This is a genomic window from Burkholderia sp. AW33-5, from assembly GCF_053427615.1.
On record NZ_JBSAXA010000024.1, the window covers coordinates 1 to 91,678 of the forward strand.

Annotated in this window: 79 protein-coding genes; 42 read left to right on the plus strand and 37 right to left on the minus strand. The window is 65.6% G+C overall.

Annotated features, from left to right (window positions below):
• The 5 genes from ACV22V_RS26975 to ACV22V_RS26995 all read left to right on the plus strand — a co-directional run.
• A partial coding sequence (locus ACV22V_RS26975; protein WP_448016028.1) for a DUF2345 domain-containing protein occupies positions 1-1,156 on the plus strand: 1,156 nt, incomplete at its 5' end.
• Positions 1,157-1,190: 34 nt separating this feature from the next.
• Entirely contained in the window at positions 1,191-5,789 is a 4,599-nt protein-coding gene (locus tag ACV22V_RS26980) for an RHS repeat-associated core domain-containing protein (protein ID WP_448016029.1), read from the plus strand.
• Positions 5,758-6,261 carry a hypothetical protein gene (locus ACV22V_RS26985; RefSeq protein ID WP_448016030.1) on the plus strand — a complete coding sequence of 168 codons (504 nt, stop codon included), beginning with the start codon at positions 5,758-5,760 and terminating at the stop codon, positions 6,259-6,261. Before ACV22V_RS26980 ends, ACV22V_RS26985 begins: the two co-directional genes overlap by 32 nt.
• Before the next feature lie 145 nt (positions 6,262-6,406).
• Complete coding sequence (locus ACV22V_RS26990) at positions 6,407-7,030, plus strand: hypothetical protein (RefSeq protein WP_448016031.1); 624 nt, start codon at positions 6,407-6,409, stop codon at positions 7,028-7,030.
• 212 nt (positions 7,031-7,242) lie between these two features.
• Positions 7,243-7,578, plus strand: coding sequence for a DUF7716 domain-containing protein (locus ACV22V_RS26995; protein ID WP_448016032.1), 336 nt, complete (start codon positions 7,243-7,245; stop codon positions 7,576-7,578).
• A 94-nt stretch (positions 7,579-7,672) separates the two neighbouring features.
• On the opposite strand, the gene icmH is transcribed toward ACV22V_RS26995, so the two are convergent.
• From icmH to tssJ, 3 genes are all read right to left on the minus strand, one after another.
• Positions 7,673-8,455 (minus strand): type IVB secretion system protein IcmH/DotU, encoded by a 783-nt coding sequence (icmH, locus tag ACV22V_RS27000; RefSeq protein ID WP_059532829.1) that lies wholly within the window; start codon positions 8,453-8,455, stop codon positions 7,673-7,675.
• On the minus strand, positions 8,452-9,798 hold the full coding sequence (gene tssK, locus ACV22V_RS27005; RefSeq protein WP_059532826.1) for a type VI secretion system baseplate subunit TssK: 1,347 nt from the start codon (positions 9,796-9,798) through the stop codon (positions 8,452-8,454). Before tssK ends, icmH begins: the two co-directional genes overlap by 4 nt.
• 103 nt (positions 9,799-9,901) lie before the next feature.
• Positions 9,902-10,513, minus strand: coding sequence for a type VI secretion system lipoprotein TssJ (gene tssJ / locus ACV22V_RS27010; protein ID WP_059532823.1), 612 nt, complete (start codon positions 10,511-10,513; stop codon positions 9,902-9,904).
• 377 nt (positions 10,514-10,890) lie between these two features.
• Here tssJ and ACV22V_RS27015 point away from each other — a divergent pair, with 377 nt between their 5' ends.
• The 14 genes from ACV22V_RS27015 (at position 10,891) to ACV22V_RS27080 (ending at position 29,369) form a co-directional block, all read left to right on the plus strand.
• The gene (locus tag ACV22V_RS27015) at positions 10,891-11,523 is read left to right on the plus strand and encodes a tetratricopeptide repeat protein (protein WP_059532820.1); all 633 of its coding nucleotides are present in this window, start codon (positions 10,891-10,893) and stop codon (positions 11,521-11,523) included.
• 44 nt (positions 11,524-11,567) lie between these two features.
• The gene (gene tssB / locus ACV22V_RS27020) at positions 11,568-12,083 is read left to right on the plus strand and encodes a type VI secretion system contractile sheath small subunit (protein ID WP_044845930.1); all 516 of its coding nucleotides are present in this window, start codon (positions 11,568-11,570) and stop codon (positions 12,081-12,083) included.
• A 15-nt stretch (positions 12,084-12,098) separates the two neighbouring features.
• The gene (gene tssC, locus ACV22V_RS27025; RefSeq protein ID WP_039320274.1) at positions 12,099-13,589 is read left to right on the plus strand and encodes a type VI secretion system contractile sheath large subunit; all 1,491 of its coding nucleotides are present in this window, start codon (positions 12,099-12,101) and stop codon (positions 13,587-13,589) included.
• 70 nt (positions 13,590-13,659) lie between these two features.
• The gene (locus tag ACV22V_RS27030) at positions 13,660-14,163 is read left to right on the plus strand and encodes an Hcp family type VI secretion system effector (protein WP_006477093.1); all 504 of its coding nucleotides are present in this window, start codon (positions 13,660-13,662) and stop codon (positions 14,161-14,163) included.
• A 166-nt stretch (positions 14,164-14,329) separates the two neighbouring features.
• The gene (gene tssE, locus ACV22V_RS27035; protein WP_059465243.1) at positions 14,330-14,815 is read left to right on the plus strand and encodes a type VI secretion system baseplate subunit TssE; all 486 of its coding nucleotides are present in this window, start codon (positions 14,330-14,332) and stop codon (positions 14,813-14,815) included.
• A 79-nt stretch (positions 14,816-14,894) separates the two neighbouring features.
• Complete coding sequence (gene tssF, locus ACV22V_RS27040) at positions 14,895-16,730, plus strand: type VI secretion system baseplate subunit TssF (RefSeq protein WP_448016033.1); 1,836 nt, start codon at positions 14,895-14,897, stop codon at positions 16,728-16,730.
• Complete coding sequence (tssG, locus tag ACV22V_RS27045) at positions 16,694-17,794, plus strand: type VI secretion system baseplate subunit TssG (protein WP_059532813.1); 1,101 nt, start codon at positions 16,694-16,696, stop codon at positions 17,792-17,794. Before tssF ends, tssG begins: the two co-directional genes overlap by 37 nt.
• Before the next feature lie 44 nt (positions 17,795-17,838).
• Positions 17,839-20,508, plus strand: coding sequence for a type VI secretion system ATPase TssH (tssH, locus tag ACV22V_RS27050; protein WP_448016034.1), 2,670 nt, complete (start codon positions 17,839-17,841; stop codon positions 20,506-20,508).
• Positions 20,509-20,552: 44 nt separating this feature from the next.
• A complete protein-coding gene (gene tssA / locus ACV22V_RS27055) occupies positions 20,553-21,671 on the plus strand; it encodes a type VI secretion system protein TssA (protein ID WP_448016035.1) in 1,119 nt (372 codons plus the stop codon).
• A gap of 65 nt (positions 21,672-21,736) precedes the next feature.
• Complete coding sequence (locus tag ACV22V_RS27060; RefSeq protein ID WP_448016036.1) at positions 21,737-24,298, plus strand: type VI secretion system Vgr family protein; 2,562 nt, start codon at positions 21,737-21,739, stop codon at positions 24,296-24,298.
• A complete protein-coding gene (locus tag ACV22V_RS27065) occupies positions 24,298-25,320 on the plus strand; it encodes a DUF4123 domain-containing protein (protein WP_448016037.1) in 1,023 nt (340 codons plus the stop codon). Before ACV22V_RS27060 ends, ACV22V_RS27065 begins: the two co-directional genes overlap by 1 nt.
• Before the next feature lie 13 nt (positions 25,321-25,333).
• Positions 25,334-26,134 carry a DUF3304 domain-containing protein gene (locus tag ACV22V_RS27070; RefSeq protein WP_448016038.1) on the plus strand — a complete coding sequence of 267 codons (801 nt, stop codon included), beginning with the start codon at positions 25,334-25,336 and terminating at the stop codon, positions 26,132-26,134.
• A 228-nt stretch (positions 26,135-26,362) separates the two neighbouring features.
• On the plus strand, positions 26,363-27,094 hold the full coding sequence (locus tag ACV22V_RS27075; protein WP_448016039.1) for a DUF3304 domain-containing protein: 732 nt from the start codon (positions 26,363-26,365) through the stop codon (positions 27,092-27,094).
• A complete protein-coding gene (locus ACV22V_RS27080) occupies positions 27,087-29,369 on the plus strand; it encodes a hypothetical protein (RefSeq protein WP_448016040.1) in 2,283 nt (760 codons plus the stop codon). The genes ACV22V_RS27075 and ACV22V_RS27080 overlap by 8 nt, the downstream gene beginning before the upstream one ends.
• Positions 29,370-29,541: 172 nt before the next feature.
• Here the strand turns inward: ACV22V_RS27080 and ACV22V_RS27085 are convergent, their stop codons facing one another.
• From ACV22V_RS27085 to ACV22V_RS27105, 5 genes are all read right to left on the minus strand, one after another.
• Positions 29,542-30,117 carry a DUF3592 domain-containing protein gene (locus ACV22V_RS27085; protein WP_448016041.1) on the minus strand — a complete coding sequence of 192 codons (576 nt, stop codon included), beginning with the start codon at positions 30,115-30,117 and terminating at the stop codon, positions 29,542-29,544.
• A gap of 36 nt (positions 30,118-30,153) precedes the next feature.
• Positions 30,154-31,104 carry an OmpA family protein gene (locus tag ACV22V_RS27090; protein ID WP_223964473.1) on the minus strand — a complete coding sequence of 317 codons (951 nt, stop codon included), beginning with the start codon at positions 31,102-31,104 and terminating at the stop codon, positions 30,154-30,156.
• Between the two features lie 4 nt (positions 31,105-31,108).
• On the minus strand, positions 31,109-32,098 hold the full coding sequence (gene tagF, locus ACV22V_RS27095; RefSeq protein WP_059692342.1) for a type VI secretion system-associated protein TagF: 990 nt from the start codon (positions 32,096-32,098) through the stop codon (positions 31,109-31,111).
• Complete coding sequence (gene tssM / locus ACV22V_RS27100) at positions 32,095-36,072, minus strand: type VI secretion system membrane subunit TssM (protein WP_448016042.1); 3,978 nt, start codon at positions 36,070-36,072, stop codon at positions 32,095-32,097. The genes tagF and tssM overlap by 4 nt, the downstream gene beginning before the upstream one ends.
• A gap of 301 nt (positions 36,073-36,373) precedes the next feature.
• Positions 36,374-37,219, minus strand: a complete 846-nt coding sequence (locus tag ACV22V_RS27105) for a M15 family metallopeptidase (protein WP_059532780.1) — start codon at positions 37,217-37,219, stop codon at positions 36,374-36,376.
• 121 nt (positions 37,220-37,340) lie between these two features.
• Here ACV22V_RS27105 and ACV22V_RS27110 point away from each other — a divergent pair, with 121 nt between their 5' ends.
• Together ACV22V_RS27110 and ACV22V_RS27115 are read left to right on the plus strand one after the other, a co-directional pair.
• On the plus strand, positions 37,341-38,306 hold the full coding sequence (locus ACV22V_RS27110) for a phage tail protein (protein WP_448016043.1): 966 nt from the start codon (positions 37,341-37,343) through the stop codon (positions 38,304-38,306).
• Positions 38,307-38,518: 212 nt separating this feature from the next.
• Complete coding sequence (locus ACV22V_RS27115) at positions 38,519-39,547, plus strand: transporter (RefSeq protein WP_448016044.1); 1,029 nt, start codon at positions 38,519-38,521, stop codon at positions 39,545-39,547.
• Positions 39,548-39,656: 109 nt separating this feature from the next.
• Here ACV22V_RS27115 and ACV22V_RS27120 read toward each other — a convergent pair whose 3' ends face one another.
• Entirely contained in the window at positions 39,657-41,825 is a 2,169-nt protein-coding gene (locus ACV22V_RS27120; protein ID WP_059532774.1) for a M1 family metallopeptidase, read from the minus strand.
• A gap of 644 nt (positions 41,826-42,469) precedes the next feature.
• Here ACV22V_RS27120 and ACV22V_RS27125 point away from each other — a divergent pair.
• From ACV22V_RS27125 to ACV22V_RS27135, 3 genes are all read left to right on the plus strand, one after another.
• A complete protein-coding gene (locus ACV22V_RS27125) occupies positions 42,470-42,964 on the plus strand; it encodes an LEA type 2 family protein (RefSeq protein ID WP_059532770.1) in 495 nt (164 codons plus the stop codon).
• A 123-nt stretch (positions 42,965-43,087) separates the two neighbouring features.
• Positions 43,088-44,221 carry a methyltransferase gene (locus ACV22V_RS27130; RefSeq protein ID WP_448016045.1) on the plus strand — a complete coding sequence of 378 codons (1,134 nt, stop codon included), beginning with the start codon at positions 43,088-43,090 and terminating at the stop codon, positions 44,219-44,221.
• Positions 44,222-44,310: 89 nt separating this feature from the next.
• On the plus strand, positions 44,311-45,201 hold the full coding sequence (locus tag ACV22V_RS27135; protein WP_448016046.1) for a class I SAM-dependent methyltransferase: 891 nt from the start codon (positions 44,311-44,313) through the stop codon (positions 45,199-45,201).
• Between the two features lie 55 nt (positions 45,202-45,256).
• On the opposite strand, the gene ACV22V_RS27140 is transcribed toward ACV22V_RS27135, so the two are convergent.
• Both ACV22V_RS27140 and ACV22V_RS27145 read right to left on the minus strand, forming a co-directional pair.
• Positions 45,257-45,829: a DUF1415 domain-containing protein gene (locus ACV22V_RS27140; protein ID WP_448016047.1), complete on the minus strand. Its 573-nt coding sequence runs from the start codon at positions 45,827-45,829 to the stop codon at positions 45,257-45,259.
• An 81-nt stretch (positions 45,830-45,910) separates the two neighbouring features.
• Positions 45,911-46,534, minus strand: coding sequence for a TetR/AcrR family transcriptional regulator (locus ACV22V_RS27145; RefSeq protein ID WP_448016048.1), 624 nt, complete (start codon positions 46,532-46,534; stop codon positions 45,911-45,913).
• Between the two features lie 217 nt (positions 46,535-46,751).
• On the opposite strand from ACV22V_RS27145, the gene ACV22V_RS27150 reads away from it, so the two are divergent.
• From ACV22V_RS27150 to ACV22V_RS27160, 3 genes are all read left to right on the plus strand, one after another.
• Positions 46,752-48,035: an MFS transporter gene (locus ACV22V_RS27150; protein ID WP_059532761.1), complete on the plus strand. Its 1,284-nt coding sequence runs from the start codon at positions 46,752-46,754 to the stop codon at positions 48,033-48,035.
• 158 nt (positions 48,036-48,193) lie between these two features.
• Positions 48,194-48,799 (plus strand): nitroreductase family protein, encoded by a 606-nt coding sequence (locus tag ACV22V_RS27155; RefSeq protein WP_059702615.1) that lies wholly within the window; start codon positions 48,194-48,196, stop codon positions 48,797-48,799.
• A gap of 256 nt (positions 48,800-49,055) precedes the next feature.
• Positions 49,056-50,306 carry an Hsp70 family protein gene (locus ACV22V_RS27160; RefSeq protein WP_448016049.1) on the plus strand — a complete coding sequence of 417 codons (1,251 nt, stop codon included), beginning with the start codon at positions 49,056-49,058 and terminating at the stop codon, positions 50,304-50,306.
• A gap of 102 nt (positions 50,307-50,408) precedes the next feature.
• On the opposite strand, the gene ACV22V_RS27165 is transcribed toward ACV22V_RS27160, so the two are convergent.
• Positions 50,409-50,612 (minus strand): cold-shock protein, encoded by a 204-nt coding sequence (locus ACV22V_RS27165; protein ID WP_006477070.1) that lies wholly within the window; start codon positions 50,610-50,612, stop codon positions 50,409-50,411.
• A gap of 420 nt (positions 50,613-51,032) precedes the next feature.
• Here ACV22V_RS27165 and ACV22V_RS27170 point away from each other — a divergent pair, with 420 nt between their 5' ends.
• Positions 51,033-52,631 carry an APC family permease gene (locus ACV22V_RS27170; protein ID WP_059532754.1) on the plus strand — a complete coding sequence of 533 codons (1,599 nt, stop codon included), beginning with the start codon at positions 51,033-51,035 and terminating at the stop codon, positions 52,629-52,631.
• 108 nt (positions 52,632-52,739) lie between these two features.
• Here the strand turns inward: ACV22V_RS27170 and ACV22V_RS27175 are convergent, their stop codons facing one another.
• The 7 genes from ACV22V_RS27175 to ACV22V_RS27205 all read right to left on the minus strand — a co-directional run bounded on the left by ACV22V_RS27175 (position 52,740) and on the right by ACV22V_RS27205 (position 58,841).
• Entirely contained in the window at positions 52,740-53,531 is a 792-nt protein-coding gene (locus ACV22V_RS27175; RefSeq protein ID WP_448016050.1) for a DODA-type extradiol aromatic ring-opening family dioxygenase, read from the minus strand.
• 220 nt (positions 53,532-53,751) lie between these two features.
• The gene (locus ACV22V_RS27180) at positions 53,752-54,348 is read right to left on the minus strand and encodes a UbiX family flavin prenyltransferase (protein ID WP_059532749.1); all 597 of its coding nucleotides are present in this window, start codon (positions 54,346-54,348) and stop codon (positions 53,752-53,754) included.
• Positions 54,349-54,361: 13 nt separating this feature from the next.
• On the minus strand, positions 54,362-54,673 hold the full coding sequence (grxD, locus tag ACV22V_RS27185; RefSeq protein ID WP_011883132.1) for a Grx4 family monothiol glutaredoxin: 312 nt from the start codon (positions 54,671-54,673) through the stop codon (positions 54,362-54,364).
• A 67-nt stretch (positions 54,674-54,740) separates the two neighbouring features.
• On the minus strand, positions 54,741-55,583 hold the full coding sequence (gene prmC / locus ACV22V_RS27190; RefSeq protein ID WP_448016051.1) for a peptide chain release factor N(5)-glutamine methyltransferase: 843 nt from the start codon (positions 55,581-55,583) through the stop codon (positions 54,741-54,743).
• A 7-nt stretch (positions 55,584-55,590) separates the two neighbouring features.
• Positions 55,591-56,673, minus strand: a complete 1,083-nt coding sequence (gene prfA, locus ACV22V_RS27195) for a peptide chain release factor 1 (RefSeq protein ID WP_059532743.1) — start codon at positions 56,671-56,673, stop codon at positions 55,591-55,593.
• 81 nt (positions 56,674-56,754) lie between these two features.
• Positions 56,755-58,053, minus strand: coding sequence for a glutamyl-tRNA reductase (gene hemA / locus ACV22V_RS27200; protein WP_059465273.1), 1,299 nt, complete (start codon positions 58,051-58,053; stop codon positions 56,755-56,757).
• A gap of 26 nt (positions 58,054-58,079) precedes the next feature.
• Positions 58,080-58,841 carry a response regulator transcription factor gene (locus tag ACV22V_RS27205; RefSeq protein ID WP_059465274.1) on the minus strand — a complete coding sequence of 254 codons (762 nt, stop codon included), beginning with the start codon at positions 58,839-58,841 and terminating at the stop codon, positions 58,080-58,082.
• Between the two features lie 170 nt (positions 58,842-59,011).
• On the opposite strand from ACV22V_RS27205, the gene ACV22V_RS27210 reads away from it, so the two are divergent.
• From ACV22V_RS27210 to ACV22V_RS27225, 4 genes are all read left to right on the plus strand, one after another.
• Entirely contained in the window at positions 59,012-59,266 is a 255-nt protein-coding gene (locus ACV22V_RS27210; RefSeq protein WP_059532740.1) for a hypothetical protein, read from the plus strand.
• Between the two features lie 18 nt (positions 59,267-59,284).
• Complete coding sequence (locus ACV22V_RS27215) at positions 59,285-61,099, plus strand: aminopeptidase P family protein (RefSeq protein WP_448016052.1); 1,815 nt, start codon at positions 59,285-59,287, stop codon at positions 61,097-61,099.
• A gap of 62 nt (positions 61,100-61,161) precedes the next feature.
• A complete protein-coding gene (locus tag ACV22V_RS27220; RefSeq protein ID WP_448016053.1) occupies positions 61,162-61,713 on the plus strand; it encodes a cysteine hydrolase family protein in 552 nt (183 codons plus the stop codon).
• Positions 61,710-62,333 carry an HAD family hydrolase gene (locus ACV22V_RS27225; protein ID WP_059532732.1) on the plus strand — a complete coding sequence of 208 codons (624 nt, stop codon included), beginning with the start codon at positions 61,710-61,712 and terminating at the stop codon, positions 62,331-62,333. Before ACV22V_RS27220 ends, ACV22V_RS27225 begins: the two co-directional genes overlap by 4 nt.
• 135 nt (positions 62,334-62,468) lie before the next feature.
• Here the strand turns inward: ACV22V_RS27225 and ettA are convergent, their stop codons facing one another.
• The 3 genes from ettA to gcvA all read right to left on the minus strand — a co-directional run bounded on the left by ettA (position 62,469) and on the right by gcvA (position 65,641).
• Positions 62,469-64,136, minus strand: coding sequence for an energy-dependent translational throttle protein EttA (ettA, locus tag ACV22V_RS27230; RefSeq protein WP_059532730.1), 1,668 nt, complete (start codon positions 64,134-64,136; stop codon positions 62,469-62,471).
• Between the two features lie 189 nt (positions 64,137-64,325).
• Entirely contained in the window at positions 64,326-64,634 is a 309-nt protein-coding gene (locus tag ACV22V_RS27235; protein WP_059532727.1) for a DUF3761 domain-containing protein, read from the minus strand.
• A gap of 89 nt (positions 64,635-64,723) precedes the next feature.
• The gene (gcvA, locus tag ACV22V_RS27240; RefSeq protein WP_448016054.1) at positions 64,724-65,641 is read right to left on the minus strand and encodes a transcriptional regulator GcvA; all 918 of its coding nucleotides are present in this window, start codon (positions 65,639-65,641) and stop codon (positions 64,724-64,726) included.
• 193 nt (positions 65,642-65,834) lie between these two features.
• On the opposite strand from gcvA, the gene ACV22V_RS27245 reads away from it, so the two are divergent.
• The 3 genes from ACV22V_RS27245 (at position 65,835) to gabP (ending at position 69,407) form a co-directional block, all read left to right on the plus strand.
• Positions 65,835-67,097: an MFS transporter gene (locus tag ACV22V_RS27245; protein WP_448016055.1), complete on the plus strand. Its 1,263-nt coding sequence runs from the start codon at positions 65,835-65,837 to the stop codon at positions 67,095-67,097.
• Between the two features lie 104 nt (positions 67,098-67,201).
• A complete protein-coding gene (locus tag ACV22V_RS27250) occupies positions 67,202-67,546 on the plus strand; it encodes an MmcQ/YjbR family DNA-binding protein (RefSeq protein WP_448016056.1) in 345 nt (114 codons plus the stop codon).
• Positions 67,547-68,015: 469 nt separating this feature from the next.
• Entirely contained in the window at positions 68,016-69,407 is a 1,392-nt protein-coding gene (gabP, locus tag ACV22V_RS27255) for a GABA permease (protein WP_223964186.1), read from the plus strand.
• A 166-nt stretch (positions 69,408-69,573) separates the two neighbouring features.
• On the opposite strand, the gene ychF is transcribed toward gabP, so the two are convergent.
• Positions 69,574-70,668, minus strand: coding sequence for a redox-regulated ATPase YchF (gene ychF / locus ACV22V_RS27260; protein ID WP_059532716.1), 1,095 nt, complete (start codon positions 70,666-70,668; stop codon positions 69,574-69,576).
• 247 nt (positions 70,669-70,915) lie between these two features.
• On the opposite strand from ychF, the gene ACV22V_RS27265 reads away from it, so the two are divergent.
• From ACV22V_RS27265 to ACV22V_RS27280, 4 genes are all read left to right on the plus strand, one after another.
• Positions 70,916-72,094: a UbiH/UbiF family hydroxylase gene (locus ACV22V_RS27265; protein WP_448016057.1), complete on the plus strand. Its 1,179-nt coding sequence runs from the start codon at positions 70,916-70,918 to the stop codon at positions 72,092-72,094.
• Positions 72,095-72,184: 90 nt separating this feature from the next.
• The gene (locus ACV22V_RS27270; RefSeq protein WP_448016058.1) at positions 72,185-72,913 is read left to right on the plus strand and encodes a DsbC family protein; all 729 of its coding nucleotides are present in this window, start codon (positions 72,185-72,187) and stop codon (positions 72,911-72,913) included.
• Between the two features lie 115 nt (positions 72,914-73,028).
• Entirely contained in the window at positions 73,029-74,828 is a 1,800-nt protein-coding gene (locus tag ACV22V_RS27275) for a M61 family metallopeptidase (protein ID WP_223964182.1), read from the plus strand.
• A 147-nt stretch (positions 74,829-74,975) separates the two neighbouring features.
• Positions 74,976-75,572 carry an FMN-dependent NADH-azoreductase gene (locus ACV22V_RS27280; RefSeq protein ID WP_448016059.1) on the plus strand — a complete coding sequence of 199 codons (597 nt, stop codon included), beginning with the start codon at positions 74,976-74,978 and terminating at the stop codon, positions 75,570-75,572.
• Between the two features lie 117 nt (positions 75,573-75,689).
• On the opposite strand, the gene ACV22V_RS27285 is transcribed toward ACV22V_RS27280, so the two are convergent.
• The 8 genes from ACV22V_RS27285 to rpe all read right to left on the minus strand — a co-directional run bounded on the left by ACV22V_RS27285 (position 75,690) and on the right by rpe (position 82,997).
• Positions 75,690-76,586 carry a uracil-DNA glycosylase gene (locus tag ACV22V_RS27285; RefSeq protein ID WP_223964178.1) on the minus strand — a complete coding sequence of 299 codons (897 nt, stop codon included), beginning with the start codon at positions 76,584-76,586 and terminating at the stop codon, positions 75,690-75,692.
• A 13-nt stretch (positions 76,587-76,599) separates the two neighbouring features.
• On the minus strand, positions 76,600-77,226 hold the full coding sequence (locus ACV22V_RS27290) for a CYTH domain-containing protein (protein ID WP_059532704.1): 627 nt from the start codon (positions 77,224-77,226) through the stop codon (positions 76,600-76,602).
• Positions 77,226-78,011 (minus strand): indole-3-glycerol phosphate synthase TrpC, encoded by a 786-nt coding sequence (gene trpC, locus ACV22V_RS27295; protein ID WP_448016060.1) that lies wholly within the window; start codon positions 78,009-78,011, stop codon positions 77,226-77,228. The genes ACV22V_RS27290 and trpC overlap by 1 nt, the downstream gene beginning before the upstream one ends.
• A gap of 29 nt (positions 78,012-78,040) precedes the next feature.
• Positions 78,041-79,072, minus strand: a complete 1,032-nt coding sequence (gene trpD, locus ACV22V_RS27300; protein ID WP_448016061.1) for an anthranilate phosphoribosyltransferase — start codon at positions 79,070-79,072, stop codon at positions 78,041-78,043.
• A gap of 13 nt (positions 79,073-79,085) precedes the next feature.
• A complete protein-coding gene (locus ACV22V_RS27305; RefSeq protein WP_059532695.1) occupies positions 79,086-79,685 on the minus strand; it encodes an aminodeoxychorismate/anthranilate synthase component II in 600 nt (199 codons plus the stop codon).
• Between the two features lie 13 nt (positions 79,686-79,698).
• Positions 79,699-81,192: an anthranilate synthase component I gene (gene trpE, locus ACV22V_RS27310; protein WP_223964081.1), complete on the minus strand. Its 1,494-nt coding sequence runs from the start codon at positions 81,190-81,192 to the stop codon at positions 79,699-79,701.
• A gap of 358 nt (positions 81,193-81,550) precedes the next feature.
• Positions 81,551-82,306 (minus strand): phosphoglycolate phosphatase, encoded by a 756-nt coding sequence (locus ACV22V_RS27315; RefSeq protein WP_448016062.1) that lies wholly within the window; start codon positions 82,304-82,306, stop codon positions 81,551-81,553.
• Between the two features lie 4 nt (positions 82,307-82,310).
• On the minus strand, positions 82,311-82,997 hold the full coding sequence (gene rpe / locus ACV22V_RS27320) for a ribulose-phosphate 3-epimerase (RefSeq protein WP_006482066.1): 687 nt from the start codon (positions 82,995-82,997) through the stop codon (positions 82,311-82,313).
• Positions 82,998-83,174: 177 nt separating this feature from the next.
• Here rpe and apaG point away from each other — a divergent pair, with 177 nt between their 5' ends.
• A complete protein-coding gene (apaG, locus tag ACV22V_RS27325; RefSeq protein WP_448016063.1) occupies positions 83,175-83,549 on the plus strand; it encodes a Co2+/Mg2+ efflux protein ApaG in 375 nt (124 codons plus the stop codon).
• Positions 83,550-83,563: 14 nt separating this feature from the next.
• On the opposite strand, the gene ACV22V_RS27330 is transcribed toward apaG, so the two are convergent.
• Positions 83,564-83,707: a hypothetical protein gene (locus ACV22V_RS27330; protein WP_006758475.1), complete on the minus strand. Its 144-nt coding sequence runs from the start codon at positions 83,705-83,707 to the stop codon at positions 83,564-83,566.
• Positions 83,708-83,735: 28 nt separating this feature from the next.
• On the opposite strand from ACV22V_RS27330, the gene mltA reads away from it, so the two are divergent.
• On the plus strand, positions 83,736-84,860 hold the full coding sequence (gene mltA / locus ACV22V_RS27335; RefSeq protein ID WP_244135304.1) for a murein transglycosylase A: 1,125 nt from the start codon (positions 83,736-83,738) through the stop codon (positions 84,858-84,860).
• A gap of 138 nt (positions 84,861-84,998) precedes the next feature.
• Here mltA and paaK read toward each other — a convergent pair whose 3' ends face one another.
• From paaK to paaN, 5 genes are all read right to left on the minus strand, one after another.
• Entirely contained in the window at positions 84,999-86,297 is a 1,299-nt protein-coding gene (paaK, locus tag ACV22V_RS27340; protein ID WP_448016064.1) for a phenylacetate--CoA ligase PaaK, read from the minus strand.
• Between the two features lie 38 nt (positions 86,298-86,335).
• On the minus strand, positions 86,336-86,788 hold the full coding sequence (gene paaI / locus ACV22V_RS27345) for a hydroxyphenylacetyl-CoA thioesterase PaaI (protein ID WP_448016065.1): 453 nt from the start codon (positions 86,786-86,788) through the stop codon (positions 86,336-86,338).
• A gap of 1 nt (position 86,789) precedes the next feature.
• Entirely contained in the window at positions 86,790-87,581 is a 792-nt protein-coding gene (paaG, locus tag ACV22V_RS27350; protein WP_059532681.1) for a 2-(1,2-epoxy-1,2-dihydrophenyl)acetyl-CoA isomerase PaaG, read from the minus strand.
• A gap of 45 nt (positions 87,582-87,626) precedes the next feature.
• Positions 87,627-88,829: a 3-oxoadipyl-CoA thiolase gene (pcaF, locus tag ACV22V_RS27355; protein ID WP_448016066.1), complete on the minus strand. Its 1,203-nt coding sequence runs from the start codon at positions 88,827-88,829 to the stop codon at positions 87,627-87,629.
• A gap of 87 nt (positions 88,830-88,916) precedes the next feature.
• The gene (paaN, locus tag ACV22V_RS27360; RefSeq protein ID WP_448016067.1) at positions 88,917-90,623 is read right to left on the minus strand and encodes a phenylacetic acid degradation protein PaaN; all 1,707 of its coding nucleotides are present in this window, start codon (positions 90,621-90,623) and stop codon (positions 88,917-88,919) included.
• A 129-nt stretch (positions 90,624-90,752) separates the two neighbouring features.
• On the opposite strand from paaN, the gene ACV22V_RS27365 reads away from it, so the two are divergent.
• Positions 90,753-91,529, plus strand: a complete 777-nt coding sequence (locus ACV22V_RS27365; RefSeq protein WP_059532675.1) for an enoyl-CoA hydratase — start codon at positions 90,753-90,755, stop codon at positions 91,527-91,529.
• The last annotated feature ends 149 nt before the right edge of the window (positions 91,530-91,678 follow it).

Here is a 91,678-nt window from a genome sequence, read left to right on the forward strand (position 1 = left end):
CGCGTTCAAGGAACCGGTGATGCTGTTCGGCAGCCCGTCGGGGATCGGGATGTCGACGCAGCAGTCGCTGCATTTGGTCGCGAACGATCACGTGAACGTCGCGAGCGGACAGGGCGTGCACGTCGCGGCGGGCAAGTCGCTGATCGGCAGCATCGGGCAGAAGCTGAGCCTGTTCGCGCAGAACGCGGGGATGAAGCTGTTCGCGGGCAAGGGCAAGGTCGAGATCCAGGCGCAATCGGACAATGTCGAAGTCACCGCGCAGAAGGCGGTGAAGGTTGTGTCCGCAACCGATCGGATCGAAATCGCGGCCGATCAGGGGATTCTGCTGACGAGCGGCGGCGGGTATATCCGCATCAAGGACGGCAACATCGAGATTCATACGCCTGGCGCGGTGGATGTGAAGGGTGCGTCGCATACGTTCGCCGGGCCGGCAAGCATGGGGTATCCGTTGCCGAGCCCGCGGCCGGATCAGCCGGGGCAGTTGGAGTTGCTGCATACATACGGGAATGGCCAGCCGGTGAAGGGCGGCTTGTTCTCGGTATTCGATGCAAATGGCGGGTTGTTGAGGAAAGGGGCGCTCGACGGCAACGGGCACATGATCGTGAGCGGCCTGCCACCTGGAGCGGTGCAGGTGAAGTTCGGAGAGGATCCGCGTTCGCAGGATCAGCAATCGAGCCGGTTCGATGTGGCGCCGTGGCCGGCCAATCCGGCGCCGGCGACAGGTGCTGCTGAAACGGCACAGGCGCAGCTGGGTTCGTTCTTGCCAGCGGCGGGTGGGGCGGCAGGTGCGTTGACGGGATTGGCGGGCGCGGCGTCGCAAGGCGGCGCCGCGCTGGCGAAGGCTGCTGTCGGTCAAGGCATGGGCATGGCCCGGCAGGCACTGGGCGGGATGTTGCCCGCGGGCGCGTCGAATGCGCTTGGCGCGGCGAATACGCTCGCAGACTTGGCCAGTTCAGCGTCGCAGGGCGGCGCTGCCCTCGCGAAGGCAGTGGCCGGTCAAGGCCTCGGCATCGCGCAGCAGGCGGCGGGCAGTGTGCTGCCGGCAGGCGCGCAGGCGGCCTTGTCGCAAGCAGGACAGTTGAGCGCCGCAGCGCAGCAGGTCAGCGGTCTCGCGCAAACGGCACGTAGTACCGCTGCCGCGCTGAAGATGAGTTGAGCGTCGCCCTTTCAATTTTCCCGGAATAAAAATCATGACCGCTGCGGGCGTCATTCAACCCAAACCTACCGATGTGTTCGTGTCTCCGATCATGAAGATCACGGAGGCCGATGTACAAGCCGGCATCGACGTTTTCGACAAGTGGCTGATCAACGTCAGCGGCGGCGCCGTCAACGTCAGCCGGCTGAAGATGGTCGCGGAGAACGTGCCGGTTCTGGCCAATATCTTCGCAGCAGTCGACGCGGTGCTCGATATCAAGGAGATGATCGAGCGCGGCAGCAACGCGATCGGCATGTTCGATTGGGTCAATCTCGGTCTCGACCTCATCGGGGTCGTGCCGTTGCCGCCGGGCACTGCCGAGCTTCGTCTGGGGGCCCGCCCGGTGTTGAAGCTTATTCGACAAGAGATCGTCAAGAGCGGAAAGGCGGTGGGCGAGGCGGCGTTGCAGGTGCTGCGCGACTCGGTCATCGCGGCAATCGTCGCGAATGTGCAGGAACGCTACGCGGGCGAAATCGAGCAATTCCTGAAAGTGATGCGCGACGGACTGAAGGAGGTGCTCGATCAATGCGCCAAATTCATCGGCGATCTGATGAAGGCGATTGCCGATCTGTTCGCGCATGCGGCGGGGAAGAAGTACGAAGTTGGGCACAACGTGACGTCGGCCGGGTCGCATTTGAAGGATGTCGGACAGGCGCTCGTTGCGTACGACGGCAGGAAAGTTCTCAGTAGCGGGCTTGGGTTTCTCACGGATTTCGTGAAAATTGAAGCGAAGGCTGCCATCAATACGGTCACCACCGTCGCCAATATGGTGGACGACGAAGCGCCGAAGAAGCTGCAGCTTTTCGCCGACGATATCTACAAGCGAATTCCGACGGTCCAGAAGTGCATCCGGGAGTTGGACGGGAACGATGCGGGCAAGATCGGCTGGCTGATCATGATCGGCGAAGACGGGATGCGGAGCTGGCGCAAGCGCAACCCGAAGCCGCATGCGACGGGGATTCAGGAGCACGGGACGACGAAGGTTGCCGAGCAGCGAGCGGAGCATCGGGTGGATGAGGTGCGAACGACCACGGAGGCAAAGCATCCGGGACCGAATTGTTGCCTTACGCATTCCCCGGTGAAGACGCCACCTGCGGCCACCGAGCATTCAATCGGATTCGCGCTCGGCGATGAGCAGATCAACCACGAGGATTTCACGATCGAGGGGCCGTTGCCCATTGCCTGGCAGCGCACCTATCGGTCGTTCTTCGACGCGAACGACGAGCACGGCGAATTGGGCGCGCGCTGGATTACGCCGTACACGACGCGCTTTGATATTGACGAGAGCAAGCTCGTCTATCACGACGAAACCGGACGGAGTCTCGAATATCCGTTGCTTGACGCAGGCAGTGCTCACGACGACCTGTCCGAGGGCCACACGCTACTGCGTCTTGACGACCGGTGGCTGACGCTGACGCGTGGGCACGTGCTGCTCGAAGCGTTTGAGCGACACGGCAATGTGTTTCGTCTCGCGTTCGTCAAGGATCGCGCCGGCAATCAGGTGACGCTCGAATACGATGCGCAAGGGCGGTTGCATCGGTTGATTGCGCCGCATGCACAGGTCGCATTCCGTCACGACGTGCGCGGTCGTATCGTCGAAGCGACGCATCATGACGCGCAGGGCGAATACATCGGCATGCTCGCCCGCTATGAGTTCAACGAAGAAAACGATCTGATCGGCGCGACCGACCGCTACGGCAACCGTCGCGAATACCGTTACCGTCACCATCTTGTGACGCGGTACACCGATCGTACCGGTCGTGGTGTGAATCTCGAATGGAAGGGCAACGGGCCAAAGGCGAAGTGCTTCCGCGAGTATGGAGATGACGGCAGCGACGAGGTCACGCTGGCGTGGCATCCGGACTTCCGGATGGTCAGCGTGACCGATGCGCTTGGTCACGTCACCCACCACTACTACGACAGCAAGGGCTATTCCTTCCGTGTGATTCATCCAGACGGCAGCGAAGAGTGGATGTATCGGGACGAGAACGACAGGCTGGTTCAGTACATCCATCGTGACGGTACCGTCGAACGTATGGAGTACGACGCACGTGGCAACTTCGTACGTCATCAGCGTACCGATGGCAGCGTGATCGAGATGACGTATGACCAGAAGGATCAGCTCGTTCGCGTGACGGATCCGCTTGGACATCCGTGGCTGCGTGAATATGACGATGCGGGCAACATGGTCGTACAGGTCGATCCTCTCGGGCACAAGACCGAATACGCGTACGACGGACGAGGACTGGTTACCGAGATCAAGGATGCGAAGGGCGGCGCGAAGTCGCTGAAGTATGACGCTGCCGGGCAGTTGATCAGCTACACCGACTGCTCGGGCAAGACGACCCAATGGGTGTACGACGCTCAAGGCCGCCTCTCGGAGGCGAAAGACGCAGCAGGCGGGGTGACGGTATACCGCTATGGTGTGAACGGCCAGTTGATCGAGGTCGTGTCGCCCGCAGGTCGCGAGCAACTGAGCTATGACGCGGAAGGGCGTCTGCTGACGCACACCGATCCGCTGAATCGCAATACACGCTACGGCTACGACGCGAGCGGACGTATCAATATCCGCACCGATGCGTCGGGGCAGTCGTTGTCATATCGCTATGATCGGCTCGGGCGTCTGGTCGCGCTGACCGATCCGAATCACGCGACTTACGCGTTTCGCTATGACGCGACGGGCAGGCTGATCGAGGAGATCGATTTCGACGGGAAGGCGACGCGCTACTCGTACGACGAGGCGAGCAGCCGTCTGGAGTCGATCGACGAGGCTGGCCAGATCATGACGATATCTCATGATCGCGGCGGCCGTCTTCAAGGCCGCTCGGTCGACGATGAGGCGGAACGTTTCACTTACGACCCGTTGGGGCGATTGATCGAAGCGAGCAACCGATACAGCCGCGTGCAGCGCTTCTTCGATCCGGCCGGCAATCTGGTGCGTGAGCACCATGCTTACGACCTGTTCGGCGCGAGCCGGAGTTTCGTGTGGCATCACCAGTACGACGAAATCGGTAACCGGATCAAAACGATCCGGCCCGATGGTCGCGTGGTCGATTGGCTCATATACGGCTCGGGCCACGTCCACGGGATGATGCTGGATGGCAAGGAGCTCGTTCAGATCGAGCGTGACGATCTGCATCGTGAGACGTTGCGCACGTTGCCGAGCAAGATCGATCAACGCACGGCATACGATTCGGCAGGGAGGTTGGCGCAGCGGACCGTGCAGCGTGCGAATGCACCCGCACCGCTGGCCGAGCGCCGCTACCGTTACGACGCGGCTGGCCAGCTCGTGCAGATCGAAGACAATCTCAAGGGGCTGACGGACTATCGCTACGATCCGGTCGGGCGGTTGCTCGAGTCGATCGGACCGGCCGGCAAGGAGCGCTTCGCATTCGATCCGGCGAGCAACATCATCGATCCGGCACGCGTTGAGACGGCTCGCAAAGAGAACAGGCCGAGCCCGGTGCGTGTGGAAAGTTCGTTGCCTCCCGAAGTGCCCAAGGTATTGGGCAATTTGCTGAAGCAATATGCCGGGCGGCATTTCGAGTACGACGCGCGTGGCAACCTCGTTCATCGCACATCGCCGGCGGGCGAGCAACGTTACGAGTGGAATGCGTTTAATCGGATGACGGCTGCGAGCGTGCAGGAGACTGCGCGCAGCAGTGAGTCACGGTATTACTACGATGCGTTGGGCCGCCGGATTGCGAAGGAGGTGAACGGCGAGCGTACGGTGTTCGGTTGGGACGGAGATACGCTGGCGTATGAGAGCGGTGAGCACGGCAGCACTCACTACTTGTACGAAGCAGAATCGTTCGTGCCGATGGTGCAATACGTCGGTGCACCGGTCAGTGGCTGCGAGACACCGTCGCGTGGCGATACAGATCGCTACGTGCCGGAAGATGATCCGCTGCAACGGGTGCCGGAGCGGGCAGGGCAGGTGCATGCCTTCTATTACCACTGTGATCAGATCGGCACTCCGCAGGTACTGACGGATGACGATGGCGATGTGGTGTGGGAGGCGTCGTACAAGGCGTGGGGTGAAGCCCGCGAGGTGATCGCGCGGGCGTCGAGGGCGGTAGGGATCGCTCCGAGGAATTCGCTGCGGTTCCAGGGGCAGCAATTTGATGATGAAACGGGGCTTCATTACAACCGGTATCGGTACTACGATCCGAGTAGTGGGCGCTTCGTGTCGAAAGATCCGATTGGGTTGGCTGGCGGGGTCAATGTCTATCAATACGCGCCGAACCCGACGCTGTGGATCGATCCGCTTGGTTTGCAAAAGAAACCATCGGTTCCACCGCATATATCGCGGCAGAAGCAAGCGGGGCATGTACTGGGTGAGCCCCAGTATGACAATCGAGTTAAACAAGGTAAGCCCACCTCGTGCTTCTGTGATTGGGACGATGCAGTGCAGTACACAGATGAGGCTTGGAGCAAGGGTAGCCCCGTCCCTGGGCGCCCGAATGTACGGGACCACGATTTCAAGACGCCCATTGGTTTTGGCCCCAACGGAGGCACTCAAACTTCAGTGCGCGTTCACCAAGACAATGGAGGAAAAATACATGGACATCCCAAAGGCCCAGAGACCCCATGATTCGAATTTTGATTGGGAAAGATTCTCGCGTTCCGTTATTGATTCGTACGGGAGTTTTGAATCCCCGGACTACTCGTTCGTTAAAGAGAATCTTGCTGCGACAAAGTACCCTGGTGTGATTCAATTTCTTGAAAAGAATTTTGATTTCCATGAGGATACCGAGCCCAACACCGACGTAAGTTACGGATATTTCGTGAGGGGTGATGGTGCGGATTTCATATTGCGAATATCATTTGTTGGTCCGTACTACTATTTATCGTCGTTGTCGGCGGACGGAAGTCAAGGCTCACCGAGTATTGATCTGCCATCAGCCAACTCAGTGTACCCACTGATAAAGAACATGGAGGAGGCTGGTATGATTTTTACTCCTGTTGAGGTCTTGAATAAAAAATTTAATTTCGGTAATCACTTCTCAAGTGTCTACTCGATTCTTTACTGTTACGAGGATGAGCCGTCCTGGATCGAAATGTAGGGGATGGATGTCTCTTGAACGTTTGATGCCTTGGCGACGCTGGAGAACCTGTTGTAGTTCTTTGGTCGCACGAGACAAGGCATGCGTCAGCGATTGCAGATAGCTTTGCAGCCTTCCTAACTACGCCCAGTCGACCGGGATAGCGATGAAGGAAGCATCGACACTCAATAAAAAAGGATCCTCCATGCGGCGTTCACTTCTTGCGCTTATCTTGCTTGCGACCGTAACGGCAGCGTCTGCCGATAACACTGATTCAAGGGCCGCGGACGCGCCTGATCTGGTGCATCTCAAGCCTTATGCCGCGAACGGCGTCAGCTTCCAGCTTCCTTCGAACTGGACGGTTACGTGGAGTGGCCGGCTGGAGGATACGAATGGGCAGGGGGTCGATATCGAAGCCGACAAGGCGGCATTCGAGGTTCTGACGTTGGGTGTCACGGTTCAGGTTGTGCCCACCAAGGTTGCGCCGACGCTAAAGGGAACGGCGGCGTATCTCTACAACCTGCAAGTCGACGACAAGCCTGCTCAGTACACGAAAGCGAATTACGAGCCGATCGTACTGAACGGCAAATATCCCGCGCTCGCATCGCGCTACTCGCATAAGATTTTCAAGGACGACCGGGTGTATGCACATCGGCTCGACCTGATTGCGAGCAAGCCTTGCGGCGACGGCTGGACCTGCATCATTTTCTCGACAGGTCTGGCCGCCAACGAAAATCCCGCGAAGCAGGGCATGGCGAAGATCTACGAGACAGTTCGCTACCAACCCTGAAGATCCGTCCGACGCGGGAAATTGGACGCGATCTCGAATGTGGGTACCGCGTCCGCCAACTGACTGGCACACTGCCGCTGCCAACCTCGCGCATAAGACATTGGCATAATCACGCCTTGCCGGCACGAACGCCGCGGCGCAGGCGCACTCGTGCAACTGCCGCATCTCGCCCCGAGCGCATTGACACCAGCCCAGTTACCACCGCACTACCCATGTCGACCCTCACCACGACCACCGCGTCGTTGAAACACATTCTCGAACACCCGGGCGATTTCTCCGGTTGGCTCTGCTTGCCGCCGATGCCGTGGACGCTCGATACGGACGGCGTATTCACCGAAGACGCCAACGACCCCAACGACCCCAACGACCCCGAGACAGACACGCCTCCCGCCACTGCCCCCCAACCCGGCTGGCGCATAACGCTGAATAGCGCGACGATCGAGGACATCGTGATCAACGCGCATGACCAGGTCGATGAACCGAGCGTGACGCAACTGTTCGATGCGTTCGTGTTCTACGTCGACAACGAAGAATTCATTCTGCTTTGACGACGCGCGACGACACGCACCACGCGCCACAGCAAAAAAGGACCGCCGAGCGGTCCTTTTTCGATGAAGCATCAACACCCGAACGAAGCACGCCTCAAGGCAACGAAATCGTCAAATTAGCCGACTCCGGCCCCACCTTGATCACCTGCGAATAAGGCGCCAACGCCTGCAGCGTCTTGTCCTTCAGATAAGTATTGAGCCCGAGATACCCGAGCAGGGCCACCAGCGCAAACACAGCGCCGATCGCCCAGACCGGCACCTCGCGCTTCAACCGATGCGCGATCTGGTCCGGCAGCGGCCAATGCGGAGCGAACGCGGCGCGCTTGCCCTTCATATGCGCGATCTCGTCCCCCAGCCGCGCGGTGAGGTAAGCGAGCTTCTCCGGCCCCTCGAGCAGATACTTGCCCTGAAACCCGAGCAGCAGGCACATATGAAACACCTCGAGCGACTGCAACCGCGCCGCGCCCTGCGCCCGACATTCCTCGAGATACTGGAAGAACTTCTCCCCCGCGAGCTGCTCGCCGAACAGCACGAGCTGCAGCGGCCGGCGTTCCCAGTCGGTCCGGATCTTGAACTGCGACGACAGCACCATCTCGTCGACGGCCGCGCAGTACGCGAACTTCGCGCCATACACGTCCTCGGCCGGAATGTTGAGCTTCTTCGCGCCGCGCTCGAAATCGGAAAGAAACTCCTGGATCTTCGTGCTGAACTCGCTCGCGCTGTCCGGCTCGCGGCCGTTCTTGAGCAGGAACAGCATGAAGAACCCGTCGTACAGCAGGTCGAGCAGCGAACGGGCCTGGAACGAGGCGTCGGTCGACGCCGGGGTATGCAGCGGGGCCGGCGCGTTGTCGCCGAACAGGGAAGGCGCGTAGCTCATGATGTGACCGCGATCAGTTCGAATTTCAGGTCATTGATGCCAGTCGGCGCGTAGATCATCGCGGACTGGGCCTGCAGCATGCGCTCGTAGAGCGCACCGCGCGAATCAAGCTGGAAATAGCACGCGCCGGGCCGCACCGGAATCGCGGGCGGTACCTGCGGCATGTACGACAGTCGCACGCCGGGCATTGCCGACAGCACCAGCTTGTCGACGTCGTCGGGCGCGCCGACCTTGAAGCGTGCCGGCACCGCATCGACGAGCTCGACACTCGGCATGTCCGCGGACACGGCCAGGTAGAACTCGGTCTTGTCGTCGATCTTGCCCGAATCGAGGCGGCCGAGATGGAACGACGGACGCACTTCGTCGAGCGTGATGGCGAAGTAGCGCGTCGAGATCACGGTATCGAGCAACTCGCGCAGCATCAGGTCGAGGCGCGCGAAGCTCGGGCCCGGATCGTCATGGCGATACACGGGCAGGTCGGCGAGCGTGTAGCCCTTCGAAAACGTCATCAGCTGGCCCGCGAGGCGCAGCAGTTCCTGGAACAACCGCTCCGGATGCAGCGCCGCATGCTGGTGCAGGTGTGCGAGCGTCGCGAACGCGGCGTTTGCGGTGTGCAGCAGCCAGAACGACGCGATGTCGCCCGAGCGGAATTCGATGATGTTCTTCGACGGCTCGCGGTGAAAGCCGTACAGCGCGTTCACCTTCGCCTGCAGCGCGTCGACGAGCTGGCGCAGCCGCTGGTGCAGGATCGGCGAAGCTTCGATCGCGAGGCACGGCGGCACGAAGCTGTCGTCGATCTCGAAGCCGGACGTCGCGGTGCGGCGCACGCGCACGAGCGGCACCGACAGCAGCTGGTCGCGCGGCTCGCTGTGCGCGATCAGCTTGACCTGCGTCTTGAGGAACGTGATGTCGGCTTCGGCGGCGTCGGTGAAGTTGTCGGCGACGCTCGTCTGCTCGCTGACGAAACGCGTCATGAAGCCGGCGGCCGGATCGTCGCTGTAGTTGGTGCCGTTCTCGCGCAGTGGATGCAGCGCGAGGTAGAAGACGAATTCGTTGATGCCGTCGGGCAGCGTGTCCAGCGCGATCGGCGGCGGCAGGTCGTCGGCCTGCGGCGCGGCATACAGCGCGCCGTCCGGGAACACGAGCGCAAGCTCGGCCACGCGCAGCACGTTGCTGCCGAGCGCATCGCGGTCGATGCGCACCGAGCGCACGCCCCAGTTGTACGGCTGGATCGCCTGGATGGATTCGAACAGGCGCGCCTCGTGATAGGCGTCCTGCCGCTGAAAGTGTTGGGGCCGGAGGAACAGCCCTTCCCCCCAAAGCACCTTGGCCGAATAACTCATGTCAAATCCGGTTAATGTGGCGTTGCGATGTAATCGATTTGTTCATGCCCGAATTAAATCGCCAATTTGTTAACTCTTGTTAATTGACATTCGTGCGTCATGCTTAACCGCAGGTGACCGACGAAAGCAAATTCAGCGGTTGCGAAGGCGCGCCCTGTTGCGGTGCGATGACCGAGCCGTCGGCGACCGTCATCGCGCAATTATGCAGGCCGATGATTATGCCGGATTTCTCCGACTTCGCCGGGTCGAACGTCAGTTTCCAGCGCTGGATGGCGGGATCGCGGAACAGTGCGACGATGCCGAATGCCTGCGCTTCGCGCGACACTTTTTCGGTTGCCGTATAGCGCTGGCCCGGAATCAGCGTGATTTCACGCACGTTCAGCAGATCGGTGCCCAGCGCGGCCTTTTCCTTGGCCGGATCGGTGAATGCATCGAATGGCGCCTGCTGGAACGAAGTCGGATCCTTCAGCGCGTAGAGTCGCACCACTAAAGCGAGCGGCTTGCGATCGTTCGCGGCGTTGAGGTTCGGCGCGGCGGCGAGCGTGAGCCCGATGTTGCGCGGTGGCTTCTGGGCATCCGGCAGTTCGGGCTTGCCGATGCCGGCGGCCTGCATCACGGCGCTCGCGGCGGAGCCGAGCAGCGGGGCGGCCGCGCATCCGGCCAGGAGCGCGCAGGCAATCAGCGGCAGCGCATAGCGAATCATGGACGATCTCATCGTGTTTCCGGCGTGCCGCCTTTAACTCCCCTGTCAAAACTACCGGGCATTTCCGCGTTCATCGCGAATGCCGGCTTATCTGCCGTTCAACTATTAAGCACGCGTGCGGCGCATCGCGCTTCCGGAAATTTTTTCCGTCACCCGCGCGAGGCGTTGTCGAGCAAGTAAAACTTGCGCATTCCGGTCGCTCGAAAAACCGCCGCCGGGCCGTTGCCGGAGACGTTTCGAGGGGGTAGCGCACGGATTTAAAAGGAATTACTCTGCACGCAGCGATTGAATTATGAAAAATTGATCGGTACTATACCCGCGCGCTTCTTGCAAAGCAAAAGAACCAGATTCTCAACGATTTTAATACTCACGCGCCGGTGGATATAACGATGAAAGACCGTCTCTTCGCAAAATTGTCTGGGGTAGTGCTGGCTTGCGGCGTGATCGCCGGTTGTGCGAGCCAGCCGCCGGCGCCGACTGCCGAGGTGTTCAACAAGTCGCTGGCCGATGCGGACGCCGTTGCGAAGTCGGGTGACCAGGACAAGGCGCTCGGCCTGTACCAGCAGCTCGCGAAGTCGGATCCGACGCGCGAGGAACCGTGGTCGCGCATCGCGCAGATCCAGTTTGCCCAGAACCACTATGGCCAGGCGATCGTCGCCGCGCAGGAGGCACTGCAGCGCGACGCGACCGATCGTCAGGCGAAGAGCGTGCTCGCCGTCGCGGGGCTGCGGATCGCGACGCAGTCGCTCGGCGAGCTGCGCCAGGATGCATCGCTCGCGGGCGATGCGAAGTCGGACGCGCAGGCGCTCGCGAAGCAACTGCGCGACACGCTCGGCGAATCGGCGCTGTTCCCGCCGGAGCAGCGGACCACGAAGGCGCGTACGGCGCGTCGCGTGATTCATCGTCCGAAGGCCGGCGCGGCGCCGGCCACCGAGGCGGCTGCAGCCGCAACCACCGCGCCGACGCCGGCCGCCGCGCCGCAAAAGGGCGGTGCCGATCCGTTCAGCGCGCTGCGCAACTGACCGCAACAGACGCGATAACCACAACTAACCTGGGAGCCGTCGAGATGGCCAAGAAAGAAAGCATTCAGAAAAGCTTGCAGAAAATACGGCCGCCGCGCGTCCAGCTGACCTACGAGGTCGAGAAGGGCGACGCGATCGAGGTGAAGGAACTGCCGTTCGTCGTCGGGGTCGTCGGCGATCTGGCGGGCCAGTCGGAAGTCGAGCAGCCGAAGCTGCGCGACCGCAAGTTCGTCAACATCGACCGTGACAACTTCGACGACGTGATGAAGGCGATCGAGCCGCGCGCCGCGTTCCAGGTGGAAAACCGCCTGAGCCCGGAAGGCGGCAAGTTCGCAGTCGACCTGAAGTTCCGTTCGCTGTCGGATTTCAGCCCGGACGAAGTCGTCGAACAGGTCGAGCCGCTGCGCCGCCTGCTCGAGGCGCGCTCGAAGCTCGCCGACCTGCGCAACAAGCTCGCCGGCAACGACAAGCTCGAGGATCTGCTGTCCGAGGTGCTGAAGAACACGCAGCAGCTGCAGGAGCTCGCGAAGGGCACCGGCGGCGACAAAGACGGCGAATGACGACGGAGTGTTGAGATGAACCAGCAAACGGCTGCGGCCCAAGCGAGCGGCGCGGAATACGCCGCCGGGACTTCGCTGCTCGACGATATCGTCGAGAAGAGCAAGGTCGCGAAATCCGATTCCGAGCATGCCCGTGCGAAGGACCTGATCGGCGAACTCGTGCACCAGGTGCTCGACGGCACGGTGATCGTGTCGGACAACCTGTCGGCGACGATCGACGCGCGCGTCGCGGAACTCGACCGCCTGATCTCCACGCAGCTGTCCGCGGTGATGCACGCGCCGGAATTCCAGCGCCTCGAAAGCACGTGGCGCGGGATGGACTACCTGGTCAAGGAAAGCAACACCGGCCAGACGATCAAGATCAAGGCGCTGCACGCACCGAAGCGCGACCTCGTGCGCGACTTCAAGGGCGCGAGCGAGTTCGACCAGAGCGCGCTGTTCAAGAAGGTCTACGAAGAAGAGTTCGGCACGTTCGGCGGCTCGCCGTTCGGCGCGCTGATCGGCGATTACGAGATCTCGCGCCAGCCGGAAGACATGTACTTCATCGAGCAGATGTCGCACGTCGCGGCGGCCGCGCACGCGCCGTTCATCGCGTCGGCGTCGCCGGAGCTGCTCGGCCTCGAGTCGTTCTCCGACCTCGGCAAGCCGCGCGACCTCGGCAAGGTGTTCGACACGGTCGAATACGCGAAGTGGAAGTCGTTCCGCGACGCCGAAGATTCGCGCTACGTCGGCCTGACGCTGCCGCGCTTCCTCGGTCGCCTGCCGTTCAATCCGAAGGACGGCCAGACCGCGGAGAACTTCAACTTCGTCGAGGACGTCGACGGCACCGAGCACGACAAGTACCTCTGGTGCAACGCGGCATGGGCCTTCGCGGCACGCCTGACGGCCGCGTTCGACGACTTCGGCTGGTGCGCGGCGATCCGCGGCGTCGAAGGCGGCGGCCTCGTCGAGGACCTGCCGACCCACACGTTCAAGACCGACGACGGTGAAGTCGCGCTGAAGTGCCCGACCGAAATCGCGATCACCGATCGCCGCGAGAAGGAGCTGAGCGACCTCGGCTTCATCCCGCTCGTGCATTGCAAGAACTCGGATTACGCTGCGTTTTTCGCCGCGCAATCGGTGCAGAAACCGAAAAAATACAGCACCGACAGCGCGAATGCGAACGCCGTCCTGTCCGCCCAGCTTCAGTACATCTTCTCGGTATCGCGCGTCGCGCACTACCTGAAGGCGATGATGCGGGACAAGATCGGCAGCTTCGCATCGGCGCAGAACGTGGAGACTTTCCTCAACCGGTGGATTTCGCAGTACGTCCTGCTCGACGACAACGCGTCGCAGGAACAGAAGGCGCAATTCCCGCTGCGCGAGGCATCCATACAAGTGTCGGAGATTCCGGGCAAGCCGGGCTCGTATCGTTCGGTCGCGTTCCTGCGCCCGCACTTTCAGCTCGACGAACTCTCGATTTCTCTGCGACTTGTCGCTGATCTGCCCAAACCGGCAAATTCATAAGCGAGTAAATCGCCCAGGCGGGCCGCCTGGGTAGGACGTTAAAACCACCTCTTTGGGGAGTCGAAGGGCCATGTTACATATGCACTTGCAGTTTGGTAGTCCGGCGGTGAAGGGCGAATCCGCGGACAAAGACCATCAAGGCTGGATCGAACTGAAATCGTGGGATCACTCGATCGTTCAGCCGCGTTCGGCAACGGCATCGACCGCGGGCGGTCACACGATGACGCGCTGCGAGCACGGCGACATGATTTTCACGAAGGAAATCGATTCGTCGAGCCCGCTGCTGTATCAGCACGCATCGGGCGGCACGACGTTCGATGAAGTGACGGTCCATTTCTCGCGCGCGGACGGTGAAGGCAAGCGCGTGCAGTATCTGGAAGTGAAGCTCAAGTACGTGATCATCTCGAGCATCGCTCCGAGCGTTCGCGAAGAAGGTCTGCCGCTCGAGACGTTCTCGCTGAAGTACGCGGCCGTGCAGTGGAAGCAGACCCAGCAGAAGATCGGCGGCAACCAGGGCGGCAACACGCAAGGCGCCTGGAGCCTGACGAAGAACGACAAGACCTACGCGGTCTAACGTCGGTTGCGGCAACGGGGCGTTCGGCGTCCCGTTGCCGTTTTCGCTGTGTACTCGACGTATTCGCGAGGAGCGTGACGCCGCGATCGGCCCTTTTGGGGGCCAGCCCCACGAACGGATTTTTTCAAAACAGGGGAACGTGCGTTATTAGCGGAAACAGGCCCTTATGAAACGATTCGAACCCAGTTTTCTCGACAAGCTGTTCGACGACGAACCGCACCTGCCGGCCTCGGCCGCGATGCGGCAATTGTCGCTGGACGAGCTCAAGAACACGGTCGCCCGCGACGTCGAGGCGATCCTCAACACCCGTATCGCGCACACCGAAATCGAGCTGGCCGCGCTGCCGGAATGCCAGAAATCGGTGCTGACCTACGGGCTGAACGATTTCGCGGGGCTGAGCCTCGCGAGTCACTACGACCGCGCGTTCATCTGCAAGTCGATCCAGCAGGCCATCGCGCGCCACGAGCCGCGGTTGCAGCAGGTGCAGGTGACGTTCGAACTGAACGAGCAGTCGACCAACGCGCTGTACTTCGCGATCCAGGCGCTGCTCGTCGTGCATCCGGCCGAGGAGCCGGTGAGTTTCGACGCGATGCTGCAGCCGTCGACGCTGCAGTATTCGGTCACGCGCACGCGCGCGGCCAGAATGCTGTAAATCAAGCCGCCGAGCGGGCCGGACCGCCCGGTGATGGTTCAGGGTCCGGCAGGAAATATTGAGGTTCTCGGGGTCGTCGATGGAAGAATTGCTGCCGTACTACGAGCGCGAATTATCGTTTTTGCGGCGCTATTCGCGAGATTTCGCCGAACGTTATCCGAAGATCGCCGCGCGGCTCGCGTTGTCCGGCGAGCACTGCGAGGATCCGCACGTCGAGCGGATGATCGAGTCGTTCGCGCTGCTCGGCGCGCGCATCAACAAGAAGCTCGACGACGACTACCCGGAATTCACCGAAGCGCTGCTGGAAGTGCTGTATCCGCACTACCTGCGGCCGTTCCCGTCGTGCTCGATCGCGCAGTTCACGCCGGCCTCGCCGGGCCAGCAGACCGAACCGGTCGTGATCGACCGCGGCACCGAGCTGAAGAGCCGTCCGATCCGCGGCGTGCAGTGCCGGTTCCGCACCGCATACGACGTGACGCTCGCGCCGATCCGCATCTCGGAGGCGCGCTTCACGCCGGTCGCGCTCGCGCCGAGCGCGACGGTGCTGCCGTCCAACGCGACGGGCGTGATCTCGATCACGTTCGAGTCGCTCGCCGCGCAGCTCGATCTCGGCGCGCTGAAGCTGCCGACGCTGCGCGCGCACCTGCACGGCGAGCAGTCGTTCGTCGCCGCGCTGACCGATTGCCTGTTCGTCAACGTGCTCGGCGCGTATGTCGAGCCCGAGCGCAACGGCCGCTGGACCGCGCTGCGCAAGCTGCCGATCGCGCACGCCGGCTTCGACGAGGACGACGCGCTGATCGACTACCCGGCGAAGTCGCACCCCGCGTATCGCCTGCTCACCGAATACTTCGCATTCCCCGACAAGTTCGATTTCGTCGATTTCGACCTCGCGGCGATCGCGCGCGCGTCGGGCCGCTGCCAGCGCGCGACGCTGCATCTGGTGCTGCAGGACGTGCGCAGCGATTCGCACGTCGCGCGGCTGCTCGAGCTGCTCGCGGCCAGCCATTTCCGGCTGTTCTGCACGCCGATCGTCAACCTGTTCCGCCAGCACGGCGAGCCGATCCGCATCACGCACCGCGCGGTGTCGTACCCGGTGATCGCCGAAGCGCGCCGCGCGTTCGCGTACGAGGTGTATTCGATCGATTCGGTGAAGCTCGTCCGGCAGCAGGCGCATGAAGAATCGGTGATCGAGTTCCGGCCGTTCTATTCGCTGCATCACGGCGAGTCGGCGCGGATCGGTCATTACTGGTTCGCGCGCCGCAACGACTGGGTCGCGCAGAAAAGCCCCGGCTACGAAACCGAGATCTCGATCGTCGACATCGACTTCGAGCCGACCTCGCCGCAAACCGACACGCTGAGCCTCGACCTCACCTGCACGAACCGCGACCTGCCGTCGATGCTCGCGTTCGGTCTCGAAGGCGGCGACCTGTTCCAGGAAGGCGGCGCGCAGACGAGCGGCATCTCGCTGCTGCGGCGCCCGACGCAGAGCGTGCGCTTCGAGCGCGGTCGCGCCGCGCACTGGCGGCTCGTGTCGCATCTCGCGCTGAACCACGTGTCGCTGGTCGCGCACGGGCTCGCGCCGCTCAAGGAAATGCTGACGCTGTACGACCTGCGGCGTACCGCCGTGTCGATGCGCCAGATCGACGGCCTCGCCGGCGTCGAGCAGCGCGGCGCCGTGCAGTGGCTGCCCGGCAAGCCGTTCGCGACTTTCGTGCGCGGCATCGAGATCCGCCTGACGATCGACGAGGAGCACTTCGTCGGCGCGAGCCTCGCGTCGTTCGTGCGCGTGCTCGACAGCTTCTTCGGGCTGTACGTCCACCTCAACAGTTTCGTTCAACTAGTCGTGGTGTCGAAGCGCACCGGCGAGGAGATCATCCGATGCAAGCCCCGGACCGGCGAATCGATCCTGGCGTAGTCGACGCGCTGCTCGACGAGCCGCACCGCTTCGAGTTCTTCCAGGCGGTGCGCGTGCTCGAGGGGCTGTTCGCGCGGCAGGCGTCCGATGCGCCCGGCGCATGGCGGCAGGGCGACGTCGTCGCGCAGCGCATCGAATTCCGCAACACGCTGTCGCTCGGCTTCCCGCCGAGCGAGATCGAAGGCGCCCGTTCGTTCGACGACGGCGGCACGCTGCTCGATTCGGGCGAGCAACGCGGCGCCGCGCTCGCGGCCGGCGAGCTCGGTCACGTCGAGCTGACGCCCGCATTCTTCGGGCTGCTGGGCGGGCAGGGTGCGCTGCCGCTGCACTACACCGAGCAGATCGTCGCGCGCGAGCACCTGAAGCGCGACCACGCGGCGCGCGCCTTCTTCGACGTGTTCTCGAACCGCGCGACCGCGCTGTTCTACGCGGCGTGGAAGAAGTACCGGCTGCCGTTCCATTACGAACTCGACCGCGACGAGCGCTACCTGCCGCTCCTGCTCGCGATCGCCGGCGTGCCGAGCGACGAGGTGCGCGACAGCCTCGCGGCCGGCGCGGGCGGCGTGCTCGACGAGGCCGTCGCCGGCTACGCGCTCGCCGCGCGGCACCGGCCGATGTCCGCCGCCTACCTGCAGCGCACGCTGTCCGATTATTTCCGCGTGCCCGTGAAGATCGACCAGTTCGTCGGCAAGTGGTACGACGTGCCGCCCGACCAGCTGAGCGTGCTCGGCGAAGTCAACGCGGTGCTCGGCGCGACGGCGCTCGTCGGCGAACGCGTGTGGCAGCGCGACATGCGCGCGCGGATCGTCGTCGGCCCGCTGTCCAAGCGCGACTACGAGGCATTCCTGCCGGGCGGCGCGCAGGCCGTCGCGCTCGAGCGGATGCTGACGCTGCTCGCCGGCGTCACGCTCGAATACGAGGTGAAGCTCGTGCTGAAGCGCACCGAGGTCGGCGCGAGCGTGCTCGGCGCGGGCTCGCGGCTCGGCTGGGACGCGTTCCTCTGCACGCGCGACGCGGTCGACGACCGCTCGGATGCCCGCTACGAACTGCACGTGATTCACTGATTCCGAACGACAACAAACACGCAATCGAACCTGAGATCGACGCCATGAGCACGCCTCTGAAGACCCTGATCACGAAACTGAATCCGCTGTGCCGGCACGCGACCGAGCGCGCGGCGAGCGCGTGCCTGGCGCGCGGCCACTACGAAGTCGATCTGGAGCATCTGTTCCTCGCGCTGCTCGAGGAAGCGACGGGCGACCTGCCGCTCGCGCTGCGCGCGAGCCGCGTCGATCCGCATGCGCTGCGCGCCGATCTCGAGCGCGAACTCACGCGCCTGAAGACGGGCAACACGCGCACGCCGGTGTTCTCCGTGCACCTGATCGCGCTGTTCGAGCAGGCCTGGCTGATCGCGTCGCTCGATTCGCAGCTCGGCCGCATCCGCTCGGGGCACCTGCTGCTTGCGCTGCTGACCGCGCCCGATCTCGCGCAGTTCGCGCAGCGCATGTCGTCGCAGTTCGCGGAAATGAACGTGACGGATCTGAAGCACAAGTTCGACGAGATCATGGCCGGTTCGAGCGAGGCCGAGCCGCGCCAGGCGGATGCGGAAGACGGCGACGTCGCGCCGGCCGCCGACGGCGCCGCGCCCGCGGCCGGCCCGTCGAAGACGCCCGCGCTCGACACGTACACAACCAATCTCACGCAGCGCGCGCGCGACGGCAAGATCGACCCGGTAATCGGCCGCGAAGCCGAGATCCGCCAGGCGATCGACATCCTGATGCGCCGCCGCCAGAACAACCCGATCATGACCGGCGAGGCCGGTGTCGGCAAAACGGCGGTCGTCGAGGGCCTCGCGCTGCGGATCGCGGCCGACGACGTGCCGCCGCCGCTTTCCGGCGTCGCGCTGCACGTGCTCGACATGGGCCTGCTGCAGGCCGGCGCGAGCGTGAAGGGCGAGTTCGAGAACCGCCTGAAGAGCGTGATCGACGAGGTGAAGAAGAGTGCGCACCCGATCATCCTGTTCATCGACGAGGCGCACACGATCATCGGCGCGGGTGGCCAGGCCGGCCAGAACGACGCGGCGAACCTGCTGAAGCCGGCGCTCGCGCGCGGCGAACTGCGCACGATCGCCGCGACGACGTGGAGCGAATACAAGAAGTACTTCGAGAAGGATGCGGCGCTCGCGCGGCGCTTCCAGGTCGTGAAGGTCGAGGAGCCGAGCGAGCCGCTCGCGGCCGCGATGCTGCGCGGGATGTCCGGGCTGATGGAGAAGCACTTCAACGTGCGGATTCTCGACGACGCGATCACCGAGGCCGTGCGCCTGTCGCATCGCTACATCAGCGGGCGCCAGCTGCCGGACAAGGCGATCAGCGTGCTCGACACCGCCTGCGCGAAGGTCGCGCTCGCGCACAGCGCGACGCCGGCGGCGATCGACGACACGAAGAAGCGCATCGAGCGCATCGACGCGGAAATCGCGTCGCTGGAGCGCGAGGCGGCGGGCGGCGCGGCACACGACGAGCGGCTCGGCGAGCTGCGCGGCGCACGCGACGCGGCGCTCGCGCAATTGACCGAGGACGAGGCGCGCTATCAAGCCGAGCGTGCGATCGTCGCCGAGATCACCGTGCTGCGCGAGACGCTCGACAAGGCGCGCGGCCCGTCCGAGGACGGCGAGCCTGTCGACGTGCCGGCCACGCGCGAGAAGCTGGCCGAACGCGTCGCGGCGCTGCATGCGCTGCAGGGCGGCGAGCCGATGGTGCCGCTGCAGGTCGACGGCCACGTCGTCGCCGAGATCGTCGCCGCGTGGACGGGCATTCCGCTCGGCCGGATGGTGAAGGACGAGATCGACACCGTGCTGAACCTGCAGCCGCTGCTGACCGCGCGCGTGATCGGCCAGGACCATGCGCTCGACGCGATCGCGCAGCGCGTGCGCACGGCGACCGCGAACCTCGAGGATCCGAACAAGCCGCGCGGCGTGTTCATGTTCGTCGGGCCGTCGGGCGTCGGCAAGACCGAGACCGCGCTCGCGCTGGCCGACATCCTGTACGGCGGCGAGCGCAAGATGGTCACGATCAACATGAGCGAGTACCAGGAAGCGCACAGCGTGTCGGGCCTGAAGGGTTCGCCGCCGGGCTACGTCGGCTACGGCGAGGGCGGCGTGCTGACCGAGGCCGTGCGCCGCAATCCGTATTCCGTCGTGCTGCTCGACGAGGTCGAGAAGGCGCACCCGGACGTGCTCGAGATGTTCTTCCAGGTATTCGACAAGGGCACGATGGACGACGCCGAAGGGCGCGAGATCGATTTCCGCAACACGCTGATCATCCTGACGTCGAACGTCGGGTCGGCGGCGGTGATGCAGGCGTGCCTGAACAAGCCGGCCGAGGAGCTGCCCGATCCGGACGCGCTCGCCGAGGCGCTGCGCCCGCAGCTGTACAAGACGTTCAAGCCGGCGTTCCTCGGCCGGATGAAGGTCGTGCCGTACTACCCGATTTCCGACGACGTGCTGGCCGAGATCATCGAGTTGAAGCTCGAACGGATCCGCCGCCGCATCGAAGCGAACCACAAGGCCGCGTTCGAGTGGGACGAATCGCTCGTCGACGCGGTGCTCGCGCGCTGCACCGAGGTCGATTCGGGCGCCCGCAACGTCGACCACATCCTGAACGGCACGCTGCTGCCGGAGATCGCGGGCCACGTGCTCGGCCGGATCGCCGACGGCGCGGCCATCGCGCGCATCGCGGTGCGCGCGGACGAGGCCGGCGAATTCGCGTACACGGTCGAATGAGCCCGCGCGCGCGACATCTCATGCATCAACGGATTCACTGAACCATGCCGATCAATCTCCCCGAGCTGCTGACGCCGATCAGCGATGCGTCGCCCAGCGGCGACGACCTGCTGTTCTCGAACGAATTCGACGCGATCCAGGACGCGCGGCGCTATGACGATCCGACGCTCGACCAGGGCGAGTGGGTAACCGAGATCAAGGAGGCCGACTGGGGCTTCGTCGTCGATCACGCGGGCGAGCTGCTGCGCACGCGCACCAAGGACCTGCGGCTCGCCGTGTGGCTGACCGAGGCGCTCGCGCTGGAGGACGGCATCACCGGCCTCACCGAAGGTTATGCGCTGCTGGAGGGCCTGTGCCGAGACTACTGGGACACCGTGCATCCGCTGCCCGAAGGCGACGACGTCGAATACCGGCTCGGCAACGTCGCGTGGCTGTCCGGCCGCACGGCCGAGCTGCTGCGCGGCATTCCGGTGACGGACGGCGCGTCGAACGCGTTCACCACGCTCGACTGGGAAGTCGCGCTGCACGTGGCGCAGGCCGTGAAGCGCGACCCCGAACACGCCGACGACATCGCGCGCGGCAAACCGTCGGTCGAGCAGGTCGATGCGTCGCGGCGCGTGACGTCGATCGCGTTCTACACGACGCTGCTCGCGAACCTGAAGGCGTTCGAATTCGCACTCGATGCGTTCGAGGAGCGGCTCGTCGAACGCGCGGGCGATTCGGCGCCGAGCTTCCGGCAGGCGCGCGACGCGTTCGAGACCGTGTATCGGCTCGTCGAGCGCTTCGCGCGCGAGCAGGGTTATACGGGGAGCGCGCCGCATGCGCCGTCGGCGCCGCAGGCGCAGCCCGAGCGTATCGAGCCGAGCTTCGGCGACACGTTCCACAGCGAGGAGACCCACGTGCAGTCGCAGACCGCTCGTCCGCCGGTGACGCAGATGATCGCCGGCATCCAGAACCGTGCGCAGGCCGTCGACCAGCTGCGTGCCGTCGCGCGTTACTTCCGCCAGACCGAGCCGCACAGCCCGGTCGCGTATCTGGCGGACAAGGCCGCCGAATGGGCCGACATGCCGCTGCACAAGTGGCTCGAGAGCGTCGTGAAGGACGACGGATCGCTGTCGCACATCCGCGAACTGCTCGGGGTGAGGCCCGACGAGCAGTCCTGAACGACGGAACCTTGACCTGAGAGCGCGGGCCCGGCTGGCTCGCGGCAACAAGAACAGGAAGACGCATGAACGTGACCGAACTGGCACAGGCGATCCGCGGCGGCCTGATTCAGCAGGACCGCTTGCTGAAGACGGACATCCCGTCGCTGCCGAACAATGCGCTCGTGCCGCGCCGCGCCGTGACCCGTTCCGAGCTGGGTCGCGATTTCAGCGTGACGCTCGATCTGGTGTCCACGGCGAGCGACGTCGAGCTCAAGACGCTGATCGCGCAACCGATCACGCTGTGGATCCAGCAGGCGGACAAGTCGTATCTGCCGATCAGCGGCTATGTGCACACGGCGCGGCGGCTCGGCGCCGACGGCAGCCTGTCGAGTTACCAGCTGCGCTTCGCGTCGTGGATGTATTTCCTCAAGTTCCGCAGCGACATGCGGTACTGGCAGGACAAGTCCGTCGACGCGATTCTCGCCGACGTGTTCGACATGCATCCGCAGGCCAGGGGCCGATACCAGTTCGCGTTGTCGAAACCGTTGCCGTCGCGGTCGTACTGCCGGCAGAGCGAAACGGACTGGAACTTCGTGCATCGGCTGATGGAGGACGAAGGGCTGTTCGGTTTCTGGCGGCACGGCGAAGACGGGAAGTCGCACACGCTCGTCATCACCGACGACGTGCATGCAGTCGATGCGCTATCGCCGAATGCCGTCACGTTCGACCGCTCGGGCACGGGCACCGAAACCGCCGGTTTCACGCAATGGGCCGCGTCGCGGACATTGCAAAGCACGCTGCACACGACGCGCACGTTCGACTACAAATCGCCGTCGTCGGCGGGCAATCCGAACGGCACGTCGCTGCCGACGAAGGCCGGCCAGGGCGACCTGCCGGGCCAGGCGGAAATCTACGAATACACCGGCGCGTACACGTATCCGGGCCAGGACCGCGGCGAACATCTGTCGAAGATTCGCCTCGAGGAGTGGGAGTCGCGCGCGAAGCGCTTCTTCGGCGTGGGCGGCGTGCGCGCGATCGATGCCGGCCGGCGCTTCACGCTGACCGGTCATCCCGAGCACGATCGCGATTCGGCGAGCGATCGCGAATTCGCGGCCATCGGCGTCACGCGTTACATCGAAAACAATCTGCCGATCTCGGACCACGAAGCGAACTTCCCGCATAGCCTGCAGGATCAGTTGGCGCAGGCGAAGGCCGGTCACGGTGAGGCGGCTGCGTTTCAGGTCGGGCATGACGACGGTTCCGCCGGGTTCTATCTCGTCGAGGTCGAGGCGCAGCGCGCGAGCGTGCCGTATCGCAGCCCGTTCGAGCACCGCAAGCCCGCGATGCAGCTCGAGACGGCCGTCGTCGTCGGGCCGAAGGGCGAAGAGGTGTATACCGACGAGCTGAACCGGATCAAGGTCATGTTCGTCTGGGACCGGCAAAGCGAAGGCCGCGAGACGGCATCGTGCTGGATGCGCGTCGTGCAGTCGGATACCGGCGGCGGCTACGGCGGCGTGCATATTCCGCGGGTCGGCGAGGAAGTGCTGATCGGCTACATCGGCGGCGACTGCGACCGGCCGATCGTCATGCATCGCGTGTACAACGGCGCCGTCAAGCCGCAGTGGCATAGCGACGGGATCCTGTCGGGCTTCCGGTCGAAGGAGTATGCGGGGTCGGGCCACAACGAGATGGTGCTCGACGACGCGACCGGGCAGAACCGCGCGCGCCTGTTCAGCAGCAGCGCGAATTCGCTGCTTCACCTCGGCTACCTGATCGAGCAGAACGGCAATACGCGCGGCGCGTATCTCGGTTCCGGCTTCGACCTGCGCACGGATGCGTACGGTGCGATGCGCGCCGGGCAGGGTTTGTACGTGACGACGCATCCGAAGCAGGCGAACAGCCAGCCGCTCGACGTGAGCGAGGCGAAGCAGCAGCTGGCCAATGCGCAGGGGCTGGTCGAGTCGATGTCGCAGGTCAGCGAGATGCATCAGGCGGAGAGTCTCGGTGCCGGTCACGATGCGCTGAAGCAGTTCGCCGATGCAACGCAGAACAGCGTGGCGGGTGCGAGCGCGGGCGGGGGCAGGACGGCCGGCGGCGGGACGGGGAACGCGAATGCCTTCAAGGAGCCGGTGATGCTGTTCGCGAGCCCGGCGGGGATCGGGGTGGCGTCGCAGCAGTCGGTGCATCTGGCAAGTGATCGGCAGACCAATATCGTCAGTGGTCAAAGTACGTTCATCACCAGCGGGAAATCGCTGATCGCAGGCATCCGCGATCGCATCAGCCTGTTCGCGCAGAACGCGGGGATGAAGCTGTTCGCCGCGAAGGGCAAGGTCGAGGTTCAGGCGCACGCGGACAATATCGAGTTCACCGCGCAGAAGACGCTGAAGATGGTGGCGGCGACCGAGGCTGTCGACGTGGCTGCGAAGCAAGAGATATTGCTGACGTCGGGCGGTGCTTACATCCGCATCAAGGGCGGCAACATTGAGATTCACGCGCCGGGGAAAGTGGATTTCAAGGGCGCTCAGCACCAGTTCAACGGTCCGACGAGCATGCAATATCCGCTGCCCGCGATGCCGGGCGGCACGTGCAAGCAATGCGTGCTGAATGCACATAGCGGTCGTGAATCGATGGTCGAGGCGGATTGATGGACGAGATTGACGATACGGATGTCGCCGGCGAGACCGCCGCGGATCTGCCGAATCCACGCGAGCCTGAATGGCCGGCGTTCGTCGAAACGCTCAGGACGTCCCTGGAGCGCGGGACCGGCGACGGCCGTGCGTTGCAGCTTTACGTGCTCGTCGACACCCGTGGCTATCAGGAACTGGACGCGCGGCTCGCGACCTTACGCGGCCTGCGTTACGCGTCGCTTTGGACCGATACAGGGCTGGATGCCTATACGGACATCGCGCCATACCTGATTGCGTTCGACCGTCACGCGCTCGACGCCGAGGATGCCGAGCAGCATCATCTGCTGCGTCAGCTGTGGCTGGACGCGGTGGATCTGCACGCGGTGACGTGGTTGTTGTCGACGTGGTCGTTCGATGCGCTCGATGCGCATTTGCGCCGGTACGTGAAGTACACGCTGGCGAACGGCCGCGCGTACTACCTGTTTTTCTTCGACAACCATGTATTCGCGCGGCTTCGACAAGTGTGGAGCGATATGCAGGCGCAGCAGTTTGTCGCCCCGTTCGACGAAATCCGGTATAGCGACCGGCGGCTCGACGAAGTCGTGTGGCGCAACCACGCGCCGGCGATCGAAGGGGCGATGTTGACAAGTGACGCCCCGGGTCTGAGCGAGCGGCAGCACGCGAAGTTGATCGAGCTCGGGTATCCGGACAAGCTCGTGCTGAAGTTTCGCGAGACGATGGGGGCGATGGTCGACCATTTGTCGGATGCGGAACTGTATGGCGAGGTTGTCGAGCAACTCGATCGCGCTGCCGCGCATGGGATCGCCGACGAAGCGGAATTGCAGTGCTACGTGATGACGGGCCTCTTGATTGCGCCGCGGTTCGACGAGCATCCGGCGGTGCGAGCGTGCCTTGGAGCCGTGGCTCACGGAGAGACGACGCTGAATGACGCGCTGGCGTCGATCGACGATACGACATGGGATGCGATTCGCGATGCGCACGAGCGGGAATTGACGGAGGCGCTTCGTGGCTTGGTGTAAGTCCGCGCTGGGTATGTTCCTGCTTGCGGTTTTGTGCGCCTGCGAGCAATCGGAGCCGGTGTATAGCGGGATTTCGGTGATGGGACGGAATTATCTGCCGTACAACATAAGCGGCTTCACAGTGACGGACGCGTTCGGAAACAAGGCAAGCGGAGGTGGGGATGACCCGCCGGGCACGGGCGGGGGGAGCGTGACGTGCTGCTACCGACTCAAGGGCTCCGAGTTCACGATCGCATGGAAGTATTACGACGCAGATCGGTGGACGATGGACGACGCGCACGAGCGGGAAGTCGAGACGAAAGTTGTGATGCCACCGTCACCCCTTCCCGAGCAGGTCGGCAGCCGTATTCTCGAAGTTCATTTCTACCCGGATCGACATGTTGAGCTTCAATTTCCCGGCGAGCTTCTCGACAATCCGCGTATTCCGATCGTCGACGTTTCCCGATGGATGGCGACGCACTACCAGGCGCGACTGGATAGGAAATTTTCGGATACGGACGGGCAGTCGCACCGGCGCATTGCGCGCGCAGTGGCCGCCGCGTGGTTGAAGTACGGGCTGACAGACCTGCGTGATCTCGAGCAATACGCATACTTCGACCTGCTCGTGAACAGCCGATTCGATGCTCATCCGACGGTTCAGCGCATCTTGCGGACTGTCGGCGGCCAACCCGGCAGGTTCGCGAAGTCGATGGAGAGTGCCCCCGAGAAGGTGCTTTCTGCGCTGACGAGCGACAACTTTGAATCCGTCGCAGTACCGGCGATTCCCGAAGGCTTGCTGCCGTCAATACGCACGGACGAGCCAGGACATGGTTAGAAAAGGCGGCTCCGTCAACGAGAGACGGGTGCGTGTTGCGCGACAGGCGGAGCCATGCTGGTACAGCGATATGCATGCAATGCATGGACGATATTCGGAAGGAAAACATCAGTGAATAGAGCAACGAGATTTTCGAGGTTGGCGAGTCGTGTCCTGGCGGGGTGCCTGCTCGTGACAGCCGTGACTGCGTGTGGGAAATCGGAGCCGACATACAGCGGGATTTCGGTTATGGCCCAGAACTATCTCCCCTATAACCTGGACAAGTTCACGATCACCGATGCTTACGGTAACAAGGCTAGCGGCGGCGGTGACAGCATGCCGGGCGGGGGGGGAGGCGTGACTTGCTGCTATCAACTCAAGGGGACCGATTTCACCGTCAAATGGGACTACTACGACGTTGACCAGTGGCATAAGGGAGACGAAGAGACGTTTCACGCAGAAGCAAAGGTCATGCTGCCGCCCTCAAAGATTCCGGAAAACGTAGGAACTCGAATTCTTGCAGTTCATTTTTATCCGGATCGTCACGTCGAGTTTCAGTTTCCTGGTGCGCCGACGGATGAATCGCGAATCCCGATGATTGATGTGTCTCGTTGGGTTGCGAGTCACTACCAGGAGCAATTGAACAAGCGATACGACGAGCGTGACGATCAGCAGCATCGTCGCATTGCGCGCATTGTCGCTGCCGCGTGGCTGAAATACCGGCTGACCGATGTCAACGATCTCGAGCAGTATGCGTATTTCGAACTGCTCGTGAATAGCCGATTCGACGCGCATCCTGAGGTGCAGCGGATACTGAAAACCGCCGGCAGTAAGCCCGGGGCGTTCTCGAAGTCGATGCAAGCGCTGCCACCGAGCGTTTTGTCCGAACTGCGGAGCGGAAGATTCAAGGCAGTGGCGGTGCCGGCCGTTCCCATGGGGTTGTTGCCGCCGCAGCGGGCAGAGGAGAAAAAACATGGCTGAGAAAATCAAGCTCGACCCTGACGATACGACTCCACTATCGGTATACATGCAAGTTGCCCGCCAGAATGAAACCATGTATCCGAAGAGCGATTGCATGCCGTGTGGAGCAACGATACGCATGGGATTCTTCTTTGATGGATTTGGCCGCAACCGTGACGCCGACGATTCGGCGAGCTCGCAGTACTCGAACATTTCGCGGCTTTGGGAAGCACATCGCGAAATGAAGGACGTGCGACGGCCCGTGAATCAGTTCTGGTATCGCTACTATTACTCGGGCCTGGGTACACCGTTGAACGACGACAGCGACAGCGACGCTTGGCAAAATACGAAGAAGGCGGCACTCACGTTGGGAGTGAAGAAAACCGCCGGTTCTGCGAAAAAGATTGGCGAGTCATATACGCGAGTGAAGGCACCGATCGATCAGGCTGATCTTGGCAAGCGCGCCAAGGCGGCGGGGATGGAGATTCTCAGCGGGGACTTTTCATTCCGGCCAATCGAGAAAGCATTCGCGGATCTGCGCAGGGACATCGAACGCATTCCCGCTCAGGCGCGGCGCATCACGAACGTGCTGAACGCGTCGCCGGAACGACTCTGGGAACGGACCAAGGCAACCGGCAGGCTGCTGTGGCGCAACGCGAAGAATGACGCCAAGGCCAACATCAGGGGAAATCCGATCAAGACGGCCATCGCGGTTGCACGCGGTCTTTTCGTCGGACTGGTGATGGAGAACGTGCCGATCGTACGTGACAACGCGGTCATGGCGAGAGTCTTCGGAACAGGTGTTGATACCCGCCTTATCGCCGCAAAAAAACAGTTCGAGGATGCATACAATGAAGTGAAAAAGAAGATGCCGAAGGTGCGCGTCATCGAGGTATCGGTATTCGGTGCGGATCGGGGCTGCGTGCTGGCGCGGGCGTTCGTCAACGATCTGGCAGAGAAGTACAAGCGCAGGGACGATACAGATCTGGCAATCGAGGGTGTCCCCATTCAAATCAAGTTTGTAGGTTTATTCGATGCAGTTTCGTCAATCATGTCGGAAGAGGCTGGCGAACTGATCGGATTGATGCCATATATGGGGCTGATCAAACCGAACTATAAAGACCGTCATCTCGGCATACCCGCAAGCGTGCAGCGCTGTGTTCATTTCGCGGCCGCACATGAAATGCGCTTTTATCAGCGCCTTGACAGTCTGGAAAAAACGCGCGGCGAGCAGTTTCTTTACCCCGGAACGAGTTGCGACGTCGTCGGCGGTGCGGTAAACGGTTCGCTCGGTCTGAATGCGGAGTTGATGAGGATACCGCTTCGCGACATGCTTCTGGAGGCACTGAAGGCCGGCGTGGCGATAGACATGATGGAGGATATGTACCTCTACAAGCGCAAGACTTTCGACAAGTTTTCCATTGCCCACCCCATCAACTGTGACGGCAAGCAATACCGCATCAAACAACTCGTCGACGCATACTACGCCCTCGTGCCCCGTAAAGCGGGCGTCGACTTGCTCGCGCACTCGAAGGTATTCATGCGCTGGATCGCAGCGCGTTACATGGATCCTGCCTTCCGCCGCACGATTTCCGATCCGGTAGCCGACTGGAAGCGAAACATGAGCGACGCCGACCTGCAGCGCAAGACGACGAAATCACAGCTCGACTGGGAGCTGCAGCGGCAAGGCATCAACATGAGCATGCTGGCCAGCCGCAGCCCGGCGGATCAGGAGAAGCTGCGGGGGATGAAGGCGGCGAGCGACGCGGCGCAAAAGCGCTACGAGAAGTTGATCGCTGAAGCGCCGAACGACTATTCGACGGTCTGGGAGCGTCTCGAGAAGGAGGCTGCCAAGAAGCTGCGGCGCGCATCATACCAAGACGGCCTGAAGCAATCGGCGGAGCGCATCCGAAACACGCCCGACATCTGGGATTCCGATAACAAGGCAAGCGCGGCCGCGATCGAGGCGGCAATGCTGCCCGAAGCTGAAATAGAGCTCGTGTCTGCCTGGAAGGAAGGCATCGAGGGTAAGAATCCGCTGCCACCGGACGTCATGGCTCTGTTCGACATGCTCGTCCATGATACGTTGCTGACGAGCTGGCAGGATCATGTGCTTGCTCCCGCGTTGTATTTCCGGACACGGGACAAGGATGAGTTCGGGGTGACCGATGAGGCCAAGGAGGCGAAGCAGCGCCAGAAGGATGATCGCGTTGCGGCACGTATCGACCAGGCCGCCAAACAAAGTCAAGAGTGGGCAAGGGGTTACAAGGGCGGTGCAACGCCACCTATCCGTTGACCGGCGTTACGGGATGACGGAGCGCTTTCCTCAAACGTATTCAGGGAAGAGCGCTCCGGCAGAAATCCGTCTTGTTCGAATGCAGAATCGCTGAAATACCCGGCTCGCCGCAGATTCAGCATAGACCCGAGCCTGCGAGGAACGCAGCGGAACCCGCCCGGGCCGTGGCGCCTCACGCCCCGCCGACACGTCTCCGCGTCCGCCGCACGTTGCGCCTCACGCGTGCCTTTTTGCGATCCTCGATCCACGGCAGCATCGAAATGCTCATCGCACACAGCATCAACCCGCCGACCAGCGCAAACAGACCGAATCCGATTTCACGTACCCATTCCCTGCCTACAACCGCTTCATTGCGCCGGGCAATACCTGGAAACATCGGCGAAACGCGCAGACCATCGTTCGCGGCGTCGCTGCAATACGTCTTCGTGAACGCGGCGAACTGTTCGCGACTGATGTTCGAAGCGGCTGATCGCGAATAAACGGGCGAGCCGGCAGGCTGCCACGTTGTCTCGTAGTGCTGCGTCTGCCCTGCACCATAGCGGAAGACGGCGCGCGCCTCCCATGTCGCGTCGGACTTGCCATATCGCAGAGACAACTCGCATTGCTCGACGAAGGCGGGGACGTGAGGCCACGCACCGGCGCGAACGAGGATGGCCGAATTGATCGCACTAGCCACACCCATCAGCACGAAGACCGCACCGACGACCAGGAGAATGGCGGATCGCAAGCAGCGCAAAGCGAATTTCATCGGATTTGCTGGGTTCTCTGTCCCGGAATGCGCCGCCTACTGCCCCACCCTGAACTCGATCCGCCGATTCCTCGCCCGCCCCTCCGCGGTATCGTTCGGCGCAATCGGCTGATCCGGCCCGACGCCCGTCGTCGTCATCTGCTGCGGCGGGATGCTCTTCGTGATCAGATAACCCTTTACCGCATCCGCGCGCGCCTGGCTCAGCGCGATGTTCGACGTCCGGTTCCCCGAGTTGTCGGTGTGGCCGATGATGTCGACGGTGCGGTTCTGCAGCTTCGACAGCGCGGCCGCCATCTGGTCGAGAATCTGCCTGCCTTGCGGCGTGAGCGTCGCGCTGCCCGTCTCGAACTCGATCGTGCGATTGGCCAGCGTCTGGTCGAGCAGCCCCTGCTCGGACGCCGACACGCGCAGCCCGTTCTTGATCGTGTACGTCGGATTCAGCGTGTTCGCCATGTCGCTCGCGAGCTGCTGGCGCTGCGCTTCGTTGTGCACCTCGCCCTTCATCTCGATCTGCGTGCCGTTGATCTTCAACTGGCCCTTGCTGATCTGCTTCAACTGCGCGCCGAGCAGCTTCTGCACGTTCGCGCTCCAGTTCGGCGGCGTCGCGACGTCGCCGACCTCGATCTGGTCGACCACGTTCGTCGCGCCGTAGGTGTCGCGCAGTTTCTGCAGCACGGCGGCCTTGGTCGCCTCGTCGGGCACCTTGCCGCCGACCACCACCTGACCGGGCGTCGCGTTCGCGGGCGGCGGCGAGATCGTGCCGGCCGTGCCGTGCACCACCGTGCCGGACGCCGTGGCCGGCGCGGCGCCGGGGTTGGCGTTCGCGGGCAGGGCCGCGGTCGCGACCGTGCCGTTGCCGACCGGCGTGACGGTCGCGCCGCCGGTGTTCTGCGCGTGGGCCGCGCCGCTGGCGACGAGGCCGGCGGCGGCGAGGGCGGCAACGAATGCCGAGCAGCGCGTGCGGCGGACGTGAATCGTGCGTTGCATCCCGTCAGCCTCCGATGAACGCTTCGCGGAACGCGTCGATGGCGACGCGCAGCGAGAGTTGCGGTTGGTCGAGGTAGCTGACGAGCTTGCTGATCTGCTGATCGTTTTGCGCATGGGCGTCGATCCATTCGGGATCGTCGATGTCGATGTTGTGGGCGGCGTAGGTCTGCGGGTCGACGACGCTCAGGAGCGTCTTCGACGACGCGCCGTTGAAGCCGATGATCAGCCGTTCGCGCTCGGCGATCGTGCCGATGAAGATCGCGAGCTCGAAGTCGGCCTGCGCGACGAACGGTGCGATCAGTTCGAGCCAGAACGCGGCGACGAGGCTGCGATAGAACGGGTCGACCGGCAGCGGCAGCGTCAGGCCGCGCTCGATGTGCGACGAGCCGCTCTGCATCACGGGCCGCAGCAGCGAGCCGAGCGCGAGCATGGCGCCGCGCAGCCGGACCGGATGGCCGCTTTCGAGCAGCATCTGCTGCAGGCCATACAGCGACTGGTGTTCGATGAAGTCGTTGAAGGTGCCGTCATGCGACGTGCCGGGGCCGCCGATGTCGATCGGCACCTGCGTGTCGCCGAGCGCCTGCAGCGCGCCGGGCGGCTCCTCCTTCGCGAGCAGCGGCGGCATCTGCGCGGCGACGCGCGACCACAGCCGGGCGAATGCGAGCGGGCTGCGCGCGAGGAACGCGAGCGGCCGGTCGACCTCGAGCGCGGTCGCGCCGAGAAACGGGAAGCGGCGCATCGACACGTCGTGGCTCGCGACCATGTGCCCCGCGATCGCGAGCTTGCTGCGCGAGCCGAGGAACGCGAAATGCATCGGCTTCGCATCCTCGTAGACGATCTTCCAGCGCGGATCTTCCGCGAGCAGTTCGAGCGCCTGCGCGATCCAGCGATCGAGCGTCTGCAGCAGCTGCGGATTGTGCGGGCTCTTCACGAAGTCGCCGCGCGACGGAATCTTGCCGAAGTAGGCGATCTGCGCCTGAACGGTTTGCGTCATTGCGCCCCCTGTGCATTCGTTGCGGCGGCGGCCGCGACGGCCGGTGCCGGTGCCGGTGCCGGTGCCGGTGCCGGTGCCGCGGCCGCGGCCGGCGTGCCCGTGCCCGCCTGCGTCGTGTTCTGCGCGGCGCCCGCGCTCGCGTCGGCGACCGACGACGGCAGCTGCAGGCCGCGCAGGCTCTGCTGCTGCGGCTGGTCGCCGCCGCCGCTCGTCGGCTGCGACGTGCTGATGATGCGCATCGTCACCGACACGTTCACGCTGCCCTGGACCCACGTGAGGTCGAAGGTGCCGTCCGGACGGCGCTTGCGCTGCGCCGAGTTGATCAGCTTCTCGAGACCGTAGCGGCCCGGTTCGTTGACGAGCTGCACGGTGCGGCCGTCGAAGGTCGTCGCGGACAGCGTCGCGCCCGGCGAGCCCTGCGGGTTCGGCCACACGAAGTTGGTCCACTGCGGCGGCGTGTTGCGATAGCGCAGTTGCTGGCCGTCGATCGCGATCGTGTATTCCGTCGTGCCCGTGCTCGGCTGCGGCAGGATCTGGAACACGGTCTGCGGTTCGGCCGCCGCGGCCGTGCCGCCTGCGGCGCCGCCGGCGAGCGGGGCGACCCAGCGCGCGAAGCCGTTCGTGAAGTCGGGCGTGAGGCCGATGCCCATGTCGCCCCACGTGCGGGCGGCGAGCGTGTCGCCGCGGCGCACCGCGAGCGGGCCCAGCGTCGTGCCGACGAACTTCGCGATCGCACCGTCCGGACCGAACACCTGCGCGATTTCACCGGCGCCGGCCTCGACCTTCGCGTTCGCCGCGAACGGGTACTTCGTCGCGAGCGAGCTCTGGAACGGCTGGTAGACCTGCGCGTTCCACACCTTGTTGACTTCGGCGCTCGCCGGCTGGATCACCACCGAGAACGCCTGCATCAGCGGGCGCACCAGCAGCGGACGCAGCGACTTGCGTTGCGAGTCGGTCAGGCCGGTCAGCATCTGCTCGTCGACGAACTTCAGCGAATCGGCCAGTTCCGAACCGTTGCCGTCGAGCGTCTGCTGCATCAGCTGGCGCGCGCCGGGGCCGGGGTCGCCCTGGTTCTTGATCACGTTGAAGCGCGTGCGGACCTTCGACAGCGAGTCCATGTAGCCCTTGAGCATCGACGTGCCGTCGTGCGTCGCGACGATCCGCGCGAGCCCGATGAATTCCTGGCCGATCGGACCCATCGGCACCTCGGCCGGGTTGCCGTTGATGTCGATGTTCGCGGCCGCCATCTGGCCGGCCTGCGAGCGCGTGAACAGTTGCTTGACCCAGTTCACGACGCCGGTCTGCGCCTTCTTGATCGCGACGTTCGCCAGCGACGGGTTGTCCCACGACGTCTGGTCGTACGCGGTCTCGAGGATCTTGCGGATCGGCGAATCCTGCGGGTCGCCGAGGCGGTTCATCCCGTCGACGGCCTGGCCGAAGCTGCTGAAGCCCTGCACCGCGATGCCCTGCATGAACTTCTGCCAGTGCTGCGCGTATTCGGTCTTGTACATCCCGACGAGCGTCTTCTGGATCTGCTCGGGGCTGCCTTCCAGCGTCAGGTCGTCCTGCGTCGACGTGTTCAGCACCCAGTCCTTCGCCTGCAGTTCCTTGGTCGCCGCGTCGCGGATCGCCGGCTGCACGTAGTCGAACCACGCCTCGCGCGTGAACGTGCCCGGAATCGCGTAGCTGCCGGCGACCAGCCCCTGGTTGCCGTCGCCGACGATGCGCGCGATGGTCATCGGCGCGAAGCGGGTCGACGCGCGCGCCTTGATTTCCTCATAGACGCGCTGGCGGGCCGGCATGCCGCGCACGACGCGGCGCAGGTTCTCGCGGGTCTGGTCGACGAGCGCGAGATTCGCGTCGATCATCGGCCAGTCGTCGTCGTTCACGCGCGGGAGGTAGAAGGAGATCATGCGCTCGGCGCTCTTGATCATCTCGTCGCGCGGCATGTTGCCGCGATTCGTCTCGAGCCAGCCGCGCCAGAAGCGGGCGAGCTGGTCGGTCAGGTGCGCCTGTTCGACGTGGCGCTTGTCGGACAGCATCAGGTAGGTCTTCAGCGCGTTGTACGCGTCCTGCACGTTGGTCGGCGACGCGTCGCTGTACAGCCCGCCCTGCGGTGCCGCCGCCTGTTGCGGCGCGGCGGCCGTCGCGGCGGATGCGCCCTGCGCGGCGCCGGCGAGCGGCGTGGCGCCCGGCGGGTTCGTCGACACGGGAATCGCGCCGCCCTGCACGGCGCCCGATTCGGGCGGGCGCGTCATCGGCACGAGCTGTTCGGGGTGCGCGTTCACGTCCTTCATGAACGACGCGAGGTTCTGCGAGACCGGCGCCAGCAGGATCTGGCGCACGCCGTTGTAGTACTCGGTCAGCAGGTGCTGTTCGAGACGGTCGCCCTGGTACAGGCCGAGCGACACCGACACCGGCTTGTCGCGGCGGAACTGCTCGAGCTGTTCGATCCGGTCTTCCAGGATGTCCATCGCCTGCAGACGCGACTGCAGGTCGTTGCGGCCCTGTTGCAGGCGCGTGACGTTGTCGAGGTCGGCCTGCACGTTCGCGACGAGCTGCTGGTTGCCGATCGTCGACCAGGTCCAGCCGCCGAGCGCGAGCGCGAGCGCCGCGACGAAGCCGAAGAAGGTTGCGTAACGCAGGCGGGTCTTGGTCGGGCTCGCGAACTGGCGCACGGTCTGGCGGTCCGCGAAGATCACCTTCGAGAACAGGTCGCGCAGGAAGAAGCCGTTCTTCGAAAACGCGCTGTGCGGCTTGGGCAGCGCGCTCGCGTCGAGGCCGAAGCGGTGCGCGATGCGCTGCGCGGCGGCGCTGTTGGTTTCGCCTTCCTGCAGCGCGCTGGTGAAGTAGAAGCCGCGGAAGATCGGCTTGTACTGGAACGGGTTGTTCTCGAACAGCGTCGCGAGGAACGCGCGCAGCGCCGGCTTGATCGTCGAGAATTCGAGCGGGAAGCTCAACTGGCCCGGCGACAGCTGGTTGCCGCGCGACAGCGACAGCTGCGCGACGCTGATTTCCTTCAGCCCTTCGTAGAGTTCCTCGAAGTGCGTGTCGAACTGCGCGACGACGTCGCGCTTGTCGTCAGGCTCGTAGGGCAGGGTGGCGCCCCACACGCGGTCGTATTCGTGCTTGTCGCTGCTGCTGAAGAATTCGGTGAAGCCGGTGATCAGGTCGGCCTTCGTGAACATCACGTAGACCGGCGCGAACACCTCGAGCTTTTCCGTCAGCTCCTGAACGCGCTGGCGGAGGTTTTTCGCGAGGTTGATCGCGAATTCGGGGCGGTTGCCCGTCAGTTCGGCGATGCTCGCGGTAACGATGATGCCGTTGATCGGCGCCTTCGGGCGATAGCGCTTCAGCAGGCCAAGGAAGCCGAGCCATTCGCTGCGGTCTTCCTCGTGCACCGAGTAGCGGCCGGCCGTGTCGAGCAGGATCCCTTCGGTCGTGAAGAACCAGTCGCAGTTACGCGTGCCGCCGATGCCGTGGATCACGGCGCTGTTCTTGTCCGCGAACGGAAACTGCAGGCCGGAGTTCAGCACCGCGCTGCTCTTGCCGGCGGCCGGGTTGCCGATGACGATGTACCACGGCAGCTCGTACAGCGCGGAGCCGCCCGACACCTGGCCGATCTTCGACGTCTTGATCGTCTTGACCGCGTCGGAGAGACGCGTGCGCAGCACGTCGAGGTCGGCCGTCTTCGTGTCGGGTGCGAGCGCGGCCGCGGCCGGCGCGGCGATCTTGCCGCTTTCCGCCTGCTCTTCCAGCACCTGGCCGAGCTGCTGGTTCGCGCGCTTCACGCGCCAGCGGCGCACCAGCGCGACGCCGAGCCACAGCACGAGGATCGCCGCGAAGGCGATCGCCGCCCACAGGAGCGGCAGCTGCAGCATGTCGGCGACGATGAAGAGAATCGCCGCTAGCGCGATGATCCCGACAATCGAGAGCGTACGCGGATGAGTCAGCACGTTGAGGATGCGTTGCATAGGACGTTCAGGTTCCGGTGCGATTCGGTGAGGCGACGCAGGCGCGCCGAGCGGCAAGCGTGGCGCCGCGGTGTGTCGCCATGCTGTCAAACGGGATGAAAGGGGCTGGCATCAATGCGCCCGCGGCATCGGAGAAGGCGCGCGCAATAATGAAAGGACGCTGTGAGAATTAAAACGGAAGCGGCGATCGGAAAAAATCGTGCAACGGAATGCCCGATCGATTGCGCCGCTCAAATCGTTTCCTGCCGGATGATTAAAAAGCCCCATGCCGCCCTCATTATTTCTTGTCCGGCAGCCCTGACTAGCTGCCGCGTCCCAGTTTAAAACCGGGTTTATGGTATTCCACGTGCCCGAGATCCATCATTTTCCATCGGCCCCCCCAGGTCAGGCCGACCTGCTCGGCAACCTGTCCGTACAACTGGTAGCCGCGCATCGCCCAGGGATCTTTCTCGGAAATGACCAGCTTGCCGTCGCGCAGAAACGCGTTGTCGGCCGCGAGCCCGAATTGGTGATAACTCTGGAAGGCCGCCGCATTGGTCACGTTGGTGCCCATCTGCGCGAGCCGATTCTGTCGTTCCGGGCTCCGATAACCTTCCAGCAGCGCCATCTCGTAACCATATTGTTCGTGCATGATCTTGTAGACCAGCAACAAACGCGTACGGAAATCGGGATCCAGCAGGTTCCAGTCGCGGCTTGCATCCTTCAGTGCCGGCCGCACCTGTTCGACTTCCTTCGTGGCAAAGACTTCCGGCGGCAACGGCGGGGGCGGCACGAGTTGTTCGCCCTGCAGCAGCGCGGCGATCTTTTCGTCGGGCACGCGCGCCGTGTCGTCGTACTGAAACAATTGCCGACCGCGTAACGCAATGGCCACCAATGGCGGCGTCGCAAGAATACCTGCCGACACCATAATCATCAAGCGCCGCCGAATCAGTAAATTTTGCACATCGCTTAATGCGCCGCGCGTAACGGTTGCCGATTTAACAATTTGACTTCGCGTGCGTGCGGCGCGAGCGTTCGCACGGCGTGTCAGACGGCCGTGAAACTGGGCGACGGATTCGAAAACCGCCGTGCGGATACCCGGTAAAAGCAACAGTGCCGCGACCGCGACGGCAAGGGCGAAATAGGCGACGAGTGCGACGGCAATCAACGAAATCCCCGGAAATTGGAATTGATTGTGTTTTGCAATGCTTGCTCTTAGAATCAGGCTGCTTTGAGAGGCCGGGCTATATTATCGCGGTGAATTAAACCAGGATTCAATGAGACGCTGAATGAGTGCGCCGGAAAATTCAAATTCGAAAACCCCGCCGAGCCTGCTGTCCGATACCAAACCGGCAGGCGAGGGCGGACCGCAGCAGTCGCGCATTCTCGCGAATCTGGAAGGACGTGTCACGCCGCCGGCCGAAGCGCCGCGCCGCTCGCTGAAAGGGCCGATCGCGGCCGTCGTCGCGCTCGTGGTCGCCGTCGGCGGCTGGGGGACATGGCGCTGGCAGCAGCAATCCGGCGAGCAGGCCGTCGTGGCCGCCGCGCCCGCACAGGCAGCGGCGAAGGCCGAGGCAGCCAGCGGCGCCGCCGTGCAGGTCGCGCAGAATGCCGCGTCGGCCGCTCCCGCCGCGCAACCGGCCACGATCGTCAATGACGATGCGGCGTCCCAGACCGTTGCGTCCGCATCGGGCGCATCGGGCGCGGACAACAGCCGCTTGTCGCGCGCGCTCGCGAACGGCGCCGACGACGCCTCGGGCGCGGCCACGGCAGGCGCCGTCGCCGCGACGGCCGCCGCCGCCGCTGCGACGACGAAATCGGCGAAGGCCGACGCCGCGCAGAGCGGCAAGGTCGCCGCACGCGGCAAGGCCGATGCGAAGGCAGACGCGAAGGCGGAGGCCCGCAAGCACCACAAGGAACAGCAGGCGGAACTCGCGCAGGCGAAGAAGCGTCATGACGCGACGACCCGTACCGCGAGCGCGAAGGCCGCCGGGAAGGACGACCCGGATGCGGACCTGCTCGCCGCGCTCGTCGCACGCACGAAGCCGGCCGACAAGAAGGTCGCCGCGCAGAAGGGGCAGGCCGTGCCGACCAAGACGGCCGCCACGACGGGCGGTTCGCTCGCGGCGCGCGTGAAGGAGTGCTCGGAGCGCGGCTTCTTCGAGGATCAGCTGTGCCGCTGGCGCGTCTGCGACGGCCACTGGGGCAAGGATCCGGCCTGCCCGACCGCCGCGCAGTCGGAGACGCGGCAGTAGCCACGCGTCACGCCGGCCTGCTCGTCGCACATGCGCCGCCCAATGGGCGGCGCGTTGTTTTTGGGGCCGCCGGACACCCGACACCGGACGACGTATGTGACGCCGTCACGAAAATGTCGCATGCGTCGGGCATACGTTTCCTTTCAATTTCCCGGCGTGGCGCCGCAATGCGCGATGCGCGGCGCGGGGCGCGCCGCACCACCTTCGACACGATGGACCTGATCGTACAGACTTACGGCGCCGATACGTCCGGCATGGTGTGCGGATTCCGCTTCGTCCCGGGCGGCTCGGGTGCGATGCTCGACGCCGACGCGGCCGCTGGATGGCTGCGCGCGTGCCGCGAGCGCGATGCGGCCGCCTCGGACGATTTCGTCTGGCTGCACTTCAATCTCGCGCACGGCGCAAGCGAGCGCTGGATGCGCACGCACCTCGGATTGCCCGACAGCTTCTTCGAATTCCTTCACGAAGGATCGCGCTCGACGCGCATCGAGCAGGAGGACGGCGCGCTGCGCGCGATCGTCAACGACGTGATGTTCAACCTCGAGCTGACGCCGTCGGAAATCGCGACGCTGTTCGTCCACGTCGAGCGGCGCATCATGGTCACCGCGCGGCTCAAGCCGCTGCGCTCGGTCGACACGCTGCGCGCCTGCGTGCGCGACGGCGAGCGGTTCCGCTCGCCGGCCGAACTGCTCGTGCACCTGCTGCGCGACCAGGCCGACCTGCTGATCCAGATCATGCGGCGCACGAGCATCGACGTCGACCGCATCGAGGATCGCTTCCTGTCGCAACGGCTCACGTCGAATCGCGTCGAACTCGGCGCGATGCGCCGGACGCTCACGCGGCTGCAGCGCATGCTCGCGCCCGAGCCGGGGTCGATCTTCCGGCTGCTCGCGAAGCCGCCCGCGTGGCTGCATGCCGAAGACGTGCAGGAGCTGCGCGAGTCGACCGAGGAGTTCTCGCTGGTGCTCGCCGATCTGTCGGGGCTCAACGAGCGGATCAAGCTGTTGCAGGAAGAGATCGGTTCGCGGCTCGACGAGCAGAACAACCGGACGCTGTTCACGCTGACGCTGGTGACCGTGATCGCGCTGCCGATCAACATCGTCGCGGGCTTCTTCGGGATGAACGTCGGCGGCGTGCCGTTCTCGGAGAACAAGCACGGGTTCTGGCTGATGGTGCTGCTGGTCGCGGGCTTTACCGCGCTCGCCGCGTGGTGGGCGTTTCGCCGGCGCGACGATCGCTAGCGGCGGTCACGAAAAAAACAGGCCCCGTATCCGGGGCCTGCCAAAGGACGTGAAAGATCGAACGCCGGCCGGCGCCGCGAACGGCGCGGCACCGGTCGGCCGGACGACGTTACTGAACCAGCGTCTTGCGCGGCTTGAACATGCCCTGGTAGCGCAGCGACGGACGTTCCTTCACCGTCGGCGCGATGCCGCCGAAGCTCGGCGTCTGGCGCAGCTTCATCGCGGCCGGCGAGGCGACCGAGCCGATCGACGTCGAACGCGAAGCCGGCGCGAGGTTGTTCGCGACCAGCAGCGCGGCCTCGCTCTTCAGGTTCGCGAGCAGCACCGGATCGGTCGAGCCGTTGACCTGCGTGAGCAGGCCGCTCCACGCGGCGTCGCTGTAGTTCACAACGTAGTAGTCGAGACCGCTCGGATCCGCGACCACGCCCGTGCAGCCGTCGATCCGCGTTTGCGTCTGCGTATCCTTCAGCGCGAGCGTCGTGTGTTTCGCGAGACCCTGGCCGTACGCGAGCGTGATCGGTACCGTCCACTGCAGGCCCGGATACGCGTTCTTGTTCGGGAACGGCTGCTGTTTCAGCGTGACGATCGTCTGGTTCTTCGTCATGTCGCACTGCGTATCGAGCGAGATCAGCGGCACGCCCGTCTGGCGCACGTAGCTGTCGCCGATCGGGCCGACCGGCTGGCCGCTCGCCTTCGACAGCGCATCCCACAGGCGCTTCGGCGTGCCGTTGCCGAACGAGTAGTCGACCAGGTACTGCTGCAGGCCCTTGCGCAAGGTTTGCTCGCCGAGATAGTTCTCGAGCGTCTTCAGCACGTGGCCGCCCTTGTCGTACGTGAACGCGCTCGCGCTCAGCACGAAGTCGTTCGACGCCCAGTCGTTGAAGTTCGGCGCGACCGGGAACGCGTTCGGGCCGATGTCGCGATTGATCACGCGATACTTGTTCTTCACCTGATCGAGCCAGCTGAACTCGTCGGGGAAGAACTGGATCGTCGTCTTCGTCTCGAAGAACGTCGCGAACGATTCATTGAGCCAGACGTTGTCCCACCAGTCGGTCGTGACGAGGTCGCCGAACCACTGGTGCGCGACTTCGTGCGTCAGCACCTCGTTACCGTAGCGCGACATCGGCTGGCCTGGCTGCGGCAGGATGTCGTCGGCGAACTCGAGGATCGACCCCCAGTTCTCCATCCCGCCGAAGTTCAGGTCCTTCTGCTCCTTGAACGCGTCGTTCGCGGCGACCGTGTCGAACTTCGTCAGCGGCAGCGGGATGCCCGTGTAGCGGTAGTAGAAGTCGAGCGCCTGCTTGGTGCGGTCCATCGCCGGCTTCGCCCAGTCGCTCATGCCCGGCGGCGTGAACACGCGCAGGTGCAGGCCGCCCTTGCCGCCCGGCAGCGGGCTCGAGAAATCGTCCTCGTAGGTGTCGAACATGCCGCCGCCGAAGAACAGCAGGTACGACGGCATCGGCGGCGTCTTCTCGAACTGCACGAGCTTGTAGCCGCCGCCGACGTTGGTCGACGGCTTCTCGGCCGCGTTCGACACGACGCGCCAGTTCTGCGGCACTTCGGCCGTCACTTCATAAGTCGGCCGGAATGCCGGCTCGTCCCAGCCCGGGAACCACTGGCGCGACAGGTTGGTTTCGCCCTGCGTGAGGATCGCGCCGCTCGTCGTGCCGTCGGTGCTCTTCAGATCGACACGGAACACGCCTTCCGCGGCCGAGCAGCCCGGATACGGATCGTCGCCGCAGCTGCCGCCCGTCTGCGTGGCCGGATCGTCGTACGACTTGAAGTTGATGATGCCCGACCACTCCATGTGCAGCGAATAGTTGCCCGGCGCGATGGTGCCGGCGACGGGGCGCAGCTGGTAGAAGTCGCCCTTGTCCTGCGGCGTCGCGATCAGCTGGATGTTGCCCGGCTGCAGCGTGATGCGGCCGTTCGTGAACTTGATGCGGTGACCGGCGATCACGATGTTGTTGACCGGCTTCAGCACCTTGATCTCGACATCGGCGCGCCCGTCGAACGCGTTCAGCGCTTCGTTCGGGCGGAACCACAGCCGGTAGTTGACGGGTACCACGGTGTCCGGCAGCTCGACAGGCGACACGCTCTTGTCGACGTTGGACGCGCTCGGCGGCGTGTTGGCCGCGGGCGACGAGCTCGAGTGCGGCGCGCCGGCGGAGCTGAGCGCGGAAGCCGAGCCGACGCCGCTGTCGTCGCCGCCGCACCCGGCGAGCGCGAGCGCGGCGACCAGCGGCAGGTAACGCATCTTGTGAATGTTGATCGACATGACTGAAACCTCGATTGTTGAAAGAATCGTTCAGTGCTGCGAAAACGCCGGCAAAAGAAATCCCTCGCCGTTAATCAACGGCGACGAGAAATTCCAATGACGGATTATTCGAAAAGACGGCGGCCGACTACGTGAAGGTAATCATGGTTTACTGCCCCCTCTGTGTTTCCGGATGTCGGTTAACTTGCCGGTTCAAAATGGCCGGGCGCGTGTTGTACTGAATTGATTTCGCGCGCACGACACGGGGCCGCCCGCCCTGCACGGGGCGTGCATTCCCTTTGAACCGACAGCCCACGGGGCTGGCCGTACCAGGCCGCAGGACGGAAGGACGGCGTGTCGCCGTTCCGTAAAATCGCCGTCATGCGGCTTGAAGGTTTGTCGGCCTGCTCGAAGGATGCGTAAATATACTTGATGGTTTTGGGTAAAGGAAACGAAAAAATTAGAAAGTGCTTCGATTGAATTTTTTGCGCGCCATTGAATGCTGGGAGGCATTAATTCGCTCTCCGTTCGACTGCTTGTTTCCGTAGTTTTAATCTATTAACGATCTCGGCGGCGCGCGGAAACTACGAATCAGGGCGCAGCGTGGCGCGCTCGGTACAATGCAGCGACGATCCGTCAATCGATTGCCGCAAGGAGGCCTGCCCATGCCACGAGCCCTGTTCCGTATCGCGCCGCTGCGCGCCATGCTGCTGCTGTTCGCCGCCGTCTTCGTGCTCGGCGGTTGCGCGGGCCTGACGCGCGAGCCGGTGAGCGTGACCGTCGCCGGGCTCGATCCGTTGGTCGGACAGGGCCTCGAGATGCGCTTCAGCCTGAAACTGCGCGTGCAGAACCCGAATGACACGCCGATCGAATACGACGGCATTTCGGTCGCGCTCGAACTGAACGGCACGCCGTTCGCGAGCGGCGTCAGCGATCGCTCGGGCGTCGTGCCGCGCTTCGGCGAGGCCGTGATCGACGTGCCCGTTTCGGTGTCGGCGTTCGCCGCCGCGCGCCAGGCGTGGAACCTGCCCGGCGCGGCGGCCAACGGCGAGTTGCCGTACGCGCTGCGCGGCCGGCTCGCGGGCGGCGTGCTCGGCACCGTGCGCTTCAGCGATGCGGGCACGTTGCGCATGCCTGCGATGCCGGGGTGGGGCGGGTAGGTTGCCCGCGCGACGCCTGGGCGGTCGCGCGCTTTGCCGCGCGGGCAAAGCGCGGTATGGTGTGGTCCGCGCGGCGCGCTCCTGTAGCGCCGCCTGTCTGAAGCCAACCGTAGCCGAGCTCGCGTGACCGATTTCCCCGTTTTCCACTGGACCGACGCCGACGGCGCCGAACATGCCGTGCGCTGGCGCTCCGAAGCCGGCGTGCAGCCGCCCAGGCGCGCCGTGCCCGCCGACGACCGCCTCACCGCCGACGCCGCGTACCGCCTCGCGTGCGAGGGCACGGCGCTCGTCTGGCAGGGCGACTTCCAGAACGCGCGCCAGCTCGTGCAGGCGATGGCGCGCCGCGTCGAACGCAAGCCGAAGAAGGCGAAGGCCGCGGTGGGCGTCGACGCGTTCAACCTGCACCGCCTCGCGCAATCGCAGCGCGCCCGCACGCTCGGGATGCTGCTGATCCCGCTCGACGCCGACTACACGATCCCGCTGCGCCGCGCGCCCGACGTGCGGGCCGCGTGCGAGGAAGCATACGGCCCGGGCGGCGCGCCGTCGGTCGTGTCGCTGCGCGAGTTGCTCGGCCTCGTCGGCGCGCACGAATGGCGCAAGAAGGGCGTGCCGATTCCGGCGCTCGGCGGCGCGCCGATCCATCCGCATTACGGTGTGTTTTCGCCGGTGCGCGGCGAATACGTCGAACTCGTCGCGCGCACGCCGCTGCCCGCGATGTCGCTCGCGTTCGACATCGGCACGGGCACCGGCGTGCTCGCGGCCGTGCTCGCGTCGCGCGGCGTCGAGCGCATCGTCGCGACGGATCAGGATCCGCGCGCGCTCGCGTGCGCCCGCGAGAACGTCGCGCGGCTCGGTCATGCCGAGCGCGTCGAGGTCGTCGAAGCCGACCTGTTTCCGGCCGGACGCGCGCCGCTCGTCGTCTGCAATCCGCCGTGGGTGCCGGCCCGTCCGAGCGCGCCGATCGAATATGCGGTCTACGATCCCGACAGCCGCATGCTGCGCGGTTTCCTCGCGGGGCTCGCCGACCATCTCGAACCGGGCGGCGAAGGCTGGCTGATCCTGTCCGATTTTGCCGAGCATCTCGGCCTGCGGCCGCGCGACACGCTGCTGCAATGGATCGACGAAGCCGGTCTCGTCGTGCTCGGCCGCGAAGACATCCGCCCCGCGCACCCGAAGTCCGCCGACGCGGACGACCCGTTGCACGCCGCACGCCGCGCCGAGGTTACGTCGCTCTGGCGGCTCGGCGCGCGGGCCTGATCGCGTATTTTCGGTAAACTGTCGCCATTCCTCACGAATTCCCGCCGCCGGGCCGTGGTCGACAGACCGTGGCCCGGCGCCGCTTCACGATGTCGAACAAGACCTACGAAATCCGTCCGGAGCAGTCCGTCGAGCTGCTGAAGGAACTGCACATCCTCACCCGCGACGGCAAGCTGAACCAGGACAGCCGCCGCAAGCTGAAGCAGGTCTATCACCTGTTCCAGTTCATCGAGCCGCTGCTCGCGAGCGTGCAGGCCGACAAGGGCGGCGTGACGCTCGTCGATCACGGCGCCGGCAAGTCGTATCTCGGCTTCATCCTGTACGACCTGTTCTTCAAGCAGCAGCCGGGGCACGGCACGCCGGCGTTCGCGTCGCACGTGTACGGGATCGAGACGCGCGAGGAGCTCGTCACGCGCTCCACCGAACTCGCCGCGCGACTCGGGTTCGGCGGCATGTCGTTCCTGAACCTGTCGGTCGCCGATTCGATCACGTCGCCGAAGCTGCCCGAAACGGTCGATGTCGTCACCGCGCTGCATGCATGCGACACGGCGACCGACGACGCGATCCGTTTCGCGCTCGCGAAACGCGCGCAGCACATCGTGCTGGTGCCGTGCTGCCAGGCGGAAGTCGCGGGCGTGCTGCGCAAGAACAAGGGCAAGTCGCTCGCGAACGCGCTGACGGAAGTGTGGCGGCATCCGCTGCATACGCGCGAATTCGGCAGCCAGATCACCAACGTGCTGCGCTGCCTGCAGCTCGAGGCGCACGGCTACCAGGTCAGCGTGACCGAGCTGGTCGGCTGGGAACATTCGATGAAGAACGAGCTGATCATCGCGCAGTACAAGAACCTGCCGCGCCGCAAGCCCGCCGAGCGGCTGAACGAGATCCTCGGCATGTTCGGGCTCGCCGAACTGAACGAGCGCTTCTTCGCGCCGGCGCCCGCGGCGGCGGCGGGCGAGGCCGCCGAGCCGGCTTCGGACTGACGCCGGCCGACGCGCGGTCCGTTTGCCACGCGGCAGCCGGCCGTCGCGCGACGCGTCAGACGTCGTCGCCCGGCCGGCGCATCCATTCGCGCCAGCCGTCGTGGCCGAGGCGGCGCAGCGTTTCCTGGTTTTTCTCGTAGATCGCGGACGCGTCCGGGAACGCGTCGACCGCGCGCGCGATGCTGTCCTCGCGCAGCAGGTGCAGCATCGGATACGGCGCGCGGTTCGTGTAGTTCTCGATGTCGTCGGCTTCGCTGCCTTCGAACCGGTACTCGGGATGGAAGCTCGCGATCTGCAGCACGCCGTCGAGCCGCAGTTGCCGCACGAGCCGGTCGGCGAAGAACAGCGCATCGTTGTAGTCGACGAAATCCGCGAACGCGCGCGGATAGATCACGAGCGTCGTGTCGACCTGCCGCGGATCCGCCGCTTCGAGCGCGCGCAACTCGGTTTCGAGGTCGGCGAGCGCGTCCTCGAGCGTCGTCGCTTCGCTGATCGCATAGCGCACCTGCTCCTTCACGTAGACGCTCTTCGCGAACGGACACAGATTGAGCCCGATCACCGCGCGCGCGAGCCAGTGCCGCGTGGCGGCGAGGATGTCGTCGTGCGAATCGGGGCGGGTATCGGTCATGGCGAGGGCAGTCGGGTCAGGCGGCAGCGAGGGCCGCATTGTAGCGGAGCGGGCACGCGCGGTTCGCGCGTGCACCGCCCGTCATGCGCAGGCGGCTTCGATCAGTTGCGTGACCAGCGCGGGCGCGGTGCCGATCGGCGTTTCGCCGTGCCGGTAGGTCTGGCTGGCCGCGTAGATGCCCTCGACCACGAGCGCGAGCGCGTCGGCGAGCGCTTTCGGCTGCCGGGCGCCTGCGCCTTCGCATAGCTCGACAAGCCGCTTCATCAACTGCTCCTTGTTCTGCGCGACGCGCTCGCGCGCCGGATGCGACGCATCGGGAAATTCGGCCGCGACGTTGACGAACGGGCAGCCGCGATAGTCCTTCTGCGTCGCGCGCTCCGCGAGATCGACGAAATACTGGATCAACTGCGCCTTCGGCTGGCCCGGATGCTTCGCGACGCTCGAATCGAGGCGTTCGAAGAAGCACGCATCCATCCGTTCGAGATACGCGAGGATCAGCTCGTCCTTCGACGAGAACTGGCGGTACAGGCTCATCTTGTTGACGCCCGCGCGTTCCACGACCGCCTCGACGCCGACCGCGCGTACCCCTTCCTTGTAAAACAGCTCCTCGGCGGCGCGCAGCAGGTGTTCCTGCGCGGCGGCCGCGGCGATCGGCTGGCGCGTGCGGCGTGCCGGCGGCTTGTTGGCGGCTTCGATGCCCGACATGATGACCCTCGACTGCGTGGTGAATTGCTTGACATGTTACCGACTGGTAACTACGATCGCAACACACTTGTGACCGAGCGGTAACAATGCCGACCGGATCAACAGACGAATGCCAGGTATCGGCCCGGGTCAGCCGATGCAGCGTGCGGCGGAGGTGGCCTGGTGGTGAGGCGGGGCAGGCGCGCGGGCGCCGGGCCGCCAACTGGAGAGCGATGACATGAACTGGGCAGTGACACGAATCGGCGGGCGTTTCCACTACGGATGGCTCGCTGCGGCGGTGGTTTTCCTGATCCTGCTGGCCGCGGCCGGCACGCGCGCGACACCGAGCGTGCTGATGGTGCCGCTCGAGCGCGAACTCGGCTGGAGCCGCGCGGCGATTTCGCTGGCGATTTCGGTGAACATCGCGCTGTACGGCCTGACGGGCCCGTTCGCGGCCGCGGCGATGCAGCGCTTCGGGCTGCGGCCGACGATCCTGACCGCGCTGGTGACCATGAGCGCGGGCGTCGCGCTGTCGTCGATGATGACGCAGAGCTGGCAGATGGTCGTGATCTGGGGGCTGATGGTCGGCTGCTCGACGGGTGTCGTCGCGCTGACGCTGTCGGCGACCTTCGTCACGCGCTGGTTCCATGCGCGGCGCGGCCTGGTGATGGGCATCCTGACGGCGAGCACGGCCACCGGCCAACTCGTGTTCCTGCCGATGCTCGCGGCGATCGCGCAGCGACACGGCTGGCGGCCGGTCGTGCTGGTCGTCGCGGTGGCGGCCGCGATCGTGATTCCGCTGGTCGCGTTCCTGCTGCCCGAGCGGCCGGCCGACGTGAAGCTGCGCCCGTACGGCGAGCCGGCCGACGCGCCGGCCGCGCCCGACGCGACGAAGGAGAACCCGCTCGCGGTCGCGTTCCGCACGCTGCTGACGGCGAGCCGCTCGCGCGACTTCTGGCTCCTGTTCTTCAGCTTCTTCATTTGCGGTGCGAGCACCAACGGCTATGTCGGCACGCACCTGATCGCGATGTGCAGCGATTACGGGATGACCGAAGTGCAGGGCGCATCGCTGCTCGCCGCGATGGGCGTGTTCGACCTGTTCGGCACGACGCTGTCGGGCTGGCTGTCCGACCGCTACGACAACCGCGTGCTGCTGTTCTGGTATTACGGGTTGCGCGGGTTGTCGCTGATCTACCTGCCGCATGCGTTCGGCATCGATTTCTTCGGGCTGCCGCTGTTCGCGATGTTCTACGGGCTCGACTGGATCGCGACCGTGCCGCCGACGGTACGGCTCGCCACCGACGTATTCGGCAAGGCCGCGGCGCCGGTCGTGTTCGGCTGGATCGTCGCGGGCCACCAGCTCGGCGCGGCATTCGCGGCGCTCGGCGCGGGGCTGCTGCGTGCCAGCCTCGGCACCTATACGATCGCGTCGATGATTTCGGGCGGGCTCTGCATCGTCGGCGCGCTGATCGTGCTGCGGATCAACCGCGGCCCGTCCCGCGCGGCCGCGCAGGCCGCCTGAGCGCGGCGTTCCGGCCGGCCCCTGCGCGGGCGCGGCCGGTCAATGCGGAATCGGTGATTTGCATTGCGCGGGATGACCGGGCGCGTGACGCCTCAAGCGGTTATGCTTGCGGTTCGCCGGGCGTTCGCGCCCCTTCATCGATGTCAGCGAGGAACCGCATGTCCGTCAAACCTGCACCCACCACTGTTTCGATTCACGACCTGATCGCGGGCCGCTGGAGCCCGCGCGCGTATTCGGACGAGCCGATCAGCGGCGCCGATCTGCATGCGGTGCTCGAAGCCGCGCGCTGGGCGCCGTCCGCGTACAACGCGCAACCGTGGCGCTTCATCGTGTTCGACCGCACGCAGGACGAAGCGGCGTTCAAGCGCGCATTCGCGACGCTGGTACCGTTCAACCAGGGCTGGAACGCGCCGGCGCCGGTGCTGATCGCCGTGACCGCGCACACGCTCACGGCGAAGGGCGAGCCGGCGCCGACCGCGCTGTACGACGCGGGCGCCGCCGCGATGTCGCTGGTGCTGCAGGCGCATGCGCTGGGTCTCGCCGCACACCAGATGAGCGGCTTCGACGCGAAGGCGTTCCGCGACGCATTCGAGATTCCGGCCGACGTCGCGATTCCGGCGATCATCTCGCTCGGCCACTACGGCAACGTCGACAAGCTCGATCCGGTGCTGCGCGATCGCGAAAAGGCGCCGCGCACGCGTCACGCGATCGGCGAAGTCGTCTATGCGGGCGCATGGAAGAAGGGTTTCGACGCCGCAGCCTGATCCGCAAGCCGGCAGGCGTTCGTCGAGCACCCGGTCCGCGTCAGTTGCCGGCGCGCCGCAAGCGGGCGGCGCAGAGGCGTGGCGCAGGATCGATCCCCTGTCCGCACCCGTCGCCGGCGCGACGCGGGTGCGCCCGATCGCGGCCCCGGGCCGGTTGCACCGGCATCGGTGGGCGATCCGGTTGTGATCCGGCGGGCTTCATGTTAAAAAGCCCGTCCTTTCCGTTTTCGCGCCGGCCATGCTGCGGCACCTTCCCATGACTTACTGCGCGATCGATTTCGGCACGTCCAATTCCGCCGTGGCACTGCCCGACGGCGACGGCATGCGCCTCGCGCCCGTCGAGGGCGACCACCTGACGCTGCCCACCGCGATCTTCTTCAACAACGACGAGCAGACGGTCGAATATGGCCGTGCGGCGCTCGCATCCTATATTGACGGTTTCGACGGCCGCCTGATGCGCTCGATGAAGAGCATCCTCGGCTCGCCGCTCGCGGAAACCACGACCGATCTCGGCGACGGCAGCGCGATGGCGTACACGGAGATCATCGCGCGCTTCCTGACGCACCTGAAGCACAAGGCCGAAGCGCGCGCCGGCGCGCCGATCGGGCGCGCGGTGCTCGGCCGGCCGGTGTTTTTCGTCGACGACGATCCGCGCGCCGACCGCCTCGCGCAGGACCAGCTCGAAGCGGCTGCGCAGTCGATCGGTTTCACGGACGTGCATTTCCAGTACGAACCGATCGCGGCCGCTTTCGACTACGAGTCGCGCCAGCAGGCCGAGCGGCTCGTGCTGGTTGCCGACATCGGCGGCGGCACGTCGGACTTCTCGCTGGTGCGCGTCGGGCCGGAGCGCATGGCGCGCCTCGAGCGCAAGGACGACGTGCTCGCGCACCACGGCGTGCACGTCGCGGGTACCGATTACGACCGTCGCGTCGAGCTGGCGGCGATCCTGCCGGCGTTCGGCTACCGCTCGCTCGATCCCGAGGGGCGCGAGCTGCCGAACCGGATTTATTTCGACCTGGCGACCTGGCATCTGATCAACACGGTCTATACGCCGAAGCGGCTGGGCGAGCTGAAGCTGATGAAGCATCTGTACCAGGACGTACGGCAGTACGACCGGCTCACGCGCGTGGTCGAGCAGCGGCTCGGGCATGCGCTGATGGCGCGCGCGGAAGAAGCGAAGATCGGCGTGGCGGCGGGCGGGGAGACGATGATCGACCTGAACGACGTGGAAGAGGATCTGCAGATCGCATTCGACGCCGAACGCCTCGTCGATGCGAGCGTCGACGACACCGCGCGCATCGTCGATGCCGCGCGCGAAACGGTGCGGCTTGCGGGCGTTGCGCCGCGCGACGTCGGCGCGCTGTATTTCACCGGCGGCTCGACCGGGCTCGCGTTCCTGTCGGGTGCACTTGCCGGCGCGTTCCCGGACGCGCAGCCGGTGTTCGGCGATCGCCTCGCGAGCGTCGCGACCGGGCTCGGCATTCACGCGCAGCGGCTGTTCGGCTGACCGAACGCCATTCGGATCGGCGGCGGCCGCAAGGCTGCCCGCGCCGGAAAACAAAAAGCCCCGCCGAAGCGGGGCTTTTTTACACGAAATATCGCGCCGAACTTAGACCGGACGGATGTTCGCAGCTTGCAGACCCTTCGGGCCCGTCTTCACTTCGAATTCAACCTTCTGGTTTTCTTGCAGCGTCTTGAAGCCTTCGACGCGGATTTCCGAGAAGTGCGCGAACAGATCGTCGCCGCCGCCTTCCGGGGTGATGAAGCCGAAGCCCTTTGCGTCATTGAACCACTTGACGGTACCGGTTGCCATGTTACTTGTTCCTAAAAAGATAAAACGGGGCCGAGGCCCATGGGTGCGGAAAATCAAGGAAGGGGGTAATGGGACCAACCGGAGTACCGTTGATGGGCGAACTACGAAAGAACCAATTCACTCGCCGCTTGAAATCCTGCAACGTTGTTTATACGGCTATTCGGGCGCGCGGTCAACCGTATTTCCATGCACTCAGGGTTATTGCGGAGTTAAGGTTTACAAACCTTGCAAACGACGCGAATTTTTTGTAGGGGCCGAACGATTTTGGCGCCAACTTGGAGGTGCAACCGTTAAACTACGCGCCGCGTGGAAGGGTTGCCCCGATCGGGTGATCCTTCCCCCCAAAATTGCATGCGCGGTGCTATCCGAGCCGATCCCGGACAGCGGGCCGACCATGCTTTTTGAGACATAGGAGAGGATGTGAAGAGTTCTATTCAACGGAACATCGGCCCGTTTGCACTCATGCTGACGGGACTGGGTTCGATTATCGGCTCGGGCTGGCTGTTCGGCGCCTGGAAGGCTGCGAAGATTGCCGGTCCGGCGGCGATTTGCGCATGGGTCATCGGCGCGGTCGTGATTCTCGCGATTGCGCTGACGTATGCCGAACTGGGCGCGATGTTCCCCGAGTCGGGCGGCATGGTGCGCTACGCGCGCTACTCGCATGGTTCGCTGGTGGGCTTCATCAGCGCATGGGCGAACTGGATCGCGATCGTATCGGTGATTCCGATCGAGGCGGAAGCATCGATCCAGTACATGAGCACGTGGCAGTATCCGTGGGCGCACGCGTTGTTCGTGAACGGCGAGCTGACGACACCCGGCCTGCTGCTGTCGGCCGTGCTGGTCGTCATCTATTTCATGCTGAACTACTGGGGCGTCAAGGCCTTCGCGCGTGCGAACACCGCGATCACGATCTTCAAGTTCCTGATCCCCGGCCTCACGATCCTCGGCCTGATGATGTCGAGCTTCCATTCGGAAAACCTCGGCACCGCGTCGAATGCAAGCTTCGCGCCGTACGGCTGGTCGGCCGTGCTGACCGCGGTCGCGACGAGCGGCATCGTGTTCGCGTTCAACGGCTTCCAGAGCCCGGTGAACCTGGCCGGTGAAGCGCGCAATCCGTCGCGCAGCGTGCCGTTCGCGGTAATCACGTCGATCCTGATCGCACTCGTGATCTACGTGCTGCTGCAAATGGCGTACATCGGCTCGGTGAACCCGGCCGACGTCGCGAAGGGCTGGGCGCACTTCAACTTCTCGTCGCCGTTCGCGGAACTCGCGATCGCGCTGAACCTGAACTGGCTCGCGATCCTGCTGTATGTCGACGCGTTCATCAGCCCGAGCGGCACCGGTACGACCTACATGGCGACGACCACCCGCATGATCTACGCGATGGAACGCAACAACACGATGCCGAAGATGTTCGGCAACGTGCACCCGATCTACGGCGTGCCGCGCCAGGCGATGTGGTTCAACCTGCTCGTGTCGTTCATCTTCCTGTTCTTCTTCCGCGGCTGGAGCTCGCTCGCGGCGGTGATTTCGGTCGCGACGGTGATCTCGTACCTGACCGGCCCGATCAGCCTGATGGCGCTGCGCCGCGCGGCGACCGACATCGAGCGTCCGCTGTCGATCCCGCTGATGAAGCTGATCGCACCGTTCGCGTTCGTCTGCGCGTCGCTGATCCTGTACTGGGCGAAGTGGCCGCTGACGGGCGAAATCATCCTGCTGATGATCGTCGCGCTGCCGGTGTATTTCTACTTCCAGGCGAAGTCGGGCTGGACCGGCTGGGGCGCCGACCTGAAGGCCGCGTGGTGGCTGGTCGCGTACCTGCCGACGATGGCCGTGCTGTCGCTGATCGGCAGCAAGGAGTTCGGCGGTTACGGTGTGCTGCCGTACGGCTGGGACATGCTGATCGTCGCGGCCATCTCGCTGGTGTTCTACTTCTGGGGCGTGAACACGGGCTACCGGACCCAATATCTCGACGAGCGTGAGTCGCACGACGAGATCCTCGAAGGGGTCGGTGCCTGACGCCTGACCCGCCACCGGAATCGGCGGTGGCGGAAAGCGTTGAAAAAGCCCGTCCGAGCGCTGCTCGGGCGGGCTTTTTGTTTGCTGCCGCCGGCCGTGTCGCCGGATTCAGGCGGCCGCGCTCCCGAACACGTAGTTCGTCATCGCGAGCACGCGTTGATACGTGCCGAGCGACTGGATGCCGAGCTGGTAGTCGTCGTCGGCCGCGCCGAGCGCGGTGAACACCGGCAGCAGGTGTTCGTCGGTCGGATGCATCAGCGCTGCATGCGGCGCCTGCCGGCGATAGTCGAGCAGCGCGTCGACATCGCGCGCGGCGAGCTTCGCCTCGAACCAGTCGGTGAATTCCGCGACGCGCGGGTCCGCATCCTCGGGCGCCGCGCCGAAATCGGCCGCGCGCAGGTTGTGCGTGATCTGGCCCGAGCCGATCACCATCACGCCTTCGTCGCGCAGCGGCCGCAGCGCGCGGCCGAGCGCGAAGTGATGGGCGGCGTCCGCACGCGGCTGGATCGACAACTGCGCGACGGGCACGTTGGCCTCCGGGAACATCAGCAGCATCGGCACCCACGCGCCGTGATCGAGGCCGTGCTCGGTCGTCGCGGTCGGGATGCCGGCTGCATTCAGCAGCGCGGCCGCCCGTTCGGCGACCTCAGGCGCGCCTGGCGCCGGGTACTGGATTTCGTACAGTGCGCGCGGGAAGCCGTAGAAGTCGTGAATCGTTTCAGGATGCGCGGCCACGCTCGCGACCGGCTGTTGCGTGCCCCAGTGCGCGGACAGCATCAGCACCGCGCGCGGGCGAGGCAACTCGGCGCCGAGGTGCGTGAACGCACCGGAGGGGAGTGTCGGGTCGATCGGCAGCGTCGGGGCGCCGTGGGACAGATAAAGCGAGGGCAAGCGGTTCATGGTGGGGAGCCTGCAAAAGGGATTTGCCTGTGACTATAGGCGCACACCAAACATTGATAAACCGGCTAAATGGAATTTGATTGAATCTTGTTTGTTGATAATTGGGCGGCTTCGGGCCTTCGATGGCAGGTTGAGGCTTGAGATTGCCGGATCGAGCGGGAAGGTGGCTGAATCGGCGAAGATGCGTGAAGAACGGCGCCGAAGCGCGGTGTCGAGCGGCTTACCCTGCTGGCCGGATGCCAGCCCACGGTGTCGTCATCGGTGCACTGAGTGCGAACAGATCCAGGACGCGGGTGACGGTCTGGTCGACGAGTTCCTCGATCGTCTTCGGCATCGCGTAGAACGCGGGCAGCGGGGGAAACACGATGCCGCCCATTTCGGTCACGGCGGTCATGTTGCGCAAATGCGCGAGGTTGAACGGCGTTTCGCGCACCATCAGCACGAGGCGGCGGCGTTCCTTCAGCGTGACGTCGGCCGCGCGCGTGATCAGGTTGTCCGACAGGCCGTGCGCGACGCTCGCGAGCGTCTTCATCGAGCAGGGCGCGATCACCATCCCGTCGGTCGCGAACGAACCGGATGCGATCGTCGCGCCGACATCGCGCACCGAATGCACGACATCCGCCCGGCTTTCGACCTCGGCCTTCGACAGCTTCAGTTCATGCTGGATATTGAGCCAGCCGGCGTTCGAAACCAGCAGATGCGTTTCGACGCCGCCGGCGGCGCGCAGCAGTTCGAGCAGCCGCACGCCATAGACCGCGCCGGTGGCGCCGGTGATCGCGACGATCAGCCGGCGTGGCGGCGCGCTGGGAGATGCCATCGGGAAGGGGGCGTTACGCGGCGGCGAACAGTTGCTGCAGTTCGCCGGACTGGTACATCTCCATCATGATGTCCGAGCCGCCGATGAATTCGCCCTTCACGTACAGCTGGGGAATGGTCGGCCAGTTCGAGAATTCCTTGATGCCCTGGCGGATTTCGTCGTCTTCCAGCACGTTGACCGTCTTGAACTGGTCGACGCCGCAGGCCTTCAGCACCTGCACGGCGCGGCCCGAGAAGCCGCACATCGGGAATTGTGCGTTGCCCTTCATGAAGAGCACGACCTGGTTTTCGTCGACGATTTGCTTGATACGTTGTTGGGTGTCCATGACTGACCTTGCGTTTGCGGGGCGTTAGAACGAAATGATAGCGGATTTCAACCGGGCGGGCCGGCCATCAGCCGGGCCGGCGGCCGCCCGTCGTGCGTTCGATCGCGGCCAGATCGGCGAGCGATTCGACCGCGATGAAGCCGCGTGACAGGAGCAATGCGCGCACGGCTTCGGCCTGGTCGTAGCCGTGCTCGATCCATAGCGTGCCGCCGGGCTTCAGATAGGCGCCGGCGCCGGCGACGATCGTGCGGATCGCGCTGAGACCGTCGGCATCGTCGGTGAGCGCGCCGCGCGGCTCGAACCGCAGGTCGCCCTGCGCGAGGTGCGGATCGTGCTGCGCGATGTACGGCGGGTTGCTGACGATCGCGTCGAACGCGAGCAGCGGATCGAGCGCGGCGTACCAGTTGCTCTGCAGCCAGTGCAGCGGGCCGCCGGGGCGGCGCGCGTCGAGCAGCTTGCTCGCGTTGCGTTGCGCGACTTCGAGCGCGGCCGGCGAACGGTCGAGCGCCCACACGCGCGCATCGGGCCGTTCGGCGGCGATCGACACGGCGATCGCGCCGCTGCCGGTGCCCAGATCGAGCACCGCCGGATGCGGCCGTCCGTCGATCGCGTCGAGCGCGGCTTCGACCAGCAGTTCGGTTTCCGGGCGCGGGATCAGCACGTCGGGCGTCACGTCGAACGGACGGCCGAAGAATTCTCGCATCCCGACGAGCTGCGCGACCGGCTCGCCGGCCGCGCGGCGCGCTTCGAGCGCTTGGTAGCGCGCGATCGCGGCCGGCTCGAGCGGGGTGTCGCCGCGCGTGATCAACTGCGTGCGGGTCCAGCCGAGCGCGTATGCGAGCAGCACGCGCGCATCGACCGGGTCGAGCGGCGACGCGCGCAGCAGTTCGACGGCGGTGGTGTCGGGCATCGCGACCTCAGTCGGTGTCGCCGAGCGACGCGAGCAGTTCGGCCTGGTGTTCGGTGACGAGCGCGCCGATCAGTTCGTCGAGATCGCCGTCCATCAGCGCCTCGAGCCGGTACAGCGTCAGGTTGATCCGGTGGTCGGTCATCCGGCCCTGCGGGAAGTTGTACGTGCGGATCCGTTCCGAGCGGTCGCCGGAGCCGATCAGGCTCTTGCGCGTCGCCGCTTCCTTCGCGTGCTGCTCGTGATACTGCTTGTCCTTGATGCGCGCGGCGAGCACTTTCAGCGCGCGATCCTTGTTCTTGTGCTGGGAACGGTCGTCCTGGCACTCGACGACGATCCCGGTCGGGATGTGCGTGACGCGCACGGCCGAATCGGTCTTGTTGATGTGCTGGCCGCCCGCGCCCGACGCGCGGAACGTGTCGATCCGCAGGTCGGCCGGATTGATCTCGACCTCGCCGATCTCGTCGGCTTCCGGCATCACCGCGACCGTGCAGGCGGACGTGTGGATGCGCCCCTGCGTCTCGGTTGCCGGCACGCGTTGCACACGATGGCCGCCCGATTCGAACTTCAGGCGCGAGTACGCGCCCTGGCCCGCGATCCGCACGATCACTTCCTTGTAGCCGCCGAGGTCCGACGGGCTCTCCGACATCATCTCGACCTGCCAGCGCTGACGTTCCGCGAAGCGCAGGTACATGCGCAGCAGGTCGCCCGCGAACAGCGCCGATTCGTCGCCGCCGGTGCCGGCGCGGATTTCGAGGAAGATGTTGCGGTCGTCGTTCGGGTCCTTGGGCAGCAGCATCTTCTGCAATTCGCCTTCGAGGCGAACCATGCGTTCGCGCGCGCTGCGAATTTCCTCTTCGGCAAAATCGCGCATCGACGCATCGGCGAGCAGTTCCTGCGCGGCCGTCTCGTCGCTGCGCGACTGGCGCCACAGCGCGTACTGCTCGACGACCGGGCCGAGTTCCGCGTGTTCGCGCGTCAGCTTGCGGTACTGGTCGAGGTCGGCCGTGACGTTTTCGCGGCTCAGCAGGTCGTTCAGTTCGGCCAGCCGGATAGACAGCTGGTCGAGCTTGCGTTGCATGCTCGTCTTCATGGTGTGGAGCGGCGCTCCCGGGCAAGGGTATTCGAAAAGGATAGGCCGGCTCGCGGCCGGCGGCAGGGCAACCGGCCGGCGCTAGTGGCCGGACTGGTCGTTCGAGCGCGGCGCGTGCTGGTAGAAGCCGCGCATCAGGTCGATCAGCGAATCGCGGTCGGCGCCGTTCACGCGGTTGAGCGCGCTCGTCGGGCCGTGGATCAGCTTGTTGGTGAGCGCCTGCGACAGCGCTTCGAGGACGGCCGCCGGATCGTCGCCGCGCGCGAGCAGCTTTTGCGCCTTCTCGACTTCCGCGCGGCGCAGCGCGTCGGCCTGCGTATGCATGTGACGAATCACCGGCACGACGCTACGCGTGTCGAGCCACTGCATGAAATTCTGCACACGCGTCTCGATGATCGTCTCGGCTTGTGCAACCGCGGCCTGGCGCGATGCGTTGCCTTCGCGCACGATCGCGCCGAGATCGTCGACGGTGTAGAGGAACACGTCCTTCAGCTTGCCGACTTCCGGCTCGATGTCGCGCGGTACCGCGAGGTCGACCATGAAAATCGGCCGATGGCGGCGTGCCTTCACCGCGCGTTCGACTGCGCCGAGGCCGATGATCGGCAGCGTCGACGCGGTGCACGACACGATGATGTCGAATTCGTGCATGCGGGCGGGCAGATCCGACAGCGGCATCGCGCGGCCGTTGAAGCGTTCGGCGAGCCGCTGGCCGCGTTCGGCCGTGCGGTTCGCGACGACGAGCTCGCGCGGACTCTGCGCGGCGAAGTGCGTCGCGCACAGCTCGATCATCTCGCCGGCGCCGATGAACAGCACGCGCTGATCCGAAACCTTTTCGAAGATGCGCTGCGCGAGGCGGACGGCGGCGGCGGCCATCGACACCGACTGCGCGCCGATCTCGGTCGTGCCGCGCACTTCCTTCGCGACGGCGAACGTGCGCTGGAACAGCTGGTTCAGGTAGGTGCCGAGCGCGCCGGCTTCCGTCGCGGTGCGCACCGCGTCCTTCATCTGGCCCAGAATCTGCGTTTCACCGAGCACCATCGAGTCGAGGCCCGACGCGACGCGGAATGCGTGCCGGACTGCTTCCGACTGCGGCAGCGCGTAGACGTGCGGCGCGAGCTCGTCGACCGGAATCCGGTGGTACTCCGACAGCCAGCGAATCGCCCCCTCGCGTGCGGCCCGATCATCGGTGGCGCAATAGAGTTCGGTGCGGTTGCAGGTGGAGAGGATCGCTGCTTCGGGCGCATTGGGCGCCTGGGGGCCGAGGAACACGTTCTTGAACGTGACGAGAGCCGGCTTGATTTGCTCGAGCGGAAACGCCACGCGTTCGCGCAGGGCGACAGGCGCAGTGTGGTGGTTGATTCCGATCGTGAGGAGTTGCATATCGAGGGCTATCGTTTAGCCGCATATTATAGCGTTTCGGTGATTTCCTCACTCGCGGCATACCGGGCATCAGCGTGGCGTGGCCTCGAATTTGGGGGCTCGATCGGCACGCGGTCGAGCTGATAGCCGTAGCCGTAGAGCGGCAGAAGCCGGTAGCCATGCTCCGGAAGCAACTGCAGCTTGCTGCGCAGCCGGGACGCGTGCGTGTCGAGCGTGCGCGACTTCATGTCGCGGCGGCGGGCCCACACGGTTTCGAGGATATGGGCGCGCGACACGGGCCGGGACAGGTTCGCGAACAGCAGTTGCGCGAAGCGGAACTCCTTCGGCGTGAGCGCGACGACCACGTCGCCGAAGCGCACGAGGCCGTGGGTCGCATCGAAGGCGTATTCGCCATACATTTCGCGCGACCGATTCGGCGGCCGCCGGACGCCGGCGCGCCGGCTCAGCGCATTCACCCGTGCGAGCAGCTCGGGCCCGCTCACCGGGCGCACGAGGCAGTCGTCGGCGCCCGCGTGCAGGCATGACACGACTTCGCTTTCGCGTGGCAGTTGCATCACGGCGATGGCCGGCAGGCCGGGCAGGATCGCTTGCGCACGCGGAATGACTTCCTCGGCCGGCTGATCGCCGGCCCAGTTGCCGGTGATCAGCATGTCGCATGTATCGGTGGCGAGCCACTCGAAGAACGCGGCGCTGGACGGAAACGCGTGGCACACGTGACCGCCGGCGAAGAGCAGGCGGTTCAGGAGCGCAGCATGACGTGCCTCCGGATCGATCAGGGCGATTCGCATGAGGATTTCTTCAATACGGCTGCCGGTGCGCGCTTGCCATAACGTCGGGTCGGCCCCTACACTCGAATGTTCGCGGCGCCCGGCTGGTCTCGGGTTCATGGATGAATCGATGCTAGTCGCTGGCAACGTTCACGCCTATGGGACGAATCTGAATTTATAGAAGGCGTCGAATGAACTGGTTTGGAATCCTTGTCCTGGGAGCGGCCGTCGGGCTGTTCGGCCGGTGGCTGCATCCGATGCGGCGCACGGGCCGGCCGGCATGGTGGATCGCGGTGCTTGTCGGCATCGCAGGCGCCGCCGCCGCGCGCATGGCCGGCAATCTCTCTGGACTGTTTTACGATGGCGAAACGCTCGAATGGCCGATCTGCACCGGTGTCGCGTTCCTCGCCGTAGCCGTGACGGTCGCGGTGTCTGCCCGTCGCTGAAAGCTCTCAGGTGAAATCATGAATGCCCGTCTCCCCGAAGTCTCGTCGGTGCCGGCTCGCCTCGCGCTGCTGCGCGGCGCGATGGTCCGCGAGGGCCTGGCCGCCTATCTCGTGCCGTCCGCCGATCCTCACCTGTCCGAGTACCTGCCCGAACGCTGGCAGGCGCGCCGCTGGCTGTCCGGTTTCACGGGCTCGGTCGGCACGCTGGTCGTGACCGCGGATTTCGCGGGCTTGTGGGTCGACAGCCGTTACTGGGTGCAGGCCGAGGCGGAACTCGCCGGCACGGGCGTCCAGCTGATGAAGATGACGGGCGGGCAGCAAAGCGCGCCGCATGTCGACTGGCTCGCGCAGAACGTGTCGGCCGGTGCGACGGTCGGCGTCGACGGTGCCGTGCTCGGCGTCGCGGCGGCACGCGCGCTGACGGCCGCACTCAGCGCGCGCGGCATCGCGCTGCGCACCGATCTCGACCTGCTCGACGCGATCTGGCCTGAGCGCCCGGGGCTGCCGGACGACGCGGTGTTCGAGCACGTGGCGCCGCAGGCCGACACGACGCGCGCAAGCAAGCTCGCCGAAGTGCGCCGCGCGATGCACGCGCAGGGCGCGCAATGGCATTTCGTGTCGACGCTCGACGATCTCGCGTGGCTGTTCAACCTGCGCGGCGCCGACGTCAACTTCAACCCCGTGTTCGTCGCGCACGCGATGATCGGCGCCGACCGCGCGACGCTGTTCGTCGCCGACGGCAAGGTGTCGCCGGCGCTGGCCGCGTCGCTCGCGCGGGATGGCGTCGAGGTCCGCGCGTATGACGCCGCGCGCGCGGCGCTCGCGGCGCTGCCCGACGGCGCGACGCTGCTGATCGACCCGCGCCGCGTGACGTTCGGCACGCTCGAGGCCGTGCCGGCCGGCGTGAAGCTGGTCGAGGCCGTGAACCCGTCGACGTTCGCGAAGTCGCGCAAGACGTCCGCCGAGATCGAGCATGTGCGCGTGACGATGGAGCACGACGGCGCCGCGCTCGCCGAATTCTTCGCGTGGTTCGAGCAGGCGGTGAACCGCGAGACGATCACCGAGCTGACGATCGACGAGCAGCTCACGGCCGCGCGCGCGCGGCGCCCCGGCTACGTGTCGCCGAGCTTCGCGACAATCGCCGGCTTCAACGCGAACGGTGCGATGCCGCACTATCGCGCGACGCCCGAGTCGCACGCGACGATCGCCGGCGACGGCCTGCTGCTCGTCGATTCGGGCGGCCAGTACACGACCGGCACGACCGACATCACGCGCGTCGTGCCGGTCGGCACGGTCAGCGACCTGCAGCGCCGCGATTTCACGATCGTGCTGAAGTCGATGATGGCGCTGTCGCGTGCACGTTTCCCGCGCGGCATTCGCTCGCCGATGCTCGACGCGATCGCGCGCGCGCCGATGTGGGCGGCCGGGCTCGACTACGGCCACGGCACAGGCCACGGCGTCGGCTACTTCCTGAACGTGCACGAGGGCCCGCAGGTCATCTCGCACTACGCGCCGGCCGAGCCGTACACCGCGATGGAAGAGGGGATGATCACGTCGATCGAGCCGGGCGTGTACCGGCCCGGCAAATGGGGCATCCGGATCGAGAACCTGGTCGTGAACCGCGCGGGCGGGCAGACCGAGTTCGGCGACTTCCTCGCGTTCGAGACGCTGACGCTGTGTCCGATCGACACGCGCTGCGTGCTGGTCGAGATGCTGCATGAAGAAGAGCGCGCGTGGCTGAACACGTATCACGCGACCGTGCGCGAGCGCGTCGGCCGGCACGTGAGCGGCGACGCGAAGGCGTGGCTCGACGCGCGCACGCAGCCGATCTGACGCGACGCGCAACGAGCGACAACGGCCGCGCGACGGCCGGACCATGATCGAGAGGGCAACCGATGGCAGACACCGCAGTGATCGTGATCGACATGCAGCGCGGACTGGTGCAGCGGGCGCGGCCCGCGTACCGGCTCGACGACGTCGTGTCGGGCATCAACCGGCTGACGGCGGCGGCGCGCGCGGCGAACGCGCCCGTGTGCTTCGTGCAGCACGACGGCGACGCGGACGACGATATCGTGCCCGGCACGCCAGGCTGGGCGCTGCATGAGGAACTGATCGTCGGGCGTGCCGACTGGCGCATCCGCAAGCAGATGAGCGATTCGTTCCACGACACGCCGCTCGCCCCGCAGCTCGACGGCCACGGCATCCGTTCGGTGCTGATCTGCGGTTATGCGACCGAGTTCTGCGTCGATTCGGCCGCGCGCCGCGCGGCACTGCTCGGCTACCGGACGACCGTCGTGTCCGACCTGCACACGACGAACGAGCGCACGCACCTGTCGGCCGCGCAGATCGTCGCGCATCACCACTTCGTGTGGGAAAACAATACGCTGTCGGGCAATTCGGTGACGCCGCGTCCGCTTGCCGACGTGCTCGCCACGGAGTTCGCATGACGATCAAGGCGGTGGTGTTCGATTTCGGCGGCGTGCTGATCGACTGGAGCCCCGAGTATCTGTACCGGCAACTGATTCCGGACGAAGCCGAGCGCCGCTGGTTCCTCACGCACGTGTGCGCGATGGACTGGGTGATCCGCCAGGACGGCGGGCAGACGATCGACGAAGGAACGAGCGAGCTCGTCGCGAAGTTTCCGGCGCACGAGGCGCTGATCCGCGCGTTCTACGCGCGCTGGCACGAGATGATCGGCGGCGTGCTCGACGAAGGCGCCGCGCTGGTCGACCGGCTCGATGCGCAGGGCATGCCGCTCTTCGGGCTGACCAACTGGTCCGCGCAGACGTTTCCGTATGCGTGGGACAACTTCCCGGTGCTGCGGCGCTTCAAGGACATCGTCGTGTCCGGCCGCGTGAAGCTCGTGAAACCCGATCCGGCGATCTACCGTGAAATGCATGCGCGGATCGATCCGTTCCTGCCGGGCATCGCGCCGCACGAACTCGTGTTCATCGACGACAACGCGAAGAACGCGGCGGCCGCGACGGCGCTCGGCTGGCACGGCATTCATCACACGAGCGCGGCCGCGACCGAGGCGCGTTTGCGCGAGCTGGGCGCGCTCGCGTAGTCTGCCGGCAGACGACGTCAGACAGATAAAAAAAGCGGGCCATGAGCCCGCTTTCTTGTTTTGCCGAGCCGGCAGCGGCCGCTTTCCGCATCCGGCTCCGCGTTGCCGCGCTGCCGGGTGCACGGGCCGCGCCGTTCAGCGGCTGATCGGCTTGTAGCGCAGACGCTTCGGCTTCGCGGCTTCCTCGCCGAGGCGCGCACGCTTGTCGGCTTCGTATTCCTGGTAGTTGCCGTCGAAGAACGTGACCTGCGAATCGCCTTCGAACGCGAGGATGTGCGTCGCGATCCGGTCGAGGAACCAGCGATCGTGCGAGATCACCATCACCGAGCCCGCGAATTCGAGCAGCGCGTCTTCCAGCGCGCGCAGCGTTTCGACGTCGAGGTCGTTCGACGGTTCGTCGAGCAGCAGCACGTTGCCGCCGGAGATCAGCGTCTTCGCGAGGTGCAGGCGCCCGCGTTCGCCGCCGGACAGGTTGCCGACGATCTTCTGCTGGTCGCCGCCCTTGAAGTTGAAGCGGCCGATGTATGCCCGCGACGGCGTTTCGTACTTGCCGACCGTCAGCACGTCGGCGCCGCCCGAGATTTCCTCGAACACCGTCTTCGAGCCGTCGAGCGCGTCGCGGCTCTGGTCGACGTACGCGAGCTTCACGGTCGGGCCCATCACGACTTCGCCCGAATCCGGTTGTTCCTTGCCGGTCAGCATCTTGAACAGCGTCGACTTGCCGGCGCCGTTCGGGCCGATGATGCCGACGATCGCGCCGGCCGGAATCTTGAAGTTCAGGTTGTCGATTAGCAGGCGGTCGCCGAACGACTTGCTGACGTTCTTGAACTCGATCACTTCATTGCCGAGGCGGTCGCCGACCGGAATGAAGATTTCCTGCGTTTCGTTGCGCTTCTGGTATTCCTGGCTGTTCAGCTCCTCGAAGCGCGCGATACGCGCCTTCGACTTCGCCTGGCGGCCCTTCGGGTTCTGGCGCACCCACTCCAGCTCCTTCTTGATCGCCTTCTGGCGCGCTGATTCAGACGCTTCTTCCTGCTTCAGGCGCTCTTCCTTCTGGTCGAGCCAGCTGCTGTAGTTGCCCTTCCACGGAATGCCGTGGCCGCGATCGAGTTCGAGAATCCACTCGGCCGCGTTGTCGAGGAAGTAGCGATCGTGGGTGACGGCGACGACCGTGCCCGGGAAACGCACCAGGAACTGCTCGAGCCAGTCGACCGATTCGGCGTCGAGGTGGTTGGTCGGTTCGTCGAGCAGCAACATGTCGGGCTTCTCGAGCAGCAGCTTGCACAGCGCGACGCGGCGCTTTTCGCCGCCCGACAGGTGCTCGATCTTCGCGTCCCACGCCGGCAGGCGCAGCGCGTCGGCGGCCACTTCGAGCTGCTGCTCGGGGCTGCCGCCGTCGCTCGACGCGAGGATCGCTTCGTACTTCGCCTGCTCGGCCGCGAGTGCGTCGAAGTCGGCGTCCGGTTCCGCGTATGCGGCGTAGATTTCCTCGAGCTTCTTGTTCGCCTGGAACAGGTCGCCGAGGCCTTCCTCGACGGCTTCGCGCACGGTTTTCGTCGGGTCGAGCTGCGGTTCCTGCGGCAGGTAGCCGATGTTCAGGTTCGGCATCGGCGTCGCTTCGCCTTCGATTTCGTTGTCGACGCCCGCCATGATGCGGATCAGCGTCGACTTGCCCGAGCCGTTCAGGCCGAGCACGCCGATCTTCGCGCCGGGAAAGAACGACAGCGAGATGTCCTTCAGGATCTGGCGCTTGGGCGGCACGATCTTGCCGACCCGGTTCATCGTGAAAACGTATTGGGCCATTTGGGTGTGAAAGTCAGAAAGGGTTGAGACTGCCGCGCAGCGCGCGGGCGTGCGTGGCGTCGGGTGATTCGGTACGGAGCGTGCCGCGCGGGGCGCGGCGGTGTCGCCGCAGGTTGGCGGCGCGAACGCGTATTGTACTTCGCCGCCGGCTGCCGCTGGCACCGCGCAGGCCATCCGGCCGACCCGCGTTCACAGCCACGCGGCGACGCCGCCGTGCCCCGAGCAGGTGCCGCGCCGATGGCGGCTGAAGCTGTACGTGCCGTCGCGGCAGCGCGCGCTCGCGCCTTCGGGCACGCGGCCCGATTTCGAGTGGGCCGGCGCATGGACGGTGTCGCCGTCGCGATTGCGGTACGTGTCGTGCCGGTCGAGGTCGGCCTCGTTGGCGTAGCCGGGCGACGCGCGATACGCATGCGCCGCGGGCGGCAGGGCGGCGCACGCGACGAACAGCGCGGCCGACAGGGTCGCGATGCGCGTCATGCGGCGAAGCAGGGCAGGCATGGTCGCTCTCCGGATGTCGTTGTCGGTTGCGGGCCGCATGTTAGCCGATCGGCCGAGGATCGTCGTCGCCGCCCTGCGGGGCAGCGACGCTACGCCGCGCCGGTCATCGACGCCGCTCCGTCGGCCAGTGCGGCCTCGAGTATCCATCGGCGGAACGCGGCGACTTTCGCGCGCTCCGCATGATGCGGCGGATAGACGAGGTAGTACGCGAAATCGTCGAGCCACGCGACGTCGGCAAGCTGCACGAGCCGGCCGCTCGCGAGCTCGTTGCGCACCATCGCCGCCGGCAGCAGGCCGGCGCCCTGGCCGGCGAGGATCGCCTGCAGCAACAGGCCGGAATCGTCGAATGCGGGGCCGCGCGGCGGGCCGAAATCGGCGATTCGCTGCGCGTCGAACCAGATGTGCCAGCCCTTGCGCTCGGCGTCGTGCAGATGCGGCCATCCGGCCAGGTCGGCGGGTGTCGCCGGCATGCCCAGCCGTGCGACGAGTGTCGGCGCCGCGAGCGCGACGATCTCCACGGTCAGCAGCCGTTCGCTGCAGAGGCCGATGTAGCGGCCGAGACCGTGACGGATCGCGACGTCGACGCCGTCGCGCGCGAAATCGGCGAGCGCGTGGCTCGTGACGATCTGCAGGTCGACGCCCGGGCACGCGTCGCGGAACTGCGCGAGGCGCGGCACGAGCCACGCGGACGCAAAAAAGGGTGTGACGCTCACCGTCAGCACGCTGCTGTCGGCGGCACCCGACACGCGCTGCGACGCGTCGGCGATCTGCCGGAACGCGTTGCGCACGGGCGGCAAGTAGTCGCGACCCGCCGCGGTCAGCAGGATGCCGCGATTCACGCGCTCGAACAGTTGTACGCCGAGGTGCGCCTCGAGCGTGCGGATCATCTGGCTCACCGCACCCGGCGTGACCGACAACTCCTCGGCCGCCGATTTCACCGACAGGTGGCGGGCGGCAGCCTCGAATGCACGCAACGCGTTGAGCGGTGGCAGGCGGGAACGGATCATTGAGTTTTTCTAAATCGAAAGACCGACGAAATATCGTTTGAGGCGACGAGCATGCACGAGTACCGTTGTTGCATTGGATCGTATCGTCGTGAGCGGGTTTTGCGCTGTCGATGCGATCAACATAGTTCAACTATATCCATGAGGCAATCCGGGCGCCGTGCGGCGTCCGGCGGAACCTGAGAGGAGGATCGTCATGAGCGGCCTGCGCGCATCGCGCGTCTTCTACGGCTGGTATGTGGTGGCGGCGGCGTTCGCCGTCACGTTCGTCGGCTTCGGCAGTGCATACACGTTCAGCGCGTTCGTCGAATCGCTGCAGCGTGATTTCGCGGCATCGCGCGGGCAGATCTCGCTCGTGTTCTCGCTGGCCGGCTTCCTGTATTTCGGCTTCGGCATCGTCAGCGGCCCGCTTGCCGATCGCTTCGGCTCCCGGCGGCTCGCCGTCGCCGGCATGTTGCTGACGGCCGCCGGTCTCGCGGCGGCCGGTGCCGCGCATACGCTGCTGCAGGTCTATGTCGCGTACGGGCTCGGTGTCGGCCTCGGCGTCGGCTGCGCGTACGTGCCGGCCGTCGGCGCCGTGCAACGCTGGTTCGTGCGGCGGCGCGGCTTCGCGTCGGGGCTTGCGGTCGCGGGGATCGGCGTCGGCACGCTCGTGATGCCGCCGCTCGCATCCGCGCTGATTGCGCACGTCGGCTGGCGCGGCGCGTACGTCACCCTCGCGGCGATCGCGGTGGTGGTGGGCGCGGGCATGTCGCTGCTGATCGAGAACGATCCGCGTGGGCGCGGATTGCTGCCCGACGGCGATGCGGCGCGTGCGCAATCGGGCACCGGGCAGCCCGGTGCCGCTTCATCCGCGCCCGCCGGCGCGACCGTGCGCGAGGCCGTCACGTCGCGGTCGTTCGCGAGCCTGTATGCGGCATGCCTCGTCTGCTCGTTCGGCGTGTTCGTGCCGTTCGTGCATCTCGTGCCGTACGCGCTCGATCATGGCGTCGCGCCGTCGACGGCCGTGCTGCTGCTCGGCGCGATCGGTGTCGGCAGCACGGCAGGGCGCTTCTTCCTCGGCGGCGTCGCCGACCGCTTCGGCCGCCGCGCGTCGCTGCTCGCGATGTTCGCAGGCATGGCGGCCGCGCTCGTCGCGTGGGCCGGCGCCGGGAGCGTCGCGACGCTGGCCGCGTTCGCACTCGTGTTCGGCGTGTTCTACGGCGGCTGGGTCGCCGTGCTGCCGGCCGTCGTGATGGACTACTTCGGCGGCCGCAACGTGAGCGCGATCATCGGCATGCTGTACACGAGCGTCGCGTTCGGTACGCTGATCGGGCCTGCCGCAGCCGGTTTCATCTACGACGCGGGCGGCGGCTATCTCGTGCCGATCCTCGCCAGCGCGGCCGCGAATGCGATCGCGTTCGCGATCGTTGCGGCCACCGGTCGCGCGCCGGTGGCGGCGCACGCGGCCGGCCGCTAGACGCGCGTCGCCGGGCGCGCGGCGGGACGCCGCTTGGCTAGGCGCCTGCCACGATTTCCGCTACGTTGTCCGGGACGACGATCACCAACGGGCGGAGGCGCATCGTGACATTCGATGAAGTTCGGCGGATCGCGCTGGCATGGCGGGGTGTCGAGGAGGGCACGTCGTACGGCACGCCCGCACTCAGGGTGAAGGGCAAGATGCTCGCGCGCCTGCGCGAGGACGGCGACACGCTCGTCGTGAAGGGCGTCGGCCCCGACGAGCGCGCGTGGCTGATCGAATCGGAACCCGACGTGTATTACGTAACCGACCACTATGGGGGCTGGCCGATCGTGCTGGTGCGCCTGTCGGCCGCGCATCCCGACGCCGTGAAAAACCTGCTCCTGCGAGAATGGCACGCGATCGTGCCGGCCAAATGGCGGGATGCAGGGCCGGGCGGCGCGACCTGAGCATCCGGCGCAGCGCCTGCGCGGCGCGCAAGCCGTCGTTGACGGAATGCGTTCGTTGCGATGTCGCGCGGGCGTGTCTCACCGCACATTTCCCGATCCGGCGCCGCGCAAGCGGACGCCGAACCGGACCAAGCGTTGCATCGGTTCGCGTCGATGCAACAAGTGGTTCCATCGAAATTCTTCAATTGGTTCTTAGTCAAGAACCGTTTGATGCTTACACTCCTTCGCTTCGAAGGCGGCTGACCGACAGCCGACGGAAAGGGCGCACGCGATGCGCCGGCGCCCCGTGTGCCGCATCGCACCCGCAGCTTCGCAGACTGCGTCGCGCACCGACCGGAACAGGCTCGATCCGGCTCCCTGCCCGCGTGCCGCGCATGCGCGGCGGGCTGCCGGATTCAACAACGACAAATCCCGCGCCGCCTTCACGCGACACCCGGTCGTATCGGAACCGTTTTTTGGAGAGAGACACATGAGTGGAAGCAACACAGGCCTCGGCACGGGTCTGAAGCAGCGTCACGTGACGATGATGTCGATTGCCGGCGTCATCGGCGCCGGCTTGTTCGTCGGCTCCGGCCACGCGATCGCGGAAGCCGGCCCGGCTTCGATCCTCGCGTATGCGATCGCGGGCGTCCTGGTCGTGCTGGTGATGCGCATGCTCGGCGAGATGGCCGTCGCGCATCCGGACAGCGGTTCGTTCTCGACCTATGCCGATCGCGCGATCGGTCACTGGGCCGGCTTCACCATCGGCTGGCTGTACTGGTGGTTCTGGGTGCTCGTGATCCCGATCGAGGCGACGGCCGCCGCGACCATTCTCAATGCGTGGTTCCCCGGCGTCGCGACCTGGATCTTCGCGCTCGGCATCACGTTGCTGCTGACGATCACCAACCTCTTCTCGGTCAAGAACTACGGCGAATTCGAATTCTGGTTCGCGCTGATCAAGGTCGTCGCGATCGTCGTGTTCCTGTGCATCGGCGGCGCGGCGATCGTCGGTATCGTGCCCGCGCCGGCCGTATCGGGCGTGTCGAACCTCTTCGCGCACCAGGGCTTCATGCCCAACGGCGCCGGCGCGGTGCTCGCGGCGATGCTGACGACGATGTTCTCGTTCCTCGGCACCGAGATCGTGACGATCGCGGCCGCCGAGTCGGACAACCCGCAACGCCAGATCGTGCGTGCGACGAACTCCGTCATCTGGCGTATCACGCTGTTTTATCTCGGCTCGATCCTCGTCGTCGCGGCCATCGTGCCGTGGAACGATCCGCTGCTGCCGAAGCACGGCTCGTATCAGCGTGCGATGGAGTTGATCGGCGTTCCGAACGCGAAGGCGATCATCGACGTGATCGTGCTCGTGTCGGTCGCGAGCTGCCTGAATTCCGCGCTGTACACCGCGTCGCGGATGCTGTTCTCGCTGTCCAAGCGCAAGGACGCGCCCGCGTTCCTGCACAGCACCGATTCGACCGGCACGCCGCGTGCGGCCGTGCTCGCATCGACCGCATTCGGTTTTCTGACCGTGATCGCGAACTACCTGATGCCGGAGCAGGTATTCGGCTTCCTGCTGGCGACGTCGGGCGCGATCGCGCTGCTCGTGTATCTCGTGATCGCGATCTCGCAGCTGCGGATGCGCAAGACGCTCGAATCGGGCGGCGCCGACCTGACGCTGCGGATGTGGCTGTTCCCGTGGCTTACGTGGGCGGTGATCCTGTTCATCTGCGGCACGCTGACCGTGATGTTCGTCAGCGAGGAACACCGGATGGAAGTCGGTGCGACGGCCGTGCTCGCGCTGCTCGTGCTGTTTGCTTCGTGGTTGAACAAGCGCGGTCGCGATGCGCGCGCAGGAGCGGGGCGGCGGGTGTCGGCGACGTGATGACGTGACGATCCGAAGGCGGGCAGGGTGCTCGCCTTGGGTCGACGGGTAAGTCCGTGAATGAAAAATGGGCCGATTGGCATTTGCCGATCGGCCCATTTGCTTTTCGTGCCGGATGCGCGTCGCGCGATGCCGCGCGTATCGCACGGCATCGGCATTGCACGTATCAGACGTTGAACAGGAAGTTCATCACATCGCCGTCGTGCACGACGTATTCCTTCCCTTCCGCGCGCATCTTGCCGGCTTCCTTCGCACCCTGTTCGCCCTTGTACGCGACGAAATCGTCGAATGCGATCGTCTGTGCGCGAATGAAGCCGCGCTCGAAATCGGTGTGGATCACGCCGGCCGCTTGCGGCGCGGTATCGCCGATGTGGATCGTCCACGCGCGCACTTCCTTCACGCCCGCGGTGAAGTAGGTCTGCAGGCCGAGCAGCTTGAAGCCCGCGCGGATCACGCGGTCGAGGCCCGGCTCTTCCATGCCCATATCGGCGAGGAACGCTTCCTTGTCCGCATCGTCGAGATCGGCGATTTCCGCTTCGATCGCCGCGCACACCGCGACCACCGGCGAATTCTCGCTTTCAGCGTACTTGCGCACCGCTTCGAGGTGCGGGTTGTTCTCGAAGCCGTCGTCCTTCACGTTCGCGACGTACATGGCCGGCTTCGCGGTGATCAGGCAGAACGGCTTGAGCAGCGCCTGCTCGTCGTCCGACAGATCGAGGCCGCGCACGGCCTTGCCCTGGTCGAGATGCGCGCGAACCTTTTCGAGCACCGCGGCGAGCTTCACCGCTTCCTTGTCGTTGCCCGACTTCGCGGCCTTCGAGTAGCGCGTGAGCGCCTTCTCGACGGTGCCGAGGTCGGCGAGCGCGAGTTCGGTGTTGATCACTTCGATGTCGTCGATCGGGCTGACCTTGCCGGCGACGTGGATGACGTTGTCGTCCTCGAAGCAACGCACGACGTGCGTGATCGCATCGGTTTCGCGGATGTTCGCGAGGAACTGGTTGCCGAGGCCTTCACCCTTGCTCGCGCCCGCGACGAGGCCCGCGATGTCGACGAATTCGACGACGGCCGGCACGATGCGCTCGGGGTTGATGATCTCGGCGAGCGCCTTCAGGCGCGTGTCCGGCACCTCGACGATGCCGACGTTCGGTTCGATCGTGCAGAACGGGTAGTTCTCGGCGGCGATGCCGGCCTTGGTCAGCGCATTGAACAGGGTGGACTTGCCGACGTTGGGCAAGCCGACGATGCCGCATTTGAGACTCATGGAATCCTTCGGACGGGTAAGGCGGCGCGGCCGGACAGGGCACGGCGGCGCGGGAAAATAGGGACGGCCGGCGCGTGGGGCGCGGCGGGCCGACGTTCAAAGGCGCTATTGTACCGTGCCGACGCCCCGGTTTCCGGCCTTCCCCCGAATGCCCGATGCGACGGGCCGCCGCGCTGCCGGGCCGGCCCGCGATTATGCTGATTTCCCGCAAAGTCCGGCCGCGTAAGGGATTGGCCCCGCAGCTATAATGCCCGCCATGACTGCCCACCACACCTTCGACGTCGCCGTGGTCGGCGGCGGGCTCGTCGGCAAGACGGCCGCGCTCGCGCTGACCCAGTCCGGCTACAAGACCGCCTTGCTCGCCCAGCCGGCCACGCCGCGCCCCGCCGATCTCGCGTTCGACACGCGCATCTACGCGCTGTCGTCCAGCTCGCAGGCATTGCTGGAGCGGCTGCGGGTCTGGCAGGCGCTCGACCATGGCCGGCTCGCGCCGGTCTACGACATGCGCGTATACGGCGATGCGCACGCGGAACTGCATTTCTCCGCGTACCAGGCTTCCGTGCCGCAACTCGCCTGGATCGCCGAATCGTCGCTGATCGAGACGTCGCTCGACGCCGCGCTGCGGTTCCAGCCGAACCTCACGTGGTTCGATGCGCGCGCGCAGGGCTTCGACGTGCGCGACGACGCAGCGGTGCTCACGCTGTCGTCGGGCCAGGTGCTCGAAGTGGACCTCGTGGTCGGCGCGGACGGCGCGCATTCGTGGGTGCGCTCCCAAATGGGGGCCAAGGTCGAGCGGCGCGATTACCGGCAGACGGGCGTCGTCGCGAACTTCAAGGCGTCGCTGCCGCACCGCGAGACGGCCTGCCAGTGGTTTCACGAAGGCGAGATCATCGCGTTGCTGCCGCTGCCCGACGGTCACGTATCGCTCGTGTGGTCCGCGCACACCGCGCACGCGGACGAACTGCTCACGCTCGATCCCGCGCAGCTCGCGGCCGAAGTCGAGCGTGTGTCGCACGGCCAGGTCGGCGCGCTCGAATGCGTGACGCCGGCGGCCGGCTTCCCGCTCGCGCTGCAGACCGTCGACAAGCTGATCGCCCCGCGTGTCGCGCTCGTCGGCGATGCCGCACACCTGATTCACCCGCTCGCGGGGCAGGGGATGAACCTCGGGCTGCGCGACGTCGCGGCGCTCGCCGATGCGATCGCGAACAAGGAGAGCTTCCGCAACCTCGGGGACACGGTGCTGCTGCGCCGCTACGAGCGTTCGCGCCGCGAGGACATCCGCGCGCTGATGGTCGCGACCGACGGGCTGCAGCGGCTGTTCGCGGTGCCTGGCGCCCTTGCGAAGGCGGTGCGCAACGCGGGCATGGCGTTCGTCGGTGCGCAACCGCTCGTGAAGCGCTGGCTCGTGTCGGCCGCGCTCGGCTGATCGAACCTTCGCGCCTTCGGCCTGTCGGACTGGGTTCCGTTACGGCGTACACTGTGACGTGCACTCCGATTGAGCTGAAGGAACTACAGGATGAAAAAAACGATCCGCATCGCATCGCTGGCGCTGGCCGTCACGATGGCGACGCTCGGCTGCACCGCGCAGGCCGACCAGACCACCGACAAGCTGAAAGCCACGCTGCAAGCGCGACTCGGCAACGACGCACCGATCAAGAGCGTGTCGAAATCGCCGGTCGCGGGCCTGTACGAAGTGAACCTCGGCACGCAGATCATCTATAGCGATGCCGCTGGCGACTACGTGCTGCTCGGCGATCTCGTCGACACCAAGACGCACAAGAACCTGACCGACGCGCGCCTGTCCGACCTCAACAAGATCGACTTCGCGAGCCTGCCGTTCTCGAACGCGATCAAGGTCGTCAAGGGCAACGGCGCACGCAAGATCGCGGTGTTCTCCGATCCGAACTGCCCGTACTGCAAGCGCCTCGAGACGACGCTGCAGTCGATCGACAACGTGACCGTCTACACGTTCCTGTACCCGGTTTTGTCGCCCGATTCGACCGCGAAGTCGAAGGCGATCTGGTGCGCGACCGACCGCGCGAAATCCTGGGAAGGCTGGATGCTCGACCATCGCGTGCCGACCGGCGCCGGCACCTGCGACACGACCGCGCTCGACAAGAACCTCGCGCTCGGCCGCGGGATGAACGTCACCGGCACGCCGACGATCTTCCTGCCCGACGGCCGCCGCCTGCCGGGCGCGGTGTCGGCCGATCAGCTGAACCAGGCGCTCGCGTCGAGCAAGTAACCGACCGACACGCCGGGCCGCATGGCCCGGCCAGCGAGGGGCGCCCGCGACATCAGCCGGCGCCTCTCTTCGTTTCCGCCGCCGTATTCCGTCCGATTTTCGTCCGAATCCCACGATGACCCAGCCGATCCGTTATTCGATTGCCCCGAAAGATCTTGCCGCGCACCTGTTCGAAGTGTCGGTGACGGTCGCCGATCCCGATCCCGAAGGCCAGCGCTTCTCGCTGCCGGTGTGGATTCCGGGCAGCTACCTCGTGCGCGAATTCGCGCGCAACATCGTGACGCTCGCCGCATTCAACGACGCGGGCCGCAAGGTGCGGATCGCGAAAACCGACAAGAACACGTGGCAGGCCGCGCCGGTGAACGGCGCGCTGACGCTTCGCTACGACGTGTACGCGTGGGACCTGTCGGTCCGCTCCGCGTATCTCGACGAATCGGGCGGCTTCTTCAATGCCACGGCCGTGTTCCTGAGCGTTGCCGGCCGCGAGGATGCGCCGTGCGAGGTCGACATCGCGAAACCGGCGGGCCCGGCGTTCCGCGCGTGGCGCGTCGGTACGTCGTTGCCCGAGGCGCGCGGCACCCGGCGCTACGGGTTCGGCGCGTACCGCGCGTCGAACTACGACGAACTCACCGACCATCCGGTGACGATCGGTGAATTCGCGCTGGCGACGTTCGACGCGCACGGCGTGCCGCACGACATCGTGATCGCCGGGCGCGTGACGCAGCTCGACATGGAGCGGCTGCGCGCCGACCTGAAGCGCGTGTGCGAGGCGCAGATCGCGCTGTTCGAGCCGAAATCGAAGAAGGCGCCGATGGACCGCTACGTGTTCATGACGCTCGCGGTCAGCGACGGCTACGGCGGCCTCGAGCACCGTGCGTCGACCGCGCTGATCTGCAACCGCACCGATCTGCCGGTGAAGGGCCGGCCGGAAACGACGGAAGGCTATCGCACGTACCTCGGCCTGTGCAGCCACGAGTATTTCCATACGTGGAACGTGAAGCGCATCAAGCCGGCCGCGTTCGTGCCGTACGACCTCGCGCGGGAAAACTACACGTCGCTGTTGTGGCTGTTCGAGGGCTTCACGTCGTATTACGACGATCTGATGCTCGTGCGCAGCGGGCTGATGTCGCAGGACGAATATTTCGCGGCGCTCGGCCGTACCGTCGGCGGCGTGCTGCGCGGCACGGGGCGGCTGAAGCAGAGCGTCGCGGAAAGCTCGTTCGACGCGTGGATCAAGTACTACCGCCAGGACGAGAACGCGACCAACGCGATCGTCAGCTACTACACGAAGGGTTCGCTCGTCGCGCTCGCGTTCGATCTCGCGATCCGCGCGCAGACGCGCAATCGCAAGTCGCTCGACGACGTGATGCGCTTGCTGTGGCAACGCTACGGACGCGAGTTCTATCGCGGCAAGCAGGCGGGCGTCGAGGAAAACGAGGTCGAGACGCTGATCGAGGAAGCGACGGGCGTCGCGCTCGGCCGGCTGTTCGCCGACGCCGTGCACGGCACGCGCGACCTGCCGCTCGCCGACCTGCTCGCGCCATTCGGCGTGACGCTCGCGCCCGAGGTCGCGCCTGGCGCGGCTGCGAAGCCGACGATCGGCGCGCGCCTGCGCGGCGGCGCGGACTGCACGCTGGCGGCGGTTTACGAAGGCGGCGGTGCGCATCGCGCGGGGCTGTCGGCCGGCGACACGCTGATCGCGCTCGACGGGCTGCGCGTCACCGGCACGAACCTCGATACGCTGCTCGCACGCTACCGTCCGGGCGACAAGGTCGAGGTGCACGCATTCCGCCGCGACGAGCTGCGGACCGCGAAGCTGAAGCTCGACGGCCCGGAAGTCGCGCGCTACCGGCTGACGGCGGCCGCCAAGCCGGCTGCCGCGCACAAGGCCCGGGAAGCCTGGCTGAAGGGCTGAGCATGCGCGAGCGGGTTTCGGGGCGCGATCAGTGATTGTTCTGCTGTTGCAACAATCCGTCGCCTTGAGCCCGCTTTTTCGCGACCATGCGGCCACGCACAATGGCGTCACTCGCGCTACCGAAGCGCAACCAAACCGGAGCCTGACATGACGACCATTCTGCAAATCAATTCCGCGGCGCGCTCGCAAGGTGCGCAATCCACGCTGCTGGCCAACGAACTGACGGCAAAGCTGCAACAATCGAACCCGGGCGCGAACGTCGTGGTTCGCGACCTGCTGGCCGACGCGCTGCCGCACCTCGACGAATCGGTGCTCGGCGCATTCTTCACGCCGGCCGACCAGCGCAGCGTGGAACAGAATGCGATCGTCGCGAAGAGCGATGCACTGATCGCCGAATTGCAGGCTGCCGACATCATCGTGATCGGCGCACCGATGTACAACTTCGGTGTCTCGTCGCAACTGAAGACGTATTTCGACTGGATCGCCCGCGCAGGCGTCACGTTCCGCTACACCGAGAACGGCCCGGAAGGCCTGGTCAAGGGCAAGAAGGTTCACGTGGTGACGGCGCGCGGCGGCAAGTACCTGGGTACGCCGAACGACAGCCAGACGCCGTTCCTGCGCACGTTCCTCGGCTTCATCGGCTTGACGGACGTGAGCTTCATCCACGCGGAAGGCCTGAATCTCGGGCCGGATGCGCAAAGCGCCGCGCTTGCCGGCGCCCGCGAAGCGATCGCTGCCGCGTAAGGCCGATGCGGGTGCGTTGCACCCGCTGCGTCGCCAGATAAAAAAACGCCGCGTCCCGAAAGGGGCGCGGCGTTTTCGCATGATGCAGACGAAAGCGGGAAGCTGAACGCGGAACGGCTACGCGAGCGTTTCGGCCACCTCCGGCAGGCGCCAGTCGATCGGCTCGCGACCCGCCTCGACCAGATAGTCGTTCGCGAGCGCGAAGTGGCGGCAACCGAGGAAGCCGCGGTGCGCGGACAGCGGCGACGGATGCGGCGCCTCGAGCACGCAATGCGCGCTCGCATCGAATAGCGCGCGCTTCGCCTGCGCATGCGCGCCCCACAGCATGAACACGAGGCCGCGATGGCGGCTGGCGAGTTCGCGGATCAGCGTGTCCGTGCATTGCTCCCAGCCGCGCCTCGCGTGGCTCGCGGCCGCGCCACGCTCGACCGTCAGCACGGTGTTGAGCAGCAGCACGCCCTGACGTGCCCAGGTATCGAGGCAGCCGTGACGCGGTGTGTCGTGGCCGAAATTCGCGGCGATTTCCTTGAAGATGTTGCGCAGCGACGGCGGCGTGCGCACGGCCGGCGGCACCGAGAAAGCCAGGCCATGCGCCTGCGGTGTGCCGCGGTCGTCGCCGTGGTACGGATCCTGGCCGAGGATCACGATTTTCACGTCGTCCGGGCTCGTCAGGCGCAGCGCGCGGAACACGTCGGTCGGGTAGACGGTCTTGCCGGCCGCGCGTTCGTCGTCGACGAAGCGGCACAGCGGTGCATACGCGTCGCTGTCGGTGAAGGGTTTCAGCACGTCGCGCCAGACGGCCGGCAGCGCGTCGAACTGCGCGGCGAGGTGGGGGACGTGCGCGGCAGCGGGCTGCGGGGCCGCGGCAGCCGGGGCGGTTGCCGCGGCCTTCCTTGCGGGCTTGCGTCCGGCCGCGGGTGCCGGGGCGGAAACATCGTCCTGCGCCGTTTCCGGCACGGGATCGTCGAACAGCGACGCCTGTTGCGGCGTGCGGAGAGTCTTGCGGGTTGCCATGCGTGATGCGGGTTTATTGCGCGCGCAGCCGGTAGCCGCGCTGCGCCTTGCTGATGTTTTCGGGGGCGAGGCCCGGCAGCGCTTGCTGCAGTTCGGCGGCAAGTGTCGCGAGCGCCGCTTCCGGGCCGTCGATCAGTTCGAGTTCGATTTCGCTGATCGGTTCGCGGCGCGTATCGTTTTCCGCCTGGACGACGATCTCGCCGACGTCCACCGCGGCCTCGACGGTTGCGCCGCCGATTGCGATGCGCCACAGCGTACGCGAAAAATCCGTCCGGAACAGCGCGTGCAGCGCCGGCGCGGCGTCGCGCAGCGCGGCGGCAGCGTTCGGCACGTCGCACGCGGCGACGAGCGCATCGATTTCGAGCGCATCGCCGGCGACGGGCAACTCCCATTCATGGCGGCGATGCAGGCCGGCTTCCGCGCTGCCGACCGTCTTGAACGTCTGCAGCCAGCCATGCGGCGTGCGGCGCACGCGCACCGCGCTCTTCGAACGGGCCAGCGCTAGATCGGGCGTGTCGTAGTAGACGTTCGCGAGCGCGATGACATCGCCGGCTTCGCCGGTCAGCGTCTCGAAAAAGCGCCGCGCCGCATCGGCCTCGCCGGCCGGCAGCGCGAGCTTGATTTCCTTTTCGATCGCCATCAGAAGAACATCCGCGCGAGTTCCTCGCCCGGCTGATCGGCGCGCATGAACGCCTCGCCGACGAGGAACGCATTCACGTTCGCCGCGCGCATCGTGTCGACGTCGGTGCGCGACTGGATGCCCGACTCCGTCACGACCATGCGGTCCGCCGGAATCATGTCGAGCATGTCGAGCGTGGTCTGGATCGTCGTCTCGAACGTGCGCAGGTTGCGGTTGTTGATGCCGAGCAGCGGTGTCTTCAGCGTCAGCGCCTGTTCCATCTCGTCGCGGTCGTGAACTTCGACCAGCACCGCGAGGCCGAGCGAGTGCGCATACGCCTCGAGGTCCTGCATCAGCGGCGTGTCGAGTGCGGCGGCGATCAGCAGGATCGCGTCGGCGCCCATCGCGCGCGCTTCGAGGATCTGGTACGCATCGACGATGAAGTCCTTGCGCAGCACCGGCAGCGTGCAGGCGGCGCGCGCTTCCTCGAGATAGCGGACGCTGCCCTGGAAGAATTGCTCGTCGGTCAGCACCGACAGGCACGCGGCGCCGTGAGCCGCATACGAGCGCGCGATGTCGGCCGGCACGAAATGCTCGCGCAGCACGCCCTTCGACGGGCTCGCCTTCTTCACTTCGGCGATCACCGCCGCGTTGCCGGCCGCCTGCTTCGCGCGCAGCGCGCCGACGAAGTCGCGCAGGTCGCGCGTCGATGCGTCCAGTTTCAGTGCCTCGAGCGGCGTGCTGCGCATGGCCGCCGCGACTTCGTCGCGCTTGACGGCGATGATTCGGTCGAGAATGTCGCTCATGTGGGTTCCTGCTTGATTCGTAAAGGGAGTCAGCGCGTGAACTGCTGCGTGAAACGCACGAGTTCGTCGACTTTCGCGCGCGCCTTGCCGCTCGCGATCGCTTCGCGGGCGAGCTGGATGCCGTCCGCGATCGATTCGGCGATATTGGCCGCATAGAGCGCGGTGCCCGCGTTCAGCGTGACGATCTCGCGTGCGACGCCCGGCTGGTTGTCCAGTGCGCCGAGCAGCATCGTGCGCGATTCCTCGGCATTTTCCACCTTCAGCGTGCGGTTCGACACCATCTGCAGGCCGAAGTCCTCCGGATGGATCTCGTATTCGTGCACCTCGCCGTCGCGCAATTCGCCGACGAGCGTCGCGGCGCCGAGCGACACTTCATCCATCCCGTCCTTGCCGTACACGACCAGCACGTGCTGCGCGCCGAGGCGCTGCATCACGCGCACCTGGATGCCGACCAGATCGGGGTGGAACACGCCCATCAGCTGGTTCGGCGCGCCGGCCGGATTGGTCAGCGGGCCGAGAATGTTGAAGATCGTCCGCACGCCGAGCTCGCGGCGCACGGCCGCGATGTTCTTCATTGCTGGATGATGGTTCGGCGCGAACATGAAGCCCATGCCGGTTTCGGCGATCGACGCGGCAACCTGGTCGGGCTGCAGGTCGATGTTCACGCCGAGCGCCTCGAGCACGTCGGCGCTGCCGGACTTGCTCGACACGCCGCGGTTGCCGTGCTTCGCGACCTTCGCACCGGCCGCGGCCGTGATGAACATCGACGCGGTCGAGATGTTGAACGTGTGTGCGCCGTCGCCGCCCGTGCCGACGATGTCGACGAAGTTCGAGTTGTCCTGCACTTCGACGTGGTTCGCGAATTCGCGCATCACGGTCGCGGCGGCGGCGATCTCGCCGATCGTCTCCTTCTTCACGCGCAGCCCGGTGATGATCGCGGCCGCCATCACGGGCGACATGTCGCCGCGCATGATGAGCCGCATCAGGTGCAGCATCTCGTCGTGGAAGATCTCGCGGTGTTCGATCGTGCGTTGCAGCGCTTCCTGCGGGGTAATCGTCATCGTGTGTCTCCCGTCAGGCTGCCGGCGCGGTCGCGCGGGCCGTTGCGCGATTCTGCTTCAAGAAATTCTCGAGCAGCGCGTGGCCGTGCTCGGAGAGGATCGATTCCGGGTGGAACTGCACGCCTTCGATCGGCAGCGTCTTGTGACGCACGCCCATGATCTCGCCGTCGTCGGTCCAAGCGGACACCTCGAGGCAGTCGGGCAGCGATTCGCGTTCGATCGCGAGCGAATGGTAGCGGGTGACGTCGAAATGCTTCGGCAGATCGGCGAACACGCCGCGGCAGTCGGTTTCGATCCGGCTCACCTTGCCGTGCATGATGGTCTTCGCGCGCACGACGCGACCGCCGAAGGCTTCGCCGATCGCCTGATGGCCGAGGCAGACGCCGAGGATCGGTTTCTTGCCCGCGAATTCGCGCAGCACGTCGAGCGTGATGCCCGCGTGCTGCGGGTTGCTCGGGCCGGGCGACAGGCAGATGGTGTCGGGGTTCAGGCGCGCGATCTCGTCGAGCGTGATTTCGTCGTTGCGATACGTGCGCACGTCCTCGCCCAGTTCGCCGAAGTACTGGACCAGGTTGTAGGTGAACGAGTCGTAGTTGTCGATCATGAGCAGCATGGTCAGTCTCCGGTCAGAAGTCGCTATCGAGGCCGTCCTGGACCTGTTCGGCCGCACGCAGCACCGCGCGCGCCTTGTTTTCGGTCTCTTGCCATTCGGATTCGGGCACCGAGTCCGCGACGACGCCGGCCGCCGCTTGCACGTACAGGTTGCCGTTGTGGATCAGGCCCGTGCGGATCGCGATCGCGAGATCCATCTCGCCCGAGAACGACAGGTAGCCGACGGCGCCGCCGTACAGCCCGCGCTTGATCGGCTCGAGCTCGTCGATCAGTTCCATCGCGCGCACCTTCGGCGCGCCGGACAGCGTGCCGGCCGGGAACGTCGCGCGCAGCACGTCGTAGTTCGTCATGCCGGGCTTCAGCTTGCCTTCGACCGAGCTGACGATGTGCTGCACGTGCGAGTACTTCTCGATCACCATCTTGTCGGTCACCTGCACCGAGCCGATCTCCGCGATGCGGCCGACGTCGTTGCGCGCGAGGTCGATCAGCATCACGTGCTCGGCGATTTCCTTCGGATCGTTCAGCAGTTCGGTCGCGAGTTCCGCGTCGCGCTCGGGCGTGTTGCCGCGCGGACGCGTGCCGGCCAGCGGACGGATCGTGACGATCTGGTCGTCGCCGCGCTTTTCCTGGCGCACCAGGATTTCCGGCGACGCGCCGACCACGTGGAAATCGCCGAAGTTGTAGTAATACATGTACGGCGACGGATTCAGCGAACGCAGCGCGCGATACAGCGACAGCGGATTGTCGCGGTACGGCTTCGTCAGCCGCTGGCCGACCTGGATCTGCATCAGTTCGCCGGCCGCGATGTATTCCTTCGCCTGGCGCACGGCGGCCAGATAGTCTTCCTTCTTGAACTCGCGGAACGTCTCGGTGCGCACGCTCGCCGACGTCACCGGCGGCTGCACGGTCGTGCGCAGGCGCTGCTTCAGTTCGCGCAGGCGCTGCTTTGCTTTCGTATAAGCCTCGGGCTGGGCCGGATCCGCATAGATGATCAGGTAGAGCTTGCCGGCGAGGTTGTCGATCACCGCGACTTCCTCGGTGAGCAGCAGCTGGATGTCGGGCAGGCCGAGATCGTCGCGCGGCGCGGTGTTCGCGAGCTTCTTCTCGATGTAGCGCACCGCGTCGTAGCCGAAATAGCCGGCGAGGCCGCCGCAGAAGCGCGGCAGGCCCGGGCGCTGCGCGACCTTGAAGCGCGCCTGGAACGACTCGATGAATTCGAACGGGTCGCCGTCGTGCGTCTCGACGACCTGGCCGTCGCGCACCACTTCGGACACGCCGTTGTGGGTGCGCACCAGCGTGCGAGCGGGCAGGCCGATGAACGAATAGCGGCCGAAGCGTTCGCCGCCGACCACCGACTCGAGCAGGAACGAGTTGGCGCCCGCGCGTTCAGGCTGGGCCAGCTTCAGGTAGAGGGACAGCGGCGTTTCGAGGTCGGCGAGCGCTTCCGCGATCAGCGGGATGCGGTTGTAGCCTTCGTTCGCCAGCGATTGGAATTCGAGTTCGGTCATGTTCCGGTCCTGTTCGGGACGAGCGGCGGAGTGCGCCAGGGATCACTTGACGCTGCGCGGGCTGCCGTCGGCGAAAGGGCGGTCGATCGAGAAGTGCCTGTTGCCGGCCGGCACTCCGGGCGTGAACGTCGCGAGCCTGCGGCCGGTCCTGAACGCAAGCGTTCGGACGCGGTAGAACTCGAGGTGGTGCGACGATCGGCGCGCGGATGCGCAGCGAGATAAAAAACGGCGCTGAAGACGTGCCTCAGCGTACCTCATCGAAGAGGTTAGCGCGACCAGCGACGCCAGGGCCAGGCTCCCCGGTCGATGCTGCTCAGACTCCGTTTTTTATTCAGAAACATGCGGATGGAAGAAATAATCAGATGGTTGGCCGGCCGGCGTTGTGCGCGGTAATCGCGCGGGCCGCGACCAGCAACGAATCGACTATACCATCCGAATTTATCGTTTGTATAGCTTTGCCGTGGTTGTAGCCGTACGGCACCGTCAGCGTCGCCATCCCCGCCGCGCGGCCCGCCAGCGCGTCGTTTTCCGAGTCGCCGATCGCGACGGCGGCGTGCGGCGCGACGCCGAGCGCGTCGCATGCCGTCAGCATCGGTAGCGGATCGGGTTTCTTGCGCGCGACGCTGTCACCGCCGAGCACGACGCCGAAGCGATCGATCAACCCGTATTGCTCGAGCAGCTCGACCGCGAAGCGGTGCGGCTTGTTCGTCACGCACGCGAGCCGGATGCCGGCTGCGCGCAGCGCGTCGAGGCCGGTTGCGACGTCCGGATAGAGGCGCGTGTGGCGGCCGTTGATCTTCGCGTATTCGGTCTGGTAGATCGCGAGCGCGTCGTCGAAGCGCGCGTGCGCCTCGTCGGGCGCGAAGCGCGGCTTCAGCACGCTCTGGATCAGGTGCTCGGAGCCCTTGCCGACGTAGCCGATCACCTCGTCGCGCGACGTGGCCGGCGCACCGAGCTGCGCGAGCATCCCGTTCAGCCCGGCCGTGAAATCGTCGGCCGTGTCGACCATCGTGCCGTCGAGGTCGATCAGTGCCGCGTCGATGCGCGGCCTCGCGAAACGGATCGTGCCGTCGGCTGCGGCCGGTGCCTGACCGGCCAGCGAGGAATCGGCCACGGCGTCAGCTCCGTTCGACGGTGGCGAGCGCGGCGCGCATCTCGTCGATCACCTTGCGGTAGTCGGGCTTGCCGAAGATCGCCGAACCCGCGACGAAGGTGTCCGCGCCGGCCGCCGCGATTTCCGCGATGTTGTCGGCCTTCACGCCGCCGTCCACCTCGAGCAGAATCTCGCGGCCGGTGCGCTCGGTGTATGCGTCGATGCGGGCGCGTGCTTCGCGCAGCTTGTTCAGCGTTTCCGGAATGAACGACTGGCCGCCGAAGCCCGGGTTCACTGACATCAGCAGCACGAAGTCGAGGCGATCCATTACGTGATCGAGATAGTTCAGCGGCGTCGCCGGGTTGAACACGAGGCCGGCCTTGCAGCCGTGATCGCGGATCAGCGACAGCGTGCGGTCGATGTGGTCGGAGCCTTCCGGGTGGAAGCTGATCAGGTTCGCGCCGGCTTTCGCGAAATCGGGCACGATCCGGTCGACCGGGCGCACCATCAGATGCACGTCGATCGGCACCTGCACGTGCGGGCGGATCGCCTCACAGACGAGCGGGCCGATCGTGAGGTTCGGCACATAATGGTTGTCCATCACGTCGAAGTGAATCCAGTCGGCGCCGGCGGCGACCACGTTGCGGACTTCTTCGCCGAGCCGTGCAAAGTCGGCCGACAGGATGCTGGGAGCGATGCGGAATTGAGTCATGACAGGGGAGCGGGGACGCTGCGGCGCAAAACCGCCATTCTACCGTCCGGCGACCCGGTGCGCGGCGACGGGCCGTGCGGTTGCGGCCCGATTCCGCATAGAATGCCGAACCAGTGCGGCGCGCCCGCGGCCCCGCCGCTCGAGTTGGCGCGGGCGGTTACCTACAGCGGAAACACCATGAGTCAGTATCAGTTCACCGTTTCGGTGAAAACCAGCTACTTGCCGGAACAATCCGACCCCGATCGACGTCAATACGCATTCGCGTACACGCTGACCATCCGCAATACCGGGCAGGTCGCGGCGCAGCTGATCGCGCGTCACTGGATCATTACGGACAGCGAAAACCACGTGCAGGAAGTGAAGGGGCTCGGCGTCGTCGGGCACCAGCCGCTGCTGCAGCCGGGCGAGCAGTTCGAATACACGAGCTGGGCCGTGATCGCGACGCCGGTCGGCACGATGCGTGGCGCGTACTTCTGCGTGGCGAAGGACGGCGAGCGGTTCGACGCGCCGGTCGACGAGTTCGCGCTGCACATGCCGCGCACGCTGCATTGAGCGTGCGGGGCCGGTCAGCGCGGCTGGCGGTCGTTGCCGCGGGCGTGCTTCTTCCTGCCCGACGACGTCCACACGACGATGAAGATCAGCAGGGCAAGCGCTACGAAAGCCTCGAGCGCGAAGATGAGCATCGGATATTGGTCGAGAAAATCTGACATGGCGGTTTCCATCAAGAACGAACATTGTATGTGGTTTGGGCCCCGGGCGGCCGGCTGGGTTGCGGCGGTCGCGACGGCAGCGCTGCTTGCCGCGTGCGGCGGCGCGCCGACGCGGACGTCGGCGCTCAAGCCGCCGACCGGCGCGGCAATCGTGCCGGGACAGGTTGCCGCGAAGCGGCTCACGCCGGTGGCGTGGCAGCAGGTGCCGGGGTGGCAGGACGATTCGCTGATCGGCGCGACGGCCGCGCTGCGGCAGAACTGCGCGCGGCTCGCGCGCCAGCCGGCATGGCAGCGCGCCTGCGCGGCTGCCGATCGCCTCGACGAGCTCGACGTCGGCAGCGCGCGTGCATTCTTCGAAACGTATTTCACGCCGTTTCAGCTGGCGAACACCGACGGCACGCTCGACGGGCTCGTGACCGGCTATTACGAGCCGCTGCTGCACGGCTCCCGCGTGCGTCGCGGCCCTTACCAGTACGCGCTCTACCGCTGGCCGGCCGGCTATCGCGCCGGTGCCGCGCTGCCCGCTCGCGCGCAGCTCGAGCGGGCAGGCATCCTGAACGGCAACGAACTCGTGTGGGTCGACGATCCGATCGAGGCGTTCTTCCTGCAGGTGCAGGGTTCAGGGCGCGTGCTGCTCGACGATGGTTCGGTGATGCGGGTCGGCTTCGGCGGCACCAATAACCAGCCGTATCGCTCGATCGGCAAGTGGCTGCTCGATCGCGGCGAGCTGACGCCCGCACAGGCGACGATGCAGGGCATCAAGGCGTGGGCGAAGGCGAACCCGACTCGCGTGGACGCGTTGCTCGACACGAATCCGCGATTCGTGTTCTTCCGCGACATGCCGACCAAGGAAGATGCACCGCACGGCGGCGCGGACGGCCCGATCGGCGCACTTGGCGTGCCGCTCACGGCGGAGCGGTCGATCGCGGTCGATCCGTCGTCGATCCCGCTCGGCACGCCGGTATTCCTGCAGACCACGCGTCCGCTGACGAATACGCCGATGAACCGGCTCGTGTTCGCACAGGACACGGGTTCCGCGATCAAGGGCGGCGTGCGGGCCGACTATTTCTGGGGGCTGGGCGACGACGCCGGCGACCAGGCCGGACGGATGAAGCAGATCGGCCGGATGTGGCTGCTGTTCCCGAATTCGTGATGCGCGGTGGCGCCGGCGTATTCGTGTAGCCGGGCATGAAAGCGAAACAGCCCGATCGGCATTGGCCGGTCGGGTTGTTTTTTTGCCGCGCGATTGTTGTTGCGGGCGGCGGTCGGGTATGGGGGAGATTGGCGCGAATCAGCCCTTGCGCTTGTCGATCACGCGGCGCGCCTTGCCGACCGAACGCTCGATTCCGTTCACGGGCAGCACGTTGATCACGGCGGTCACGCCGATTAGCGACTTGATGTCGTGCGCGAGCGCTTGTCTCGCCGCATGGATTGCCGCCGTGTCGGGGGCAGTGTCCGGGCACGGCTCGACGTTGAGCGTCAGCACGTCGAGCGGACCTTCCTTCGTCAGCACGATCTGATAGTGCGGCGCGAGCGCACGCTGTTTCAGCAACTGCTCTTCGATTTGCGTCGGGAAGACGTTGACGCCCCGCACGATCATCATGTCGTCCGAGCGCCCGGTGATCTTTTCCATCCGGCGCATCGTGCGGGCGGTGCCGGGCAGCAGACGCGTGAGGTCGCGCGTACGGTAGCGGATGATCGGCAGCGCTTCCTTCGTCAGCGACGTGAAGACCAGCTCGCCGAGTTCGCCGTCCGGCAACACTTCGCCGGTGTCGGGGTCGATGATTTCCGGATAGAAGTAGTCTTCCCAGATGGTCGGGCCATCCTTGGTCTCGACGCATTCCGATGCGACGCCGGGGCCCATCACTTCGGACAGCCCATAGATGTCGACCGCGTCGATGCCCATCCGCTGCTCGATGGCCACGCGCATGTCGTTGGTCCACGGCTCAGCGCCGAAGATGCCGATGCGCAGCGAGCTTTGTGCGGGATCGAGGCCCTGGCGCTCGATCTCGTCGGCGATCGACAGCATGTAGCTCGGCGTCACCATGATGATGTCGGGCCGGAAATCCTGGATCAGCTGCACCTGTTTTTCGGTCTGGCCGCCGCCGAACGGGATCACGGTCAGGCCCGCACGCTCGGCGCCGTAGTGTGCGCCGAGCCCGCCGGTGAACAGGCCGTATCCATAACTGACGTGAACCTTGTCGCCACGCCGCGCACCGGCCGCGCGGATCGAGCGCGCGACGAGATTGGCCCACGTGTCGATGTCGCGCGCCGTATAGCCGACGACGGTCGGCTTGCCGGTCGTGCCCGACGACGCGTGAATGCGCGAGATCTGGTCCTGCGGCACCGCGAACATTCCGAACGGGTAGCTGTCGCGGAGGTCGCTCTTGGTCGTGAACGGGAAGCGCGACAGATCCGTGAGCGTTTTCAGGTCGTCGGGATGCACGCCCGCTTCGTCTAATTTGCGGCGATAGACGGGGGAGTGGTCATACGCATGCCGGAGCGACCACTTCAGGCGTTCGAGCTGCAGTGCGGTCAGTTCGTCGCGTGAGGCGGTCTCGATCGGCTCGAGCGGTAGCGGGGTAGTCATGCCTGTCTCCAGTGATTGTTATGAGCGAGCCGTGGACGTCAATGCTCTTCCGGCAGCACCGTGCCCTTGATCTGGGCCGATTTTCCCCGAAACATCGCGACGGTTTCGCCTGTCTGGTTCGTGACGCGGATGTCGTAGATGCCGTACCGGCCGCTGCGCGTCTGCTCGATCGCTTCGGCCGTCAGCAGGTCGTGACCGTATACGGGTCGCAGATATTCGATCGAGCAGCCAGCCGCAACGGTATTCAGGTTGTACGAGTTGCACGCGAACGCGAACGTCGAATCGGCGAGCGTGAAGATGATGCCGCCGTGGCAGGTCTGATGTCCGTTCAGGAATTCCGGCCGTACGCGCATCTGCAGACGAGCGTAGCCGGCGCGCACTTCGGCGATCTCCATGCCGAACGCGCGGCTGCAGGCGTCCGCGTCGTACATGGCCCGTGCCGTCGCGCGGGCGAGCGCGTCGGGGTCGAGCGTGTCGTTGACGGTGGTCATGTCAACGCCCCTCGAAGCGCGGGGCACGCTTCTCGATGAACGCCTTCACGCCTTCCGCGTAGTCGTACGACTGGCCGAGCTTGCGCTGCAGGTCGCGTTCGAGGTCGAGCTGCTGGTCGAGCGTGTTCGTGACGCTGTCGCGCATCGATTGCTTGATCGAGGCGATCGCGAGCGTCGGTTGCTGCGCGAGCTGATTGGCGAGCTGACGGACCGACGCGGCGAGCGCATCGTCGTCGACCGCACGCCAGATCAAGCCCCATTGTTCGGCCTGTTCGGCGCCGAGCTTGTCGCCGGTCAAGGCGAGCCCCAGCGCGCGTGCCATGCCGACGCGTTGCGGCAGGAACCATGTTCCGCCGGAATCGGGCACGAGCCCGATCTTGACGAAGGCCTGGATGAAGCTGCTCGAGCGTGCTGCGAAGACGATGTCGCAGGCGAGCGCGAGATTCGCGCCGGCGCCGGCCGCCGTACCGTTGACGGCGGCGATTACCGGAACCGGCATGCGTTGCAGGCGACGAATCAGCGGATTGAAATGCTCGTCGATCAGCGTGCCGAGGTCAGTGGACGCGCCGGGCGTGAAGTCGAGATCGGCCAGATCCTGGCCTGCGCAAAAGCCGCGCCCCGCACCCGTCAGGATCAGCGCTCGTGCGCCGGCCGTTTCGACTTCATCGAGCGCAGATTGCAGTTCGCGGTGCATCGCGCGCGTGAAGCTGTTCAGCTTGTCCGGGCGGTTGAGGGTGATCGTGGCCACGCGGGCAGTCTGATCGATATCGAGCTGGATCGCCTCATATGACATGCAGTGTCTCCTTCATGACTTCGTTATAGGCGCGCGGCGCGTCGGTTACACGCGCTCGATGGCGATCGCGATGCCCTGGCCGACGCCGATGCACATCGTACAGAGCGCAAACCGGCCGCCCGTACGCTCGAGTTGGTGAAGCGCCGTGGTCACGAGCCGAGCGCCCGATGCGCCGAGCGGGTGGCCGAGCGCGATCGCACCGCCGTTCGGGTTCACGCGCGGATCGTCGTCGGCGACGCCGAGCATGCGCAACACCGCGAGACCTTGCGAGGCGAACGCTTCGTTCAGCTCGATCACGTCGAACTGGTCGATCGTCATGCCGAGCTGGCGCAACAGTTTCTGCGTGGCCGGCGCCGGTCCGATCCCCATCACGCGCGGTTCGACGCCGGCGGTTGCCATGCCGACGACGCGTGCGCGGCGGCGCAGCCCATATTGATCGGCAGCTTCCGCGTTGGCGAGCAGCAGTGCGCATGCGCCGTCGTTGACACCCGACGCGTTGCCGGCCGTCACCGACCCGTCAGGTCGCACGACGCCCTTCAGCTTCGCGAGCGCTTCGAGAGACGTTTCGCGCGGATGTTCGTCGCGCGATACGACGAGCGCGTCGCCTTTCTTCTGCGGAATCGTCACCGGGACGATTTCTTCGGCGAGCGTGCCGTCTTGCTGCGCACGTGCGGCCTTTTGCTGGCTGCGCAGCGCGAACAGGTCCTGGTCGGCACGGCTGATGTCGTAGTCGACAGCGACGTTCTCGGCCGTCTCCGGCATCGAATCGACGCCGTATTGCTGTTTCATCAGCGGATTGACGAAACGCCAGCCGATCGTCGTGTCGTAGATGTCGGCCTGGCGCGCGAATGCGCTGGCGGCCTTGCCCATCACGAAGGGCGCGCGCGTCATGCTTTCGACACCGCCCGCGATCATCAAGCGGGCCTCGCCCGCCTTGATCGCGCGCGCTGCGGTGCCGACGGCGTCCATGCCCGAGCCGCACAGCCGGTTCAGCGTCGTACCCGGCACGGCGGTCGGCAGGCCCGCGAGCAGCGCGGACATGCGCGCGACGTTGCGGTTGTCCTCGCCGGCCTGGTTTGCGCAGCCGTAGATGACGTCGTCGATCGCCGACCAGTCGACGTTGCGGTTGCGTTCGATCAGCGCCTTGAGCGGCACCGCGCCGAGATCGTCGGCACGAACGTCTTTCAGGGCGCCGCCGTAGCGGCCGATGGGGGTGCGAATCGCGTCGCAGATGTAGGCGTCGGTCATGGGGATGTCGATGTGCAACGAACCCGCCGGTTGGCGGATTCGTTCATGGTAGAGAACGTGATGGCGTTTGCACGTCGGCCATTCGGGTTATGCCGTCTGGCCGGCTTCCGCAGGTACTGCCTTCGGCGCAACATGGACGCGGCTTTGCACCACACGGAACCGGTTGGCGACGAACGCCGGATCGGCGAGCGCCGCGTTGGCGGCCGGGTTCGCGCCGGTGCCGTGGAAGTCGGAGAATGCGGCCGACTGGTTGACGAACACGCCGCCCGTCAGGTTGATCGACAGCGCGACGCCGCCTCGCACCGCTGCATCGTGCGCAGCGTCGAGGACCTTGTCGTCGGTGCTGTAGACGGAGAGCGTCAGTGCGCCATGTTCCGCGGCGATTTCGCCGGCGAGATCGAGCGACTGCGCGGTCGAGTCGGTCGCGATCACGAACGAGATCGGGCCGAACCACTCCTGCGTGAATTTCGCGCGGTCGGCCACGTCGAGCTGCAGCACGAGCGGCGTACGCACGCGAGCATCGGCGAACGTCGGATGCTGGAGCGTCTGGCTGTCGGCGAGCACACGACCGAGCTTGCGGGCGTCGTCGATGCGCGCGGCCACGCCGTCGTTCTGGATCGCGCCGATCAGTTCGACCGAGCGAGCCGGGTCGCCGGTCAGTTTCTGCACGGAGACGGCGATCGCCTGGGCGACTTCGTCGAAGCTTGCATGGCCGTCCGCCGTCCGGATGCCGTCGCGCGGCACGTAGATGTTCTGCGGTGCCGTGCACATCTGGCCGGAGTACAGCGCCAGCGAGAACGCGATGTTTTTGGCCGCGGCCTTCAGGTCGTCGGTCGAGTCGATCACGATCTGGTTGACACCGGCCTTCTCGGTATACACCTGTGCCTGATGGGCATGGCGTTCGAGCCACGTGCCGTTTTGCGTGCTGCCCGTGAAGTCGATCAGCTTGATTTCAGGACGCAGCGCGAGGTCTTGCACGAGGGTGCCGTCGTTCGGCTCGGTCGCGAGGAGCGTAACGACGTTCGGATCGAAACCGGCTTCGCGCAGCACGTCGCGGGCGATGCGGACCGTGATCGCGAGCGGCAGGATCGCGCCCGGATGAGGTTTGACGATCACCGTGTTGCCGGTCGCCAGGTCGGCGAACAGACCGGGGTAGCCGTTCCAGGTCGGGAACGTGCAGCAGCCGAGCACGAGGCCGGTGCCGCGCGGGACGATCGTATAACGCTTGTGCATCGCGAGAGGCGGGTTCTTGCCTTGCGGCTTCTCCCAGTGTGCATCTGCGGGGATGCGGCGCAACTCGTCCCAGGCGTAGGCGACCGCTTCGAGCGCACGATCCTGCGCGTGCGGGCCGCCGGCCTGGAACGCCATCATGAACGCCTGGCCCGTCGTGTGCATCACGCTGTAGGCAATCTCGAAGCTTGCGCGATTCAGCCGTGCGAGGATTTCGAGACTGACGCCGATCCAGGCGCTCGGGCCGGCTTCGCGCCATGCACGCTGGGCATTAGCGGCCGCGGCAATCAGTTCGTCGGGTGTCGATTTCGGATAGCGGATGCCCAGCGCGATCCCGTACGGCGACTGCTCAGCGCCGACGGTTCCAGCGGACGCCGGCTGGTCGAGCACGAACGTGTTGCCGAGGTGTGCCGTGAACGCCGCTTCGCCATCGGCGTTGGCGCTTTCCCCGTACACTTTGGGACTCGGCATTTCCGCGAACGGGCTCCAGTACCCGCGGCTCTCGATGGCGGCGAGGGCGTGTTTCAGCGTGTCTTCGTGCTTCGTGAACAGTGCATGGGTCATGACGGCGGCCTGATGGACGTAGGGAAGGGTTGGATCGATTAATTAACCGACCGGTTGGTCGGAGAATGGTAGCATCAAACTATTCGCATGTGCGAGGCGTTTCTCATTTCATTGATCGAGGAGAAATAGATGTCTTACGAGAACATCCTGGTGGAGACCCGGGGGCGAGTCGGGCTGATCACGCTGAACCGTCCGAAGGCGCTGAATGCGCTGAACGATGCGCTGATGGATGAATTGGGTGCTGCGCTGAAAGCGTTCGACGCAGACGACGCGATCGGCGCGATCGTCGTGACGGGGAGCGAAAAGGCGTTCGCGGCGGGGGCCGACATCGGCATGATGGCGACCTATTCCTATATGGATGTTTATCGCGGCGACTACATCACCCGTAACTGGGAGACCGTCCGCGAGATCCGCAAGCCGATCATTGCTGCCGTGGCGGGCTTTGCGCTTGGCGGCGGCTGTGAGCTCGCGATGATGTGCGACATCATCTTCGCAGCGGATACGGCCAAGTTCGGCCAGCCCGAGATCAAGCTGGGCGTGATGCCGGGCGCAGGCGGCACGCAGCGTCTGCCGCGCGCGGTGTCCAAGGCGAAGGCGATGGACATGTGCCTGACGGCGCGTTTCATGGACGCGGCCGAGGCGGAACGGGCAGGGCTCGTATCGCGCGTGCTGCCGGCCGACAAACTGCTCGACGAAGCGATTGCCGCAGCGACGACGATTGCCGAGTTTTCACTGCCAGCTGTCATGATGGTCAAGGAGTCGGTGAATCGCGCGTACGAGACGACGCTGGCCGAAGGTGTCCACTTCGAGCGTCGACTGTTCCATTCGCTGTTCGCGACCGAAGATCAGAAGGAAGGGATGGCGGCATTCGTCGAGAAGCGGAAGCCGGTATTCAAGAACCGCTGATTTGGCGGCGGCTGGGTGGGGCTGGTGAGCGAGGGTGTCGGTCGCCAGCGTGATCGCCCGGTGCCGTGAACCCGAAGCCCCCGTGCGCGGCAGCGCACGAGGGCTTTTTCAAAATATTTTCACAAAGGGGTTGCGGAGACCGGGGCGGG

Bases quoted from the DNA above. Each gene is read 5' to 3' on its own strand.
- ACV22V_RS27120 (WP_059532774.1), bottom strand. From the start codon at position 41,825: ATGTCGATCAACATTCACAAGATGCGTTACCTGCCGCTGGTCGCCGCG.
- ACV22V_RS27180 (WP_059532749.1), bottom strand. From the start codon at position 54,348: ATGGCATCTCCCAGCGCGCCGCCACGCCGGCTGATCGTCGCGATCACC.
- tssH (WP_448016034.1), top strand. From the start codon at position 17,839: ATGAGCACGCCTCTGAAGACCCTGATCACGAAACTGAATCCGCTGTGC.
- gcvA (WP_448016054.1), bottom strand. From the start codon at position 65,641: ATGATCCGTTCCCGCCTGCCACCGCTCAACGCGTTGCGTGCATTCGAG.
- ACV22V_RS26990 (WP_448016031.1), top strand. From the start codon at position 6,407: ATGAAGGAAGCATCGACACTCAATAAAAAAGGATCCTCCATGCGGCGT.
- ACV22V_RS27265 (WP_448016057.1), top strand. From the start codon at position 70,916: ATGCCCGCCATGACTGCCCACCACACCTTCGACGTCGCCGTGGTCGGC.
- icmH (WP_059532829.1), bottom strand. From the start codon at position 8,455: ATGAGCTACGCGCCTTCCCTGTTCGGCGACAACGCGCCGGCCCCGCTG.
- ACV22V_RS27215 (WP_448016052.1), top strand. From the start codon at position 59,285: ATGAATGCCCGTCTCCCCGAAGTCTCGTCGGTGCCGGCTCGCCTCGCG.
- ACV22V_RS27285 (WP_223964178.1), bottom strand. From the start codon at position 76,586: ATGGCAACCCGCAAGACTCTCCGCACGCCGCAACAGGCGTCGCTGTTC.
- pcaF (WP_448016066.1), bottom strand. From the start codon at position 88,829: ATGACCGACGCCTACATCTGCGACGCGATTCGCACCCCCATCGGCCGC.
- ACV22V_RS27060 (WP_448016036.1), top strand. From the start codon at position 21,737: ATGAACGTGACCGAACTGGCACAGGCGATCCGCGGCGGCCTGATTCAG.
- ACV22V_RS27140 (WP_448016047.1), bottom strand. From the start codon at position 45,829: ATGACCGATACCCGCCCCGATTCGCACGACGACATCCTCGCCGCCACG.
- rpe (WP_006482066.1), bottom strand. From the start codon at position 82,997: ATGACTCAATTCCGCATCGCTCCCAGCATCCTGTCGGCCGACTTTGCA.
- ACV22V_RS27245 (WP_448016055.1), top strand. From the start codon at position 65,835: ATGAGCGGCCTGCGCGCATCGCGCGTCTTCTACGGCTGGTATGTGGTG.
- ACV22V_RS27070 (WP_448016038.1), top strand. From the start codon at position 25,334: ATGTTCCTGCTTGCGGTTTTGTGCGCCTGCGAGCAATCGGAGCCGGTG.
- tssA (WP_448016035.1), top strand. From the start codon at position 20,553: ATGCCGATCAATCTCCCCGAGCTGCTGACGCCGATCAGCGATGCGTCG.
- tssF (WP_448016033.1), top strand. From the start codon at position 14,895: ATGGAAGAATTGCTGCCGTACTACGAGCGCGAATTATCGTTTTTGCGG.
- ACV22V_RS27220 (WP_448016053.1), top strand. From the start codon at position 61,162: ATGGCAGACACCGCAGTGATCGTGATCGACATGCAGCGCGGACTGGTG.
- ACV22V_RS27090 (WP_223964473.1), bottom strand. From the start codon at position 31,104: ATGCAACGCACGATTCACGTCCGCCGCACGCGCTGCTCGGCATTCGTT.
- ACV22V_RS27280 (WP_448016059.1), top strand. From the start codon at position 74,976: ATGACGACCATTCTGCAAATCAATTCCGCGGCGCGCTCGCAAGGTGCG.
- ACV22V_RS27175 (WP_448016050.1), bottom strand. From the start codon at position 53,531: ATGAACCGCTTGCCCTCGCTTTATCTGTCCCACGGCGCCCCGACGCTG.
- grxD (WP_011883132.1), bottom strand. From the start codon at position 54,673: ATGGACACCCAACAACGTATCAAGCAAATCGTCGACGAAAACCAGGTC.
- ACV22V_RS27160 (WP_448016049.1), top strand. From the start codon at position 49,056: ATGACTTACTGCGCGATCGATTTCGGCACGTCCAATTCCGCCGTGGCA.
- ACV22V_RS27075 (WP_448016039.1), top strand. From the start codon at position 26,363: ATGGCCCAGAACTATCTCCCCTATAACCTGGACAAGTTCACGATCACC.
- tssB (WP_044845930.1), top strand. From the start codon at position 11,568: ATGGCCAAGAAAGAAAGCATTCAGAAAAGCTTGCAGAAAATACGGCCG.
- ACV22V_RS27155 (WP_059702615.1), top strand. From the start codon at position 48,194: ATGTCCGTCAAACCTGCACCCACCACTGTTTCGATTCACGACCTGATC.
- tssJ (WP_059532823.1), bottom strand. From the start codon at position 10,513: ATGAGATCGTCCATGATTCGCTATGCGCTGCCGCTGATTGCCTGCGCG.
- trpD (WP_448016061.1), bottom strand. From the start codon at position 79,072: ATGACGATTACCCCGCAGGAAGCGCTGCAACGCACGATCGAACACCGC.
- tssK (WP_059532826.1), bottom strand. From the start codon at position 9,798: ATGAGTTATTCGGCCAAGGTGCTTTGGGGGGAAGGGCTGTTCCTCCGG.
- hemA (WP_059465273.1), bottom strand. From the start codon at position 58,053: ATGCAACTCCTCACGATCGGAATCAACCACCACACTGCGCCTGTCGCC.
- ACV22V_RS27270 (WP_448016058.1), top strand. From the start codon at position 72,185: ATGAAAAAAACGATCCGCATCGCATCGCTGGCGCTGGCCGTCACGATG.
- ACV22V_RS27305 (WP_059532695.1), bottom strand. From the start codon at position 79,685: ATGCTGCTCATGATCGACAACTACGACTCGTTCACCTACAACCTGGTC.
- ACV22V_RS26980 (WP_448016029.1), top strand. From the start codon at position 1,191: ATGACCGCTGCGGGCGTCATTCAACCCAAACCTACCGATGTGTTCGTG.
- tssG (WP_059532813.1), top strand. From the start codon at position 16,694: ATGCAAGCCCCGGACCGGCGAATCGATCCTGGCGTAGTCGACGCGCTG.
- ACV22V_RS27080 (WP_448016040.1), top strand. From the start codon at position 27,087: ATGGCTGAGAAAATCAAGCTCGACCCTGACGATACGACTCCACTATCG.
- ACV22V_RS27210 (WP_059532740.1), top strand. From the start codon at position 59,012: ATGAACTGGTTTGGAATCCTTGTCCTGGGAGCGGCCGTCGGGCTGTTC.
- ACV22V_RS27225 (WP_059532732.1), top strand. From the start codon at position 61,710: ATGACGATCAAGGCGGTGGTGTTCGATTTCGGCGGCGTGCTGATCGAC.
- prfA (WP_059532743.1), bottom strand. From the start codon at position 56,673: ATGAAGACGAGCATGCAACGCAAGCTCGACCAGCTGTCTATCCGGCTG.
- paaK (WP_448016064.1), bottom strand. From the start codon at position 86,297: ATGACTACCCCGCTACCGCTCGAGCCGATCGAGACCGCCTCACGCGAC.
- tssE (WP_059465243.1), top strand. From the start codon at position 14,330: ATGAAACGATTCGAACCCAGTTTTCTCGACAAGCTGTTCGACGACGAA.
- trpE (WP_223964081.1), bottom strand. From the start codon at position 81,192: ATGACCGAACTCGAATTCCAATCGCTGGCGAACGAAGGCTACAACCGC.
- trpC (WP_448016060.1), bottom strand. From the start codon at position 78,011: ATGAGCGACATTCTCGACCGAATCATCGCCGTCAAGCGCGACGAAGTC.
- ACV22V_RS27115 (WP_448016044.1), top strand. From the start codon at position 38,519: ATGGACCTGATCGTACAGACTTACGGCGCCGATACGTCCGGCATGGTG.
- apaG (WP_448016063.1), top strand. From the start codon at position 83,175: ATGAGTCAGTATCAGTTCACCGTTTCGGTGAAAACCAGCTACTTGCCG.
- ACV22V_RS27275 (WP_223964182.1), top strand. From the start codon at position 73,029: ATGACCCAGCCGATCCGTTATTCGATTGCCCCGAAAGATCTTGCCGCG.
- ACV22V_RS27290 (WP_059532704.1), bottom strand. From the start codon at position 77,226: ATGGCGATCGAAAAGGAAATCAAGCTCGCGCTGCCGGCCGGCGAGGCC.
- ACV22V_RS27085 (WP_448016041.1), bottom strand. From the start codon at position 30,117: ATGAAATTCGCTTTGCGCTGCTTGCGATCCGCCATTCTCCTGGTCGTC.
- ACV22V_RS27015 (WP_059532820.1), top strand. From the start codon at position 10,891: ATGAAAGACCGTCTCTTCGCAAAATTGTCTGGGGTAGTGCTGGCTTGC.
- paaG (WP_059532681.1), bottom strand. From the start codon at position 87,581: ATGTCATATGAGGCGATCCAGCTCGATATCGATCAGACTGCCCGCGTG.
- ettA (WP_059532730.1), bottom strand. From the start codon at position 64,136: ATGGCCCAATACGTTTTCACGATGAACCGGGTCGGCAAGATCGTGCCG.
- ychF (WP_059532716.1), bottom strand. From the start codon at position 70,668: ATGAGTCTCAAATGCGGCATCGTCGGCTTGCCCAACGTCGGCAAGTCC.
- tagF (WP_059692342.1), bottom strand. From the start codon at position 32,098: ATGACGCAAACCGTTCAGGCGCAGATCGCCTACTTCGGCAAGATTCCG.
- ACV22V_RS27150 (WP_059532761.1), top strand. From the start codon at position 46,752: ATGAACTGGGCAGTGACACGAATCGGCGGGCGTTTCCACTACGGATGG.
- ACV22V_RS27125 (WP_059532770.1), top strand. From the start codon at position 42,470: ATGCCACGAGCCCTGTTCCGTATCGCGCCGCTGCGCGCCATGCTGCTG.
- ACV22V_RS27065 (WP_448016037.1), top strand. From the start codon at position 24,298: ATGGACGAGATTGACGATACGGATGTCGCCGGCGAGACCGCCGCGGAT.
- ACV22V_RS27205 (WP_059465274.1), bottom strand. From the start codon at position 58,841: ATGCGAATCGCCCTGATCGATCCGGAGGCACGTCATGCTGCGCTCCTG.
- ACV22V_RS26985 (WP_448016030.1), top strand. From the start codon at position 5,758: ATGGACATCCCAAAGGCCCAGAGACCCCATGATTCGAATTTTGATTGG.
- ACV22V_RS27165 (WP_006477070.1), bottom strand. From the start codon at position 50,612: ATGGCAACCGGTACCGTCAAGTGGTTCAATGACGCAAAGGGCTTCGGC.
- paaN (WP_448016067.1), bottom strand. From the start codon at position 90,623: ATGACCCATGCACTGTTCACGAAGCACGAAGACACGCTGAAACACGCC.
- ACV22V_RS27330 (WP_006758475.1), bottom strand. From the start codon at position 83,707: ATGTCAGATTTTCTCGACCAATATCCGATGCTCATCTTCGCGCTCGAG.
- tssM (WP_448016042.1), bottom strand. From the start codon at position 36,072: ATGCAACGCATCCTCAACGTGCTGACTCATCCGCGTACGCTCTCGATT.
- ACV22V_RS27145 (WP_448016048.1), bottom strand. From the start codon at position 46,534: ATGTCGGGCATCGAAGCCGCCAACAAGCCGCCGGCACGCCGCACGCGC.
- ACV22V_RS27365 (WP_059532675.1), top strand. From the start codon at position 90,753: ATGTCTTACGAGAACATCCTGGTGGAGACCCGGGGGCGAGTCGGGCTG.
- ACV22V_RS27030 (WP_006477093.1), top strand. From the start codon at position 13,660: ATGTTACATATGCACTTGCAGTTTGGTAGTCCGGCGGTGAAGGGCGAA.
- prmC (WP_448016051.1), bottom strand. From the start codon at position 55,583: ATGCCCGACACCACCGCCGTCGAACTGCTGCGCGCGTCGCCGCTCGAC.
- gabP (WP_223964186.1), top strand. From the start codon at position 68,016: ATGAGTGGAAGCAACACAGGCCTCGGCACGGGTCTGAAGCAGCGTCAC.
- ACV22V_RS26995 (WP_448016032.1), top strand. From the start codon at position 7,243: ATGTCGACCCTCACCACGACCACCGCGTCGTTGAAACACATTCTCGAA.
- ACV22V_RS27235 (WP_059532727.1), bottom strand. From the start codon at position 64,634: ATGCCTGCCCTGCTTCGCCGCATGACGCGCATCGCGACCCTGTCGGCC.
- mltA (WP_244135304.1), top strand. From the start codon at position 83,736: ATGTGGTTTGGGCCCCGGGCGGCCGGCTGGGTTGCGGCGGTCGCGACG.
- paaI (WP_448016065.1), bottom strand. From the start codon at position 86,788: ATGACCACCGTCAACGACACGCTCGACCCCGACGCGCTCGCCCGCGCG.
- ACV22V_RS27135 (WP_448016046.1), top strand. From the start codon at position 44,311: ATGTCGAACAAGACCTACGAAATCCGTCCGGAGCAGTCCGTCGAGCTG.
- tssC (WP_039320274.1), top strand. From the start codon at position 12,099: ATGAACCAGCAAACGGCTGCGGCCCAAGCGAGCGGCGCGGAATACGCC.
- ACV22V_RS27110 (WP_448016043.1), top strand. From the start codon at position 37,341: ATGAGTGCGCCGGAAAATTCAAATTCGAAAACCCCGCCGAGCCTGCTG.